Source organism: Piscinibacter lacus (assembly GCF_016735685.1).
GTDB classification, from domain to species: Bacteria; Pseudomonadota; Gammaproteobacteria; order Burkholderiales; family Burkholderiaceae_C; genus Aquariibacter; species Aquariibacter lacus.
The window spans coordinates 552,582-661,753 of sequence record NZ_JAERRA010000002.1 but is presented as its reverse complement, the minus strand read 5'-3'; the positions used below and the strand labels follow the sequence as shown (position 1 = coordinate 661,753).

Annotated in this window: 105 protein-coding genes, 1 tRNA gene and 2 pseudogenes (2 of these 108 cut by a window edge); 38 read left to right on the top strand and 70 right to left on the bottom strand. The window is 71.9% G+C overall.

The window, feature by feature from the left end; all coding sequences use genetic code 11:
* The 4 genes from JI742_RS13975 to JI742_RS13425 form a co-directional block, all read right to left on the bottom strand.
* Window positions 1-855 carry the 5' portion of a hypothetical protein gene (locus JI742_RS13975; protein WP_236677034.1) on the bottom strand. 216 nt of this gene lie to the left of the window's left edge, so only the first 855 of its 1,071 coding nucleotides appear in the window; it begins with the start codon at window positions 853-855; the stop codon falls past the left edge of the window.
* 78 nt (window positions 856-933) lie between these two features.
* Window positions 934-1,848: a GGDEF domain-containing protein gene (locus JI742_RS14090; RefSeq protein ID WP_201827761.1), complete on the bottom strand. Its 915-nt coding sequence runs from the start codon at window positions 1,846-1,848 to the stop codon at window positions 934-936.
* Between the two features lie 37 nt (window positions 1,849-1,885).
* Entirely contained in the window at window positions 1,886-2,590 is a 705-nt protein-coding gene (locus tag JI742_RS14085; protein WP_201827759.1) for a Crp/Fnr family transcriptional regulator, read from the bottom strand.
* Between the two features lie 139 nt (window positions 2,591-2,729).
* Window positions 2,730-3,437: a Crp/Fnr family transcriptional regulator gene (locus JI742_RS13425; RefSeq protein ID WP_201827754.1), complete on the bottom strand. Its 708-nt coding sequence runs from the start codon at window positions 3,435-3,437 to the stop codon at window positions 2,730-2,732.
* Between the two features lie 149 nt (window positions 3,438-3,586).
* Between JI742_RS13425 and soxC the strand changes: the two genes are divergently transcribed.
* The 3 genes from soxC (at window position 3,587) to JI742_RS13410 (ending at window position 6,648) form a co-directional block, all read left to right on the top strand.
* Window positions 3,587-4,846 carry a sulfite dehydrogenase gene (gene soxC / locus JI742_RS13420; protein WP_201827752.1) on the top strand — a complete coding sequence of 420 codons (1,260 nt, stop codon included), beginning with the start codon at window positions 3,587-3,589 and terminating at the stop codon, window positions 4,844-4,846.
* Window positions 4,836-5,408, top strand: a complete 573-nt coding sequence (locus JI742_RS13415; RefSeq protein ID WP_201827749.1) for a c-type cytochrome — start codon at window positions 4,836-4,838, stop codon at window positions 5,406-5,408. Before soxC ends, JI742_RS13415 begins: the two co-directional genes overlap by 11 nt.
* 121 nt (window positions 5,409-5,529) lie before the next feature.
* Window positions 5,530-6,648 carry an alkene reductase gene (locus JI742_RS13410; RefSeq protein ID WP_201827746.1) on the top strand — a complete coding sequence of 373 codons (1,119 nt, stop codon included), beginning with the start codon at window positions 5,530-5,532 and terminating at the stop codon, window positions 6,646-6,648.
* On the opposite strand, the gene JI742_RS13405 is transcribed toward JI742_RS13410, so the two are convergent.
* The 9 genes from JI742_RS13405 to JI742_RS13365 form a co-directional block, all read right to left on the bottom strand.
* Window positions 6,624-7,661 carry a glucokinase gene (locus tag JI742_RS13405; RefSeq protein WP_201827743.1) on the bottom strand — a complete coding sequence of 346 codons (1,038 nt, stop codon included), beginning with the start codon at window positions 7,659-7,661 and terminating at the stop codon, window positions 6,624-6,626. The genes JI742_RS13410 and JI742_RS13405 overlap by 25 nt on opposite strands.
* Window positions 7,654-9,252, bottom strand: a complete 1,599-nt coding sequence (gene pgi, locus JI742_RS13400) for a glucose-6-phosphate isomerase (protein ID WP_201827740.1) — start codon at window positions 9,250-9,252, stop codon at window positions 7,654-7,656. The genes JI742_RS13405 and pgi overlap by 8 nt, the downstream gene beginning before the upstream one ends.
* 92 nt (window positions 9,253-9,344) lie before the next feature.
* Entirely contained in the window at window positions 9,345-10,001 is a 657-nt protein-coding gene (gene eda, locus JI742_RS13395) for a bifunctional 4-hydroxy-2-oxoglutarate aldolase/2-dehydro-3-deoxy-phosphogluconate aldolase (protein WP_201827737.1), read from the bottom strand.
* Between the two features lie 29 nt (window positions 10,002-10,030).
* Entirely contained in the window at window positions 10,031-11,884 is a 1,854-nt protein-coding gene (edd, locus tag JI742_RS13390; RefSeq protein ID WP_201827731.1) for a phosphogluconate dehydratase, read from the bottom strand.
* 16 nt (window positions 11,885-11,900) lie between these two features.
* On the bottom strand, window positions 11,901-12,671 hold the full coding sequence (gene pgl, locus JI742_RS13385) for a 6-phosphogluconolactonase (protein WP_236677033.1): 771 nt from the start codon (window positions 12,669-12,671) through the stop codon (window positions 11,901-11,903).
* Between the two features lie 2 nt (window positions 12,672-12,673).
* Window positions 12,674-14,194 carry a glucose-6-phosphate dehydrogenase gene (zwf, locus tag JI742_RS13380; RefSeq protein WP_201827729.1) on the bottom strand — a complete coding sequence of 507 codons (1,521 nt, stop codon included), beginning with the start codon at window positions 14,192-14,194 and terminating at the stop codon, window positions 12,674-12,676.
* Window positions 14,181-15,509 carry an MFS transporter gene (locus JI742_RS13375; protein ID WP_201827718.1) on the bottom strand — a complete coding sequence of 443 codons (1,329 nt, stop codon included), beginning with the start codon at window positions 15,507-15,509 and terminating at the stop codon, window positions 14,181-14,183. The genes zwf and JI742_RS13375 overlap by 14 nt, the downstream gene beginning before the upstream one ends.
* Before the next feature lie 35 nt (window positions 15,510-15,544).
* Complete coding sequence (locus JI742_RS13370) at window positions 15,545-17,473, bottom strand: alpha-amylase family glycosyl hydrolase (RefSeq protein ID WP_201827715.1); 1,929 nt, start codon at window positions 17,471-17,473, stop codon at window positions 15,545-15,547.
* 86 nt (window positions 17,474-17,559) lie between these two features.
* On the bottom strand, window positions 17,560-19,815 hold the full coding sequence (locus tag JI742_RS13365; protein WP_350309682.1) for a TonB-dependent receptor: 2,256 nt from the start codon (window positions 19,813-19,815) through the stop codon (window positions 17,560-17,562).
* A 420-nt stretch (window positions 19,816-20,235) separates the two neighbouring features.
* Between JI742_RS13365 and JI742_RS13360 the strand changes: the two genes are divergently transcribed.
* The 7 genes from JI742_RS13360 (at window position 20,236) to JI742_RS13330 (ending at window position 26,069) form a co-directional block, all read left to right on the top strand.
* Entirely contained in the window at window positions 20,236-20,934 is a 699-nt protein-coding gene (locus JI742_RS13360; protein ID WP_201827694.1) for an energy transducer TonB, read from the top strand.
* 74 nt (window positions 20,935-21,008) lie between these two features.
* Window positions 21,009-21,851, top strand: coding sequence for a MotA/TolQ/ExbB proton channel family protein (locus JI742_RS13355; protein ID WP_434057650.1), 843 nt, complete (start codon window positions 21,009-21,011; stop codon window positions 21,849-21,851).
* Window positions 21,852-21,891: 40 nt separating this feature from the next.
* Window positions 21,892-22,314: an ExbD/TolR family protein gene (locus tag JI742_RS13350; protein WP_201827692.1), complete on the top strand. Its 423-nt coding sequence runs from the start codon at window positions 21,892-21,894 to the stop codon at window positions 22,312-22,314.
* Window positions 22,315-22,332: 18 nt separating this feature from the next.
* Window positions 22,333-22,764, top strand: a complete 432-nt coding sequence (locus JI742_RS13345) for an ExbD/TolR family protein (protein WP_201827689.1) — start codon at window positions 22,333-22,335, stop codon at window positions 22,762-22,764.
* 8 nt (window positions 22,765-22,772) lie between these two features.
* The gene (locus JI742_RS13340; RefSeq protein WP_201827685.1) at window positions 22,773-23,996 is read left to right on the top strand and encodes a tetratricopeptide repeat protein; all 1,224 of its coding nucleotides are present in this window, start codon (window positions 22,773-22,775) and stop codon (window positions 23,994-23,996) included.
* Window positions 23,997-24,043: 47 nt separating this feature from the next.
* Window positions 24,044-25,081 carry a LacI family DNA-binding transcriptional regulator gene (locus tag JI742_RS13335; RefSeq protein WP_236677032.1) on the top strand — a complete coding sequence of 346 codons (1,038 nt, stop codon included), beginning with the start codon at window positions 24,044-24,046 and terminating at the stop codon, window positions 25,079-25,081.
* A 10-nt stretch (window positions 25,082-25,091) separates the two neighbouring features.
* Complete coding sequence (locus tag JI742_RS13330) at window positions 25,092-26,069, top strand: PfkB family carbohydrate kinase (protein ID WP_201827683.1); 978 nt, start codon at window positions 25,092-25,094, stop codon at window positions 26,067-26,069.
* Between the two features lie 34 nt (window positions 26,070-26,103).
* On the opposite strand, the gene JI742_RS13325 is transcribed toward JI742_RS13330, so the two are convergent.
* From JI742_RS13325 to JI742_RS13305, 5 genes are read right to left on the bottom strand one after another with little or no spacing between them, the layout of a single operon-like run.
* Window positions 26,104-26,427, bottom strand: a complete 324-nt coding sequence (locus JI742_RS13325) for a hypothetical protein (RefSeq protein ID WP_201827681.1) — start codon at window positions 26,425-26,427, stop codon at window positions 26,104-26,106.
* On the bottom strand, window positions 26,424-26,975 hold the full coding sequence (locus JI742_RS13320; RefSeq protein ID WP_201827679.1) for a DUF3299 domain-containing protein: 552 nt from the start codon (window positions 26,973-26,975) through the stop codon (window positions 26,424-26,426). The genes JI742_RS13325 and JI742_RS13320 overlap by 4 nt, the downstream gene beginning before the upstream one ends.
* On the bottom strand, window positions 26,972-28,249 hold the full coding sequence (locus JI742_RS13315) for an ABC transporter permease (RefSeq protein ID WP_201827676.1): 1,278 nt from the start codon (window positions 28,247-28,249) through the stop codon (window positions 26,972-26,974). The genes JI742_RS13320 and JI742_RS13315 overlap by 4 nt, the downstream gene beginning before the upstream one ends.
* The gene (locus JI742_RS13310; protein ID WP_201827673.1) at window positions 28,246-28,965 is read right to left on the bottom strand and encodes an ATP-binding cassette domain-containing protein; all 720 of its coding nucleotides are present in this window, start codon (window positions 28,963-28,965) and stop codon (window positions 28,246-28,248) included. Before JI742_RS13310 ends, JI742_RS13315 begins: the two co-directional genes overlap by 4 nt.
* Window positions 28,962-29,480 (bottom strand): ZrgA family zinc uptake protein, encoded by a 519-nt coding sequence (locus JI742_RS13305; RefSeq protein WP_201827670.1) that lies wholly within the window; start codon window positions 29,478-29,480, stop codon window positions 28,962-28,964. The genes JI742_RS13310 and JI742_RS13305 overlap by 4 nt, the downstream gene beginning before the upstream one ends.
* 201 nt (window positions 29,481-29,681) lie before the next feature.
* Here JI742_RS13305 and JI742_RS13300 point away from each other — a divergent pair, with 201 nt between their 5' ends.
* Together JI742_RS13300 and JI742_RS13295 are read left to right on the top strand one after the other, a co-directional pair.
* Window positions 29,682-30,296, top strand: a complete 615-nt coding sequence (locus tag JI742_RS13300) for an SOUL family heme-binding protein (protein WP_201827667.1) — start codon at window positions 29,682-29,684, stop codon at window positions 30,294-30,296.
* 173 nt (window positions 30,297-30,469) lie between these two features.
* Window positions 30,470-31,411, top strand: a complete 942-nt coding sequence (locus JI742_RS13295; protein WP_201827665.1) for a sodium-dependent bicarbonate transport family permease — start codon at window positions 30,470-30,472, stop codon at window positions 31,409-31,411.
* A 218-nt stretch (window positions 31,412-31,629) separates the two neighbouring features.
* Here JI742_RS13295 and JI742_RS13290 read toward each other — a convergent pair whose 3' ends face one another.
* Entirely contained in the window at window positions 31,630-31,860 is a 231-nt protein-coding gene (locus JI742_RS13290) for a DUF2798 domain-containing protein (RefSeq protein ID WP_201827662.1), read from the bottom strand.
* A 285-nt stretch (window positions 31,861-32,145) separates the two neighbouring features.
* Between JI742_RS13290 and JI742_RS13285 the strand changes: the two genes are divergently transcribed.
* From JI742_RS13285 to JI742_RS13270, 4 genes are all read left to right on the top strand, one after another.
* Entirely contained in the window at window positions 32,146-32,421 is a 276-nt protein-coding gene (locus tag JI742_RS13285) for a hypothetical protein (RefSeq protein WP_201827659.1), read from the top strand.
* 449 nt (window positions 32,422-32,870) lie between these two features.
* The gene (locus tag JI742_RS13280) at window positions 32,871-33,713 is read left to right on the top strand and encodes a nucleotide pyrophosphohydrolase (RefSeq protein WP_236677031.1); all 843 of its coding nucleotides are present in this window, start codon (window positions 32,871-32,873) and stop codon (window positions 33,711-33,713) included.
* A complete protein-coding gene (locus JI742_RS13275; protein WP_201827656.1) occupies window positions 33,710-34,417 on the top strand; it encodes a thymidylate synthase family protein in 708 nt (235 codons plus the stop codon). The genes JI742_RS13280 and JI742_RS13275 overlap by 4 nt, the downstream gene beginning before the upstream one ends.
* A gap of 3 nt (window positions 34,418-34,420) precedes the next feature.
* Window positions 34,421-35,527: a uracil-DNA glycosylase family protein gene (locus JI742_RS13270; RefSeq protein WP_201827653.1), complete on the top strand. Its 1,107-nt coding sequence runs from the start codon at window positions 34,421-34,423 to the stop codon at window positions 35,525-35,527.
* A 237-nt stretch (window positions 35,528-35,764) separates the two neighbouring features.
* Here JI742_RS13270 and glmS read toward each other — a convergent pair whose 3' ends face one another.
* Window positions 35,765-37,648 carry a glutamine--fructose-6-phosphate transaminase (isomerizing) gene (gene glmS / locus JI742_RS13265; protein WP_201827650.1) on the bottom strand — a complete coding sequence of 628 codons (1,884 nt, stop codon included), beginning with the start codon at window positions 37,646-37,648 and terminating at the stop codon, window positions 35,765-35,767.
* A 172-nt stretch (window positions 37,649-37,820) separates the two neighbouring features.
* Between glmS and JI742_RS13260 the strand changes: the two genes are divergently transcribed.
* Window positions 37,821-38,348, top strand: a complete 528-nt coding sequence (locus tag JI742_RS13260) for an Lrp/AsnC family transcriptional regulator (protein WP_201827647.1) — start codon at window positions 37,821-37,823, stop codon at window positions 38,346-38,348.
* 27 nt (window positions 38,349-38,375) lie between these two features.
* Here the strand turns inward: JI742_RS13260 and glmU are convergent, their stop codons facing one another.
* From glmU to JI742_RS13095, 34 genes and pseudogenes are all read right to left on the bottom strand, one after another.
* Window positions 38,376-39,776, bottom strand: coding sequence for a bifunctional UDP-N-acetylglucosamine diphosphorylase/glucosamine-1-phosphate N-acetyltransferase GlmU (gene glmU / locus JI742_RS13255; RefSeq protein WP_201827645.1), 1,401 nt, complete (start codon window positions 39,774-39,776; stop codon window positions 38,376-38,378).
* A gap of 128 nt (window positions 39,777-39,904) precedes the next feature.
* Window positions 39,905-40,600 carry a DUF4136 domain-containing protein gene (locus tag JI742_RS13250; RefSeq protein ID WP_236677030.1) on the bottom strand — a complete coding sequence of 232 codons (696 nt, stop codon included), beginning with the start codon at window positions 40,598-40,600 and terminating at the stop codon, window positions 39,905-39,907.
* A 135-nt stretch (window positions 40,601-40,735) separates the two neighbouring features.
* Window positions 40,736-41,671, bottom strand: coding sequence for a 5'-nucleotidase (locus JI742_RS13245; protein WP_201827643.1), 936 nt, complete (start codon window positions 41,669-41,671; stop codon window positions 40,736-40,738).
* 25 nt (window positions 41,672-41,696) lie between these two features.
* On the bottom strand, window positions 41,697-42,704 hold the full coding sequence (locus tag JI742_RS13240; protein WP_201827640.1) for an AAA family ATPase: 1,008 nt from the start codon (window positions 42,702-42,704) through the stop codon (window positions 41,697-41,699).
* A 165-nt stretch (window positions 42,705-42,869) separates the two neighbouring features.
* Window positions 42,870-43,373 carry a methyltransferase family protein gene (locus JI742_RS13235; protein WP_201827637.1) on the bottom strand — a complete coding sequence of 168 codons (504 nt, stop codon included), beginning with the start codon at window positions 43,371-43,373 and terminating at the stop codon, window positions 42,870-42,872.
* Window positions 43,370-44,596: a type II secretion system inner membrane protein GspF gene (gspF, locus tag JI742_RS13230; RefSeq protein ID WP_201827635.1), complete on the bottom strand. Its 1,227-nt coding sequence runs from the start codon at window positions 44,594-44,596 to the stop codon at window positions 43,370-43,372. The genes JI742_RS13235 and gspF overlap by 4 nt, the downstream gene beginning before the upstream one ends.
* Window positions 44,597-44,614: 18 nt before the next feature.
* The gene (gene tatC / locus JI742_RS13225; RefSeq protein ID WP_201827631.1) at window positions 44,615-45,400 is read right to left on the bottom strand and encodes a twin-arginine translocase subunit TatC; all 786 of its coding nucleotides are present in this window, start codon (window positions 45,398-45,400) and stop codon (window positions 44,615-44,617) included.
* A 48-nt stretch (window positions 45,401-45,448) separates the two neighbouring features.
* A pseudogene (gene tatB, locus JI742_RS14175) lies at window positions 45,449-45,589 on the bottom strand (Sec-independent protein translocase protein TatB); the annotation flags it as partial.
* Between the two features lie 119 nt (window positions 45,590-45,708).
* Window positions 45,709-45,940 (bottom strand): annotated as a pseudogene (gene tatB / locus JI742_RS14170) (Sec-independent protein translocase protein TatB); the annotation flags it as partial.
* A 29-nt stretch (window positions 45,941-45,969) separates the two neighbouring features.
* Window positions 45,970-46,230 carry a Sec-independent protein translocase subunit TatA gene (gene tatA / locus JI742_RS13215; protein WP_201827625.1) on the bottom strand — a complete coding sequence of 87 codons (261 nt, stop codon included), beginning with the start codon at window positions 46,228-46,230 and terminating at the stop codon, window positions 45,970-45,972.
* 68 nt (window positions 46,231-46,298) lie between these two features.
* A complete protein-coding gene (locus tag JI742_RS13210; protein ID WP_201827622.1) occupies window positions 46,299-46,646 on the bottom strand; it encodes a histidine triad nucleotide-binding protein in 348 nt (115 codons plus the stop codon).
* Window positions 46,647-46,663: 17 nt separating this feature from the next.
* Window positions 46,664-47,041: a DUF4870 family protein gene (locus tag JI742_RS13205; protein WP_201827617.1), complete on the bottom strand. Its 378-nt coding sequence runs from the start codon at window positions 47,039-47,041 to the stop codon at window positions 46,664-46,666.
* Between the two features lie 37 nt (window positions 47,042-47,078).
* Complete coding sequence (locus JI742_RS13200) at window positions 47,079-47,435, bottom strand: phosphoribosyl-ATP diphosphatase (RefSeq protein ID WP_201827615.1); 357 nt, start codon at window positions 47,433-47,435, stop codon at window positions 47,079-47,081.
* The gene (hisI, locus tag JI742_RS13195) at window positions 47,432-47,893 is read right to left on the bottom strand and encodes a phosphoribosyl-AMP cyclohydrolase (protein WP_201827611.1); all 462 of its coding nucleotides are present in this window, start codon (window positions 47,891-47,893) and stop codon (window positions 47,432-47,434) included. Before hisI ends, JI742_RS13200 begins: the two co-directional genes overlap by 4 nt.
* Window positions 47,890-48,669, bottom strand: a complete 780-nt coding sequence (gene hisF / locus JI742_RS13190; RefSeq protein ID WP_201827609.1) for an imidazole glycerol phosphate synthase subunit HisF — start codon at window positions 48,667-48,669, stop codon at window positions 47,890-47,892. Before hisF ends, hisI begins: the two co-directional genes overlap by 4 nt.
* An 84-nt stretch (window positions 48,670-48,753) precedes the next feature.
* A complete protein-coding gene (gene ftsZ, locus JI742_RS13185) occupies window positions 48,754-49,989 on the bottom strand; it encodes a cell division protein FtsZ (RefSeq protein ID WP_201827607.1) in 1,236 nt (411 codons plus the stop codon).
* 63 nt (window positions 49,990-50,052) lie between these two features.
* The gene (gene ftsA / locus JI742_RS13180; protein WP_201827605.1) at window positions 50,053-51,282 is read right to left on the bottom strand and encodes a cell division protein FtsA; all 1,230 of its coding nucleotides are present in this window, start codon (window positions 51,280-51,282) and stop codon (window positions 50,053-50,055) included.
* A gap of 8 nt (window positions 51,283-51,290) precedes the next feature.
* The gene (locus JI742_RS13175; RefSeq protein WP_201827603.1) at window positions 51,291-52,100 is read right to left on the bottom strand and encodes a cell division protein FtsQ/DivIB; all 810 of its coding nucleotides are present in this window, start codon (window positions 52,098-52,100) and stop codon (window positions 51,291-51,293) included.
* Window positions 52,101-52,110: 10 nt separating this feature from the next.
* Window positions 52,111-53,127: a D-alanine--D-alanine ligase gene (locus JI742_RS13170; RefSeq protein WP_201827601.1), complete on the bottom strand. Its 1,017-nt coding sequence runs from the start codon at window positions 53,125-53,127 to the stop codon at window positions 52,111-52,113.
* On the bottom strand, window positions 53,124-54,563 hold the full coding sequence (gene murC, locus JI742_RS13165) for a UDP-N-acetylmuramate--L-alanine ligase (RefSeq protein WP_201827599.1): 1,440 nt from the start codon (window positions 54,561-54,563) through the stop codon (window positions 53,124-53,126). The genes JI742_RS13170 and murC overlap by 4 nt, the downstream gene beginning before the upstream one ends.
* Window positions 54,560-55,663: an undecaprenyldiphospho-muramoylpentapeptide beta-N-acetylglucosaminyltransferase gene (gene murG / locus JI742_RS13160; RefSeq protein ID WP_201827597.1), complete on the bottom strand. Its 1,104-nt coding sequence runs from the start codon at window positions 55,661-55,663 to the stop codon at window positions 54,560-54,562. The genes murC and murG overlap by 4 nt, the downstream gene beginning before the upstream one ends.
* Entirely contained in the window at window positions 55,660-56,934 is a 1,275-nt protein-coding gene (ftsW, locus tag JI742_RS13155) for a putative lipid II flippase FtsW (RefSeq protein ID WP_201827595.1), read from the bottom strand. Before ftsW ends, murG begins: the two co-directional genes overlap by 4 nt.
* Complete coding sequence (gene murD / locus JI742_RS13150) at window positions 56,931-58,865, bottom strand: UDP-N-acetylmuramoyl-L-alanine--D-glutamate ligase (RefSeq protein ID WP_201828003.1); 1,935 nt, start codon at window positions 58,863-58,865, stop codon at window positions 56,931-56,933. Before murD ends, ftsW begins: the two co-directional genes overlap by 4 nt.
* A 19-nt stretch (window positions 58,866-58,884) precedes the next feature.
* A complete protein-coding gene (gene mraY / locus JI742_RS13145) occupies window positions 58,885-60,066 on the bottom strand; it encodes a phospho-N-acetylmuramoyl-pentapeptide-transferase (RefSeq protein ID WP_201827593.1) in 1,182 nt (393 codons plus the stop codon).
* A 36-nt stretch (window positions 60,067-60,102) separates the two neighbouring features.
* Complete coding sequence (locus JI742_RS13140) at window positions 60,103-61,530, bottom strand: UDP-N-acetylmuramoyl-tripeptide--D-alanyl-D-alanine ligase (RefSeq protein ID WP_236677029.1); 1,428 nt, start codon at window positions 61,528-61,530, stop codon at window positions 60,103-60,105.
* On the bottom strand, window positions 61,527-63,110 hold the full coding sequence (locus JI742_RS13135) for a Mur ligase family protein (protein WP_201827591.1): 1,584 nt from the start codon (window positions 63,108-63,110) through the stop codon (window positions 61,527-61,529). The genes JI742_RS13140 and JI742_RS13135 overlap by 4 nt, the downstream gene beginning before the upstream one ends.
* Window positions 63,110-64,933, bottom strand: coding sequence for a peptidoglycan D,D-transpeptidase FtsI family protein (locus tag JI742_RS13130; RefSeq protein ID WP_201827589.1), 1,824 nt, complete (start codon window positions 64,931-64,933; stop codon window positions 63,110-63,112). Before JI742_RS13130 ends, JI742_RS13135 begins: the two co-directional genes overlap by 1 nt.
* Window positions 64,930-65,307, bottom strand: a complete 378-nt coding sequence (gene ftsL / locus JI742_RS13125; RefSeq protein WP_201827586.1) for a cell division protein FtsL — start codon at window positions 65,305-65,307, stop codon at window positions 64,930-64,932. The genes JI742_RS13130 and ftsL overlap by 4 nt, the downstream gene beginning before the upstream one ends.
* Entirely contained in the window at window positions 65,304-66,314 is a 1,011-nt protein-coding gene (gene rsmH, locus JI742_RS13120; protein WP_201827585.1) for a 16S rRNA (cytosine(1402)-N(4))-methyltransferase RsmH, read from the bottom strand. The genes ftsL and rsmH overlap by 4 nt, the downstream gene beginning before the upstream one ends.
* 7 nt (window positions 66,315-66,321) lie before the next feature.
* Window positions 66,322-66,759, bottom strand: coding sequence for a division/cell wall cluster transcriptional repressor MraZ (locus tag JI742_RS13115; RefSeq protein ID WP_286184270.1), 438 nt, complete (start codon window positions 66,757-66,759; stop codon window positions 66,322-66,324).
* A gap of 295 nt (window positions 66,760-67,054) precedes the next feature.
* A complete protein-coding gene (locus JI742_RS13110) occupies window positions 67,055-68,002 on the bottom strand; it encodes an LOG family protein (RefSeq protein WP_201827581.1) in 948 nt (315 codons plus the stop codon).
* Between the two features lie 10 nt (window positions 68,003-68,012).
* On the bottom strand, window positions 68,013-68,813 hold the full coding sequence (locus JI742_RS13105; RefSeq protein WP_201827579.1) for a HesA/MoeB/ThiF family protein: 801 nt from the start codon (window positions 68,811-68,813) through the stop codon (window positions 68,013-68,015).
* Window positions 68,814-68,904: 91 nt separating this feature from the next.
* Window positions 68,905-70,341, bottom strand: coding sequence for a S41 family peptidase (locus tag JI742_RS13100; RefSeq protein WP_201827577.1), 1,437 nt, complete (start codon window positions 70,339-70,341; stop codon window positions 68,905-68,907).
* Window positions 70,342-70,468: 127 nt separating this feature from the next.
* Window positions 70,469-71,533 carry an ABC transporter ATP-binding protein gene (locus tag JI742_RS13095; RefSeq protein WP_236677088.1) on the bottom strand — a complete coding sequence of 355 codons (1,065 nt, stop codon included), beginning with the start codon at window positions 71,531-71,533 and terminating at the stop codon, window positions 70,469-70,471.
* 149 nt (window positions 71,534-71,682) lie between these two features.
* On the opposite strand from JI742_RS13095, the gene JI742_RS13090 reads away from it, so the two are divergent.
* Together JI742_RS13090 and JI742_RS13085 are read left to right on the top strand one after the other, a co-directional pair.
* Entirely contained in the window at window positions 71,683-73,338 is a 1,656-nt protein-coding gene (locus JI742_RS13090) for an ABC transporter permease (RefSeq protein WP_201827573.1), read from the top strand.
* Window positions 73,339-73,446: 108 nt separating this feature from the next.
* Window positions 73,447-75,546 (top strand): PhoX family protein, encoded by a 2,100-nt coding sequence (locus tag JI742_RS13085; protein WP_201827571.1) that lies wholly within the window; start codon window positions 73,447-73,449, stop codon window positions 75,544-75,546.
* Window positions 75,547-75,648: 102 nt separating this feature from the next.
* Here JI742_RS13085 and JI742_RS13080 read toward each other — a convergent pair whose 3' ends face one another.
* Window positions 75,649-78,126 (bottom strand): UvrD-helicase domain-containing protein, encoded by a 2,478-nt coding sequence (locus JI742_RS13080; protein WP_201827569.1) that lies wholly within the window; start codon window positions 78,124-78,126, stop codon window positions 75,649-75,651.
* Between the two features lie 168 nt (window positions 78,127-78,294).
* On the opposite strand from JI742_RS13080, the gene JI742_RS13075 reads away from it, so the two are divergent.
* The 5 genes from JI742_RS13075 to JI742_RS13055 all read left to right on the top strand — a co-directional run bounded on the left by JI742_RS13075 (window position 78,295) and on the right by JI742_RS13055 (window position 83,799).
* Window positions 78,295-81,171, top strand: a complete 2,877-nt coding sequence (locus JI742_RS13075) for a valine--tRNA ligase (RefSeq protein ID WP_201827567.1) — start codon at window positions 78,295-78,297, stop codon at window positions 81,169-81,171.
* Between the two features lie 20 nt (window positions 81,172-81,191).
* Entirely contained in the window at window positions 81,192-81,557 is a 366-nt protein-coding gene (locus JI742_RS13070) for a DMT family protein (protein ID WP_201827564.1), read from the top strand.
* 98 nt (window positions 81,558-81,655) lie between these two features.
* Window positions 81,656-82,303: a DUF47 domain-containing protein gene (locus JI742_RS13065; RefSeq protein WP_201827562.1), complete on the top strand. Its 648-nt coding sequence runs from the start codon at window positions 81,656-81,658 to the stop codon at window positions 82,301-82,303.
* A 17-nt stretch (window positions 82,304-82,320) separates the two neighbouring features.
* Complete coding sequence (locus JI742_RS13060; RefSeq protein ID WP_201827560.1) at window positions 82,321-83,331, top strand: inorganic phosphate transporter; 1,011 nt, start codon at window positions 82,321-82,323, stop codon at window positions 83,329-83,331.
* A gap of 150 nt (window positions 83,332-83,481) precedes the next feature.
* Window positions 83,482-83,799, top strand: a complete 318-nt coding sequence (locus JI742_RS13055; RefSeq protein ID WP_201827558.1) for a BON domain-containing protein — start codon at window positions 83,482-83,484, stop codon at window positions 83,797-83,799.
* A gap of 91 nt (window positions 83,800-83,890) precedes the next feature.
* Here the strand turns inward: JI742_RS13055 and JI742_RS13050 are convergent, their stop codons facing one another.
* The 7 genes from JI742_RS13050 to JI742_RS13020 all read right to left on the bottom strand — a co-directional run bounded on the left by JI742_RS13050 (window position 83,891) and on the right by JI742_RS13020 (window position 89,400).
* On the bottom strand, window positions 83,891-84,088 hold the full coding sequence (locus tag JI742_RS13050) for a hypothetical protein (protein ID WP_201827556.1): 198 nt from the start codon (window positions 84,086-84,088) through the stop codon (window positions 83,891-83,893).
* 25 nt (window positions 84,089-84,113) lie between these two features.
* Complete coding sequence (locus tag JI742_RS13045) at window positions 84,114-84,260, bottom strand: lmo0937 family membrane protein (RefSeq protein WP_201827554.1); 147 nt, start codon at window positions 84,258-84,260, stop codon at window positions 84,114-84,116.
* A 175-nt stretch (window positions 84,261-84,435) separates the two neighbouring features.
* Window positions 84,436-84,966, bottom strand: coding sequence for an SRPBCC family protein (locus JI742_RS13040; RefSeq protein WP_201827552.1), 531 nt, complete (start codon window positions 84,964-84,966; stop codon window positions 84,436-84,438).
* A gap of 52 nt (window positions 84,967-85,018) precedes the next feature.
* On the bottom strand, window positions 85,019-86,032 hold the full coding sequence (locus JI742_RS13035; RefSeq protein WP_236677027.1) for a YncE family protein: 1,014 nt from the start codon (window positions 86,030-86,032) through the stop codon (window positions 85,019-85,021).
* Window positions 86,029-87,927 carry an ATP-binding response regulator gene (locus tag JI742_RS13030; RefSeq protein ID WP_201827550.1) on the bottom strand — a complete coding sequence of 633 codons (1,899 nt, stop codon included), beginning with the start codon at window positions 87,925-87,927 and terminating at the stop codon, window positions 86,029-86,031. The genes JI742_RS13035 and JI742_RS13030 overlap by 4 nt, the downstream gene beginning before the upstream one ends.
* Entirely contained in the window at window positions 87,924-88,691 is a 768-nt protein-coding gene (locus JI742_RS13025) for a response regulator (RefSeq protein ID WP_236677026.1), read from the bottom strand. The genes JI742_RS13030 and JI742_RS13025 overlap by 4 nt, the downstream gene beginning before the upstream one ends.
* Window positions 88,692-88,776: 85 nt before the next feature.
* On the bottom strand, window positions 88,777-89,400 hold the full coding sequence (locus tag JI742_RS13020) for a ParA family protein (RefSeq protein WP_201827548.1): 624 nt from the start codon (window positions 89,398-89,400) through the stop codon (window positions 88,777-88,779).
* A gap of 266 nt (window positions 89,401-89,666) precedes the next feature.
* On the opposite strand from JI742_RS13020, the gene JI742_RS13015 reads away from it, so the two are divergent.
* Both JI742_RS13015 and pyrF read left to right on the top strand, forming a co-directional pair.
* The gene (locus JI742_RS13015) at window positions 89,667-90,677 is read left to right on the top strand and encodes a catalase family peroxidase (protein WP_201827546.1); all 1,011 of its coding nucleotides are present in this window, start codon (window positions 89,667-89,669) and stop codon (window positions 90,675-90,677) included.
* Window positions 90,678-90,759: 82 nt separating this feature from the next.
* Window positions 90,760-91,605: an orotidine-5'-phosphate decarboxylase gene (pyrF, locus tag JI742_RS13010; protein WP_201827544.1), complete on the top strand. Its 846-nt coding sequence runs from the start codon at window positions 90,760-90,762 to the stop codon at window positions 91,603-91,605.
* A gap of 19 nt (window positions 91,606-91,624) precedes the next feature.
* On the opposite strand, the gene JI742_RS13005 is transcribed toward pyrF, so the two are convergent.
* Window positions 91,625-92,545: a DMT family transporter gene (locus tag JI742_RS13005; RefSeq protein WP_201827542.1), complete on the bottom strand. Its 921-nt coding sequence runs from the start codon at window positions 92,543-92,545 to the stop codon at window positions 91,625-91,627.
* A gap of 11 nt (window positions 92,546-92,556) precedes the next feature.
* Window positions 92,557-93,819, bottom strand: coding sequence for a lysophospholipid transporter LplT (lplT, locus tag JI742_RS13000; protein ID WP_201827540.1), 1,263 nt, complete (start codon window positions 93,817-93,819; stop codon window positions 92,557-92,559).
* 224 nt (window positions 93,820-94,043) lie between these two features.
* Here lplT and alr point away from each other — a divergent pair, with 224 nt between their 5' ends.
* The 3 genes from alr to arfB all read left to right on the top strand — a co-directional run bounded on the left by alr (window position 94,044) and on the right by arfB (window position 96,332).
* Complete coding sequence (gene alr, locus JI742_RS12995; RefSeq protein ID WP_201827538.1) at window positions 94,044-95,294, top strand: alanine racemase; 1,251 nt, start codon at window positions 94,044-94,046, stop codon at window positions 95,292-95,294.
* Between the two features lie 115 nt (window positions 95,295-95,409).
* Window positions 95,410-95,901 carry an acyl-CoA thioesterase gene (locus JI742_RS12990; protein ID WP_201827536.1) on the top strand — a complete coding sequence of 164 codons (492 nt, stop codon included), beginning with the start codon at window positions 95,410-95,412 and terminating at the stop codon, window positions 95,899-95,901.
* 26 nt (window positions 95,902-95,927) lie between these two features.
* Complete coding sequence (gene arfB, locus JI742_RS12985; RefSeq protein WP_201827534.1) at window positions 95,928-96,332, top strand: alternative ribosome rescue aminoacyl-tRNA hydrolase ArfB; 405 nt, start codon at window positions 95,928-95,930, stop codon at window positions 96,330-96,332.
* A gap of 7 nt (window positions 96,333-96,339) precedes the next feature.
* Here arfB and selD read toward each other — a convergent pair whose 3' ends face one another.
* Together selD and senB are read right to left on the bottom strand one after the other, a co-directional pair.
* Window positions 96,340-97,425 (bottom strand): selenide, water dikinase SelD, encoded by a 1,086-nt coding sequence (gene selD, locus JI742_RS12980; protein ID WP_201827532.1) that lies wholly within the window; start codon window positions 97,423-97,425, stop codon window positions 96,340-96,342.
* Window positions 97,426-97,554: 129 nt separating this feature from the next.
* Window positions 97,555-98,547, bottom strand: a complete 993-nt coding sequence (gene senB / locus JI742_RS12975) for a selenoneine biosynthesis selenosugar synthase SenB (RefSeq protein ID WP_201827530.1) — start codon at window positions 98,545-98,547, stop codon at window positions 97,555-97,557.
* A 114-nt stretch (window positions 98,548-98,661) separates the two neighbouring features.
* On the opposite strand from senB, the gene senA reads away from it, so the two are divergent.
* The 5 genes from senA (at window position 98,662) to phnE (ending at window position 103,671) form a co-directional block, all read left to right on the top strand.
* Window positions 98,662-99,930: a selenoneine synthase SenA gene (gene senA / locus JI742_RS14080; protein ID WP_201827528.1), complete on the top strand. Its 1,269-nt coding sequence runs from the start codon at window positions 98,662-98,664 to the stop codon at window positions 99,928-99,930.
* Between the two features lie 107 nt (window positions 99,931-100,037).
* The gene (locus JI742_RS12965) at window positions 100,038-100,910 is read left to right on the top strand and encodes a putative selenate ABC transporter substrate-binding protein (protein ID WP_201827526.1); all 873 of its coding nucleotides are present in this window, start codon (window positions 100,038-100,040) and stop codon (window positions 100,908-100,910) included.
* A gap of 22 nt (window positions 100,911-100,932) precedes the next feature.
* The gene (locus JI742_RS12960) at window positions 100,933-101,769 is read left to right on the top strand and encodes a phosphonate ABC transporter ATP-binding protein (RefSeq protein WP_201827524.1); all 837 of its coding nucleotides are present in this window, start codon (window positions 100,933-100,935) and stop codon (window positions 101,767-101,769) included.
* A 25-nt stretch (window positions 101,770-101,794) separates the two neighbouring features.
* Window positions 101,795-102,649 carry a PhnE/PtxC family ABC transporter permease gene (locus JI742_RS12955; protein WP_201827522.1) on the top strand — a complete coding sequence of 285 codons (855 nt, stop codon included), beginning with the start codon at window positions 101,795-101,797 and terminating at the stop codon, window positions 102,647-102,649.
* Window positions 102,650-102,831: 182 nt separating this feature from the next.
* Entirely contained in the window at window positions 102,832-103,671 is an 840-nt protein-coding gene (gene phnE / locus JI742_RS12950; protein ID WP_201827520.1) for a phosphonate ABC transporter, permease protein PhnE, read from the top strand.
* A 9-nt stretch (window positions 103,672-103,680) separates the two neighbouring features.
* On the opposite strand, the gene mnmH is transcribed toward phnE, so the two are convergent.
* The 4 genes from mnmH to JI742_RS12930 form a co-directional block, all read right to left on the bottom strand.
* Window positions 103,681-104,736, bottom strand: coding sequence for a tRNA 2-selenouridine(34) synthase MnmH (gene mnmH, locus JI742_RS12945; RefSeq protein ID WP_201827518.1), 1,056 nt, complete (start codon window positions 104,734-104,736; stop codon window positions 103,681-103,683).
* Between the two features lie 95 nt (window positions 104,737-104,831).
* Window positions 104,832-104,908 (bottom strand) — tRNA-Met (locus JI742_RS12940).
* A gap of 102 nt (window positions 104,909-105,010) precedes the next feature.
* Entirely contained in the window at window positions 105,011-105,205 is a 195-nt protein-coding gene (locus JI742_RS12935; protein ID WP_201827516.1) for a DUF2905 domain-containing protein, read from the bottom strand.
* A gap of 22 nt (window positions 105,206-105,227) precedes the next feature.
* Window positions 105,228-106,316, bottom strand: a complete 1,089-nt coding sequence (locus JI742_RS12930) for a class I SAM-dependent methyltransferase (protein ID WP_236677086.1) — start codon at window positions 106,314-106,316, stop codon at window positions 105,228-105,230.
* A gap of 227 nt (window positions 106,317-106,543) precedes the next feature.
* Between JI742_RS12930 and JI742_RS12925 the strand changes: the two genes are divergently transcribed.
* The 4 genes in view from JI742_RS12925 to JI742_RS12910 are tightly spaced (at most 49 nt apart) and all read left to right on the top strand, a layout consistent with a single transcriptional unit that may run on beyond the window.
* Window positions 106,544-107,440, top strand: a complete 897-nt coding sequence (locus tag JI742_RS12925) for an SDR family oxidoreductase (RefSeq protein WP_201827511.1) — start codon at window positions 106,544-106,546, stop codon at window positions 107,438-107,440.
* Window positions 107,437-107,883: a dihydroneopterin aldolase gene (locus JI742_RS12920; protein WP_201827508.1), complete on the top strand. Its 447-nt coding sequence runs from the start codon at window positions 107,437-107,439 to the stop codon at window positions 107,881-107,883. Before JI742_RS12925 ends, JI742_RS12920 begins: the two co-directional genes overlap by 4 nt.
* 49 nt (window positions 107,884-107,932) lie before the next feature.
* On the top strand, window positions 107,933-108,979 hold the full coding sequence (gene ttcA, locus JI742_RS12915) for a tRNA 2-thiocytidine(32) synthetase TtcA (RefSeq protein ID WP_201827506.1): 1,047 nt from the start codon (window positions 107,933-107,935) through the stop codon (window positions 108,977-108,979).
* A protein-coding gene (locus JI742_RS12910; RefSeq protein WP_201827503.1) for a 2-keto-4-pentenoate hydratase crosses the window boundary here: on the top strand, window positions 108,976-109,172 show its beginning. The gene runs 634 nt beyond the window's last position; 197 of the gene's 831 nt are visible here — the first part of the coding sequence; it begins with the start codon at window positions 108,976-108,978; its stop codon lies beyond the right edge, outside the window. Before ttcA ends, JI742_RS12910 begins: the two co-directional genes overlap by 4 nt.

The following is a 109,172-nucleotide window of genomic DNA, read 5'->3' as shown; positions in this document are numbered from 1 at the left end:
CTCGGCATCGATCGTCTGGCCCAGGCACAGCACCATGTGCTGCCGCAGGTTGGCGGCGAGCGCCGGCTGGCCGTGCAGCAGCAGGTCGAAGAGCAGGCCGGCCAGGTCCTGCACCGGGTCGATCCAGCGCTCGGCCGGATCGAGCACGGCGCAGGCCACCGGCCGCAGGCTGCTGCCGGACAGCACCAGATGGTCGAGCCGCAGGCGGCCGTGGCCTTCGCGCACCCAGCCGGCCGCGCGGCGGGCCGCCCAGACCGGCGCCAGATCCTGGGCCAGGCCGCACAGGCGCTGGGTGAGCTCGCGCCGGATCGGCGCCTCCAGCGGCGGCCCCGGTGCGTCGAGCGCGTCCAGGCTGGCTTCCAGCAGATGCTCGGGCCGGCCCCACGGGCTGTCGGCCGGCAGTCCGGCGGCCGCGCGGTGCACGGCCGCCAGGTCGCGGGCCAGCACGGCCAGGCTGTGGGCGGCCAGGCGGCCGGCTTGCAGCAGGCGGTGACCGCGCTGGCTGCATGCGATGCGGCGCATCACGACCGCATGGTCGATCAACTGCGGCGGCACGGTGCCCGCGCTCGGGGCGGCCCCTTCGGCCCAGACCGGATGCAGCGTGGCCTGATACAGCGATGCGGCATGGCGCCGGTTGAGCCGCAGGGCTTCGCGGCTGGCGGCGTCGCGGGCCGGCAGCTCGCGCAGGTCGGCGCCGGGGCCGCTGCGCAGGCGCCACAGGCCGTAGGCCCAGGGGCCGGCGAGCAGCCAGTCCATCTCGCGGCCTTCGGCGCGTTCGACGGGCTGGCCGTCGCGCCCGAGTTGATGGGCCAGGGCGGCAAGCCGTGGCTCGAAGGGGGACGGATCGGGGGACATGGTCGGGCTCCGTCGCGGACGAGCTGCCGGCAGCCGGCCGGCCGGTGGGCCGGTGCGACCGGCCGCGGGCCGCGCGGCTCAGGCGATCGGCCCGTCCCGCTCGGCATCGAACAGGGCCAGGCCGCCTCCGTCGCGCTTGGCCCGGTACATCGCGCGGTCGGCCGCGCGCAGCAGGGCGTTGGCGTCGCGTGACGTGGGTTCCAGCCGCAGGCCGCCGACGCTGGCGCCGAGCTGCAAGGTCAGGCCGCCAAGCTGGATCGGCTGTCCGACCGCCTCGACCAGCTTGTGGCCCAGCACCTGCAGCCGCTCGGGTCGGTCGAGCCGGCGCAGCAGGCAGGCGAATTCGTCGCCGCCGACGCGGCTCATCAAGTCCTCGCTGCGCACGGTGGCGGCCAGGCGACGCGCGATCACCCGCAGCACGCTGTCGCCGACCGCATGGCCGTGGCGGTCGTTGATCGCCTTGAAGCCATCGAGGTCCAGGTAGAGCAGGCCCCGGGCACGGCGCACTGCCTCGGCCGGCTCGGCCAGGGCCTCGACCAGTCGCTCCTCGAACTGGCGGCGGTTCGGCAAGCCGGTCAGGCTGTCGTGCAGGGCCTGGTGGCGGGCCTGCTGCGCATCCTGGTCGAGCCGGGCCAGGTGGGCCTGGGTCTGCGCCAGCTCGGCGCGGCCCTGTTCCCGGCCGCGGGCCTGCTGGCGCTGGCGGACGGATTCCAGCGCCAGCAGCAGTTGCAGCCGGTCGAGTGCACCCAGGCAGGTGATCAGGCCGTTGCGCAGGCTCAGGTGCTCGGCCGCCAGGCTGCTCGTCATCGGGGTGTGCATGGCCAGGCGCAGGGCCCGGCGGGTCTGGCGCAGCAGGGCCCGGCCGTCATCCAGCACGCGGTCTTCGGGCGGCAGCGCCAGGCTGCCGTTCCGGCGGACGGACGGGATGCGGGTGGTGGGCGGCAGGCCGTGCAGGGCGAGGGGCCGCGGGTCCTGGGGCAGGGGGAGGTGCATCGCAAGGCCCTTTGCATCGGGGGAGGTGGACATCGCTTCAGCCGCCCGGCTCGCCGAGCACTTCGGCATAGCGCAGGCGGTCGGCGCGGTAGCAATTGCAAGCGGCGTCTTCCAGGCCGCGACGGTCCAGCACGCCGAGCACGCCGCGCCGGTAGTCGATCAGCCCGGCAAGTTGCAGCCGCTGGGCGGCCAGGGTGATGCCGACGCGCCGCACGCCCAGCATGTAGGCCAGGAAGGCATGGGTGACCTGGATCTCGCTGCTGCGGGCGCGGTCCTGGCTCATCAGCAGCCAGCGCGCCAGGCGCGGCGCGATGGTGTGGAAGCGCTGGCAGGCCACCGCGCGGGCGAGCTGGTCGAGGTGGTTGCCCAGGTAGCGTCGCAGGGTGTCCTGCAAGCCCGGGCTGGCTTGCAGCAGGGGCTGGAAGCTTGCCCAGGGCAGGCGCAGGGCCTCGCCCGCGCCCTGCACGACGACGCGCAGCGGCGAGCGGCTGTGGCCCAGCAGGCGGTGCAGGCCGAGCAGGCCTTCCCAGCCGACCATGCCGACCTCCAGGCCCGGGTGCTGATCGACCGGGATGATCAGCGAGACGAAGCCGCTCAGCGGCAGGTAGAGGTCGGGGCTGGGCGCATCGGCCTCGACCAGCACGGCCGACAGGCGCAGTTCCACCGGCTCGGCCAGGGCCAGCAGGGCCTGGCGCTCGCGGGCCGGCAGGCGGCGGATCAGGTGGTTCTCAGGCGGCGTCATGGCAAGTTGGGTCGCGCTGCCGCGGGGTCGGCACCCCCGGGCTGGGACGGTGCCACCGCAAGGGCCGGCGAGGCTTGAGTCTGGGGCGGCCTACCCCGGCCGACCGTCTGCTATCGCACCCAGGACGGCCTGGGCCGGCTCAGTCGGGCAGCAGGCGGTCGTACTCGCGCTTGACCACGGCGTAGCACTCGCAGGTGCGCTTCTCCAGGCCGGGCCGGTCGAGCACGGTGATGTGGCCGCGCGCATAGCGGATCAGGCCCATGCGTTGCAGCTTCAGCGCCGCCTCGGTCACGCCCTCGCGGCGCACGCCCAGCATGTTGGCGATCAGCTCCTGCGTCATCTTCAGCTCATGGCCGCTGAGCCGGTCCAGGCTAAGCAGCAGCCAGCGGCAGAGCTGCTGGTCCAGGCTGTGGTGGCGGTTGCAGACGGCGGTCTGCGCCATCTGCGTGATCAGGGCCTGCGTGTAGCGCAGCATCAGGTGCATGACGGTGCCCGAGCTGTCGAAGTCGCGCGTCATGATCCGGCCCGGCAGGCGAATGCCGCGGCCGGCGCTCTGCACGACCGCCCGGCTCGGCGTCGAGCCGCCGCCCATGAAGAGCGAGATGCCGACCACGCCCTCGTTGCCCACCACCGCGATCTCGGCCGAGGCGCCGTTCTCCATCACATAGAGCAGCGAGACGATGGCGGTCGTCGGGAAGTAGACATGGCTCTGCACCCGGCCGGATTCGTAGATCACATGACCGAGCGGCATGTCCACTTCTTCCAGGAGGGGCAACCAGCGCGCCAGGTCCTCTTCGCTGAGGGCCGCGAGAAGGTGGTTCTGGCGAAGCAGGCTTGGATCGGTCATCGTGTGCGCCTCCCGGGCGGTTGTGGGGCTGGGCCGCGATCGGCCGGACCTTCACTTTAGGGATTTCCCGCGTTTCTGGATGTTCGTTAGCGAACCAAGGCCCCGCCCCCGGGCGGCGTCCGGAGGCCGGGCCTGCCTAAACTGGGCCCATGACCGCGCCACCCGCTGCCCCCGACCCCGCGCCCACGCGGCGCCGTTTCCTGCACCAGGCCACGGCCGCGGCCCTGGCCGGCGGTGCGGCGGTGCAAGGCGCCGTGGCGGACGGCCCGGCCCCGGCCGGCGAAGCCTTCCAGCCCTATGGCCAGCCCGCTCCGGCCGAAGCCGGCGTGCAGCGCCGCATCGGCCTGAACCATCGCGGGCTGGACACCAACGGCGCGGCCTGGACCCCGCTGGAACAGCTCGATGGCACGATCACGCCCAACGGCCTGCATTTCGTCCGCAACCACGGCGGCACGCCCCGCATCGACCCGGCGCAGCACCGCCTGCGCCTGATCGGCCGCGTGCGCCAGCCGCTGCAATGGAGCGTCGATGCCCTGCTGCGCTACCCCCGGCGCGCGCAGCAGGCCTTCCTCGAATGCGCGGGCAACAGCAGCGCCGGCTGGTTCGAGGAGCCGGTGCAGCGCCCGGCCGGCCTGGTCCATGGCCTGCTGTCCGGCGCCGAATGGGCCGGCGTGCCGCTGGCCCTGCTGCTCGACGAAGCCGGTGTCGATCCGCAGGCCGGCTGGCTGGTCGCCACCGGCGGCGATGCCGGCGCCATGCATGTCAGCGTGCCCATGGCCCTGGCGCGCGAGCGCGGCCTGATCGGCCTGTTCCAGAACGGCGAGCGCCTGCGGCCCGAGAACGGCCACCCCATGCGCCTGGTGCTGCCGGGCCTCAAGGGCGTGCTGTGGGTCAAGTGGCTGAACACGCTGGAGGCCTCCGACCAGCCCGCCATGGCCCGCAACGAGACCGCCCGCTACACCGAGCCCCTGCCCGACGGCCGGGTGCGCCAGTTCGCGATGCGCATGGACGTGAAGTCGCTGATCACCTCGCCCTCGCACGGCCAGACCCTGCCCGGCCCGGGCGTGCACGAGATCCGCGGCCTGGCCTGGAGCGGCCATGGCGCGATCCGCCGGGTCGAGGTCTCGGTCGATGGCGGCAAGCACTGGACCGAGGCGCCGCTCGATGCCCCGGCCCAGGCTCATGCCCTGAGCCGCTTCCGCCTGCCCTGGCGCTGGGACGGCCAGCCGGCCCTCTTGCAGAGCCGCGCCACCGACGATCGCGGCCAGGTGCAGCCCGCCCGCGAGGCCCTGCTCGCCGCCCGCGGGCGCGGCGGCTTCTATCACTACAACGCCATCGTCACCTGGGCCGTCGCGCCGCACGGCGCGGTGCTGCACAGCTACGGCCAGGACGGTTTCGATGCCTTCTGAAGGCCGCTTCGCCGCGCTCGCCGGCCGCGCCCTGCTGGCCGCCTGGCTGCTGGGCAGCGGGCCGCTGGCAGCCGCCGCCCCGCCCGTGCTGGGGGCCGAGGCCGGCCGACCGCGCCTGGGCCAGCCGCTGCCCCCGGCGCAGGCCGGCAGCCTCAGCGTCTACCCCGACGGTCGCGGCCTGCCGCCCGGCCGCGGCAGCGTGGCCGAGGGCCGGGCGCTCTATGCCCAGCACTGCGCCAGTTGCCACGGGGCCGAGGGCGAGGGCCAGGCCCAGGGCCTGAACGGCGGCCGCCTGGTCGGCCGGGCGCCGCTGGCGCTGCGGCCCGGCGCCGAACGCACGATCGGCAACCACTGGCCGCAGGCCAGCACCCTGTTCGACTACATCCGCCGCGCCATGCCGCTGCAGGCGCCGGGCAGCCTGCCGCCCGAGGCGGTCTACGCGCTCAGCGCCTGGCTGCTGCATGCCAATGGCCTGCTGCCCGAGGATGCGGTGCTCGATGCCGCCCGCCTGGCCGCGCTGAAGCTGCCGGCGAACGCGCGCTTCATCCGCCATCCGGATTGACGGCGCGCGGGCGTCGCCGCCCGCCCGACGGCTGCAAGCCCCCGCGCGGCAAGGGCTATTCGCGGTCGACACACTGGCCGTCTCCGTGTTTACCCGGGGTCGCCCGACCCTGTCGCACCCGATGACTGTCTCCGCTTCCACCCTCTCGCCCGCCGAGGCCCTGCTCTTCCAGCCCGGCCGCCTTGGTGCCATCGAGGTTGCCAACCGTGTCGTCATGGCCCCGTTGACCCGTTGCCGCGCCGACGAGGCCGCCGGCGACGTGCCGGGCTCGCCGATGAATGTCGACTACTACCGCCAGCGCAGCGGCGCCGGCCTGATCATCAGCGAAGGCACCCAGGTCGCGCCGGCCGGCAAGGGCTACCGCGCCACGCCGGGCATCTACAGCGCGGCCCAGGTCGAGGGCTGGAAGCCGATCACCGCCGCCGTGCATGCGGCCGGCTCGAAGATCGTCGCGCAGATCTGGCATGTCGGCCGCGTCAGCCACCCCGACTTGAACGGCGGCCACACGCCGGTCGCGCCTTCGGCGATTGCCGCAGCCGGCCAGGTGCACACGCCGCGCGGCAAGCAGGAGCTGCCCCAGCCTCATGCCCTGAGCCTGGACGAGATTGCCGAGGTCGTCGCGCAGTTCCGGCGCGGCGCGGCCAACGCCCTCGCGGCCGGCTTCGATGGCGTCGAGATCCACGGCGCCAACGGCTACCTGATCGACCAGTTCCTGCGCGATGGTGCCAACCAGCGCCACGATGCCTACGGCGGCAGCATCGAGAACCGCTGCCGCTTCGCGCTGGAAGTGGTCGATGCCGTGGTGGCGGAGATCGGTGCCGGCCGGGTCGGCATCCGCCTGTCCCCGCTGACGCCGTCCAACGGCATCCACGACTCGAATCCGCAGGCCGTCTTCGGCGCGCTGATCGAGCAGCTCGATGCGCGCGGCCTGGGCTTCCTGCATCTGGTCGAAGGCGCGACCGGCGGCACGCGCGAGCTGAGCGGCTTCGACTTTGCCGGCGTCCGCCGCAGCTTCCGCGGCAGCCTGATCCTGAACAACGGCTACACCCGCGCGATGGCCTTGGACGCGGTGCAGTCCGGCCGCGCCGATGCGATCGCCTTCGGCCGCGCCTTCATCGCCAACCCCGACCTGGTCGAGCGCCTGAAGCGCGACGCGCCGCTGAATGCGCCCAACCCTGCGACCTTCTATGCCGAAGGTCGCGAGGGCTACACCGACTACCCGGCGCTCGCCGCCGCCTGAGGGTCGGCCGGCCGGACCGGCAGGTCCAGCGCCCGCGCCGCGCCGAGCAGCGCGGGCGCCGCCCCTTCGATCACCCAGGTCGGGATGGCCTGCAAGTAGCTGCGGAAGCGGCCCTTGGCCTCGAAGCGTGTGCGGAAGGACGACGCTGCAAAGCGCTCGCCCAGCCGCGGCAGGATGCCGCCGCCCAAGTAGACGCCGCCGCGCGCACCCAGCGTCAGCGCCAGGTCGCCGGCCACGCTGCCGAGGAAGCCGCAGAACAGGTCCAGGGCCTCGTTGGCGGTTGAACCCGGATGCTCGGCCGCACGCTCCAGCACCTGGGCCGGCGAGACGATCTCGATGCCGCGCTTGCCCTCCAGCGCCAGCAGGGCGTGGTACAGGTCGACCAGGCCGGGGCCGGACAGCACCCGCTCGGCCGATACATGGCCGTAGCGCGCTTGCAGCACCTGGATGACGCGGAACTCGCGCTCGTTGCCGGCCGCCAGCGTCACATGGCCGCCCTCGCCCGACAGCGGCCAGGCCGGGCCGCCACCGCCCACCGGCAGCAGGCCCGACACGCCCAGGCCGGTGCCCGGGCCGATCAGGGCGCAGGGCGCATCCGGCGCCGCCGTGCCGCCGCCCACCGCCCGCAGCGCCTGCGGCGGCAGGGCCGGCAGGGCCAGGGCCAGGGCGCTGAAGTCGTTGAGCATCAGCAGCCGGCCCAGGCCCAGGGCCGCGCGCAGGCCCTCGATGCTGAAGGCCCAGGCATGGTTGGTCATCTTCACCGCATCGCCCGTCACCGGGTTGGCGATGCCCAGGGCGGCGCAAGCCGGCGGCGGCAGGCCCTGCTGCCGCAGGTAGGCGCGGATCGCGTCCTCCAGGCGGGCATGTTCCAGGCAGGGCAGCACCTGCACCTGCACGATGTCCGCCTGCGGCCCGGCCTGCCAGCCGAAGCGGGCGTTGGTGCCGCCGATGTCGCCGAGCAGGCGCGGCCCGGTCGGCTGCGGGCCGGCGCCGGGGGCGCGGGCCTCATGCATCGGCTTGCTCCAGCGCCTGCACCATGGTCTTGCCCAGCTCCACGCCCCACTGGTCGTAGGCATGGATGCCCCAGATCGCCGCCTGGCAGAAGACCTTGTGCTCGTACAGGGCGATCAGCGCGCCCAGGGTCCAGGGGTTGAGGCGGTCCATCCAGACGATGCTGCTCGGCCGGTCGCCCGGGAAGCTGCGGTGCGGCAGCAGGCGCTGCACCGTGGCTTCGTCCAGGCCGGCGGCGCGCAGGCTGGCGGCGGTGTCGGTGGCATCGCGGCCGTAGGCCAGGGCCTCGGCCTGGGCTTGCAGGTTCAGGCGCACAACCCGGTCGTGCTCGGCCGCCAGCGGCAGGGCGGCGCCGCTGGCGCGCGTGCCAATGAAGTCCACCGGGATGCGGTGGCGGCCCTGGTGCACGAGCTGGAAGTAGGCATGCTGGCCGTCGATGCCCAGGCCGCCCCAGACGATGGGGCCGGTGTCGACCGCGGCCGGCGCGCCATCGACCTGCACCGACTTGCCGTTGGACTCCATGTCCATCTGCTGCACGAAGGGCACGAAGCGCCCGAGCAGGCTGGCATAGGGCACGATGAGCTGGGTCGGGCAGTGCAGGAAGTTGCGGTTCCACACGCCGAACAGCGCCATCAGCAGCGGCAGGTTGCGGGCCGGCGGCGCGTCGAGGAAGTGCGCATCCATCGCCCGCCCGCCGGCCAGCAGTGCGCGGAAGGCCTCGGCGCCCAGGGCCAGCGCCACCGGCAGGCCGATGGCCGACCAGACCGAGTAGCGGCCGCCCACCCAGTCCCAGATGCGCAGGGTGCGCGCCGGCGCATGGCCCTGCGCCTGTGCGCGCTCCGGGTAGGCGGTGACGGCCAGCAGATGCGCATCGAGCCGCTCCGCCGGGCAGCCGCCGTCGCGCAGCCAGCGCCGGGCCGAGGCGGCGAGGGTCAGCGTCTCCTGCGTGGTGAAGGTCTTGCTCTGGATGATGAAGGCGGTGCGGGCCGGGTCCAGGCCCTCCAGCGCGCCCTGCAGCGCCCAGGCGTCGGGGTTGGAGACGAAGTGCAGGCGCAGCGGCCGGGCCTCGGCCGGCAGCATGGGCAGCAGGGCCTCGCAGACCATGCGCGGGCCCAGGTCCGAGCCGCCGATGCCCAGGTTCACCACGTCGGTGAAGCGCTGGCCGTCATGGCCCCGCCAGGCGCCGCGGCGCAGGGCCTCGGCCGCGGCCAACATGCGCTGCAACTCGGCTTCGACCGCCTCGGCGCAGGCCCGGCCCCAGGGCGGGTCGGCCTCGTCCGGGTCGCCCCGCAAGGCCAGGTGCAGCACCGCCCGGCCCTCGGTGGCATTGACGGGCTCGCCGGCCGCCATCGCGCGGGCCTGGGCCTGCACGCCGCTGGCCTCGGCCAGGGCGAGCAGGGCGTCGAGTTCGGGCCGGTCCAGGGCCTGGCGGCTGTAGTCCAGCTTCAGGCCGGCGGCCTCGGCCTGGAAGGCGGCGGCGCGGCCGGGCTGTTGCAAGCGCTCGCGCAGATGCGGCTGGGGCTGGGCGGCCAGGCGGGCCAGGGCTTGCCAGGCCGGGCGCTGCGGCGCCGGCACGAAGGGCGGGAGGGGCATGGCGTGTGGAGCGGGTCGAGGGGTGGGGACGGCTTGAAGGGCCGCCGTCGGCGCGGGGCTTGGGGCGCAGCGGGCGGGCCGGCGGCGCCGGCTCAGGCGCGGGCGGCCTCTGCGGCGGCGGTCGCGGCGCGGGCCAGTTGGCGGATGCCGTCCCAGTCGCCCGCGGCCAGGCGGGCCGGCGGTGTCAGCCAGGAGCCACCGACCAGGGCGACGTTCGGCAGCTTCAGGTAGGCGGCCAGGCTTTCGGGCGTGACGCCGCCGGTGGGGCAGAAGCGCATGTCGCCCAGTGGCCCGGCCAGGGCCTTGAGCATGGCCAGGCCGCCGGCCTGTTCGGCCGGAAAGAGCTTGAGCAGGCGGAAGCCCAGCTCGCGGGCGCGCATCACCTCGCCGGGCGTCATCACGCCGGGGATGAAGGGCAGGCCGGCGGCGAAGGCGGCATCGGCCAGGCGCTCGGTCAGGCCGGGCGAGAGCGCGAAGCGCGCGCCGGCATCGCGCACCTGCATCAGCTCGGCGGGCCGGGTGACGGTGCCGGCGCCGACCTGCATGGCCGGCACCGCGCGGGCCACGGCCTCGATGGCGGCCAGGCCGGCCGCGCTGCGCAAGGTGATTTCCATCACGTCGATGCCGCCGTCCAGCAGGGCCTGGGCCAGCGGCACGGCCTGCTCGATCTGTTCGATCACGATTACCGGCACGACCCGCGAGCGGAAGGCGGGCAGGCTCAGCGTGGGATGGTGGGGGCTGGGGGACATGGCGGGTCTCGGGTGGGGTGGGGCCGGGCTCAGGGCTGGCCGAGGCCGAAGGGCGAAGCACCGGCCTCGGCCGCGCTGGCGTGGTCGCGGAAGAGCTGGAAGATCTGCCGGCCGTGGTTGAGCAGGCCCTCGCGCGGCATGGGCGGCGCCGGTGTGCGGGCGGCCAGCAGGGCCGGCTCGACCTCCAGTTGCAGCAGGCCGCGCTCGCAATCCAGCGTGATCCAGTCGCCGTCCTCGATGCGCGCGATCGGCCCGCCGTCGAGCGCCTCCGGGCTCAGGTGGATGGCCGCCGGCACCTTGCCCGAGGCGCCGGACATGCGGCCGTCGGTCACCAGCGCGACGCGCTGGCCGCGGTCTTGCAGCAGGCCGAGCACGGGGGTCAGCTTGTGCAGCTCGGGCATGCCGTTCGCGCGCGGGCCCTGCTCGCGCACCACGGCGACCAGGTCGCCCGTCAGCTCGCCCGCGCGGAAGGCCTGTTCGAGCTGCTTCTGGTCGCTGAAGACGCGGGCCGGCGCGCGCACCACGCGGTGCTCGGGCCGCACCGCCGAGACCTTGACCACCGCCCGGCCCAGGTTGCCCTGCAGCAGGCGCAGGCCGCCGTCGGGGCTGAAGGGCTGGGTGGCAGGGCGCAGCACGTCCAGGTCGCCGCTGGCGGCCGGCGCATCGCGCCAGGCCAGTTGGCCGCCATCGAGCCAGGGCTCGCGGGTGTAGGCGCGCAGGCCGCGGCCGAGGATGGTGTCGACGTCCTCGTGCAGCAGGCCGGCGTCGAGCAGCTCGCGGATCAGGAAGCCCATGCCGCCGGCGGCATGGAAGTGGTTCACATCGGCCTGGCCGTTGGGGTAGACGCGGGCCAGCAGCGGCACGGCGGCCGACAGGGCGGCGAAGTCGTCCCAGTCCAGCACCAGGCCGGCGGCCCGGGCCATGGCGACCAGGTGCAGGGTGTGGTTGGTCGATCCGCCGGTCGCCAGCAGGCCGACCAGGCCGTTGACCAGCACCCGCGCATCGATCTGATGGCCCAGGCCGCGCCGCGCCGGGCCGGGCTGGGCCAGGGCGACGGCGTGCTGCACGGCGGCCTCGGTCAGGGCCTCGCGCAGCGGCGTGCCCGGGTTGACGAAGGAGGCGCCCGGCAGGTGCAGGCCCATGATCTCCATCAGCATCTGGTTGGAGTTGGCCGTGCCGTAGAAGGTGCAGGTGCCGGGCCCGTGGTAGGCCGCCTGCTCGGAGGCCAGCAGGGCCTCGCGGCCGACCTTGCCCTGCGCATACTCCTGGCGCACCTTGGCCTTGGCCTCGTTCGACAGGCCGCTGGTCATCGGCCCGGCGGGCACGAAGACCGTCGGCAGCTCGCCGAACTGCAAGGCGCCGATGAAGAGGCCGGGCACGATCTTGTCGCAGACGCCCAGGCACAGCGCCGCATCGAAGACCTGGTGCGAGAGCGCGACCGCGGTGGCCAGCGCGATCACATCGCGCGAGAACAGCGACAGCTCCATGCCGTCCTCGCCCTGGGTGATGCCGTCGCACATGGCCGGCACGCCGCCGGCCACCTGGGCGGTCGCGCCGGCTGCGCGGGCGGCGGCGCGCAGGCGCTCGGGGTAGCGCTCGTAGGGCTGGTGGGCCGAGAGCATGTCGTTGTAGGCGCTGACGATGCCGAGGTTGGGCACACGCTCGGCATTCAGGCGCAGCTTGTCGTCCTGCGGCATCGCGGCCCAGGCATGGGCGGCATTCGCGCAGCCCAGGCCGGCGCGCTGGGCGCCGGGGCGGCGCGCGCTGTCGATCATCGCCAGGTAGGCCGCGCGGCTGGTGGCGCTGCGGGCCTCGATGCGCGCGGTCACGGCCGCCAGCGTCGGGTGCAGGGCGGGACGGAGCGCGGGGGCGGGGGTGCTCATGCGGAGCCTCCGGAAGTCAGTGGGGCAGCCACAGCGTGAGCGGCACGGCCGTCTGCTGCAAGAGGTGGGCGATGGGCCAGGCCGGCGATGCGGGCCGCGCCGGATCGGCCACCACGCGGGCCAGGGTGGCGAGCTTGTCGGCGCCCTGCAGCGGCAGCAACAGGGCGCGGGCGCGCAGCAGATGCGCCAGGGTCCAGCTCAGGCGCGGATGGGCGGGCTGCGGCGGCGGATCGGGCAGGCGCATGGCCAGCACCCGGGCCGGCTGCTGCGGGTCCAGGCCGGCGGCCAGGTCGGGCGAGCCGGGGAAGAGCGAGGCGGTGTGCGCATCCGCGCCCATGCCCAGCAGCACCAGGTCGGCGGGCGGCAGCGCAGCGATGCGCGCATCGGCTGCCGCGGCGGCATCGGCCAGCGGCGGCAGCGGGCCGGGGGCGATCAGGGGCACGAAACGCGCGGCGGCGGCCGGGCCTTGCAGCAGGTGCGCGCGCACCAGGCGGTCGTTGCGGTCGGGGTGGCCGTCGGCCACCCAGCGCTCGTCGACCAGGGTCACGGTGATCTGCGCCCAGGGCAGGGCCTGGGTGCGCAGGGCCTCGAACAGCGCGACCGGCGAGCGCCCGCCCGAGACCGCGAGCGTGGCTGCGCCGCCTTCGGTCACGGCCGCGCGCAGCGTGTCGGCCACGGTCTCGACGAGGTCCTTCAGCGCCTCCTCGCCCGGCGGCTGCCGCAGCCGCAGATGCGGCCAGCGCGCCTGCAGGGCGGGCGCGAGCTGAGCCAGCATGGCGGCGTCCATGCTCAGGATTCCTCGAACCAGGCCAGGTCCTCGCGCGCCATGAGCGCCGAGCTGGCGGCCGGGCCCCAGGTGCCGGCGCGGTAGTCGCGCGGCCGTTCGCCGAGCAGCTTCCATCCGTCGAGGATGGGCTCGACCCAGGTCCAGGCCGCCTCCAGCTCGTCGCGGCGCATGAAGTGGGTCAGGCGGCCCTTGATCACGTCCATCAGCAGGCGTTCGTAGGCCTCGGCGCGGCGCTTGTCGGAGGCGGACTGCAAGTCCAGCTCCAGCTTCACCGGCCGCGGCACCATGCCCGAGCCGGGCTCCTTGACCATCATCTCCAGCTGGATCGATTCCTCCGGCTGCAGGCTGATGATCAGCCGGTTGGGCCGCCCGCCGGACTGGTTGGGGAAGATCGAGAAGGGCTGGCCCGTGAAGTCCACGATGATCTCGGAGCGCCGCGTCTGCATGCGCTTGCCGGTGCGCAGGAAGAAGGGCACATGCGCCCAGCGCGCATTGTTGATGTGGGCCTTGAGCGCGACGAAGGTCTCGGTGCGGCTGTCCGGCGGCACGTTCTCCTCCTCGCGGTAGCCGCGCATCGAGGGGCCTTCGCCCAGGCTGGCGGTGTACTGGCCGCGCACGGTGTCGCGCCGCACATCGGCCAGCTCCATGCGGCGCAGCGAGCGCAGCACGCGCAGCTTCTCGTCGCGCACATCGTCGGGGTTCAGCGAGATCGGCGGCTCCATCGCCACGATGCACAGCAGTTGCAGCAGGTGGTTCTGCACCATGTCGCGCAGGGCGCCGGCGCCGTCGTAGAAGCCGGCCCGGCTGCCGACGCCGACCGATTCGGCCACCGTGATCTGCACGCTGCGGATGTAGGGCGCGCGCCAGAGCGGCTCGAAGATGGCATTGCCGAAGCGCAGCACCATCAGGTTCTGCACCGTCTCCTTGCCCAGGTAATGGTCGATCCGGTAGACCTGTTCCTCGCGGAAGTGCCGGCCGATGTCGGCATTGATCGCGCGGGCCGAGGCCAGGTCGGTGCCCAGCGGCTTTTCCAGCACGACGCGCGAGCGCGCGTCGATCAGGCCGGCGGCATCCAGGTGGGCGCCGATTTGCGAAAACAGGCTGGGCGCGGTGGCCAGGTAGAACACCCGCTGCGGCACGCGGTCGGCGGGCTCGCGCAGCACGGCGTAGTCCGCCGCCTGGGTCGCGTCCACGCAGCGGTAGTCGAGGATGCCGAGGAAGCGCTGCCAGACCGGTGCGCTGAAGGCGCCCGGCGCGATGAAGGCCGGCGAATGGCTGTCGATGAAGGCCAGGTAGTCGGCCCGGCTCCAGCCCTGGCGGCCCAGGCCGAGGATGCGCGTGCCGGGCTCCAGCCGCTCATGCAGGAAGGCCATGTAGAGCGCGGGCAGCAGCTTGCGGAAGGCCAGGTCGCCGCTGCCGCCGAAGATGACGATGTCGAGCGTGCCCGGTCCGGGCTCGGGGCCGGCGATGGCGGCCGCCAGCGCGGCCGAGGGCGATGCGGCGGGGGCCTCAGACGGATGCATGGCGGCTTTCCTGGGAACGGGGGGCATGCAGGCGCAGCGCGCAGCCGGCCGCAAGGATCAGCAGCACGCCGGCCAGCCGGATCACCTGGCGCGGGTCGCTGTCGAGCAGGCTCTCGTAGTAAAGCGGCAGCGTCAGCACCTGCACGATCATCGGCAGCACGATGAAGGTGTTGAACAGGCCCATGTAGACGCCGATGCGCTCCTTGGGGATGCTGTCGGCCAGCATGATGTAGGGATTGCCCATGATGCTCGCCCAGGCCAGGCCGATGCCGACCATCGGCAGGAAGAGCAGGGCCTTGCTCTGGATGCCGGGCAGGGCCAGCATGCCCAGGCCGGCCAGCACCAGGCAGACGGCATGCACGCGCGCCGGGCCGTGGCGGCGGCTGAAGGGGATGAGCGCGAAGGCCGCGAGAAAGGCGACGAAGTTGTAGAAGCCGCCGATCTGGCCGTTGAGCAGGCCGGCTTCGCGGAAGCCGCTGCTGCCGGCTTCGCTGCTGCCGAACATCGACAGGGCCAGCGAGGGCACGATGTAGATCCAGTAGCAAAGCATGCCGTACCACTGGAAGAACTTCATCCACCACAGGCGGCGCATGGCCTGCGGCATCTCGCGCACCGCCGCGAAGATCTCGCCGAAGGTGGCCTTGAGCCCGCGCGGCAGCGCGCGCAGCGCGGCGCGTTCCGCTTCGCTCATCGGCAGCTCGGGCGTGCTGCGCACCGACCACAGCACGCTGGCGATGGACACGAAGGAACCGATCATGAAGGCCGTCACCGTGGCATGCGGAATGCCGCTGTCCAGCGTCGCATCGCGGTCCAGGCCCCACCAGACGAGCAGGCTGGGGGTGAGGTAGGCGAGGGTCTGGGCCAGGCCGGTGAAGGCGCTCTGGATCAGGAAGCCCGAGGGCTGCTGCGCGCGTTCCAGCCGGTCGCTGACGTAGGCGCGGTAGGGCTCCATCGTCACGTTGTTGGCCGCATCCAGGATCCACAGCAGGCCGGCCGCGAACCACAGCGTCGGGCTGAAGGGCATGACCAGCAGGCCCAGGCTGCACACCAGGGCGCCGATCAGGAAGTAGGGCGTGCGCCGGCCCCAGCGGCTGTCGGTGCGGTCGCTCATCGCGCCGACGATGGGCTGCACCAGCAGGCCGGTGACCGGCCCGGCCAGCCACAGCAGCGGCAGCTTGGCCTCCTCGGCGCCGAGGAACTGGTAGATCGGGCTCATATTGGCTTGCTGCAGCCCGAAGCTGTACTGGATTCCGAAGAATCCGAAGTTCATGCTGAGCAGCTGCCACAGGTTGAGCAGCGGTTTCCGGCGGGTCATGGACAGGGTCCTGCGTGCGCGGTGAAGGGTGGGGCTCAGGCCGCGGGCTGCAGCCACAGGGCCGCATGGCCCGGCAGCGTCAGCGGCTGCCGCGTGTCGACCGCGAGCATGCGCCCATCGGCGCCCGGGGTGTGCAGCGGTCCGGCCGCCAGCGTGCGCAGGTCGGCCGCGCAGGCGGTGGCGCCGAAGTTGAAGAGGCCGATCACGCCGTCGCGCTCCAGGGCCAGCAGGCCGGGCGCCTCGCTGGGCAGCAGGCGCAGCCGCACCGGGCTGCCCTGCGGCAGCATCGCCAGCCGCTCGCGCTGCAAGCGGCGGAGCATGGCGAAGCAGCGGCCGGCCAGGTGGTCGGGGTCGTGGCGCTGCGCGGCGGCGGCTTCATCGAAGGCCGGGCGGTGCAGCTCGCGGCCGTCGGGGCCCTGGCGGGCGAGCAGCTCGGCCTCGCCGACATTGTCCTGGCCCAGTTCCTCGCCCATGTAGATCAGCGGCAGGCCGCCGACGAAGAAGCTCAGGGCATGCAGCAGCGCCATGCGGGCCAGGGCGGGGCCCGGGTCGCTGCCGTCTTGCGGCAGGCCGGCCAGGGCCAGGGTCATCCCGTTGGTGCCGTGCACGGCGTGTTCGTCGGCGGCCTGGAAGGCGCGGCCGCGCGGTCGCGGGTCGGTCCCGCGGCCGGCGTAGTGGCGCGAGGCGCGTGCCAGGCGCGCGACCGGCTCGCTGCCGAGCGCGCTCAGCTCGGGTCGCAGCACATTCCAGCCGATGTCGTCATGGCAGCGCACATAGCTGAGCCACAGGCAGCCTTCGGGCAGGTCGGGCGTGTGGCGCAGCACCTCGCGCACCGCGCCGGCATCGCCCTCGGCCAGGGCCAGCCAGGACGCGGCCATCAGGCTGGCGTGGTAGGCAAGCTGGCATTCCGGCCCGGGCTGCGGGCCCAGGCCGAAGTAGGGCGGCAGCTCGCCGGTCGGCATGATGGCCTCGGCCTTGAGCACCACGCCGGGCGCGGCCAGCTCGCACAGCGCGCGCAGGGCTTGCAGGATGAGGTGGATCTCGGGCTGGTTCAGGCAGTTGCTGCCCTCGCGCTTCCAGAGGTAGCCGGTGGAGTCGAGCCGGAAGGCTTCGACGCCCTGGTTGGCCAGCTTGAGCAGGGCCTCTGCGATGTCGGCGAAGACCGCCGGGTTCGCGTAGTTCAGGTCCCACTGGTAGGGATAGAAGGTCGTCCAGACCCAGGCCTGGCGCGCCTCCACCCAAGTGAAGTTGCCGGGCGCGGTGCCGGGGAAGACCTGGCCGAGGTGGCGCTCCTGCGCGGCCACGGCCTCGGCGCTGGGGCGCCAGTGGAAGTAGTCGAGGTAGGCCGGGTCGCCGGCCAGGGCGGCCTGGGCCCAGGGATGTTCGCGCGAGACGTGGTTGAGCACGAAGTCGCTGCACAGGCTGATGCCCGCGCCGCGCAGGGTGCGGCACAGCGCCCGCAGGTCGGCCATCGTGCCGAGCGCGGGCTCGACGGTGTCGAAGCTCGCCACGGCGAAGCCGCCGTCATTGGGCGGCGTGCCGGCCTTGAGGAAGGGCAGCAGGTGCAGGTAGCGGATGCCCAGCTCTTGCAGATAGGGCACGCGCTGCGCGACGCCGGCCAGCGTGCCGGCGAACTTGTCGACATAGCTGCAGTAGCCGAGCAGGCCGGCATGCAGCCAGTCGGGGCGCTGCTCGCGCGCCAGGTCGAGCTGCCAGAGCGCGTCCTCGCGATCGGCCGCGCAGGCCAGGGTCTGGCGCAGCACGCGGTCAAGGAAGGCCTCGAAGCCGGGCTGCCGGCCGTAGAGGCGTTGCAGCCGGTCCTGCAGCCGGGGCAGATGGGCCTGCAGGCGTCGCCGCAGCACGGCGGCCCGCTCGGGGGGCAGCGCCGCAAGGCCCTCTTCGACCCCGGCCGGCCAGCAGGGGTCGACCGGGATCGGGGGGGCCGTGGCGCCGTCGAAACTCATGCGATCTCTCTTCACGGTGGGCTGGATCGTGGGCCGGGGCCGCCGCGGGGCCGGCTAGTGACCGGCCCCGCGGCGGACGGACCCGCTCAGAAGTTGTGACGCAGCGAGAGGCTGACGGTGCGACCGTTGATCGAGCGCGCGGCGGCCCGGTCGGTGTTCGATTCCGTGTAGCCGATCTTGTCGAACAGGTTGTTGGCCGACAGGCTCACCGTGGTCGACGCGCTCAGCTCGTAGCGGGCGAAGGCGTTGACATAGGTGTAGGCCGGCAGCTCGGTCTCCAGCCCGGTGGTCTGGGCGTCGAGCGACTTGGTCGTGCCGACGATCGACGCGCCGACCATGAAGGGCCCGGCCTGGTAGCTGGGCGCGAGCTGGAAGATCACCTTGGCCTGGCGGTTCGGTGCCTTGCCGACATAGGCCGGGTTGTTGCTTTCCTCGACCTCGGCATCGGTGTAGGTGATGCTGCCGTTGAGGCGGAAGTTGCCGATGCGCCAGCCGCTTTCCACTTCCACGCCCTTGGCATCGAACTTGTTGGCCGAGGACACGCCGGTGGTCAGGTCGAAGTTGCTTTCGTCCGTCTTGGCCTGGAACAGGGTGATGAAGGTGCTGAAGTTGCCCTGGCGGTACTTCACGCCGCCTTCGAGCTGCTTGACGCGGTTGGGCTCGACGTCGATGCCCTTGAAGCAACTGTTGCCGCAGACGGCGATGGCCGCGCCCGAGGGGAAGAGGATGCGGTCGCTCTGCAGCGCGCCGCCGCGGCTGTAGCGGCCGAACAGGGCCAGGTCCTTGCTGAGCCGGTAGTTCACGCCCAGCGAGAAGGAGTTCAGCGTCGAGCGGTAGTCCACGCCCTGCGAGCCCGGCGTGCCCGCGCCGTTGTCCTCGAAGCTGCCGGTCACGCGCTGGCGGTCCTTGCGCACGCTGGCGTCCAGGTTCCAGGGGCCGGTCTCGAAGCCGACCGCCAGGTAGGGCGCGACCGATTCGTAGCTCAGGTTCAGGTCGCGCTTGTAGAAGCTGGCGTAGGGGCCGTAGGTGGTGTTGCCATCGACCGGCAGGCTGGATTCGAAGCCGCCGATCTCCCAGTCGAGGTCGAGCTTCTGGCTGGCCAGAAAGAGGCCGGCGGTGGCGGTCAGGGTCTGGTCGCCGGCGAACTTGAAGGCGCGGCTGGCCTTCAGGTCGTTGACGGCCAGGCTGGCGTCGTTGAAGCGCGCGCCGAGGTAGAGCGCGTCATAGGCCGTCGGGGCGTTGTTGGCCGGGTTGTTGCCGGCTGCGCCGTAGCTGTTGGGCAGGATGCCGTTGAACTCGCCGCTGTTGCGCGACAGGCGGAACTTGTCGTTGAGGGTCCAGCCGCCGCCGAGGTTGAGGTTGACCTCGCCGCCCAGGGCCAGGCTCTTGGAGCGCAGGCCGTCGTTGATGTCGGCCGCGCGGCCGCCGTGCAGGCCGTAGTTGCCGATCTTGGGCAGCTTGCGGTCGTAGGGCGAGAACTCGCGCGGGTCGACGCCGCGGATCTCCTGGATCTGGCCGTTGACGATGCGCACCGGCACCGGCAGGTTGGTCGGCGTCTGGTCGTCGAGGAACTTCAGGAAGAGCTTGGCGCTGTTGCCGCCGCCGAAGTCCTTGCTGAGCGCCATGCGCACCTGGCCGCCCTTTTCCAGCTTGGCGCCCTGGGTTTCGCGCAGGCCCTCGCCATTGCGCAGGAAGCCGCTGATCTGGAAGCCGGTGGTGTCCGACAGGCGGGTGGCGTAGGCGAAGTCCACGCGGCGGCTGCTGCCGCCGCCGAGGTTGGTCGTCAGGCCGATGGAGCCGCCTTCTTCCTCGCCGGTCTTGCTCAGGAAGTTGATGACGCCGCCGGCGGCATTGGTGGCCAGGGTCGAGGCCGAGCCGCCGCGCACCACTTCCAGGCCGTCGGTGCCGTAGTCGGCACGGATCAGCATGTCGGGCGTGATGAAGTTGAAGTCACCGAACAGCAGCACCGGCAGGCCGTCTTCCTGGAACTGCACGTAGCGCGAGCCGCCGGCCGAGATCGGCACGCCGCGCACGGTGACGTTGGCATTGCCTTCGCCCGAGCTGGCTTCGGCCCGCACGCCGGGGATGGACCGCAGGATTTCGGCGGTGCTGGTCGCGCCCGAGTCCTGGATCTGGTCGCTGCTCATCGAGCTGACCGAGAGCGACTGGCGCATCTTCGGCCGCGCTTCGGGCGTGGCGGTCACCACGACCTCGTCGAGGTTCAGCGTGCCGCTGGGCGGCTGCGGGGGCGCGTCCTGCGCCAGGGCACCGAGCTGGACCAGGGCCAGCAGCGCGGCGAGCGGGATGCTCTTCGGCACGAAATGAGGGTTTGGCTTCTTCACGTTTGTCTCCGGTTTCGCTGGGGAAAGGGCCGGTCGACTCTTGCGGCGACGGCTCGACCGCATGGCGCCCAGACAGGGCCGTGGCGATGGCGGTCCGAGTATGTTGAATCGAACTGCAAACGTTTGCAATTGCCGCGAGCCCTGGCGTCGCGTGAAGACCGGCCCGCAACGGCTCGATCAGGCGCTTTCTTCATTCGGGCGCCCCTCGACGCTTAGGGACTTTCCCTGAATGTAGCCAAAAGCACAAAAAGCTCGGTTTTCGGGGGGTGGGTGTCGGCTTGGGGCTTGACGCGGTTGGCAGCCTGCAAGCGATTTCAACGAAGGGTAAGTACGGATGCATGCCTCGCAAGCCGGTCCCTAGCATTGCAAACGTTTGCAATTCGATGGCGACCTTTCGCCTCGCCGAGGAGCTTCAGTCCCATGTCCGACTACGCCAGCCGCCAGCGCAACCCGCGAAAACACCTCGTGGGCTTGACCGTGGTGGTCCTGCTGCATCTCTTGCTCGCCTGGGCGGTGAGTGCGGGCCTGTCCACGAACATCGTCAAGATCGTGCGCGGCCCGGTCGAGGCCCTGCTGGTCGAGGAGAAGACGCCGGAGCTGCCGCCGCCGCCCCCGCCTCCCCCGCCGCCGCCCGATGCGCCGCCGCCCCCGCCGGCCGTGGCGCCGCCGCCGGTCTTCGTGCCGCAGCCCGAGGTGGCGCCGCCGCCGACCCCGGCCGCCAACACGATCGCCGCCGTCACCAACACCCCGCCGCCCGAAGACGCGCCCCCGCCCGCTCCGCCGGCCCCGCCTGCGCCGCCCGCCCCCCCGGCGCCGCCGGCCCCGCCGCCGCCCGATGTGCGCGTCGCGCCGGTCATCAATGCCGCGCAGAACTGCGAGAAGCCGCCCTACCCGGCCGCCTCCCGCCGCGCCGAGGAGGAGGGCACCGTCCAGTTGCGCTTCCTGGTCGGCGTCGACGGCAAGGTCCTCGATTCGCAGGTCGAGCAGACCTCGGGCCACAAGCGGCTTGACGAAGCCGCCCGCGCCGCGCTGTCGCGCTGCCAGTTCAAGCCCGGCCTGCTCAACGGCCAGCCCGAACAGGCCTGGGCCAGCATGAAGTACACGTGGCGCCTGGAATGAGCCCGGCCCACCCCGCCCCCGCACCCCGTCCCCCCGCCTGCCCCCACGGCGCATTCCCCCGAGGAGCACTCGACATGAAGAACGCATTGATCACTCTGGCCTCGCAGGCCTGCCTGGCCCTCGGCCTGATGTTCGGCACGCCGGCGATGGCCGCCGACCCCGTCGCCCCGGCGGCTGCCGCCAGCGTCAGCGCCGCCGCCCCCGCCGAGGCCGCTGCGCCCGTGGCCGCACCGGCCGCGCCGGCGGCCGATGCCCACGGCGGCGACAACCCCTACGGCATCAAGGCCCTGTGGGCGCAGTCCGACGTGGTCGCCAAGACCACCCTGCTGATCCTGGTGGTGATGAGCATCGGCAGCTGGTACGTGATCGTCACCAAGCTGATCGAGCAGGGCCGCGTCGGCAGCCATGCCCGCAAGGTGCAGGAAGGCTTCTGGAACTCGGCCTCGATCCGCGAAGGCACCGAGAAGCTTGACACCGCCAGCCCCTTCCGCTTCATCGCCGAGAAGGGCCTGGAGGGCGCGAGCAAGCATGAGGGCCTGCTCGGCGCGGTGGACTTCAACACCTGGGTGACGATGAGCATCCAGCGCGCCATCGGCCATGTGCAGAGCCGCCTGCAGGACGGCCTGGCCGTGCTGGCCACCGTCGGTTCCACCGCGCCCTTCGTCGGCCTGTTCGGCACCGTCTGGGGCATCTACAACGCACTGGTGAAGATCGGCCTGTCGGGCCAGGCCTCGATCGACAAGGTCGCCGGCCCGGTGGGCGAGTCGCTGATCATGACCGCCATCGGCCTGGCCGTGGCCGTGCCCGCGGTGCTGGGCTACAACTGGCTGGTCCGCCGCAACAAGACGGCCATGGAAGACGTGCACGCCTTCGGCAGCGACCTGCACTCGGTCCTGCTGGCCTCGGCCAAGAAGTGATCGCCACGCGCATCCTCCCACTGCACTGAAGAGGCCAGCCATGGGCATGAACGTCGGCACGGATTCCGGCGAGGACGAGGTCCTCAGCGCCATCAACACGACCCCGCTGGTCGACGTGATGCTGGTGCTGCTGATCATCTTCCTCATCACCATCCCGGTGGTCACCACCTCGATCAAGGTCGACCTGCCCAAGGAGACCAATGTCGTGCGGGAGACCAAGCCGGAGAACGTGATCATCTCGGTCAACGGCGCGGGGGGCATCTTCCTCTACGACACGCCGATCAAGAACAGCCGCGACCTGCTCGACCGCATGAAGGTCTTCGCGGCCAAGAAGCCGCAGCCCGAGGTGCAGATCCGCGGCGACGCGAAGAGCAACTTCGAATCCGTCGGCCGGGTGATGTACGCGGTGCAGCGCGCCGGCATCGTCAAGGTCGGCTTCATCACCGAACCCACCGGCCCCTGAGCGCCGAAGGAGAACCCCATGGGCATGAACCTTGGATCCGGCCCCAGCGCCGAGCCGGAGGTGATGATGGACATCAACACCACGCCGCTGATCGACGTGATGCTGGTGCTGTTGATCATGCTGATCATCACCATCCCCATCCAGTTGCACAGCGTGGACCTGAACCTGCCCGCGCCGTCGAAGGCAACCAAGAAGCTCGACCCGGTCATCGTCAGCCTGGAGGTCGATGCCGACCGCCAGGTGCGCTGGAACGGCGAGGTGCTGGCCGGCGGCCGCCCCGAGCTGGAGGCCCGCCTGCAAGCCGCAAGCCTCCAGCAGCCGCAGCCCGAGCTGCACATCCGCTCGCATGCCAAGGCGCCTTACGAGGTCGTCGTCGGCGTGATGACCAGCGCCCAGCGCGCCGGGCTGAAGAAGCTCGGCATCGTCGGCTCCGAGCAGTTCGCCAACTGAGGCCGCGCATGCGATTCCTCCTGTCCTCTCTTGCGGCGCGCCGGCCGGCCGCCGGGCGCAAGCGCGTGCTGCCGCTGCTGGGCCTGCTCGTGCTCGGCCTGCCGGCCTGGGGCGCCGAGCCCAGCTACCGCCGCGAGGTGCTGCAAGCCGCCCAGGCCGCGCAGGAACAGCTCGGCGCCAAGCGCCCGGCCGAGGCGCTGCAGCAACTGGCCGCGGTGCGCGCCCGCGAGGACCTGAATCCCGACGAGCGCCTGCTCACCGAGCGCCTGGCCGGCGTGGCCGCCCTGCAGGCCCAGCAGCCGCGCGAGGCCTTGAGCGCGCTGGAGCGGGTGATCGCCATGCCCCAGCTTCCGTCCGCCGACCGCCCGGCCATCCTGGATGCGCTCAGCAGCGCCAGCGCCCGCGCGCAGGACGCCCCGCGCACCGAGCGCTGGGCCCGCGCCTGCCTGGACGCCGGCTGCCCGACCGAGCGCCTGCGCCCGCTGCTGCTGCAAGCCCTGGCCGTGCAGGGCAAGCATGCCGAGCTGCTGCAAGCCTTCCGCGCCGAGCTGGCCGACCCGGCCCGCCTGCGCGCCCTGGCCGAGCCCGAGCTGCGCATGATCGGCGCCAGCCAGGCCGCGCTGAAGGACCACGCCGGCTACATCCAGACCCTGCAAGCCCTGCTGGCCCGCGCGCCCAGCCGTGACTACTGGGCTGACCTGCTGCTGCGCCTGCCCGGCCAGCCCGGCTTCAACCCGCGGCTAGAGCTGGATGTCTACCGCCTGATGCTCGACACCGACACGCTCGAAGCGCTGCCCGAATATGCCGACATGGCCCGCCTGGCCCTGAAGGCCGGCCTGCCGGCCGAGGCCGTGAGCGTGCTGGAGCGCGCCCGCGCCAAGGGCCTGGCCCTGGACGCGCCGGCCGCGGCCCTGCTCAAGCAGGCCAGCCAGCGCAGCCGAGAGGACGAGCAGGCCCTGCCCGAGCTGCAGAAGGCCGCCCGCGATGCCGACGGCTGGGCCCAGCTCGCGCTGCTGCACTTTGCGGCTGGCCGCTGGAACGAGGCCCAGGCCGCCTGGACCCGCGCCTTCGCCGCCGGCACGCCGCGCCATGCCGAGGAGGCCCGGCTGCACCAGGGCATCGCCCTGCTGCGCAGCGGCCAGGCGACGGCCGCGCGTGAGTTGCTCGGCAAGGTCGGCGGCGATCCGGCCGCGCTCGCCCGGCTCTGGCTGCTGCGGCTGCCGGCCTCCTGAACCCGGCGAGGGGCATGATGTAATGAAACGACACCTCCCCGTCCCGCATGGCCCGACCCGATCCCGAGAAGCGCCGCGTCCAGATGATGGACATCGCCCGGCTGGCCGGCGTGTCCGCCGCCACCGTGTCGCGCGCCCTGAATGGCAGCCCGCTGATCAATGCCGAAACCCGGCAGCGCATCGTCGAGCTGGCCAACTCGCTCAACTACTCGATCAACGCCAGCGCCAAGCGCCTGCGCCAGGGCTACAACAAGACGATCGGGGTGGTGATTCCCTACCAGCGCAAGACGCGCCAGCACATCTCCGACCCCTTCTTCCTCGGCATGCTCGGCACCCTGGCCGATGCACTGACGGACCGCGGCCACGACATGCTGCTCTCGCGCGTCGACACCGAGCGGCTGGAGGACCTGGCCGAGATCTACAGCACCGGCCGCGCCAGCGCCGTGGCCGTCATCGGCCAGTGGGGCCAGCACGATCCGCTGAATGCGCTGGCCGTGCGCGGCGTGCCCTTCGTCGTCTGGGGCGCGCACCTGCCCAACCAGCTTTACTGCACGGTGGGCACCGACAACGCCCGCGGCGGACGCATCGCGACCGAGCACCTGCTGGCCCTCGGCCGCCGGCGCCTGGCCTTCATGGGTGACATCCACATGCCCGAAGCCGCCCAGCGCTACGAAGGCCATTGCGACGCCCTGCGCGATGCCGGCCTGGAGCCCGACCCCGCCCTGCTCATCCCCACCTCCTTCAAGGGCGACGATGCGCAGCTTGCGATGCGCAAGTTCCTCGCCCGCCGCAAGCGCATCGACGGCCTCTTCGCCGCCAGCGACCTGATCGCCCTGAATGCCATGGGCGTGCTGATGGCCCAGGGCCAGCGCGTGCCGCAGGACGTTAGCGTCGTCGGCTACGACGACATCGAAGCCGCCTCCTATGGCCACCTGCCGCTGACCACCGTGCGCCAGCCGCTGGACCTGGCCGGCCGCGAGATGGTCGATTGCCTGCTGCAGGCCGCCCAGGGCCAGCGGCCCGCCTCGCGCGTGCTGGAGACGACCTTGCAGGCCCGCGCCTCGACCGCCCCGCTCGACCCCTGAAGCCCCCGCCGTGTCCGACCTGCTTCCGGCCGTCGCCTTCGCCGGCGAGGCCCTGATCGACCTCATCCGCCGCGAGGACGGGGCCTATGCCCCCTGCCTCGGCGGCTCGGTCTACAACCAGGCCCGCGCCCTGGCCCGCCAGGGCCTGCGCAGCCACTATCTCAACCCGCTGTCGGCCGATGCCTTCGGCCGCGCCCTGGCCGACCAGCTTGCCGCCGACGGCGTGCAGGCCGCCGACCCGCAGCCGCGCCTGGCGCCGAGCGCCCTGGCTGTGGTCGACCCGGGCACCGGCGGCGGCCCGCCGCGCTATGCCTTCTACCGCGAGGGCGTGGCCGACCGCGACACCCGTGCCGAGGCACTGATCGCCGCCTGCGCCCGCCTGCCCGGCCTGGCCCTGGTCGCCTGCGGCGGCCTGGCCCTGGACCCGCGCGATGCCGGCCTCTACTTGCCCTGGCTGGACGCGCAGCGCGCCGCCGGCCGGCAGGTGGCGCTGGACGTGAACATGCGCCCCCAGGTCATGCCCGACCTGCCCGCCTACCGCGCCCAGGCCCTGGCCGCGCTGGCCCGAGCCGACCTGGCCAAGGTCAGCGACGAGGACTTGCAACACCTCGGCCTGCCCGGCGACACGCCGCTGGCCCAGGCCGCCCGGCTCTTCGAGCAGGCCCCGGCGCTGCGCCTGCTGGCCCTCACCCTCGGCCCCGAGGGCGCCTGCCTGCTCGACCGCGGGGGCCTGATCGCCCGCTGGCGCGAGCCGCGCGCCCTGCAGGTGGCCGACACCGTGGGTGCGGGCGACTGCTTCTTCGCCGGCCTGATCGCCCAGGCCCTGCGCCTGGGCCTGATCGGCCCGGCCGGCCTGCGCCTGCCGCAGGCCGAGGAGGGCCTGGCCCTGCTGCGCCATGCGGTGGCCGCAGCCAGCCTCTGCGTGCAGCAGCGCGGCTGCGTGCCGCCGAGCTGGGCCGCCACCTGCGCCTGGCGCGACGGCGCCTGAGGCGCGCGCCGCGCGGCGGCGCGGCGGCGGCGGCTCAATCCGCCCGCGGATCGCCGAAACGCGCGGCGAAGGCGTCCAGGAAGCGCGGCGAGGCGCTCAGGCTCAGCGCCAGGTGCTGCCAGCCGCCGGGCTCCTCGTGCTGGCTCAGGGCCTGGTCCCAGTCGGCACCGTCTTCCACCGGGCCGGGGCCTTCGGGAAAGGCCTCGGCCGCCCAGGCCAGCACGCCGGCCGCTTCGGCGGCGATGGCGGCGGCCTCGGCCGGGTCGCGGCTTGCGGCTTCGGCCTCCAGGCCCAGCACGCCGTCGCTGCCCTCGCTCAGGCTGAAGACCAGCCAGTGCAGCGCCGGCCCCCGGCTCAACGCGAGCCCTCGCGGTAGGGCTCCACCCGCGGCGCATCCAGGCCGTAGCCGCTGGCGCCCAGGGCCGAATCCTGGCGGCGCAGCTTGAGCGTGCCGCTGACCCAGACGGCGTCCATGCTGCGCAGGGCCTGCGGCTTGGCCAGCACCACATGCAGAATCTGGTTGGCCGGCGGCGGCGGGCTGTGGATGCAGGCGCCGAAATAGGGCACCAGCAGGAATTCGCGCACCTGGCGGCCGCTCACCTCCAGCGGCACCACATAGCCGGGCAGGCGGATCGGCACGCCGTCCAGCTCGCTGCGGGTGGGGGCGTTGTCCCAGGCGCTGCGCAGCTCGCGCATCAGCTCCAGCTCGCGCGCATCACCTTCGCGGATCAGGCCCAGGTCGCGGCCCTCGAAGAGCTTGCCCGGGTCCCAGTCTTTGGGGACCAGGGCTTCCCAGGCCGTCACCTTCTCGGCCGCTGCAGCCGGCGGCGAGGCCGCCAGGCCGAGGGTGGCGGCCAGCAGCAGGGCGGCCAGCGCGCGGAGCGCGGGCGGGGACAACAGCTTCATGCAGACGCTCCAGGGGACAGGCCATCGGCCAGGGCGAGGCGGTAGGCGCGCCAGCCGGGCAGCAGGCTGGCCAGGGTGCCGGCCAGCAGCACGGCGGCCAGCCAGCCCAGCTCGGCCGCCGCGGGGGCACGCAGCGGCAGGCTCAGGCCCAGCCGGCTTTCAAGCAGCGGCCCGAAGGCCCACAGGCCGAGCTGTGCGGCCAGCAGGCCGAGCAGCGCGCCGGCCGCGGTCACCAGCGCGCCTTCCAGCAGCAGCAGGGCCAGCACCTGTGGCGGGCCGGCGCCCACCGAGCGCAGCACGGCCAGTTCCTGCCGGCGCGCCTCCAGGCCGGTGGCCACCACCGCCACCAGGCCGGCCAGGCTGACCGCGGCGACCAGCGCGCCCATCGCCACCAGCGCGCGCTCGATCCCGGCCACCGCCGTCCACAGCTCGTCCAGCGCCACGCCGGGCAGCACGGCCAGCAGCGGCTCGTCGCGGAAGTCGGCGATGCGGCGCTGCATGCCGAACACGGCGCTGCGCGATTTCAGGCCGACCAGGGCCGCCGTCACCGCGCGGGGTTGCAAATCCTCCGCCGCCAGTGCGCGGGCCGGCGCGGACGGCCGGCCCGGCAGGCGGTAGCCGAGCAGGCCGCCGGCATGCATCGCCTCCAGCGTCTCCAGGCTGACATGTACCGCGCGGTCCACCGGCGTGCCGGTGCGGGCCAGCATGCCGACCACGCGCACCGGCTGGTCGGCATGGTCCTCGCCTTCGATCTCGCCTGCGCCGTGGCGCAGCACCAGGGCCTGGCCCAGGCTGGCCTGCAAGCGCTCGGCCACCTCGGCGCCCAGCACCGCCTCGTGCAGGCCGGCGAAGGCCCGGCCGCTGGCCAGCTCCAGCGCGCGCTGCTCGCCATGGCGCACATGGCGGAAGTAGTCCGGCGTGGTGCCGACCACCGGGAAGCCGCGGTGGCTGTCGCCCAGCGAGATCGGCACCACCCAGGCCACCGCCGGGTCGGCGGCCAGGGCCTGCACGCTGCGCCAGCGGATGTTGTTTGTCGGGCTGCCGAGGTGGAAGACGCTGTAGAGCAGCAACTGCACGCTTCCCGTGCGCGCGCCGACGATCAGGTCGGTGCCCGAGATCGACTGCGTGAAGCCCTCGCGCAGCGCGACCCGGCCGCGCTCGACCGAGAGCAGCAGGAAGGTGGCCAGCGCGATCGAGGCCAGCACCAGTCCCAGGCCGAAGCGCCGGTGCCAGGCGCTGGCACGCGCCAGGCGCAGCAGGCCGCCGCCGCTCACAGGCGGGCCTCCGGCAAGGCGGCGGCCTGCAAGTCCAGCACGCGCGGGAAGTGCGGCGCCAGGCGCGGATCGTGGCTGACGAAGAGCAGCGCCGCCTGCGCGGCCTCGCAGACGCCGATCAGCAGGTCCATGAACAGGTCGCGGCGGCGCTCGTCCAGGGCCGAGGTGGGCTCGTCGGCGATCACCAGCTCGGGCCGGCCGATCAGCGCCCGCGCCGCCGCCACCCGCTGCTGCTGGCCCACCGACAGGCGGGCGGCGGGGCGGGTCCACAGCGCCGGGTCCAGGTCCAGCCGGCGCAGCAGGGCCTCGGCCTCGGCGCGCGGCGCCTCGCGGCCCGGGCCGCAGCGCGCCGCCCGGCGGGCCGAGAAGCGGCAGGGCAGCAGCACGTTGTCGATCACGCTCAGGTAGGGCAGCAGGTTCAGGCGCTGGAAGATGTAGCCGATGTGGTCGGCGCGGCGCCGGTCGCGCGCGCCCGCGGACAGGCCGGCCCAGTCCTGCCCCAGCAGCTTCACGCAGCCCGGCGCGGCCGGCAGCACGCCGGCGGCCAGCGAGAGCAGGGTGGTCTTGCCGCTGCCGCTGTCGCCGCGCAGCAGCAGGCGCTCGCCGGGCGCCAGCCGCAGCGCGGGCAGGTCGATCAGGTTCTGGTCGGCACCGGGCCAGCGGTGGCGCAGGCCCTGCACCGCCAGCACCGGGCCGGGTGGCTGCGTGTCGATCATTGCGGCCAGCTCAGCGTGTCGGCCGGGCGCTTGAGCTTGTGCTGGGCCTGACCGCGCGGGCCGGCCATGGCCACCTCGATGCGGGCGATGCGCCGGAAGTCGGCGAACAGCCGGTGCTTCAGGCCGCGCAGGGCCTGCGGCTGCGCGCACTGGTAGCGGTAGTCGGCGGCCAGCTCGGCATGGTCGGCCTCGGCCGCGCCGCCCTCCAGCACCGGCGCCTGCACCGTGGCTGCCGCCAGCGTGCAGCCGGCCGCGGTGCTGGGCTCGAACAGCGCGCCCGGCGCACGCAGGCGGCGCAGCATATCGGCCGCGGCCTGGCGCTCGGCCGCCGTGCGCGGCGCGCGCTCGAAGCCGATCAGGTCGTGCAGCGGCGCACGCAGGCCCAGGCTGAGCTCGGCGCCGTCGATCGCCACCTCCAGCGTCACCACCCCGTGCTGGTGGGCGCCGGGGGCGGCCTGGGCGGCGGGCAGGGTAAGGCCCAGCAGCAGGGCCAGGGCCGGAACATGAAGGGGCATGCGTTGCTCGGGTCGTGAGGGGGCAAGATGCGATCGCCCCCGGGGCCGCGGGGTTCAATCCGGCGTGCCGGCGTGCCAGCGTCCGCGCGGGCTGGCCCCGGGGCTGGCGCCGCGTCCGGCGATTCTGCGTGCAGCGCCCGGGCCCCGGCCGGCCAAGCCCCCGGTCGGCACAAGCCCACCGGCAAGGCCTAAGCTGGGCTCATGCGCCTGCCCCTCCTCCCCCTGCTGTTCGCCCTGCTGCTTGCCCCCGCCATGGTCCGTGCCATCGAAGAGCCACCCTACGAGCTGCTGCGCACGCTGGAGGAAGGCGTCGAGCTGCGTCGCTACCCCGGCTATGTGGTGGCTGAAGTCGTGCTGCCCGGCCCGCCGCTGACGGCCGGCAACCAGGCCTTCCCCATCCTCGCCGGCTACATCTTCGGCAAGAATCAGGGCGAGCGGCGCTACGAGATGACCGCGCCCGTCACCCTGCGCGCCGAGCCCAGCACCCTGCCCATGACCGCCCCCGTCACCACCGAGGCCGTGCCCGGCGGCAGCCGCGTGCAGTTCGTGCTGCCGCGCGGCGTGCGCCTGGCCGATGCGCCCCTGCCGCTGGATCCGCGCGTGCAACTGCGCGAAGAGCCGGCCACCGTGCGCGCCGTCATCCGCTACTCGGGCTTCTGGTCCGCCGCCAACGACGGCGAGCACACCGACAAGCTGCGCGCCGCCTTGGCCCGCGCCGGCCTGCAAGCCCAGGGCGAGCCCGTGCTGGCCCGCTACAACGGCCCGCTCACGCCCTGGTTCCTGCGGCGCAACGAGGTGTGGCTGAAGATCGAGTGAGGCCCTAGTCCCGCGCCTGAGGTCGAGGAAAGCCGTTCGGTCTTGTCTTGGTGCCCCAGGCTTGAGCCCTGAGAATCCTGGCCGCGTGGCCGGCCGGCCTGCCTTACCGGGCGGCTTGGGCAGCCCGCCCGGCCGGCGGCCTCCTCCGGGGCCGCACCTCTCGGGACAACGCCTTGACCCTCGACATCATCATCCTCTTCTTCGGCCTGGGTGCTTTTGCAGGCCTGGTGCGCGCCGACCTCACCCTGCCGCCCGGCCTTTACGAAACCCTCAGCCTGTACTTGCTCCTCGCCCTGGGACTCAAGGGCGGCATGGAGTTGTCACGCTTCCCGCTGGGCGAGGTCATGCTGCAGGCTGTGCCCGTGGTGAGCGTGGGCCTGCTGCTGCCGCTGATTTGCTATCCCATCCTGCGCCGCCTCGGCCGCCTGCCCGCTGCGGACGCCGCGAGCATTGCCGCGCACTACGGCTCGGTCAGCGTGGCGACCTTCGCCGTGGGCATTGCCCACCTCGACAGCCTGGGCGTTGCCTACGAAGCCTACCTGCCGGTCTTCGTCGTCCTGCTTGAAATGCCGGCCATCGGCGTCGGCATCTGGCTGGCGCGGCGGGCGGGCGTTGGTTCACGCAGCCAGGCCAGCCTGGCGCACGAGATCTTCCTCAACAAGGGCATCCTGCTCATGGGGGGCGGCCTTGCCATCGGCGCACTGGCCGGACCGCAGGGTGTCGAGCCCATTGCCCCGGTCTTCGTGGATCTCTTCAAGGGCGTGCTGGCCCTTTTTCTCGTCGAGATGGGCTTCCTCGCCGCGTCCCGGCTCAAGGACTTGCGTGAGGTCGGCGTCTTCCTGCTCGCCTTCGGCACCTTGATGCCGCCGCTGGGTGCGGTGCTGGGCGCGGTGGCCGGCAAGCTGGCCGGACTCTCGCCCGGTGGCGTGATGATCATCGCCACCCTCGGCGCCAGCGCGTCCTACATCGCCGTGCCAGCCGCCATGCGCATCGCCATTCCCGAGGCCCGGCACCATCTGTCGATCACTCTCTCGCTGGCGATCACCTTCCCCTTCAATGTCCTGGTCGGCATCCCGCTCTACGCGCGATTGCTCACGGGGGGCGCCGCCGGCTAGGCGGCTCAGCGACCCCCTGGAAGGGGTCTGCCGGCTTGGTGATCGGCAGCGTCATGGCTCGGGTTTCGCGTTTGTGCCTGTGCTGGTGATGCGGCGCCCGCATGCTGAATCCGCGAGCGCACACCGTTGGCGAGTGAGGGCAATCGGCATGCCCTGAGGGCGGTGCGCGCCACGCGCACCAAGCCCAAGCCGCACCCGGCATGCCCTGCCGCAGCAGCTCAATCGCCCTTCCTGATCAGCAGCCCCACCAGCTTGCGCGTCAGCGGGGCCACCACCAGCACCGTCGGAAACGCCACCATCCAGGCCGTCAGCCAGGCGCCCAGCCAAAGGCTGACATAGCTCTCGCCGAAGCCCGCCGCCCGCCAAGTGGCGATGCCCGACACCAGCAGCGACATCAGCCCCGACAGGATCAGGCCGAAGAGCAGAGGGGCGAAGCGTTGGGGAAACATGGGTTCTCCGGGGGGATGGGGATGGGGCCGGTTGGCGGCGCCCGGGCTGCAAGGCCGGGAGGCAAAGCGGCTTGGGGCGACAGGCCGGCACCCTAGACGATGTACCTGACGGGCGCGTGCAGGCTGTTGCGTCGCGGCCCCTACGACTTTCGCGCCAGCATGTCGAGGCCCGAGGTGGGCTCCGACCGCGACAAGCTGCTGCGCCTGGTCGTCAGCGCCGGGGCCCCCTGCTAAGGCTCGCAGATCCAGACGCTGTCCCCGCTGGACAGCGACTTCATCGCCCATGTGGCCGGGCTGGTGGAGGCCCAGCGACCCGACCTCGTGTCGGTGGACCGGGCCGCCTTGCAGGACGCCTTTGCCGCCTTCGGGCACTGCCCCCAGCTCCTCATGGCGGCGATGGGCGCCGTGCTCCGCCCCTTGTCGGGCCACAGCGGGCGCTTCGAGCCTGCGCTGCAACAAGCTGCGCAGGGCCAGCAGGCGCAGGACGAAGCGCAGATGGCGTCCGACCGCCTGGGCCTGAAGCCCACCGAGCAAGTGCTGCTGTGGCGCATGCTCCACTAGGGCCCGCACTTTCGCCCCCATGACGCCGAGGCCCTGCGCTTCTACTGCGACAAGCTGGGGCGCCCGGTCAGCGTGCAGCAGGCGCAGAAGGCCTTGGAATCGCTTCGCCAGCGCACACCGGCCTGGGTGTGGTGATCAGCCCGCGGCGAGTGCGCGGTGGAAGACGTCGCTATGCATCGCTGGTACCAGGGGAGGCTTGAGCTTGGGGGGTGTGGCCGCCGAGCGCGGTGCCGGGTGAATCGCCGCTGGGTGATGCTGATCAATAGGCTGCACAGCAAAAAGAGACCGATTCGTCGTCCGGATATTGCAAGGATGGCGTTCTTCTCCAAGAATGCATTGGCCTTACAGTAGCTCGCTGTCAAGGTGCCAAGGGAGAAGCAATGTCGTCTAATCAAGATAGAACGCCTGCGAAGACCAATCGCGTTCGAACTTTCGGCGAGTACCAGAAGATGGTCGAGCAAACTGATGAGAGGAAGAAGGCCATCGTTTCGCTCTTGGGCTTGGCGGGCGAGCTGGGAGACCTGAACGCAACATTCAAGAAGCTGGTGCTCTTGCGCGACAGCAGAACCTTTCGCGCGGACCTTCGCGAGCACATCGGAGACATCCTGTGGTACCTGACGAGCTTGGCGGTCTTGCACAAGATACCGCTCCAAGAGATTGCTCGTGAGAGTGCCCGCAAAGCCGAGCGTCTCTACTCGAAGGGCGAGGTAAACCGCTTCGATGACGGTTTCGAACCGGAGGAACGCCTGCCACGGCAGTTCAGCGTGACGTTCTCCGAAAAGCGCGGGGAGAAGCAGCTCTTAGTCCGCATCATGGTCAGCGGAGTTATTGTCGGCGACACGCTGACCGACAACGCTCATAAAGATGACGGGTATCGGTTTCATGACGTCTTTCACCTGGCCTACGCTGCCGTGCTCGGTTGGTCACCTGTTACCCGGGCAATGCTGCGGCGCAAGAGGAAGAGCAACCCACGCATCGATGAAGTGGAGGATGGAGGAAGAGCCTCGGTGGTCGAGGAGGCCATATCCGTGCTGGTCTTCAACGAAGCTGCACAGCGAGGCTGGTACAGCGACGAGAGCTCTGTCGACATAGGTCTTCTCAAAACCATCATCCGACTTACAGCCGGTCTTGAGGTCAGTCGCTGCACTGCCAAACAGTGGAAGGCTGCCATCCTTCAAGGATACGCGGCGTTTCGTGCCTTGAGGGAGCATCGAGGTGGAAGGGTTGATGTGGACCTGGACCAGCAAGCCCTCACGTATGTCGCGCCTACAGCTGCTGGAGGCAAGGCATGAGTGCGGTGAACGTCGCGGGCCGAACTGCTCTGGATGCTTGGCGCAACGGCGTTGCGATGGTTCTGGACAGGAGAGAAGTCTTCAACCTCTTCACAACCATCGACGAGCCGACAATCCTTGATGCTGGCTGGCTGGCGCAGTGCTCGCCGAGGAAGCGAGGATTCCCCGGCGACGATGTACGTGAGGTCATCAAGACAATCTTTCCCTTCGAGTTGGCACAGGCGCTGCCAGACCGAGCCGCGTTGTACCAGGCTTATCTCGAAAGACATGACCGGGCTATGAGATTCAAGCGGAACCGGAGCGCTTGGGGTACCTACTTCGAGCGGCTAGTTCGGTTTCCGGACCATCCCGCGACAAATCAGCTCGAAGTCGTCATCGAGAAGCTGAACAAGTGGGAGAAGAGAAGCAGCACCGGGCTCGTGTTTCATCTTTCGACACCAGCGCGCGACACACCTCGTACGCGCGGGGGACCATGTTGGCACTTTGGTGAGCTCGTCTGGCACCCCGGCGACCTTCTTGACTTGGTAGTTGTGTATCGGAACCACGACTTCTACAACAAGGCTTTGGGCAATTTTCTGGGGCTTGGTCAGCTTCTTCGGTTCATCTGTGCAGCGTCGGGCAAGACACCAGGCAAGCTGGTCTGCCACTCCGTTCACGCCTACAACGGCGGGTCAGTCGAGGCCCTTCGCGCCATTTCCCATTGACCCATGACAACAAGCGATAGAGAGCGTCAATTCGCCCAGCTGGTTCAGCGCGTCAAGGCATGCAACTTGTGCCCGAGGATGGCAAACAGTGCGCGAGTGCTGGGTGCCGGCAGTGGCTCCCTTGCAGCCAAGGTTATGTTCATTGGGGAAGCACCGGGGAGGCTAGGCGCGGACGCATCGGAGTTGCCGTTCCATGGTGACAAGTCTGGGCATAACTTCGAGTCCTTGCTCGAGCAGGTTGGGCTCAGCCGCTACGACGCATTCGTTACCAACGCGGTCTTGTGCAATCCGAAAGATGCGGCCGGCAACAACGCGACGCCGTCGCCGGCGGAAGTCTCGAACTGCAGCGCGTTTCTGAAGGAGCAACTCGAGCTCGTCGACGCACCGGTGGTTGTAACCCTGGGGGCTGTGTCCCTACGAGCGACCTCACTGATAAGCCCGCACAACTTCTCATTGAAAGAATGTGTGCGCTCAGCGCGGCCTTGGGCTGGGCGGCAGCTTATCCCCGCCTATCACCCTGGGCAGCGCGCCATGGTGCATAGAAGCTTCGCCAATCAACTGTCCGACTATCAGTTCATTGCCGAGACGGTGCGCCGCATCGGGGCGCCGAGTAGGCGTCGGCCAACACCTAAGCCGGGGCGTTCCTCAGCGAAAGTCGGCGCTGCTGCTGGGCTGTTGCTTGAAGAGTCCGGCGAGCTCAGCTACTTCGCGCTCCACAAGCTGCTGTTTCTGGCAGAGGTGCGGCATCTTGAGGCAACTTCGGAGCGACTGACCGAGGGCTACTTTGTGCGTCAGAAGGACGGACCCTATTGCGTTGAGCTTCACGCAAATCGCCTCCCTGCCCTGGTTGACGGCTGCCGGACTCGGGTGGTCGGCAATCAACTAATGGTTTCGCTAGGACAGCAGGAGCTTCTCGCCAACGGTCGCGCACAGGTCTTGTCTCAGTCCGCCGAGCGCACCGTGCGGGAGATTGCACGGAAGTACGCTCGGCTAACTGCAAGCAAGCTGAAGACTGCGACGTATCTGACGGCGCCGATGCGAGCACTGCTGAGGAAGGAGAAGTCGCTTCGGACGAACTTGTTCAACAGCGCCGTCTTGCCACCGCCATGAGGTCTTCGCCGGCTGTTCGACTTTCGCAACTGCGCCGAGTCCCCCTGCTGACCCGCATGGCCCTCGAGGGACATCCGGGCGCGCGCCGCCGCGTAGGCCGCACCACCCAACGCAGTCAGCGACTCTGTTCCCCACCCCAGGGTAGCCAGTAAACGAGTCTGTTTGGCGGTAAGCGGCACTGTTTCCAGTCAGGGCCTTTGTTTCCCGCGCACACTATTTCTCGTTCGTCAAATTCCCTCACTCCACCGTCACACTCTTCGCCAAATTCCTCGGCTTATCCACATCCGTCCCCCGCGCGCAGGCGGTGTGATATGCCAGCAGTTGCAGGGGCATGGTGTGGAGGATGGGGCTGAGCGGGCCGTAATGTTCGGGCAGGCGGATGATGTGGACGCCGGCGCTGGGGCTGATCTGGGTGTCGGCATCGGCGCAGACGAAGAGTTCGCCGCCGCGGGCGCGCACTTCCTGCAGATTGCTCTTGAGCTTTTCGAGCAGCGCGTCGTTCGGGGCGACGGCCACCACGGGCATGGCGGCGGTCACCAGGGCCAGGGGGCCGTGCTTGAGTTCGCCGGCGGGGTAGGCCTCGGCGTGGATGTAGCTGATTTCCTTGAGCTTGAGCGCGCCTTCCAGGGCGACGGGGTAATGCAGGCCGCGGCCCAGGAAGAGGGCGTGTTCCTTGGCGGCGAACTGCTCGGCCCAGGCGATGAGCTGGGGCTCCAGGGCCAGCACGGCTTGCAGGGCGGCGGGCAGGTGGCGCAGGGCGCGCAGGTGGGCGGCTTCGGCCGGGGCGTCCAGGCGGCCGCGCAGCTTGGCCAGGGTCAGGGTCAGCAGGAAGAGGCCGGCCAGTTGGGTGGTGAAGGCCTTGGTCGAGGCGACGCCGATTTCCACGCCCGCGCGGGTCAGGTAGGCCAGTTCGCATTCGCGCACCATGGCGCTGGTGGCCACGTTGCACACGGTCAGGCTGTGCGGCATGCCCAAGCTGCGCGCGTGCTTGAGGGCGGCCAGGGTGTCGGCGGTTTCGCCGCTCTGGCTGATGGTGACGACGAGGGTGCGCGGGTCGGGCACGCTGTCGCGGTAGCGGTATTCGCTGGCCACTTCGACGCTTGTCGGTATACCGGCCAGGGCTTCCAGCCAGTAGCGGGCGGTGCAGCCGGCGTAGTAGCTGGTGCCGCAGGCCAGGATGAGCACGCGGTCGATCTGGCGCAGCGTGGCTTCGGCGCCGGGGCCGAAGAGGCTGGGCGCGAAGCCCTCCACGCCTTCCAGGGTGTCGGCCAGGGCGCGCGGCTGCTCGAAGATTTCCTTCTGCATGTAGTGCCGGTAGGGGCCCAAGTCGGCCGCGCCGCTGTGCGCATGCACGGTGCGCACGGGGCGGTCGACGGCCTGTGGCCGGTCGGCGGGGTTGCGGCGGGCCAGCACCCAGTGCTTGCCGGCTTGCAGGTCCACCAGGTCGCCTTCTTCCAGGTAGACGATCTGGTCGGTCACGCCGGCCAGGGCCATGGCGTCGGAGGCGAGGTAGCGCTCGCCGGCCTGCGCGGGCCGGTCGGCCGGCCCCAGGCCCAGCACCAGCGGCGAGCCCTGGCGGGCGCCGACGAGGCGCTGCGGCTCGTCGCGGCAGATCACGGCCAGCGCATACGCGCCTTCAAGCTGGGTGGTGGCCTGGGCGACGGCATCGAACAGGTCGCCCTGGTAGAGCGAATCGACGAGGTGGACGATGACCTCGGTGTCGGTCTGGCTGGTGAAGACATAGCCGCGGGCGCTGAGGCGTTCGCGCAGGGCCTCGTGGTTCTCGATGATGCCGTTGTGGACCAGGGCGATGCGCGGCGCGCGGCCGCTGGCCTCGCCGCCGGGGCCGTGGCTGAAGTGCGGGTGGGCGTTGTGCACGGCGGGCGCGCCGTGGGTGGCCCAGCGGGTGTGGGCGATGCCGGTGCCGGCGGCCAGGCCTTCGTCGGCGACTTGCTGGTCCAGCTCGGCCACCCGGGCGGTGCTGCGGCTGCGCTGCAGGCCGCCCTCGCGGTGCACGGCCACGCCGCAGGAGTCGTAGCCCCGGTATTCCAGCCGCCGCAGGCCCTCGACCAGCAGGGGAACGATGTTGCGCGAGCCGAGCGCGCCGACGATGCCACACATGAAAGCCTCTCCCGCACCCCGGACCGTCCGGAGCCGAAGGAGGATGCTAGGTCAGGCGGGGTGGAATAGGCTTTCCTTCGCGGATGCTTGATGATCGATTCATCCGGCTCAGAAATGAAACGAACGAATCGACCAAAGGCAAAGCGCTTAGGAAATAATCAACCATATTCCCATGGACGAAGCCCCCCCGCCGCTGGATGCGGCCGACCTGCGCCTGCTGGCCTTGCTGCAAGCCGATGCCGACCGCTCCAACCAGGCCCTGGCCGAGGCGGCCGGCCTTTCGCCGGCCACCGCGCACCGGCGGGTGCGGCGGCTGAAGGCGCAGGGGCTGATCGAAGGCATCGTCGCCCAGCTTGCGCCGGCCGCGATGGCCGCTGCCGGCCTGCCGCTGCTGCAAGCCCTGGTGGAGGTGACGCTGGACGTGCAGGCCGCCGAGCGCCTGCAAGCCTTCGAGGACGGCGCCCTGGCCGAACCCGCCGTGCAGCAATGCTGGCGCGTCTCGCCCGGCCCGGATTTCGTACTGGTGCTGGCGGTGCCGGACATGCCGGCCTATGCCGCGCTGGCCGATCGCCTGTTCAGCGCCGACCTGAATGTGCGCAGCGTGCGCGCCTTCTTCGCGGTGAAGCGGGCGCGCTTCGGCAGCGTGCTGCCGCTGCCGGCCGCCCCGGGCGACGCGCCGGCCGCCGTCCCGCGCGGCTGAGGCGCGGGACGGGCGCGGGGATGTCCCTCAGCCCTTGGGCGCCTTGATTGGCCGCTGCCAGCCCGGCAGGCTGAGCTGCTTGGGCCGGGCCACGGTGAGCTGGCCGGCCGGCGCATCCTTGCCGATCGTGCTGCCGGCACCGACGGTGGCGCCCGGGCCCACGTGGACGGGCGCCACCAGCACGCAGTTGCTGCCGATGTGGGCGTCGTCGCCGATCACGGTGCGGTGCTTGTTCGCGCCGTCATAGTTGGCGGTGATGCTGCCGGCGCCGAAGTTCACCCGCGCGCCCACGCTGGCGTCGCCCAGGTAGGCCAGGTGGTTGGCCTTGGCGCCGTCGGCCAGGGTGCTGTTCTTCACCTCGACGAAGTTGCCGATGTGCACCTCGGCGCCCAGCACGGCGCCGGGGCGCAGGCGGGCATAGGGGCCGACCAGTGCGCCGGGGCCGACCTGCACGCCCAGGGTGTCGCCGTCGATGTGGGTGTAGGGATGGATCACGGCGCCGTCGCCGATCACGGCGTTGCGGATGACGCAGTGCGCGCCGATGCGCACCTCGGCGCCGAGCTGCACCGTGCCTTCGAAGAGGCAGCCGATGTCCACCTCGCAATCCGGCCCGTGCGCCAGCGTGCCGCGCAGGTCGAAGCGGGCCGGGTCGGCCAGGCGCAGGCCGGCGTCCATCAAGGCCTCGGCCTGGCGGCGCTGCACGGCGCGTTCCAGTTCGGCGAGCTGGCTGGGGCTGTTCACGCCCAGCACCTCCACCGGGTCGGCGCAGCGGCTGGCCACCACGGGGCAGCCTTCTGCGACCGCCATGGCGACGATGTCGGTGAGGTAGTACTCGCCCTGGGCGTTGTCATTGCGCAGCGCAGCCAGCCAGCGGCGCAGCGCGGCGGTGGGGGCGGCCATCACGCCGGTGTAGACCTCGCCGATCGCGCGCTGCGCGGGGCTTGCGTCCTTGTGCTCGACGATGGCCTGCACGGGCGCGTACGGCCCCTCGCCGGCGCGGACGATGCGGCCGTAGCCGCTCGGATCCTCGGGCTGCATGGTCAGCAGGGCCAGGCGCTCGCCACCGCAGGCCTGCACCAGGGCGCGGGCGGTGGCCGCGCCGATCAGCGGCACGTCGCCATTCAGGATCAGGGTGGTGCCGGCCTCGCCCAGCACGGGCAGGGCCTGCTGCACGGCATGGCCGGTGCCAAGCTGCGGTTCCTGACGCACGAAGGCCAGCGGCAGGCCGGGGAAGTCGGCGCGCATCGCGGCTTCGACCGCTTCGGCGCCATGGCCGGTCACGACGATCAGGCGCCGGGCCTCCAGCCCCGCGGCGGTGGCCAGCACATGGCCGAGCAGCGGCCGGCCGGCCAGGCGGTGCAGCACCTTGGGCCGGGCCGAGCGCATGCGCGTGCCCTTGCCGGCGGCCATGATGACGAGGTCGAGCATGCGGCGGGAATCCTGGGTTCGGCGTCGGGGAGACGCCGTCCGTCCGGGCTGGACGGACCTCTCGCCGCGATTATCCCGGGGCCGCCCGGCCGCCCTGCGGGGCGATGGCGGGCCCGTGAGGCACCGCTTCAGTTCGGCGGAAGCTGGAGCGTGATGGTGCGCGGGGTGGCGGCCGGCTGCGGAAAGTCCTTCAGCGCGGCCTCGAACATCAGCGGCACGACCCGCTCGCTGTTGCCACCGATCAGGCGGGCGCGGGTCTCGAAGATCACCTTCTGGCTGGCCCGGTCGCGGATCAGCAGGGCCGTCTCGCGCTGGGTCTGCGCCAGCTCCGGCCCGAAGCCGTAACCGATGCCCACGCCCACGCCGCGGTGGTAGCGCCGGCCGTAGCTTCCGCCCAGGTAGACGCCCGGGCGATACCAGCCCGGGTGGCCGTAGCCGCCGTAGAAGGGCCCGCCCCAGCCGGGGTAGAAGGGATCGTGCGTGAGCACTTGCTGGCTGCGCGAGGCCAGTTGCACCAGCAGCTCGGCCTGCTCGGCCGGCACTTCCTTGAAGCCGGCCAGGCTCAGGGCCGGGCGGGCGGCATCTTCCAGCGCCTGCTGGGCCGGCAGGTCGGTCTGCTGCGAGGGCAGGCGCTCGATGGCGTAGCTGCCGGGCACCCGGCCGGCCGGCCATTCGCCGTGGCTGGACACCTCGACCTGCACTTGGTTGAGCGCGGCGCAGCCGCTGAGCGCCGTGAAGAGCAGCACCAGCAGGCTGCCGGTCAGCAGGCCCAGCCGGCGGGATCGCGCGCCTGAGGGATCGGGTGAGAGGGGAGGGCGGGACATGGTGGACTCCTCGGTCGGGCGGGCGCGCCCGGCACATGGCGCAAACATCGGAATGATGGGTGGACCGCAGCCGAGCCGCCAAGTTTCCCGCGCCCGGCTTGGGCCCGCTGCCCCCAGGGTCGGGCGGGTGCCGGATCAGCCCCCGGCGATGCCGGCCGCCACATGGCCGGCCGGCACATGCGGCGCGGCGTTCTCGACATGGCGGGGCTGGTCGTCGAAGAAGAAGTCGGGCTCGAACTCGGCCAGGAAGGCGCCCTTTTCAAGACCGCCGAGGAAGAGCGCCTCGTCGACCTCGATCTGCCAGTCCATCAGGGTGCGGATGGCCCGCTCATGGGCCGGCGCGCTGCGTGCGGTGACCAGGGCGGTGCGCAGGCGCATGGCGGGCCGGCCGTCGCGCTGCGCCGCCGCGCCGGCCGATTGCAGGCGCTGCAGGGCTTGCAGCAGGGGCTTGAAGGGGCCGGCGGCCAGCGGCGTGGCGGCGCGGTCGCGCTCATGCGTCTGGAAGGCCTGCAGGCCGCCGCGCTGGAAGACCTGCTCGGCCTCGTCGGAGAACAGCACGGCGTCGCCGTCGAAGGCGATCCGCACCTCGTCCGGATGCGCGCCCGAGGCCCGTGCCGCATGCGGCAGCACGCGGGCGGCGGGCACGCCGGCTTCCAGTGCGCTGCGCACATCGGCCTCGTGCGCGCTCAGGAAGAGCTGGGCCTTCAGCGGCTTGAGGTAGCGCCAGGGCGAGGCGCCGCGGGTGAACACGCCGCGCTCGATCGGCAGGCCGTAGTGCTTGGCCGAGCGGAACACGCGCAGGCCCGAGACCGGGTCGTTGCGCGAGAGGATGACCACCTCCACCACCGGCCGGTCGGCGAACTCCTGCCCCGCGGGCGGGTTGAAGGCCAGCAGCTTGCGCACCAGCGAGAAGGCCACGCCGGGCGGCGCCGGCTGCTCGACGCGGTCGAGCTGCACGCGCATGTAGGCGCGGTCGTCGCTCGATTCGAAGAGCCGGTTCTCCTCCTCGAAGTCGAAGAGGGCGCGCGAGGAGATGGCGACGACCAGGCGATCGTCCAGGGTCACGGGCATGGGACCATGCTACGCCCCGCCCGGCTCACTGCATGAAACCGATGGGCTTGCGCTTGCCGCCGCCGGCCTCGGGCAGGTCGGCCGGCTGAATGTGGTCGCGGCCGGCCAGCTTGGCGTTGCCGAAGCCGGTCATCCAGGCGCGCCGCATCTCGCGCGGGGCCAGGGCAGCCAGCAGGGCCAGCACCGCCTCCGAGGGCGCGGGCACGAAGCGCTCACCCCAGTGGTGCTCGCCGCGGATGGCCTGGTAGAGCCGCAAGGCGATGCGCCGGGCCGCCTCCGGCTCGGGCATCGCCACCTCGTAGACGTTCATCCGGTTCAGGATGGGCTCGGGAATGCCGCGCGCATCATTGGCCGTGGCCACCCAGATGACCTGGCTGGCGTCGATCGCCACCTCGGCGAACTCGTCGGTGAAGGCCTGGGCCGTGTCGTGTTCAAGCAGGCTGTAGAGCGCGCCGAGCGGGTCGTAGGCATGTTCGCCGCCGGCCTTGTCGATCTCGTCGACGACCATCACCGGGTTCGCATACTCGCCGTCGACCAGGGTTTCGAAGACCTTGCCCGGCCGCGCGCCCTTCCACTGGCTGGACGCGCCGCCCAGCAGCCAGCCGGCGGTGAGCGAGGACATGCTCAGGAAGCCATAGCCGGTGGCCAGCAGCTTGGCCACCTCGCGCGCGAAGTGCGTCTTGCCGACCCCGGGCGGACCCAGCAGCAGCATGGGGGTGATTTCCAGCGCATCGCGGCTGTCGTGGCACAGGGCAAGCTGGCGCCGCAGGTCGTCGAGCACGGCGTGGAAGTTGGGCAGCTCCTCGTAGAGCGGGTCCATCACCGGCAGGCCGCCGGGCTTGACCTGGAAGCGCTCGGGGCCCTTCTCCAGCATGCGTTCGTAGGTGGCGCGCAGGCCCTCGTGCTCCTTGGGCGGCAGCTTGTCGAGACGTTTCTCGACATCGCCCAGGCGGTAGACCGTTCGCATCTGCGCGATCGGGATGCCGCGGTGCGGCGCCGGGACAGTGACCAGATCGGTGGACGGTGCGGACATCGGAATCCTCCAAACGCGCCTAGCCTAGAACGCAAGCCCATTCCAGCAGAAGCCCCGGGGTTTCAGGCCCGCAACAGCGGGGGGAATCCGGGCTTCCGCGCCGGGCGGGCTTGTGCAAGCCACATGCCACCCGGCGGCCGGCCGGCAGGGCCCCGGGACCCGGGCTCAGCGCTTGCGCAGCCTCGGCAGGAAGCGCCCGCGCGCGCGGGCAAAAGCCGGGTATTCGGGATGGACGCGGGCCATCCAGGCCTCTTCCATCACCGCCTTCTGCTGCAACACCCCCGCCAGCGCGACCAGCAGGGCGGCAGCCAGCAGGCCCGGGCCGGCCAGCAGCAGCGCCGCCATGCCGCAGAGCAGCACGGCGCTGTACATGGGGTGGCGCAGCCAGCGGTAGGGGCCGCCGCGCACCAGCCGGCCGCCGGCCTGCGGCTCCGGGTGGATGCGGAAATTGCCCAGGCGCTGCGCGCCGACCGCGGCCGCCATCAGCCCCAGTCCGGCCAGGCCCAGGCCGATGGCCGCAGCGCGGCGCAGGCCCGAGGCCTCGGCCCAGCCCCCGGCCGCCAGGGTCAGCAAGCCGGCGATCAGCAGGAATTGCAGGGCCACCAGCCACTGGCCGCGGCGGCGGGCGGCTGACTCGCTGCCGCCGGGCAGGCCGGGCGGGGGCTTCATCGCACCCAGGTGTTCAGCTCGATGATCGGCAGCAGCACGGCCAGCACGATCACCATCACCACCACGCCCATGCCGACGACGAGCAGCGGCTCCAGCAGCGTGGCCACGGCCATCGCGCGGCGCTGCACCTCGGCGCCGAGCTGGCCGGCGGCGCGTTCGAGCATCTCGCCCAGGCGGCCGGTCTGCTCGCCCAGCCGGGCGAACATGGCCAGCAGGCCGGGAAAGCGCTTCTTGCCGGCGAGGGCGGCGGCCAGCGGCGCGCCCTCGCGCACCTGCACCAGGGCGGCCAGGGCATCGGCGCGCATGGCGCGGTTGTTCAGCGTCTCGGCCGCGGCTTGCAGGGCCTTCAGGATGGGCACGCCCGCGCCGGCCAGCAGGGCCAGGGTGGCCGCGAAGCGGGCCGCGTTGTAGCCGCGCGCCAGGCGGCCGATCAGCGGCAGGCCCAGCCAGGCCGCATCGAAGCGCAGGCGGAAAGCCTCTTGCCGCCGCGCTTGCAGCAGGCTCAGCACCGCGCCGGTGCCCAGCAGCAGGCAGACCAGGCCCCATTGCCGCACGAAGTCGCTGACGGCCAGCATCGCCACCGTCAGGAAGGGCAGGGCGCGCTTGCTGCCGGCGAAGACGCCCGCCACCTGCGGCACCACGTAGCTGACGAGGAAGGCGACGATCAGCACCGCGATGCCCGAGACGATGGCCGGGTAGAGCGCCGCGCCGATCAGCTTGGCGCGCAGGGCCTGGCGGGCTTCCAGATCCTCGGCCAGGCGTTCCAGCACGGCGCCGAGCGCGCCGGTCTGCTCGCCCGCGGCGACCACCGCGCGATACACATCGTCGAACTCGCGCGGATGCGCGGCCAGCGCGCGGGCGAAGGGGCTGCCGCCATTGACCTCGGCCCGCAGCTCGGCCAGCAGCTCGCGCAGCGGGGCGCCCTCGGCCTCCTCGGCCAGCGCGGTCAGCGCGCGTTCCAGGGGCAGGCCGGCGCCGACCAGGCCGGCAAGCTGCCGCGTCCACAGCGCCAGGCCGTTGCCCGAGAAGATGCGCCGCCGCAGGCTGAAGCTGCGTCCGGCCCCGGCTTCGGAAGCCGGCCCCGCCGCCACCGGCGAGACCGCCATCGGCACCAGGCCCTGGGCGCGCAGCAGGCTGCGCAGGGCGCGGGCGTTGTCGGCTTCCAGCAGGCCCTTGCGGGCATGGCCTTCGGCGTCGAGCGCCTCGTAGCGGTAGGCCGGCATCGGAAGGGGCCTGGGCGATCAGGCGGCCGGCGGGCTGTCGGCCTCGGGCGCGCGGGTGTGCTTGAGGAAGATCTGCGCCGCCCAGATGCCCACCTCGTAGAGCAGGCACATCGGGATGGCCAGGGCAAGCTGCGAGATCACGTCCGGCGGCGTGACGATAGCCGAGAGGATGAAGGCGCCGACGATGAAGTAGCTGCGGAACTTGCGAAGCTGCTCGACCGTGACCATGCCCACCCGCACCAGCACGACCACCGCCACCGGCACCTCGAAGGCCAGGCCGAAGACGAGGAAGAGCGTGATCACGAAGCTGAAGTACTGCTCGATGTCCGGCGCGGCCGAGATGCTGCTGGGCGCGAAGCTCTGGATGAACTGCGACATGCCCGGGATCACGATGAAGTAGCAGAAGGCCACGCCCGAGAAGAACAGCAGCGTGCTCGACACCACCAGGGGCAGCACCAGCTTCTTCTCGTGGCTGTAGAGCCCGGGCGCGACGAAGGCCCAGACCTGGTAAAGCACCGCCGGCAGCGCGATCATGAAGGCGGCCATCAGCGTCATCTTCAGCGGCACCAGGATCGGGGAGATCACATTGGTGGCGATCAGCGTGGTGCCCGGCTTGAGGTGGGCCACCAGCGGCGCGGCCAGCAGGTCGTAGAGCGCCGAGGGCCCCGGCCAGACGGCCAGCACCGCAAAGGCGATGCCGACCGCGATCAGCGCACGGATCAGGCGGTCGCGCAGCTCGATCAGGTGGGCGACGAAGGGCTGCTCGCTGCCTTCAAGCTCGTCGCGGGGTTCGGGAGTGCTCACGCTTGCGGGGACGGCAATAGGGGGCGGGGCCGCTTGGCCCCGCGGGCATCAGCGCGAGGGACGCGGCGGACGGAATCGGGCCACCCGCGCGGCGCCGGACTGCACATGGCCGCGCACGCCGTGGCGCTGGCGGTACCACTGCGGCACGGCGGCCTGCTTGGCCCGCCAGTTCTTGCGGGGCGACTTGGCCCCCGGGGGCTCGCGCAGGGTGTCGCTGTAGGCGCCGGGGGTCTCGATGGACTGGACCGCGTTGTCCAGCGATTCCCAGCCCGGGTCGAGCGCGGCCTGGGTGTCGCGCAGCTCCTGCTGGACGGTCTGCTCGACATTGCGGGCGGCGCTCTCGACGTCGCGGCGCATCTTCTGCAGCTCCTCGACCTCCATCGAGCGGTTGACCTCGGCCTTCACGTCCGCCACGTAGCGCTGGGCCTTGCCCAGCAGGTGGCCGACGGTGCGGGCCACCTTGGGCAGCTTCTCGGGGCCGATGACGATCAGCGCCACCGCGCCGATCAGCGCAAGTTTGTCGAAGCCGAAATCGATCATCGCCAGGCGGTCGTCGCGTCCGTCGTGGCTCAGCCGCGGGTCTTGGCGTCGACGTCGACGGTGCGGGCCGCGTCGGCGGCCGACTGGGCCGTGACCTGGGCCGGTGCGGCCGGGCTGGCCGAGGCGTCAGCAGCGGTCGAGGCGGCCGTGCTGCCGTCCTTCATGCCGTCCTTGAAGCCCTTGACCGCGCCGCCGAGGTCGCCGCCGATGTTCTTGAGCTTCTTGGTGCCGAAGACCAGCACCACGATGAGCAGCACGACCAGCCAGTGCCAGATGCTGAAGGAACCCATGTCAGATCTCCTGTGAACCCGCGCCAGCGGGCCAAAGTGGCAAGTTTAGGGGAGGGGCGATGACAGCTTCAGCCGCGGGCCCAGGGGCGGGGCCCGCCCATGAAGTGCAGGTGCAGGTGGCCCACTTCCTGGCCGCCGTCGGCGCCGGTGTTCACGATGGTGCGAAAGCCGTTCGTCACGCCCAGTTCGGCCATCAGCCGCACGCCCACCGTCATCATGTGGCCCAGCAGGCCGGCATGCTCGAGGCCGACCTCGGCGAGCGAGGCGATGTGCTGCTTGGGAATGATCAGGATGTGCACCGGCGCCCAGGGGGCGATGTCGTGGAAGGCGAGCACTTGCTCATCCTCGAAGGCCTTGCGGGCGGGAATCTTGCCTTCGACGATCTTGCAGAAGATGCAGTTCGGGTCCTGGCTCATGGGGCGTGCTTTCGGTTTCAGGCCGGCTCGTCGATCGGCCGTTGGTCGTTCAGGTGGATCCAGCCGCGCACGATGCGCACCAGGAACCAGAGGGAGATGCCGGTCCAGGCCAGCCAGCCCGGCAGCACGAAAAGGAACCACAGCGGGAAGGTCAGCACATAGAGCCCGCCGGCCCACAGCACGCTGTGGATGCGCCAGCGGAAGTGGCTGGCCTGCCAGGTGCCGGCGGCTTCCTCGCGCTTGACCAGGTCGAGCACGATGGCGATCAGCAGCAGCAGGATGCCCGGCTGCAGGGTGGGGATCAGCGCCCCCACCGCCACGACGGCATGCAGCAGGTAGCTGACCACGCCCACCGTGCGCAGGGCGCGTTCCTGGTCTTCGGGCAGCACGATCATGGCGGGCTCGGCAACAGGGGTGGGCGGGGCGGGGGCTTCAGGGTTCGCCTGCCTCGCGGGCCTGGGCCTTGCGCGCGGCGAACTCCTCCAGACCGGAGAGTCCCTCGCGGCGCCGCAGTTCCGCCAGCACCTCGGCCGGCCGCACGCCGGCATCGGCCAGCGCGATCAGGGCATGGAACCACAGGTCGGCGGCCTCGTAGACCACCTGCTGCCGCTCGCCGCCCTTGGCAGCAATCACCAGCTCGGTGGCTTCCTCGCCGACCTTCTTCAGGATGCTGTCGCGGCCCTTGTGGAAAAGGCGGGCGACGTAGCTCTTGTCGGGGTCGCCACCGCGGCGCTGGGCGATCACATCGGCCAGGCGCTCCAGGGTGTCGTCGCTGCTCGGCTGGCTCATCGGTTGTAGATGGTTTCGGGATCCTTGAGCACCGGCTCGACGGTTTGCCACTGCGCCTCGGCGCCCTGGCCCTCCAGGCGCTGGAAGAAGCAGGCGTGCCGGCCGGTGTGGCAGGCGATGCCGGGTTCGTGCCCGAGCTGGGTGACCTTCAGTAGCACCACGTCCTGGTCGCAGTCCAGGCGGATCTCGTGGACCTGCTGCACATGGCCGCTTTCCTCGCCCTTGCGCCACAGGCGCTGGCGCGAGCGGCTGTAGTAAACGGCGCGGCCCAGCTCGGCGGTCAGGGCCAGGGCCTCGCGGTTCATCCACGCGAACATCAGCACGTCGCCGCTGCCCTGCTCCTGGGCGATCACCGGCACCAGGCCGTCTGCATCCCAGCGCACGGCGTCCAGCCAGGCGCCGGCGGGCTGGGTGGGCAGGGTGGCCGGGCGCTCGGCCGGGTTTGCGTCCGCGCTCATTGCCGCACCGGGATGCCCCGGCTCGCCATCAGGGCCTTGGCCTCGCCGACGGTGTGGTCGCCGTAGTGGAAGATGCTCGCGGCCAGCACGGCATCGGCGCGGCCCAGGGTCACGCCGTCGGCCAGGTCGTCGAGCTTGCCGACGCCGCCCGAGGCGATCACCGGTACCGGCACGGCATCGCTCACCGCGCGGGTCAGGTCCAGGTCGAAGCCGCTGCGCGTGCCGTCGCGGTCCATGCTGGTCAGCAGGATCTCGCCGGCGCCGAACTCGGCCATCTGCCGCGCCCAGGCCACGGCATCGAGGTGCATGTTCTTGCGGCCGCCGTGGGTGTAGACATCCCAGCCGGGGCCCTTGGCCGCAAGGTCTTCGCCGCTGCGGCGCTTGGCGTCGATGGCGACCACGATGCACTGCGCGCCGTAGCGTTCGCTGGCCTCGCGGATCAGCGCGGGCCGCGCGACGGCGGCGGAATTGAAGCTCACCTTGTCGGCCCCGGCATTGAGCAGCCGGCGCACGTCCTCGACGCTGCGCACGCCGCCGCCGACCGTCAGCGGAATGAAGACCTGCGAGGCCACCGCCTCGATGATGGGCAGGATCAGGTCGCGGCCGTCGCTGGTGGCGGTGATGTCGAGGAAGGTCAGCTCGTCGGCGCCCTGCTCGTTGTAGCGGGCCGCGATCTCCACCGGGTCGCCGGCATCGCGCAGCTCGACGAAGTTGATGCCCTTGACGACGCGACCACCGGTCACGTCCAGGCAGGGAATGATGCGTTTGGCGAGCATGATGGACTCAGTGTAGGCCCGGGGCGGCGCCCGCCGCGCCGCCCCGACCGGGACGCCCGCCCCCGCGGGCGTCCGGCCCCCGCCTCAGTCGGCCTGCTTGCGCAGGAAGGCGGGGATGTCGTAGTCCTCGACGCCGTTGTTCGACAGGGCCTCGACCCGCGCCGCCGCCGTGCGGCCATTGCGCCAGACGCTGGGCACGGCGCTGGTGTCGTAGGGCTGGGTGGGCGTGGCCGCGCCGGACGGGCCGTTCATCGTCACCGACAGGCTGCTCATCGGCGCGCCGACCAGGTGGTCGGTGCCCGTGCGCTGCAGCGGCTGGGCCGCCGGCGTGGTGTGCACCACGCTGATCGGCTGCTGGCGCTTGGCATCGGACAGGCCGGTGGCGATCACGGTCACGCGCAACTGGTCGCCCAGGCTCTCGTCGTAGGCGGCGCCGAAGATGACATGCGCGTCCTCATGCGCGTACTTGCGGATCGCGTTCATCGCATTGCGGCTCTCCGACAGCTTGAGCGTGCCCTTGCTCGCCGCGATCAGCACCAGTACGCCGCGCGCGCCCGACAGGTCGATGCCCTCCAGCAGCGGGCAGGCCACGGCCGAGTCGGCGGCCTTGGTCGCGCGGTCCGGACCGCTGGCCGTGGCCGTGCCCATCATGGCCTTGCCGGGCTCGCTCATCACCGTCTTCACGTCCTCGAAGTCGACATTGATCGAGGCATCGACATTGATGATGTCCGCGATGCCGCCGACCGCGTTCTTCAGCACGTTGTTGGCTTCCTGGAAAGCCTGGTCCTGGGTGATGTCGTCGCCCAGCACCTCCAGCAGCTTCTCGTTGAGCACGACGATCAGGCTGTCGACATTGGCCTCCAGCTCGGCCAGGCCGGCCTCGGCCTGCTTGGTGCGACGCGCGCCCTCGAACTCGAAGGGCTTGGTCACCACGCCGACGGTGAGGATGCCCATCTCCTTGGCGATGCGCGCGATCACCGGCGCCGCACCCGTGCCGGTGCCGCCGCCCATGCCCGCGGTCAGGAAGACCATGTTGGCGCCTGCGATCGCGTTGCGGATGCGCTCCTCGGCCTCGTGCGCGGCGGCGCGGCCCGCATCGGGCTTGCCGCCCGCGCCCAGGCCGTTGGCGCCGAGCTGGATGATCACGTCGGCCGCGCTGCGGTTCAGGGCCTGCTTGTCGGTGTTCGCGCAGATGAACTCCACGCCCTGGACCCCGGTTTCGATCATGTGCGCGACGGCATTGCCGCCGCCCCCGCCGACGCCGATCACTTTGATCCGCGTGTCGATCGGGTTGTCTTCGAGCATCTCGATGGTGGTCATGGGGGGTCCTCCTGGGGGTCTGACGGGTGGGGCGGGTGAGATGGGTTGGCTGGATTTCGCGGCTCAGAAGTTGCCGACGAACCAGTCCTTGATGCGGCCAAAGAGCGTGGTGACGGATCCGGCCTGCTGCGCGGCCTTGAAGCCGCGGCTGCGGGCGAGACGGGCCTCTTCGAGCAGGCCCATCACGGTGGCGGAACGGGGGTTGGCGACCATGTCGAACAGGGCGCCGCTGTAGGTCGGGGTGCCCTTGCGCACGGGCTTGAGGAAGATGTCCTCGGCCAGCTCGACCATGCCCGGCATCACCGCCGAGCCGCCGGTCAGCACGATGCCGCTGGACAGCAGTTCCTCGTAGCCGCTTTCGCGGATGACCTGGTGCACGAGCGAGAAGATCTCCTCGATGCGCGGCTCGATCACGCCGGCCAGGGCCTGGCGGCTGAGCATGCGCGGCGCGCGGTCGCCCAGCCCCGGCACCTCGACCTGGTCGGCCGGGTCGGCCAGCAACTGCTTGGCGATGCCGTACTCGACCTTGATCTCCTCGGCATCCTTGGTCGGCGTGCGCAGCGCCATCGCGATGTCGCTGGTGATCAGGTCGCCGGCGATGGGGATGACCGCGGTGTGGCGCACCGAGCCGTCGGTGAAGATCGACACATCGGTCGTGCCCGCGCCGATGTCGACCAGGGCCACGCCCAGGGCCTTCTCGTCCTCGGTCAGCACCGCATGGCTGGAGGCGCTGGGGTTGAGCACCAGCATCTCCACTTCCAGCCCGCAGCGGCGCACGCACTTGATGATGTTCTCGGCCGCGCTCTGCGCGCCGGTGACCAGGTGCACCTTCACTTCCAGCCGGCCGCCGGACATGCCGATCGGCTCCTTGACCTCGTGGCCGTCGATCACGAATTCCTGCGGCTCGACGAGCAGCAGGCGCTGGTCGTTGGGGATGTTGATGGCCTTGGCCGTCTCGACCACGCGCGAGACATCGATGGGCGTGACCTCCTTGTCGCGCACGATCACCATGCCGGTGGAGTTCTGGCCGCGGATGTGGCTGCCGGTGATGCCGGTGTGCACCCGGGTGATCTTGCAGTCGGCCATCATCTCGGCCTCCTTCAAGGCCTGCTGGATGGCCTGCACCGTCGCGTCGATGTTGACCACCACGCCGCGCTTGAGGCCGCTGGACGGCGCGATGCCCAGCCCGGCCACCCGCAGGTCGCCGTCGGGCATGACCTCGGCCACCACCGCCATCACCTTGGCGGTGCCGATGTCGAGTCCGACGACGAGGTCTTTGCTTTCCTTGGCCATGGGCGTTCTCAGTTCGTGGGCTTCTCGCCGGGCGCGAGCGTGCCCAGGCCGCGCAGGCGCAGGGCATAGCCGGCGGCATGGCGCAGGTCGGCCTGGGCCAGGGGGCGGTCGTGCTGGCGGATCAGCTCCTGCGCGGTCGCCACGAAGGCCCGGGTGCGCAACGCCAGCTCCTCGGGGCTGCCGCGGCCGAATTCGACGACCGCGCCCTCGCCCAGCTCGCCACGCCAGGAGCCGCGCGGCGTCAGCGCCAGGCTGCGCAGCTCCGTGTGCATGGGCTCGAAGAGCGGCGACAGCGTGCGCCACATCGCCAGCATCGCGGCCGAATGGCGGGCGGGGCCGACGAGGGTCGGCAGCGGCAGGTCCTCGACATCGCCGGCATTGGCCTCGAACAGCTCGCCCTGCTGGTTGACGAGGCGCTCGACGCCATCGTCGCCGCGCCACAGCGCGGCCGGCTGGTGCTCCTCCAGCCGCACGGCCAGGCGGTCCGGCCAGACACGCCGCACCATCGCGCGCCGCACCCAGGGCACGGTCTCGAAGGCGGTCTGCGCGGCATCCAGGTCGAGGGTGAAGAAATTGCCCTCCAGCCGCGGCAGGGCCTGGCGGCGCAGCGCGGCGGCGCTGCCGCGCTCCAGCGGCTGCTCCACCACCAGGCGCTGCAGCGCGAAGGCCGGCTGCTGCACCAGCAGGCCCAGTCCGGCCACCAGCAGCAGCAGGCCGGCCAGCGCGAACAGCGCGGTGCCGGCGCGCTGCATCAGGCGCACGTCGCCCGGCAGCGGGCGGGCGACCTGCACGGGGCGGGGGCGGCGGAGTTCGGGCATGGCGGCGGGCTCAGGCCTGCGGCGGCGTGTCGAGCGCGGCCTGCGACAGCAGGTGGCTGCACAGGGCCTCGTAGCTCATGCCGGCCTCGCGGGCCGACATGGGTACCAGCGAATGGCCGGTCATGCCCGGCGAGGTGTTCATCTCCAGCAGGAAGACCTTGCGGTCGCTGCGGCGGATCATCAGATCGGCCCGGCCCCAGCCGCGGCAGCCCAGCGCGCGGTAGGCCTCCAGGGCCAGGCGCTGGACGGCGCGCTCCTCGGCGGCCGGCAGGCCGCTCGGGCAGAGGTAGCGCACCTCGTCGGTGAAGTACTTGTTCTTGTAGTCGTAGCCGGCCTCGGGCGGCACGATGCGGATCACCGGCAGGGCATGGGCCGATTCGCCCGCGCCCAGCACCGGGCAGGTGACTTCCTCGCCGTCGATGAAGGCTTCGCACAGCAGGTCGGCGTCGTACTTCGCGGCCAGGGCCACGGCGGCCGGCAGGTCCTCGGCCCGCATGACTTTGCTGATGCCGATCGACGAGCCCTCGCGCGGCGGCTTCACCACCAGCGGCAGGCCGAGCTGCTTGAGCACCTCGGCCTGCCGCTCGGGGCCGTGGTCGCCCGCGCGCAGGTGCACATGGGCCGGCGTGCTCAGGCCCTCGGCCAGGAAGATGCGCTTGCTCATCACCTTGTCCATCGCGATCGCGCTGGCCATCACGCCCGAGCCGGTGTAGGGGATGCCCAGCAGCTCCAGCGCGCCCTGCACGCAGCCGTCCTCGCCGTGGCGGCCGTGCAGGGCGATGAAGGCACGGTCGTAGCCGGCGCGCTTGAGCTCGTCGAGCGGCCGGTCGGCCGGGTCGAAGCCATGGGCATCGACGCCGCGGCCGCGCAGTGCGCTGAGCACGCCGCCGCCGGACATCAGCGAGATCTCGCGCTCGGCCGAGCGACCGCCGAAGAGCACGGCGACCTTGCCGAGCGCGGCCGGATCCACCGGCGGCGGCGGAAAGGTGGCGGCGGGGGAGCTGGGCAGGGCGGCGTCGGCACTCATCGGCGGGCGTCCTCGTGCAGGGCGGTCGAGCGGGGGGCGGGCAGGGCGGCCAGCAGCGCGGCGGGCAGGCCGCCGATCGAGCCGGCGCCCATGGTGATCAGCACATCGCCGTCGCGCAGCGTCTCGGCGGCGGCTTCGGGCATGGCGTCCATCGTGTCGACGAAGACCGGCTCGACCTTGCCGGCCACGCGCAGTGCACGGCTCAGCGCCCGGCCGTCGGCGGCGACGATGGGCGCCTCGCCGGCCGCATAGACCTCGGCCAGCAGCACGGCATCGGCCGTGCCCATGACCTTCACGAAGTCCTCGAAGCAGTCGCGCGTGCGGGTGTAGCGATGCGGCTGGAAGGCCAGCACCAGGCGCCGGCCGGGGAAGGCGCCGCGGGCGGCGGCCAGCACGGCGGCCATCTCGACCGGGTGGTGGCCGTAGTCGTCGATCAGGGTCGCGCGGCCGCCGTCGCGGGTGGCCAGCTCGCCATGGCGCTGGAAGCGCCGGCCGACGCCGGTGAAGGCGGCCAGCGCGGCCGCCAGCGGCTCGTCGGGCAGCTCCAGCTCGGTGGCCACGGCGATCGCGGCCAGGGCATTCAGCACGTTGTGGCGGCCCGGCAGGTTCAGGGTGATCGGCAGGTCCGGCATCACCATGCCGTTGCGGCGCTGGGCGATGAAGCGCATCTGCCCGCCGGGCAGGGCCTCGACCTCGACGGCGCGCACCTGCGCGTCCTCGCCGAAGCCGTAGCCGACCACCGGCCGCGAGATCATCGGCAGGATCGAGCGCACGCCCGGGTCGTCCACGCACAGGATGGCCGCGCCGTAGAAGGGCATGCGGTGCAGGAACTCGACGAAGGCCGCTTTCAGCCGCGCGAAGTCGTGGCCGTAGGTGTCCATGTGGTCGGCGTCGATGTTGGTGACGACGCTGAGCACCGGGTTGAGGTTCAGGAAGGAGGCATCGCTTTCGTCGGCCTCGACCACGATGAAGTCGCCCGCGCCCAGGCGCGAATTGGCGCCGGCGCTGAGCAGCTTGCCGCCGATGACGAAGGTCGGGTCCACGCCGGCTTCGGCCAGCACGCTGGCCACCAGCGAGGTCGTCGTCGTCTTGCCGTGCGTGCCGGCGATCGCGATGCCCTGCTTGAGTCGCATCAGCTCGGCCAGCATCACCGCGCGCGGCACCACCGGGATGCGGCGCGTGCGCGCGGCGATCACCTCGGGGTTGTCGCCCTTCACGGCCGTGCTGGTCACCACCGCCTCGGCGCCGGCGACATGCGCCGCGTCATGGCCGATGTGGATGCGGATGCCCAGGCCGGCCAGGCGCTTGGTGACCGCGCCGTCCGACTGGTCCGAGCCCGAGATGGCATAGCCGAGGTTGTGCAGGATCTCGGCGATGCCGCTCATGCCGGCGCCCCCGATGCCCACGAAGTGGATGTGCTTCACCGCATGTTTCATCGGGCCACCAGGATTTCGATTTCGTCGGCCACACGCGCAGCGGCGCGGGGCCGGGCCAGGGCGCGGGCGCGCTCGGCCATGGTCAGCAGGGTGGCGCGGTCCAGGCCGGCCAGGAGGTCGGCCAGGCGCTCGGGGCTCAGCTCGGTCTGCGGCAGGTGCAGGGCCGCGCCGTGCTGGGCCATGAACTGGGCGTTGTCGCGCTGGTGGGCGGTGGTGCGGGCGATGAAGGGCACCAGCACCGCGGGCACGCCGGCCGCGCAAAGCTCGCTGACGGTGATGGCGCCGGCCCGGCCGATCACCAGGTCGGCGGCGGCCAACTCGCGGGCCATGTCCTCGATGAAGGCGCGTACCTCCAGGCCGGCCTCGGGCTGCGGATCGAGCCCGGCGGCGCGGTAGGCGGCCTGCACGGCATCGCGGTTCAGGGCGCCGGTCTGGTGCAGCACCTGCGGGCGCTGCGCCGGCGCCAGCAGGGCCAGCGCGCGCGGCAGGGTGTCGTTCAGCACGCGCGCGCCCAGGCTGCCGCCGACCACCAGCAGCTTCAGCGGGCCGCTGCGGCCGGCATAGCGTTCGGCGGGGGCGGGCAGGGCCTCGATCTCGGCCCGCACCGGGTTGCCGGTGACCCGGCCGCGGCGGCCGGCGCGGGTGGCGTCGGCGCCCTCGAAGCCGAAGGCGATGCGGTCGGCCGCCGGGCCCAGGGCCCGGTTCGACAGCAGCAGGGCCGCATCGGCATTGACCAGCAGCAGCGGCTTGCCCAGCAGCGCGGCCATCAGTCCGCCGGGAAAGCAGACGTAGCCGCCCATGCCCAGCACCGCGTCGGCGCGGCGCGCGCGCAGGATGCGCAGGCTGTCCCAGAAGGCCTTGAGCAGGCGCAGGCTGCCGGTGGCCGTGTGCAGCCAGCCCTTGCCGCGCAGGCCGGTGAAGGCCAGGGTGTCCATTGGCAGGCCGCTGGGCGGCACCAGCTTCTGCTCCAGGCCGCTGGGTGTGCCCAGCCAGCTCACCGTCCAGCCCCGGGCCAGCATCTCGCGGGCCACGGCCAGGCCCGGGATCACGTGGCCGCCGGTGCCGGCGGCCATCACGACGAGGTGGCGCGCGCGGCTCATGCCCGGCCCCCGCGCATCAGTTGCCGGTTCTCGGCATCGACCCGCAGCACGATGGCGAGCGCGATCGCATTCATCACCAGGGCCGAGCCGCCGTAGCTCATCAGCGGCAGGGTCAGGCCCTTGGTCGGCAGCGCGCCCAGGTTCACGCCCATGTTGATGATGCCCTGGCCGCCCAGCCACAGGCCGATGCCCTGGCAGTAGAGGCCGGCGAAGACCCGGTCGAGCACGATGGACTGGCGGCCGATCACGAAGCAGCGCCGCACCATCCAGAAGAAGGCCAGCATCACCGCGACCAGGCCCACGAAGCCCAGCTCCTCGCCGATCACGGCGAGCAGGAAGTCGGTGTGCGGCTCGGGCAGGTAGTGCTGCTTCTCCAGGCTGTCGCCCAGGCCCTGGCCGAAGAGCTCGCCGCGGCCGAAGGCGATCAGCGACTGCGTGAGCTGGTAGGCCTTGCCCGCCGCATGGGTCGGCTCCCAGGGGCGCAGGTAGGCAAAGATGCGCGCGCTCTTTTCCTCGCTTGATGCGATCACCGCGACGAAGCTCAGCACCAGCACCGCCGCGCTCAGCAGGAACATGCGGCCGTTGACGCCGCCGAGGAAGAGCACGCCCATGGCGATCACCGCGATCACCATGAAGGCGCCCATGTCCGGCTCGCGCAGCAGCAGCACGCCCGTCACCGCCAGGGCCACGGCCATTGGCCAGACGGCGCGGAAGAACTTCTCCTTCACGTCCATCTTGCGCGTCATGTAGCTGGCGGCATAGAGCGCGATGGCGAGCTTGGCCAGCTCGCTGGGCTGGAAGTTGATGACCCCCAGCGGGATCCAGCGCCGCGCGTTGTTCACCACCTTGCCGATGCCCGGGATCAGCACCAGCACCAGCAGCAGCAGCGCGACCAGGAAGAACCAGGGCGCGGCCCGCTCCCAGGCGCTGACCGGCAGTTGCGCCGCCAGCAGGCCGGCCATCAGGGCCAGCAGCAGTTGCAGGCTGTGGCGCAGCAGGAAGTGATAGGGCTTGTAGCCCTCGTACTTCGGGCTGTCGGGCAGGGCGATGCTGGCGCTGTAGACCATCACCAGGCCGAGCAGCATCAGGCCCAGCACCACGCCGATCAGCGCCGTGTCCAGGCCGGCGGCCGGCCCCGGCGCGCTGCCGCCGTGCAGGCTGTCGCGCACCGGCAGCAGGCCCTGGCCCTCGCGACCGGCCGAGCGGCGGGCGCGCAGGGCCTCGCGCCAGGCGGCCAGGCGGGCTTGCAGGGCGGCGAGGAGGGACTTCATGCCAGCGTCGCCCCCCGCGCCAGGGCCAGGGCCTGCGCCGTGCGGGCGAAGACTTCGGCGCGGTGCGCGTAGTTGCGGAACATGTCGAGGCTGGCGCAGGCCGGGCTGAGCAGCAGCGCATCGCCGCTGCGGCATTGGGCGAAGGCCCATTCCGTCGCGTCTTCCAGCGTCGCGAAGCGGGCGCGCGGCAGGGCGGCGGCTCCGGGGTGGGCGAGGATCGCGGCTTCGATGGCCTCGGCATCGCGGCCGATCAGCGCGATCGCGCGGGCATGGGCGGCCAGCGGCGCGGCCAGCGGCGCGAAGTCCTGGCCCTTGCCGTCGCCGCCCAGCACGATGGCCAGGCGGCCGGGGGCCTTGTCCTCGCCCAGGCCGCGCAGCGCCGCCACGGTGGCGCCGACATTGGTGCCCTTGCTGTCGTCGACGATCTCGATGCCGTCGAGGATGCCCAGGGGCTCGACGCGGTGCGGCTCGCCGCGGTACTCGCGCAGGCCGTGCAGCATCGGCGCCAGCGGCAGGCCGGCGGCGCTGCACAGGGCCAGCGCCGCCAGGACGTTGGCATGGTTGTGGCGGCCGCGGATGCGCAGGGCATCGGCCGGCATCAGGCGTTGCAGCAGCAGCGGCTCGGCCTCCAGGTCGCGGCCGCGGCGCGGGGTGTCGTCGGCCGGCAGGGCGCGCACCAGCCAGGCGATGCCGCCCTCGCGCAGCAGGCCCCAGTCGCCCGGCGCCTGCGGCGCATCCAGGCCGAAGCGCTGCACCCGGCGCGCCTCGACGCGGCTGCGCTGGCCGCGGGCGGCCGGCTTGTGCACGCGGGGTTCGGGCACCAGGGCTTCGACGGCCGCATCGTCGCGGTTGACGATCATCACAGTCTCGCGGCCCTGCACGCTGGCCCAGCAGCCGTGGATGCGGCCCTTGGCCTGGGCATAGGCGGCCATCGTGCCGTGCCAGTCCAGATGGTCCTGGCTGAGGTTCAGCACGGCGGCCGCCGTCGGCCGGAAGCCGCCGGGGCCGTGGGCCACGCCGTCGAGCTGGAAGCTCGACAGCTCCAGCACCCAGACCTCGGGCAGCGCGCCGAACACCGCGGGGCGCGGCGCGGCGGGCGGCAGGGCAGCGGCTGCGGCGGGCTCGCTTGCGGTTTCGGCTTCGGTTTCGGCCTCGGCCTCGGCCTCGGCAGAGGGCAGGGCGATGGAGCCGGCCTCGGCGACCTCGGCCTGCGCGGCTTTGTCGCCTTCGGGCGTGACGGGAGTCTGGGCCGGGTCGGCGTCGACGGGGTCGGCGACGTCAGCAGCCGGGTCCGTCGAGGTCGCCGGGGCCTCGGCGGCCTGCGCTTCGACGGCATCAGCGGCCTCGACCGGCGCGACCCAGTCCGGCGCGAACAGGCCGCCGGCCGGCGCATCCCAGCCCGGCTGCTCGGCATCGAGCGCGGCGGCCAGGGTGTCGAGCAGGGTCGGGCCGACATTGCCGGCCACGGCCACGCGGCGGCCGGCGCGCTCCGCGAGCAGGCCGCAGAGCATGGTCGTCGTCGTCTTGCCGTTGGTGCCGGTGAGGGCGATCAGCCGGGGGGCATAGCGCAGCCGCGCTTCCAGCGTGGCCAGCGCGGCGGCGAAGAGGCCGAGCTCGCCTTCCACCTTGACCCCGCGCTCGGCCGCGGCGGCCAGCAGCGGCGCCAGGGCCGGGTCCGTGGGCGCCAGGCCGGGGCTCTTCAGCACGCGCTCGCAGCCGGCCAGCAGGGCCGGGTCGAAGCCCTGCACGCGGCGCGCGGCCGGCACATCGGCGGCCAGGCGCGCGGCCTGCGGCGGCTCGGCGCGGCTGTCGGCCACGGTGATCGCTGCGGCGCCCAGGCGCTGCGCCCAGCGCGCCATCGCCAGGCCCGAGTCGCCACAGCCCAGCACCAGCACATGCTGGCCGGCGAGCAGGTCGGGTTCGAAGGGCATGAGGCTCACCGCATGATCCTCAGCGCAGCTTCAGGCTGCTCAGGCCGATCAGGCAGAGCAGCATGGTGATGATCCAGAAGCGCACGACGACCTGCGTCTCCTTCCAGCCCCCCTTCTCGAAGTGGTGGTGCAGCGGCGCCATGCGCAGGATGCGCTGGCCGGTGCCGGTGCGGCGCTTGGTCCACTTGAACCAGCTCACTTGCAGCATCACCGACAGGGCCTCGACGACGAAGATGCCGCCCATGATGGCCAGCACGATTTCCTGCCGCACGATGACCGCGATGGTGCCGAGCGCGCCGCCCAGGGCCAGCGCGCCGACATCGCCCATGAAGACCTGGGCCGGATAGGCGTTGAACCACAGGAAGGCCAGGCCCGCGCCGGCCATGGCGGCGCAGAAGATCAGCAGCTCGCCGGCCCCCGGGATGTGCGGCAGCAGCAGGTAGTTGCTGAACACCGCATTGCCGGTCACGTAGGCGAACAGGCCCAGGGCCGAGCCGACCATCACCACCGGCATGATGGCCAGGCCGTCGAGCCCGTCGGTCAGGTTGACGGCATTGCTGCTGCCGACGATGACCACATAGGTCAGGATGATGAAGCCGGCCACGCCCAGCGGGTAGCTGACCTGCTTGAAGAAGGGCAGCAGCAGGTTGGTCTTGTCGGGCAGCTCGCTGGAGAAGCCGCTGACCACCCATTCGAGGAAGAGCTCCAGCACGCGCGCATTGGAGGTCTCGGCGATCGAGAACAGCAAGTAGAAGGCCGCCACGCCGCCGATCAGCGACTGCCAGAGGTACTTCTCGCGCGAGGACATGCCCTCGGGGTTCTTGTGCACGACCTTGCGCCAGTCGTCGGCCCAGCCGATGGCGCCGAAGCCGAAGGTCACGATCATCACGATCCAGACGAAGCGGTTGCTCCAGTCGAACCACAGCAGGGTGCTGACCGCGATGGACAGCAGGATGAGCACGCCGCCCATGGTGGGGGTGCCGGTCTTGGCCAGGTGTTCCTGGATGCCGTAGGCGCGCACTGGCTGGCCGATCTTCAGGGCGGTCAGGCGGCGGATGACGAAGGGCCCCAGGGCCATGCCGATCAGCAGGGCCGTCATCGCGGCCATCACCGCGCGGAAGGTCAGGTACTGCACCACGCGCAGGAAGCCGAAGCTCTGCGGATCGAATGCCTGCAGCCAGGCGGCGAAGGTCACCAGCATGGGCGGCTCCGGGGCAGGGGGGGAAGGGCGCGGGCCTCAGTCATGGCCGGCCTCCGGACGGGCGCGCAGCGCGGCGACCGCGCGTTCCATGCGCATGAAGCGCGAGCCCTTGACGAGCACGCTGGCTGCGGCCGGTGCCTCGCCCAGCGCGTCGACCAGGGCGGCGGTGTCGGCAAAGGCGCGCGCGCCGGGGCCGTAGGCACGGGCCGCCTCGGCGCAGGCGCTGCCGGCGCACCAGAGCTGCTCGATGCCCTGCTGGCGCGCATGGGCGCCGACCTCGGCATGGAAGGCGGGCCCCTGGTCGCCGACCTCGCCCATGTCGCCGAGCAGCAGCCAGCGCGGGCCGGGCAGGCCGGCCAGCAGCTCGATGGCCGCGCGCACGGAATCGGGGTTGGCGTTGTAGCTGTCGTCGACCAGGGCAATGCGGCGGCCGTGCAGCATGGCCGTGCCCAGGGCCGAGCGGCCTGCCACCGGGCGGAAGGCTTCCAGCCCGGCCACCACGGTGGCCAGCGGCACGCCGGCGGCCAGCGCCGCGGCGGTGGCGGCCAGGGCATTGCGCACGTTGTGGCGGCCGGCCAGGGCCAGATGCAGGGTGGCCGGCCCGGCCGGTGTGTGCAGCTCGACCGTCCAGCCCTCGCCCGTCCAGCGGGCCTGGCCCTGCACCTCGGCACCGGTCGCGGGGGCGCCGTCCCCGGGCAGGGCGAAGCGAAGCTGCGGCCGGCCGGCGGCCAGGGCCTGCCAGCGCGCGGCATGCGGCTCGTCGGCCGGGTAGACGGCCGTGCCGTCCGCCGGCAGGGCGGCGAAGACCGAGCCGTTTTCCTCGGCCACCGCCTCGACGCTGGCCATGAATTCCTGGTGCTCGCGCTGGGCGTTGTTGACCAGGGCCACGGTCGGCCGGGCGAGGGCGGCCAGCTCGGCGATCTCGCCCGGATGGTTCATGCCCAGCTCGACCACGGCGGCGCGATGCGCCGGCCGCAGCCGCAGCAGGGTCAGCGGCAGGCCGATGTCGTTGTTGAAATTGCCCTGGGTGGCCAGCGCCGCCTCGCCCTGCCAGGCACGCAGGATGGCGGCCAGCATTTGGGTGACGGTGGTCTTGCCGTTGCTGCCGGTCACGGCGATCAGCGGCAGGCTGAACTGCGCGCGCCAGGCCGCGCCGAGCTGGCCCAGCGCGCGGCGGCTGTCGGCCACCACCAGGCCGGGCAGGCCGGCGGCAAGCAGCGGGCCGGCGTCCTCCACCAGCGCGGCCACGGCGCCGGCCGCGCGAGCGGCGGGCAGGAAGTCGTGCGCATCGAAGCGCTCGCCGCGCAGGGCCAGGAAGAAGTCGCCGGCCTGCAGGCTGCGGGTGTCGCTGTGCACGCGGGCCAGCGGGGTCGCGCCCTCGCCGACCAGGCGGCTGCCGGGCAGCAGCGCGGCCAGTTGGTCCAGCCGGGCCATGGGGGGGGTGGCTTGGGCGGGCAGGCTCATGCGCGGGCTCCGTTCAGCCAGGCCTGCAAGGCGGCCTCGGCCTCGGCCACGTCGGACAGGGGGTGCTTGACGCCAGCAATTTCCTGCGTGGTTTCGTGGCCCTTGCCGGCGATCAGCAGCACATCGGCCGCCGCGCAGGCCGCGACGGCGGCGGCAATGGCGGCGCGGCGATCGGGCTCGATCACCGCCTGCTGCGGCCGCTGCAGGCCGGCGGCCACCTCGGCCAGCAGGGCCTGCGGATCCTCGCTGCGCGGGTTGTCGCTGCTGAGCCAGACGCGGTCGGCGCCGGCTTCGGCGGCGGCGGCCATGTGCGGGCGCTTGCTGCGGTCACGGTCGCCGCCGCAGCCGAAGAGCACGGCCAGCCGGCCGCCGCGTGCTGCCGCCAGGGGGCGCAGCGCGGCCAGGGCCTGGGCCAGGGCGTCGGGCGTGTGGGCATAGTCGACCAGCACCGCCGGCTGCGGCGCGCTGCCGAGCTGCACGCGCTGCATGCGGCCCGGCACCGGGCTGAGGGCCGCGCAGGCTTCGACCACGGCCTCCAGCGGGTGGCCCAGCGCGCGCAGCGCGCCGATCACGCCCAGCAGGTTGTCGACATGGAAGTCGCCGAGCAAGCGGGTGGCCAGCGGCAGCCGGGTTTCGCCGGCCGGGCCTTGCTCGACCACGGTGAAGGCCAGGCCCTCGGGCCCGGTCTGGCGCTCGACCGCGCGCAGCCGCGCGCCGGCCTGGCCGCGGGCCGAGGTGGTCCAGCACATGGGGCCCTCGCCGCCGGCCTCGCGCACCGCCAGCTCGGCAGCCAGCGCGGCGACCTCGGCATCGTCGATGTTCAGCACCGCAGCCTGCAGGCCGGGCCAGTCGAACAGCCGGCGCTTGGCCGCCGCATAGGCGGCCAGGCTGCCGTGGACGTCCAGGTGGTCCTGGCTGAAGTTGGTGTAGATCGCGACGCGGATCGGCAGGCCGTCGAGCCGCGACTCGACCAGGCCGATGGACGAGGCCTCGATCGCCACCGCCTTCAGCCCGCCGTCGACCATGCCGCGCAGCGCGCGCTGCAACTGCACCGGGTCGGGCGTGGTGAAGCCGGTCGGCACCAGCAGGGCCGCGCCGCCGCCGACCGGGCCCAGGCCCAGGGTGCCGATCACGCCGGCCGGCCGGTCCAGCGCCGACAGCACTTGCGCGATCCACCAGCTTGACGAGGTCTTGCCATTGGTGCCGGTGACGGCGACGACCTCCAGCGCCATGCCCGGCAGGCCGAAGAAGGCGGCGGCCAGCGGGCCGGTGGCCGCCTTGAGGCCGGCCACGGCAGCGGTGCGCTGGCGGATGGGCAGGGGCCAGTCGGCGCTCCAGGCGGCCAGGCCTTCGGCCTCGACCAGGGCAACCTGCGCGCCGTGCAGGAAGGCATCGTGCACATGGGCGCGCGGGTCGCGCGCCAGGCCGGGCCAGGCGACGAAGGCCTCGCCCGCCGCCAGGCGGCGGCTGTCGCTGGACAGGCCCTTCGCGCCGCTGGCGCGCAGCCAGGCCAGGGCCTCGCCCGGGCTGCCGAGCTGCACCAGGCCGTCGAGCGGGCCGAGGGTCTGCGGGGCGGACATCAGAAGCTCTCCTCCACCGCGCCCTGGCCGGCGCCGCGGGCGATGAGCTGGGTCTCGACGGCCAGGTCCGGCGTCACGCCCAGGGTCTGCAAGCTCTGCTGCACCACATCGCTGAAGACCGGCGCGGCCACCTGGCCGCCGTAGTACTGGCCCTTGCTCGGCTCCTCGACCATCACCGCGACGACGATGCGCGGATCGCGGATCGGCGCCAGGCCGACGAACCAGGCGCGGTAGCGCTTGGCCGCATAGCCCTTGCCCTCCTGCACATGGGCGGTGCCGGTCTTGCCGCCGACGCTGTAGGCCAGGGTCTGCGCCAGCGGCGCCGTGCCGCCGGGGCCGGCGGCCTGCTGCAGCATGTCGCGCACCGCGCGGGCGGTCTCGGGTCGGAAGACGCGCTCGCCGGCCACCGGCCCGTTGCGGCGCTGCAGGGTGACGGGGATCAGCTCGCCATCGCGGGCGAACACCGTGTAGGCCCGCGCGAGCTGGAGCAGCGAGGCCGACAGGCCGTAGCCGTAGCTCATCGTCGCCTTCTCGATCGGCTTCCAGCTCCGGTAGGGCCGCAGCCGGCCGCTGGCCGCGGCCGGGAACTCGACGCGCGGCTTCTGGCCCAGGCCGATCGCGCTGAACATCTCCCACATCTCGCGCGATTCCAGGGTCTGCGCGATCTTCACCGTGCCGACATTGCTGGACTTCTGCACCACCTCGGCCACGGTCAGCATGCCGTGGGGATGGGCGTCGCTGATCGTCGAGCCGGTGATGCTGATGCGGCCCGGCGCGGTGTCGATCGGGCTGTCGGCGCGCAGCCGCTGGCGCTCCAGCGCCAGCGCGGCGATGAAGGGCTTCATCGTCGAGCCGGGCTCGAAGGTGTCGGTCAGCGCGCGGTTGCGCAGTTGCTCGCCCTTCAGGCGCGCGCGGTCGCCGGGCCGGTAGCTCGGCAGATTGGCCAGGGCCAGCAGCTCGCCGGTCTGCACGTCCAGCACGACCACGCTGCCGCCCTTGGCGCCGTGCTGGGCCACGGCCTGGCTCAGGCGCTGGTAGGCGAAGAACTGGATCTTGCTGTCGACCGAGAGCAGCAGGTCGCGGCCGTCGACCGCCGGCAGGGTCTCGCCGACCGCCTCGACCACCTCGCCGAGCCGGTTGCGGATCACGCGGCGGCTGCCGTCCTGGCCGGACAGGCTGGCGTCGAAGGTCTTTTCCACGCCCTCGAAGCCGCGGTCCTCGGCATCGGTGAAGCCCACCACATGGGCGGCGGCCTCGGCCTCGGGGTAGAGGCGCTTGTCCTCCGTCATCAGGTGCACGCCGGGCAGCTTGAGGGCCTTGACCGCGGCGGCGGTGTCCTCGCTGACGCGGCGGCGCAGGTAGACGAACTTGTCGTTGGCGGCCAGGCGCTTTTCCAGCTCCTCGGGCTTGTAGCCGAGCAGTTTGGCCAGCGGCCGGCGCGCGGCGCGGTCGGCGGCGCTGCGGCCCATGGCCTTGGGAATGGCCCAGACGGTGGGCGCGGCCACGCTGGTTGCCAGCAGCAGGCCGTTGCGGTCGAGGATGCGTCCGCGCCGCGAGGGCAGTTCAAGCTGGCGGGCGTAGTTGCGCTCGCCCTTCTGCTGATAGAAATCGTTGTGGATGAGCTGGATCCAGGCCGCGCGGCCGATCAGGCCAAGGAAGCCCAGGCCGATCAGCAGCACCACGAACTTCGCGCGCCAGGGTGGCGTGCGCGAGGCCAGCAGCGGGCTGTTCGAATAACGCACGCTGCGCACATGCGCGGCGGCCGTCTGACGCCAGGGCGCGGCGGCGCTGCCGCGCGGGCTGTTGCGCTCGGTGCGGCTCATCGCGCGGCCTCCGGGCTGCCGGTGCCGGAAGCGACCAGGGCGCTGCGCTCGGCCGCCAGCCGTTCGCCAAGCTGCGGGCCCTGGCTGGCCGGCCAGCGCTCGATGCCGGCCGGCAGCTCGATGTAGAGCGTGTGGCTGGGGCTGGCCGGCTGCATGGACAGCTTCTCGCGGGCGAGCTGCTGCACGCGCATCGGCGTGGCCTGGGCGCGGCGCTCGGCCTCCAGCAGCTCGCGCTCGGCATCCAGGCGCAGGGCCTGCTGCTCGGCCTGGAAGATGGCGTGGTTGAGCATGCGGCTGCGGTAGCTGACCTGCACCAGCCACAGGCTGCTGGCCAGCAGGGCCAGCACCAGGAGCACGCTCAGGCGCTTGCTCATGCCGGCTGCTCCTGGCCGAGGCGCTCGGCCACCCGCAGCACCGCCGAGCGCGCGCGCGGATTGCGCAGCAGCTCCTCGGTGCCGGGCTTGATGCGGGCCAGCGCGCGCAGCTTGAGCGCCGGGCCCTGCGCGCCGGCCCAGTAGGCGGGCGAGCGGCGGTCGACCACCGCGCGGCTTTCGCCCGCGATGAAGGTCTTGACGATGCGGTCTTCCAGCGAGTGGAAGCTGATCACCGCCAGGCGGCCCCCGGGACGCAGCCGGTCGAGGGCTGCGGCCAGCGCTTCGCGGAGCTCGTCCAGCTCGGCATTGACGCGAATCCGAAGGGCTTGAAAGGTGCGAGTCGCCGGATCCTGGCAGGGCTCGCGGGTCCGGACCGCACTTGCCACGACCGTGGCGAGCTGGCGGGTGCGTTGCAGCGGCTCGCCGCGTTCGCGGCAAGCGACAAGCGCCCTTGCAATCGGGCCAGCAAACCGTTCTTCGCCGTAGTCACGGATCACCTCGGTGATTTCGCGCAGCTCGGCGCGGGCCAGGAAATCGGCGGCACTCTCGCCGCGCGTCGGATCCATGCGCATGTCCAGCGGGCCGTCGAAACGGAAGCTGAAACCGCGCTCGGGGGTGTCGATCTGCGGGCTGCTGACGCCCAGGTCGAGCAGCAGGCCGTCGATCTGCGGCTGGCCGCAGCCTTCCAGCACTGCCGCCAGCTCGCTGAAGGGCGCATGGACGATGCTGAAGCGCGGGTCCTCGATGCGGCGCGGGCCCTGCCGGGCGTCGGCCACGGCGTCCGGGTCGCGGTCGATCGCGATCAGGCGGCCGGCCGGGCCCAGGCGGGCCAGGATCGCGCGGCTGTGGCCGCCGCGGCCATAGGTGCCGTCGACATAGAGGCCGTCGGGCCGATGCAGCAGGGCCTCGACCGATTCGTCGAGCAGCACCGTGGCATGCGCGGGCGAGCCGTCACCATGACTGAGGGCGACCGGCTCGGTCGCGGGCCGGGGGGGACGCTTGACCATGCCCGCCTCAAAGGACCGCGTTGGCCAGGGCGTCGGGCATGGGCTGCGCGACCACCTCGGCGTCCTGGGCTGCGTAGCGGATCGGATCCCACAGCTCGAAGTAGCTGCCCAGACCCATCAGCAGCACATCGCGCACCAGGCCGCTGGCGCTGCGCAGCTCGGGCGAGATGAGCACACGGCCGGCGCCGTCGATGCTGACGTCCATCGCGCTGCCGAGAAAGATGCGCTTCCAGCCGTCGGCGCTCATCGGCAGGGCGATCAGCTTCTCGCGGAAGGTCTCCCAGATCGGCCGCGGATACATGCGCAGGCAGCCGGTGGGATGCCGGGTCAGGGTCAGCTCGCCTTTCGAGAGCGCGTCCAGCATCTCGCGGTGGCGGGTGGGGACGGTCATCCGTCCCTTCCCGTCCAGCGCGAGCGCCGAAGTCCCCTGAAAGTAATGCTGCAACACGACATCCCACTAAAGTGCATTTTTCTGCACTTTATCGACGCCTCCGACCCCGGTCAAGCTGCCGTCACGTGATTTCTTCAATGAAATCAAGCACTTATGGGCGACATTTAGTGAGTGCGTCGTTCGAAAATATCATCCAGAAACAAGGACCTGCAAGCGGGTCTGGAAGTGCAGGGTGAAGACCCTGATGCAAGCGACGCCCAATGCATGGCCCGGACCGCGGCCGTTTCCGGTCCGGTCCAGCGGTGGGGGCGGGTGGGGCGGTGGGCCTCGGCACGGCCCCGCTGCGGCTTCAGCGCGCCAGCGGGAAGGGCGCGGGCACCTGCCCGTCGGCGCCATCGAGGCCGTAGTGGGCGGCGATGTGCGCCCAGGCCTCCTCGGCCGTCTCGACGAAATGGAACAGCGCCAGGTCCTGGGCGCCGATCATGCCGGTCTCGACCAGCCAGTCGAAGTCGATCAGCCGCTGCCAGAAGCTGCGGCCCACCAGCAGGATGGGCCGGCGCCGCACCTTGCCGGTCTGTTGCAGGGTCAGCACCTCGAACAGCTCGTCGAGCGTGCCGAAGCCGCCGGGCAGGCAGACCAGGGCGATGCTGCGCATCAGGAAATGCATCTTCCGCAGCGCGAAATAGTGGAAGCGGAAGTTCAGCGCCGGGGTAATGTAAGGGTTGGGCGCCTCCTCGTGCGGCAGCACGATGGACAGGCCGATGCTCGGCCCGCCGGCCTCGGCCGCGCCGCGGTTGCCGGCTTCCATGATGCCGGGCCCGCCGCCGGTCGTGACGACGATGGGCTGGGCCAGGCCGCGCGAGGCGGTGGTGGCCAGCACGGCGAAGCGCCGCGCTTCCTCGTAGTAGGCCGACATGGCCAGGCCCTGGCGGGCGCGCCGCAGCGCAGCCTCGGCCGCGGCCCGGTCGCTTGCGCCGGCCAGGGCGGCTTCGGCCTCGTCCAGGCGCTGGCGTGCCACGGCGGGCTCGGCGATGCGGGCGCTGCCGAAGATGACGACGGTGGCCTCGATGCCGTGTTCCTGCTGGATCAGTTCGGGCTTGAGCAGCTCCAGTTGCATGCGCACCGGGCGCAGCTCTTCGCGCAGCAGGAAGTCGCGGTCGGTGAAGGCCAGCTCGTAGCTGCTGCCGGAAGGCGCCTGCTCGGGGCGGGCCGGGGCCAGGGTGGCTTCTTGCTGGGCGCTGGGAAAGTTGCGGCCGGCCAGGGGCGGGCGGGGGGCCGTGGGACGGGTTTCGTTCATGCGCGCCAGCTTAACGGCCGCTTGCGGCCGAGCCCGGCACCGCCGGGTCGCAGACGCTGCAGCCGGGCCGGCGCTTCAGGCCGATCTCGGTCCATTCCATGCAGCGGCCGTCGAGCATCTGCAAGCGGCCGGCCAGCGAGCGCCCGCTGCCGGCCAGCAGCTTGATCGCCTCGGCCGCCTGCATCGCGCCGACGATGCCGACCAGGGGCGCGAACACGCCCATGGTGGCGCAGCGCACCTCGTCGGCCGGCGCCTCGGGCGGGAAGAGGCAGGCGTAGCAGGGCGCGTCGGCCGGCGCGGCCGGGTCGCCCTCGTGGCCGCGGCTGTCGAAGACGCTGATCTGGCCGTCGAAGCGGATGGCCGCGCCCGAGACCAGCGGCTTGCGCCGCGCCACGCAGGCGCGGTTGACGGCATGGCGGGTCTCGAAGTTGTCGCTGCAATCCAGCACCACGTCGGCGGCGGCCACCAGGCGATCCAGCGCCTCGGGGCCGGCCCGCTCGACGCGGGCCTCGATCTGGATCCCGGGGTTGATCGCCGCCATCGACTGCGCCGCCGAGCGGGCCTTGGCCTGGCCGATGCGGCTCAGGTCATGCGCGATCTGGCGCTGCAAGTTGGTCAGGTCGACTACATCGGGGTCGACCACGGTGATGCGGCCCACGCCCGCGCTGGCCAGATAGAGCAGCACCGGCGAGCCCAGGCCGCCGGCGCCGATGACCAGGGCATGGGCGGCCAGCAGCCGTTCCTGGCCTTCGATGCCCAGTTCCTCCAGCAGGATGTGGCGGCTGTAGCGCAGCAGTTGTTCGTCGTTCATCGCCTGGGCCGGCCCGCCCGGGCCGGAAACGACAAGGACCGCCTTGGCGGTCCTTGCAGGGGGTGTGCGGCGGTCGCGCGGACCGCCGGCCTCAGTTGAGCTTGGGCTCCTCGGCCTTGCGCTCGGTCTGGGTCTTGGAAACCACCACCGGCTTGCCCTTCAGGCGGTTGAGCGCCTGCTGCAGCGGGAAGTCCTCGGCCGTGCCGAATTCGGGCAGGGGCTTGGGGCCTTCCTTGGACTTGGCGGCTTCCTCCAGCTTCTTGAGCGCGGCTTCGCGGGCCTTCTCGCGCTCGGCATCCTTGGCTTCCTCGCCCTGGCCGCTGGTGATGTGCTTTTCCAGGTCGGCTTCGCGGGTGCGCAGCAGGCTGAAGACATTGCCCTCGGCGGTCTCGTCGAGCCAGACATCCGGCACGATGCCCTTGGCCTGGATGGAGCGGCCGCTGGGCGTGTAGTAGCGGGCGGTGGTGATCTTGAGCGCGGTGTCCTGCGTGATCTGGCGCACCGTCTGCACCGAGCCCTTGCCGAAGGTCTGGCTGCCCATGATGGTGCCGCGCTTGTGGTCTTGCAGCGCGCCGGCCACGATCTCGCTGGCCGAGGCCGAGCCTTCGTTGACCAGCACCACCAGGGGCACGCTCTTCAGGGCGGCGGGCAGTTTCTTCAGCGGGTCGTCGCCGCGGCGGGAATAGTCGCCCGGGGTGGCCTTGTAGGTGGCCTTGGAATCGGCGATCTGGCCGTTCGTGGACACGACGGTCACGTCCCGGGGCAGGAAGGCGGCGGAGATGGCCACCGCCCCCTCCAGCAGGCCGCCCGGGTCGTTGCGCAGGTCCAGCACGAAGCCCTTGATGGCCGGATCCTGCTTGTACAGCTCGGCCACCTTGCTGGCGAAGTCCTCGACCGTGCGGTCCTGGAACTGGCTGACGCGGACCCAGGCATAGCCCGGCTCGACCATCTTGGCGCGCACGCTCTGCGTGCGGATCTCCTCGCGGACGATGGTCACCGGGAAGGTCTTGCTCTCGGTCTTGCGGAAGATGGTGAGCACGACCTTGGTGTTGGGCTCGCCACGCATCTTCTTGACCGCCTGGTCCAGGCTCAGGCCCTTGACCGCGGTCTCGTCGATCTTGGTGATCAGGTCGCCGCTCTTGAGGCCGGCGCGGAAGGCCGGCGAGCCCTCGATCGGCGTGACGACCTTGACCACGCCGTCCTCCATGCCGATCTCGATGCCCACACCGACGAACTTGCCGGTCGTGCCCTCGCGGAATTCCTTGAAGCTCTTCTTGTCGAAGAAGACCGAGTGCGGGTCGAGGCCCGACACCATGCCGCTGATGGCATCGGTGATCAGCTTCTTCTCGTCGACCGGCTCGACATAGTCCGACTTCACCAGACTGAAGACCGAGGCGAGCTGCTGAAGCTCCTCGAGCGGCAGCGGGGAAAGCTGGCCGCGGGCGGCCACTTGGAACTGCATGGTCGTCAGCGCGCCCGCGAGGGCACCCACCGCCACGAAACCCGCCATCTTCAAAGTCGCACCCATGAGCCAACGCTCCTCGAAATCTCTGCAATCCAGTATAGGACCCGGTCCAGAGCCCGACCGGCTGAAAGGACCCTGAGCCCGTGCTTTGTCCGCCCGCAGGCCCCCGAGGTTCCCCGGGGGCGGCGCCTCAGGCTTCGCGCGGGAAGGTCACCACATGGTCGACCTCGGCGCGGATGCCGATCCATTCGCCGAGGTGGTGGTCGTGGTGGCTGGGCACATGGGCCAGCACCTGCTCGCCGCTGGCCAGGCGCAGGGTGTAGAGGAACTCCGAGCCGCGGAAGGCCTTGCGCTCGATGCAGGCCTTCACCGGGCTGGCATCGTCGTGGACGATGTCGTCGGCACGCAGCAGCACCTCGCAGTCGCCGGCGCAGACGCCTTCGATCGCCGCGTCGCGCAGCACGCCCAGGGGGGTGTGCACCTCCCACTGGCCGGGGCCGCCCTCGCTGCGGGCCGGGGTGAAGACGCCGTGGCCGATGAAGTCGGCGACAAAGCGGGTCGCGGGCCGGTGGTAGAGCCGGTAGGCGCTGTCCCACTGCGCCAGGCGGCCTTGGTGCATCACGCCGATGACGTCGCCCAGGGCAAAGGCTTCGAGCTGGTCGTGGGTGACGAAGAGCGCGGTGGTGCCGGTCTGCTTGAGGATGCCGCGCAGCTCCTGGGCCAGGCGCTCGCGCAGGTCCACGTCCAGGCTGGAGAAGGGCTCGTCGAGCAGCAGCAGCGCCGGCTGCGGCGCCAGCGCCCGGGCCAGGGCGATGCGCTGCTGCTGGCCGCCGGAGAGTTCGTGCGGCGCGCGCTCGGCCGCATGGCCGAGGCCGACCAGGTCGAGCAGCTCGGCCACCCGGGCCTTCTGTGACGCGCGCGGCCGGCCGTGCAGGCCGAAGGCGATGTTCTGCGCCACCGTCAGGTGCGGGAAGAGCGCGTAGTCCTGGAAGACCATGCCGATGCGGCGCTGCTCGGGCGGCAACTGGGTGCGGCTGGCCGCTTCGGCGATCACCCGGCCGTCGAGCACGATGCGGCCGGCGGCGAGCGGCTCCAGGCCGGCGATCGCCCGCAGCAGCGAGGTCTTGCCGCAGCCCGAGGGGCCGATCAGCACGCCGATCTCGCCGGCCGCCAGCTCGAAACGAACCGCATCGACCGCCGGCGGCTGCGCGGGGCCCCCGTAGCGCAGGCTGAGGTCCTCGACCGCGAGCGCCAGCACGCGCGGCGGGGAGGTGCCCGCCTCGGGCTTCAGGAGACTGCGGGGCAGGGCCGGTCCGTTCATCCGCCTATGATAGCGACCGGACCCCGAATGACATTCGTTCGCATTCTTGTTGATCTGCCGGCCGCCCTGGCTGCACCCTGCCCATGCGTGGCCTGAGCCTGTTTCTTTGCGCCCTGCTGGCCCTGCCCCTGTTCGGGGTGCTGGGCGCCTGGGCCCATCCGCAGGCAGGAAGCTGGGCCCTGCTGCTGCACCAGTTCCAGACGGTGATGCCGGCCTATGCCCTGCAATCCCTGCTGCTTGCGGCTGGCGTTGCACTGGGCACCGCCCTGCTCGGCGGGGCGACGGCAGCGGCGGTCACGCTCTTTGATTTTCCCGGTCGGCGCGTCTTCGAATGGGCGCTGCTGCTGCCCCTGGCCATGCCGGCCTATGTGCTGGCGTATGCGGCCACCGATTTCCTGCAGTTCAGCGGCCCCCTGCAAACGGCGCTGCGGGCCCTGACCGGCCTGCAAGGCCCGCTGTGGCCCGATGTGCGCAGCCTGCCGGGCGCCATCGTGCTGTTCACGCTGGCGCTCTACCCCTATGTCTACTTGCTGACGCGCAGTGCGCTGCTGGAGCGCGGCGTGCACCTGATGGAGGCCGCCCGCCTGCTGGGCGCCGGGCTGGGCCGGCGCATCACCGCGGTGGCCCTGCCGCTGGCCCGTCCGGCCCTGGCGGCCGGTGTCGCGCTGGCGCTGATGGAGACGCTGGCCGACTACGGCGTCGGCAGCTATTTCGGCCTGAGCACCTTCACCACGGGCATCTACAAGGCCTGGCTGGTGGCCGACGACCGCATCGCCGCCGCCCAGCTCGCCACCGTGCTGCTGGCCGTCGTGGCCTTGCTGCTCGCGCTGGAGCGTCGCGCCCAGGCCCGGCTGCGCTTTGCCGGCAGCCGCCGCGGCGCCGCCGCCGCGCAGGAGGCCCGGCCGGTGCGCCTGCAGGGCCGACGCGCCCTGCTGGCCTGGGGCCTGTGCGCGCTGCCGGTGCTGCTGGGCTTCCTGCTGCCGGTGGCGGTGCTGCTGTTCCAGATCGTGCGCGAGTCGATGCACGGCGGGCCCGAGGGCCTGGGCGGCCTGCCCTGGGACCGCTTCGGCGCCTGGGCCCGCAACAGCCTGAGCCTGGCCAGCACCGCGGCCGTGCTGGCCGTGCTGCTGGCCCTGCTGCTGGCGGCGGTGCTGCGCGGCCTGGGCCGGCGGGCCGGGGCGCCGGACTGGGGCGCGCGGCTCGGCCCGCCGCTGATCCGCCTGGTGGCGCTGGGCTATGCGGTGCCGGGCGCCGTGATCGCCGTCGGCCTGCTGCTGCCCCTGGCCGCGCTGCAAGCCCTGGCCCCGGGCAGCGGCCTGTCGGCCGCGCTGACGACGATCTTCACCGGCACGGTCACCGGCCTGGTCTATGCCTACCTGGTGCGCTTCACCGCGGTGGCGCTGCAATCGGTCGAGGCCGGCTATGCCCGCATCCCGGCCAGCCAGGACGACAGCGCGCGCATGCTCGGCGCCGGCCCGGCCCGGCTTTTCCTGGGCGTGCACCTGCCCTTGCTTGCGCGCTCGGCCGGCGTGGCGGCGCTGCTGGTCTTCGTCGACGTGATGAAGGAGCTGCCGGCCACCCTGGTGCTGCGGCCCTTCGACAGCGACACCCTGGCCGTCGTGGCCTACAACCTGGCACGCGACGAGCGCCTGGCCGAGGCGGCGCTGCCCTCGCTGGCCATCGTCGCCGTCGGCCTGCTGCCGGTGCTGCTGCTCAGCCGGGCGCTGCGCGCGCGCTGAGCCGCCGGCCGGCGCTGTCATGCGCCGGTCACCGACGTGACACGGCCCCGACACGCCCGACTTCAACACTGGCGCCATTTCCCCAGCCGTACCGCCAGGAGTTTCCGCATGTCCGAACACATCCGCGACGACGATCGCTCGAACCCGTCCCGCCACGACTCGCTGACCGACATCGTCGATCGCGCCATCGCCGTCAACCCGCAACGCCGCCGCCTGATGCTGGGCGGCCTGGGCGCCGCGACGCTGCCCTTCTTCTCGTTCAGCCTGGCCGCTTGCGGCGGCGGCAGCGACGGCGAAGCCGCCGAGCGCATGCTGGGCTTCACGGCCGTGGCTGCCGCGAGCGGCGACACTGTCGTCGTGCCGGCCGGCTACACCGCCCAGGTCATCGCCCCCTGGGGTGCGCCGATCGACGCCCTGGCCCCGGCCTTCAAGGCCGACGCCAGCAACACCGCCGCCGAGCAGGAACAGCAGATCGGCGACAACCACGACGGCATGGCCTTCTTCGGCTTCAATGCCGCCGGCAACGGCTTCGGCAACCGCAGCGACGAGGGCCTGCTGGTCTTCAACCACGAGTACATCAACCCCGAGTATTTCTACGCGGTGGCCGCCGGCGAAACCGACTGGACCACGAACTTCACGCTGGAGAAGGCTCGCAAGGGCCAGGCCGGCCACGGCGGCTCGATCGTCCACGTCCGCCGCAACAGCGGCGGCGCCTGGGAGCAGGTGCTCAACTCGCCCTACAACCGTCGCATCCACGGCAACACGCCGATGACGATCCAGGGCCCGGCGCGCGGCAACGACCTGATGAAGACCGAGGCCGATCCGGGCGGCATCGAAGTCCTGGGCATGCTCAACAACTGCGGCAACGGCCGCACGCCCTGGGGCACCTACCTGACCTGCGAAGAGAACTTCAACGGCTACTTCGGCTGGAACGGCCCCCGCACGCCGAGCGCGCTGGAAAACCGCTACGGCCTGACCGCCGCCGGCTTCGGCTACCGCTGGCACACCGTCGACCCGCGTTTCGACCTGAATGCCAACGAGAACGAGCCGAACCGCTTCGGCTGGATCGTCGAGATCGATCCCTTCTCGCCCTCGAGCAAGCCCATCAAGCGCACCGCCCTGGGCCGCTTCAAGCACGAGAACGCCGAACTGGTGGTGGCCTCCGACGGCAAGGTCGTCGTCTACATGGGCTGCGACGAGCGCAACGAGTACCTCTACAAGTTCGTCTCGACCGGCACCTTCGACGCCGCCAACCCGACCAGCGCCGCCAACCGCCGCCTGCTGGAAAGTGGCACGCTCTACGTCGCCAAGTTCGCCGCCGGCAGCACGCTCAACGACAACATGGGCACCGGCACCTGGGTGCCGCTGGTCTTCGGCGAGAACGGCCTGACCACCGCCAATGGCTTCGCCAACCAGGGCGATGTGATGATCCGCTCGCGCCAAGCCTCGGACTTCGTCGGCGCCACCATGATGGACCGCCCGGAGTGGGTGGCCGCCAACCCCAAGGTGCCGGGCGAGGTCTTCGTGACCCTGACCAACAACAACCGTCGTGGCGGTACCACCTCGAACAATCCCGACGGCAGCACCGCCGCCGGCTCGGCCCGCCCGCCAGTTGACGAGGCCAACCCGCGTTCCAACAACGTCTGGGGCCACATCGTTCGCTGGAACGAGGCCGGCGGCAATGCCAGCGCGCTCAGCTTCAACTGGGACATCTTCGTGCTGGCCGGCCAGCCCTCGGTCACCGGCGCCCGCGCGCCCTCGGCCAATGTGACGGCCGACAACCTGTTCAACAGCCCGGACGGCCTGGCTTTCGACAGCTTCGGCCGCATGTGGATCCAGACCGACGGCAACTACAGCAATGCCGGCGACTTCGCGAACATGGGCAACAACCAGATGCTGGTGGCCGATCCCGCGACCAAGGAAATCCGCCGCTTCCTCGTCGGCCCCTCGGGCTGCGAGGTGACCGGCATCACCTGGACGCCGGACCGCAAGACCATGTTCGTCAACATCCAGCACCCGGGTGAAGTGGGTTCGGGCAGCGGTCGCCATCCGCGCATTTCGGCTGACCAGACCGACGCGCAGATCGCCGCCAACCCGACCATGCTGTCGAGCTGGCCGGCTTCGCAGACGGCCGGTGCCACGCCGGTTCGCCCGCGCGCGGCCACCGTGGTGGTGCGCCGCAGCGACGGCGGCGTCATCGGCGGCTGATCGACGCCCGAGCGGTGGCAGGCCCTTGCGGCCTGCGCTGCAACAAGGGGCCGCATCCTTCGGGGTGCGGCCCCTTGTTTCATTGGGGGGGCCGGCGCTTTCTCAGTCCACCGGCGTCAGCTTGGCCACGCTCAGGGCCAGCCACTTGATGCCGTGGCGGCCGAAGCGCACCTGGGCGCGGGCGTCGGCGCCGCTGCCTTCCAAGGTCAGCAGCACGCCTTCGCCGAACTTGGTGTGGAAGACACCCTGGCCGGGTCGAAGGGTCGGCGCGCCGGTCGAGACGGCAGCCGCCTGGGCCTGGGCGGCGCCCAGCCAGGAGGGCGGCGTGGCCGGGGCCTCCGCCCACGGCGAGCCGGGCTCGCGCTCGCGTCGCCAGCCCTCGTTGCTGCTGCGGCCGCTGTCGCCGCGCCAGTGGCCGGCGCCGCCGCTGCCGTAGGGGCTGCCGTGGCCGAAGCCGGCCTGGCGCGGGCTCAGCCACTTCAGCGCGCCCTCGGGCAGCTCGTCGAGGAAGCGGCTTTTCACGTGGTAGCGCACCTGGCCGTGCAGCATGCGGCTCTGGCTGAAGCTCAGGTAGAGCCGCTTGCGTGCGCGGGTGATGGCCACATACATCAGCCGGCGCTCTTCTTCCAGGCCGTCGCTGTCGCTCATCGCGTTCTCATGCGGGAACAGGCCTTCTTCCAGGCCGGTGATGAAGACCTGGTCGAACTCCAGGCCCTTGGCCGCATGCACGGTCATGAGCTGGATCGCGTCCTCGCCGGCCTGGGCCTGGTTGTCGCCGGCCTCCAGCGAGGCATGGCTGAGGAAGGCGGCCAGCGGCGAGATGATCTCGCCCGTCTCGGCATCCGGCGTCAGCGGGCCGGGGGCGGCGGGCGCCACCGCGAGTGGCTCGTCCGCCGAGCGCGGCGCCGCCAGCGTGCCCGGTGCGATGGGCGCGCTGCCGGCGGCGGCCGGGCCCAGCTCGTCGACCGGCAGGGCGATGGCGTCCTTGCCGAAGCCCTCCTGGGTTACGAAGGCCTCGGCCGCATTGACCAGTTCGCCCAGGTTCTCCAGGCGCTCCTCGCCCTCCTTCTCGGCGCGGTAGTGGTCGGCCAGGCCGGTGGCCTCGATCACGTGCTCGATGATCTCGCGCAGCGTCAGGCCGGCCGTGGCTTCGCGCAGGCCCTCGACGAGCTTGCGGAAGGCGCCCAGCGAGGCCCCGCCCTTGCCCGGCACCGCGTCGATGGCCTGGTGCAGGCTGCGGCCGCTGGCGCGGGCCGCGTCGACCAGCTGCTCCAGCGTGCGCGCGCCGATGCCGCGCGCCGGGAAATTGACGACGCGCAGGAAGCTGGTGTCGTCGTCCGGGTTCTCGATCAGCCGCAGATAGGCCAGGGCATGCTTGACCTCGGCCCGCTCGAAGAAGCGCAGGCCGCCGTAGACCTTGTAGGGCACGCCGGCATTGAAGAGCGCGCTCTCGACCACCCGGCTCTGCGCATTGCTGCGGTAGAGCACGGCGATCTCCTTGCGCGGGCTGCCTTCGCGGTGGAGTTGCCGGGCTTCGTCGACCAGCCACTGCGCCTCGGCGAAGTCGGTCGCCGATTCCTGCACCCGCACCGGCTCGCCGGCACCGGCCTCGGTGCGCAGGTTCTTGCCCAGGCGCCGGCTGTTGTTCGCGATCAGGTGGTTGGCCGCGTCGAGGATGTTGCCGTGCGAGCGGTAGTTGCGCTCCAGCTTGACCACCTGGCGCACGCGGTAGAGCTGCTCGAAGTCGGCCATGTTGGCCACCTGCGCGCCGCGGAAGGCGTAGATGCTCTGGTCGTCGTCGCCCACGGCGAACACGCCCTGGCTCGGCGTCTCACCGCGCGCGGGCGGCGGCGCAAAGCACTGCAGCCAGCGGTACTGCAGGGTGTTCGTGTCCTGGAACTCGTCGACCAGCACATGCCGGAAGCGCTGCTGGTAATGCGTGCGCAGGGCCGGCTCGCGCTCCAGCAGCTCGACCGTGCGCAGCAGCAGCTCGGCAAAGTCGACCACGCCCTCGCGCGCGCACTGGTCCTCGTAGGCTGCGTAGATCTCGGCATGCCAGCGGCTCAGCTCGTCGTGGATCGGCAGTTGCCCGGGCCGCAGACCGGCTTCCTTTGCATTGGCGATCGCCCAGGACGCGGGCTTGGGCGGGCAGCGCTCCTCCGGAATGCCCAGGGCCTTGACCACCCGCTTGACGGCCGAGACCGAGTCGGTCGCGTCCAGGATTTGGAAGGCCTGCGGCAGGCCGGCCAGCTTCCAGTGCGCCCGCAGGAAGCGGTTGGACAGGCCGTGGAAGGTGCCCACCCACATGCCGCGCAGATTGATCGGCAGCAGCGTGCCCAGGCGGGTCAGCATCTCCTTGGCGGCCTTGTTGGTGAAGGTCACCGCCAGGATGCCGCCGGCCGAGACCTGGCCGATCTGGATCAGCCAGGCGATGCGGGTGGTCAGCACCCGCGTCTTGCCCGAGCCGGCGCCCGCCAGGATCAGCGCCGGCTCGGCCGGCTGGGTGACCGCGGCGAGCTGCTCGGGGTTCAGGCCGCGCAGCAGCGGCAGCGGGGCGGCATCGTGTTCGAAGGGGGGCATCGCGGGATTCTAGGAAGGCCCCGCCGCCCTGCCGGGGCGAGCAACCCCGCCACCTAAAATCCGCCGCTTGCCTGCCGGATGCCGCCGGCCCCCGCGCGGGGCCCGCGCTCCGGCCGGCCCCCTCATCTTCCGAGAGCCCCGAGGGTCCCCGCGACCTTCGTCCCGCCCATGACCGAGCTTGCCAAGTCCTTCGAACCCGCCCCGATCGAGCAGCGCTGGGGCCCGCGCTGGGAGCAGCAGCAGCTCTACACGCCGACCCTGGACCCGGCCAGGCCCAGCTTCAGCATCCAGTTGCCGCCGCCCAATGTGACCGGCACGCTGCACATGGGCCATGCCTTCAACCAGACCATCATGGATGCGCTCACGCGCTTCCACCGCATGGCCGGCCACAACACCCTGTGGCTGCCGGGCACCGACCATGCGGGCATTGCCACGCAGATCGTGGTGGAGCGGCAGTTGCAGGCTCAGGGCGTGAGCCGCCACGATCTGGGCCGCGCCGGTTTCCTGGAGAAGGTCTGGGACTGGAAGGCGCAGAGCGGCGCCACCATCACCCAGCAGATGCGCCGCATGGGCGCCAGCGTGGACTGGTCGCGCGAGTACTTCACCATGGACGCGGCCCGCGCCGAGGCCGTCACCGAGGCCTTCGTGCGCCTGCATGAGCAAGGCCTGATCTACCGCGGCAAGCGCCTGGTGAGCTGGGACCCGGTGCTGAAGTCCGCCGTCTCCGACCTGGAGGTCGAGAGCGAGGAGGAAGACGGCTTCCTCTGGCACATCCGCTACCCGGTCGAAGGCCGCACGGAATCGCTGGTGGTCGCCACCACGCGGCCGGAGACGATGCTGGGCGACACCGCCGCGATGGTGCATCCCGAGGACCCGCGCTACGCCCACCTGATCGGCCAGCAGGTGCGCCTGCCGATCACCGGCCGCCTCGTGCCGGTGATCGCCGACGCCTATGTGGACAAGGACTTCGGCACCGGCGTCGTCAAGGTCACGCCCGCGCATGACCCGAACGACTACCAGGTCGGCCTGCGGCATGGCCTGCCCATGCTGACGATCTTCGACCTGGAAGCCCGGGTGACCGATGCCGAAGGTGCAGCCGTGCCGGCGGCCTTCCACGGCCTGGACCGCTTCGCCGCACGCAAGCAGATCGTTGCCCAGCTCGATGCCGAAGGCCTGCTTGTCGAGACCAAGAAGCACAAGCTGATGGTGCCGCGCTGCGCCCGCACCGGCCAGGTCATCGAGCCCATGCTGACCGACCAGTGGTTCGTCGCAATGACGAAGCCCGCCCCCGACACGGGCAAGAGCATCGCCCAGGGCGCGATCGACGCCGTGGACTCGGGCGAGGTGCGCTTCGTGCCGGAGAACTGGGTCAACACCTACGACCAGTGGATGAAGAACATCCAGGACTGGTGCATCAGCCGCCAGCTCTGGTGGGGCCACCAGATCCCGGCTTGGTATGGCTCAGGCGGTGAGCTTTTCGTCGCCCGCAGCGAGGCCGAGGCCCGCGCCCAGGCCGAGGCCGCCGGCTGCACCGGCCCGCTGACGCGTGACGAGGACGTGCTCGACACCTGGTTCTCCTCCGCCCTGGTGCCTTTCAGCACCCTGGGCTGGCCGGGCAAGACGATCGAGCAGGACCTCTTCCTGCCCAGCAGCGTGCTGGTGACCGGCTACGACATCATCTTCTTCTGGGTCGCCCGGATGATCATGATGACCAAGCACTTCACCCGGACGCCCGACTGCCCCGAGGGCAAAGTGCCCTTCAAGCACGTCTACATCCACGGCCTGGTGCTCGATGCGCAGGGCAAGAAGATGAGCAAGTCCGAGGGCAATGTGCTGGACCCGGTGGACCTGATCGGCGGCATCGCCCTGGCCCCGTTGCTGGACAAGCGCACTCAGGGCCTGCGCAAGCCCGAGACCGCACCCAAGGTGCGCAAGGCCACCGAGAAGGAATTCCCCGAGGGCATCCCGGCCTACGGCGCCGATGCGCTGCGCTTAACCTTCGCGGCCATGGCCACGCTGGGCCGCTCGGTCAATTTCGACAGCAAGCGCTGCGAGGGCTACCGCAACTTCTGCAACAAGCTCTGGAATGCCAGCCGCTTCGTGCTGATGAATTGCGAGGGCCAGGACTGCGGCCTGGCCGAGCATGGCGCCAGCGAATGCGTGCCCGGCGGCTACCTCGACTTTTCCGCCGCCGACCGCTGGATCGTCGGCGAGCTGCAGCGCTGCGAGGCCGCGGTGGCCCAGGGTTTTGCCGACTACCGGCTCGACACCGTCGCGCAGTCGCTCTATGGCTTCGTCTGGGACGAGTACTGTGACTGGTACCTGGAGATTGCCAAGGTGCAGATCCAGGTCGGTGATCCGGCGCAACAGCGCGCCACCCGTCGCACCCTGATCCGCGTGCTGGAGACGGTGCTGCGCCTGCTGCACCCGATCACGCCCTTCATCACTGCCGAGCTCTGGGAGGCCGTGGCCCCGGTGGCCGGCCGCAAGGTGGCGGGCTCCGACGCCAGCCTGGTGACCGCGGCCTATCCCAAGGCCCAGTTGGAGAAGGTCGATGCCGCGGCCGATGCCTGGGTCGCCCGGCTCAAGGGCCTGGTCGGCGCGGCTCGCCAGTTGCGCAGCGAGATGAACTTGTCGCCGGCCGAACGCGTGCCCCTGCTGGTGCATGGCGAGGCCGCTGCGCTGGCTTTTGCCGAAGCCGCCGGCCCGCTGCTCAAGGCCCTGGCCAAGCTGTCGGCGCTGCAGTGCATCGCCGAGCCGGCCGCCTTCGAGGCGGCCACCGCCACCGCGCCGGTCGGCGTGGAGCCGGGCGGCGGCCTGCGCTTCGCGCTGCATGTCGAGGTGGATGTCGAGGCCGAACGCGCCCGCCTGGCCAAGGAGATCGCCCGGCTCGAAGGCGAGATCGTCAAGGCCGAGGCCAAGCTGGGCAACGAGAGCTTCGTGGCCCGCGCACCCGCGGCCGTGGTCGAGCAGGAACGCGCCCGCCTGGCCGGCTTCGTCGAGACCCTGGACCGCCTGCGCGGCCAGCACGCCCGTCTGGCCTGACCCCGACGGAGACGCGCCCCATGCTCGCCTCGCTGCAGCAGCTCCCGGTGGCCTGGCAGACCGTCGGCCTGCTGCTGCTGAGCAATGTCTTCATGACCTTCGCCTGGTACGGCCACCTCAAGACCCTGGGCGGCAAGCCCTGGATCGTGGCCGTGGGGGTGAGCTGGGGCATCGCCTTCTTCGAGTACCTGCTGATGGTGCCGGCCAACCGCATCGGCGCCACGCAGTTCAGCGTCGGCCAGCTCAAGATCATGCAGGAGGTGATCACCCTGTCGGTCTTCGTGCCCTTCGCCGTCTTTTACTTGCGCGAGCCGCTGAAGCTCGACTACCTCTGGGCCGGCCTGTGCATGGTCGGCGCGGTGTACTTCATCTTCCGATCGCCCTGAACGCCTGTCAGGCTGTCTTCATGACAGTAATGTGACAATGCGTGCGCCCCGCCTGACGGGGCGTTTTTGCGTGTCCCTCTCCCGATCGAACGGCGTCCATGGTCTTCGGCAAGCTGCTGCCCCGCGAGGGGAATTTCTTCGAGCTCTTCAACGAGCAGGGCGGCCATGTCGTGGCGGGTGCGCGCGCCTTCCAGCGCATGCTCGAAGGCTATGGCAACCTGACCGAGCGCGAACATCAGGCGGCCCTGGTCGACGAGGCCGAGCAGGACGCCGACCGCGTGACCGCCGAGGTCATCCGCCTGCTGCACACCACCTTCGTCACGCCGCTGGATCGCGACCAGATCCACCGCCTGATCAATGCCCTCGACGACATCCTGGACCTGATGCAGGACGTCGCCGAGACCATGAGCCTCTACGACGTGCGCCGCATCAACGGCGAGGCCCTGCAGCTCGGCCAGCTCTCGGCCCGCTGCTGCGAGCGCGTGCAGCATGCCGTGAGCCTGCTGCCCAAGCTGAGCCAGCCCACCGCGGTGGAGGCGGCCCGCAAGACCTGCAAGGAAATCGACCAGCTCGAAGCCGAGGCCGATCGCGTCATGCGCACCGCCATGAGCCGACTGTTCCGCGAAGAGCAGGACGTGCGCGAGCTGATCAAGATGAAGGCCGTCTACGAGATGCTCGAAACCATCACCGACCTGTGCCGGGACGTGGCCAAGCAGATCGAGGGCATCGTCCTCGAAAACTCCTGAGCGCGGCCGGGGCGGGCATGGCGGAGGTCGGGATCGGGTTCTGGGTGCTGGTGCTGCTGGTCCTGCTGGCCCTGGGCTTCAGCTTCATGAACGGCTTCCACGACGTGGCGAATTCCATCGCCACCGTCGTCTCCACCGGGGTGCTGAAGCCGCAGCATGCGGTGGTCTTCGCCGCCTTCTTCAACTTCATCGCGATCTTCGTCTTCCACCTGGCGGTGGCGGCGACCGTCGGCAAGGGCATCGTGCAGCCCGGTCTGGTCGACCAGCATGTGCTGTTCGGCGCGCTGGCCGGTGCGATCGCCTGGAACCTGATCACCTGGTTCTCCGGCATCCCCTCCTCAAGCTCGCATGCGCTGATCGGCGGCCTCGTCGGTGCGGCGCTGGCCCAGGCCGGGCCATCGGCCCTGATCGCCACCGGCATCGGCCTCACCCTGGCCTTTCTCGTCCTCTCGCCCTTGCTGGGCTTCCTGCTCGGCGCGCTGCTCAGGGTGGCGGTGGCCTGGATCTGCCGCGGCATGCCGCCGCTGAAGGCGGACCGCGGCTTCCGCCGCCTGCAACTCGTCTCGGCCGGCCTCCACAGCCTGGGCCACGGCGGCAACGATGCGCAGAAATCGATAGGCATCCTCTGGATGCTGCTGATCGCCAGCGGCCACGCCGCCGGCAGCGATGCCTCGCCGCCCGGCTGGGCGATCGGCGGCTGCTACCTCGCGATCGCGGCCGGCACGATGTTTGGCGGCTGGCGCATCGTCAAGACCATGGGCCAGCGCCTGACCCGGCTCAAGCCGGTCGACGGTTTCTGCGCCGAAGCCGGCGGGGCCCTCACGCTCTTCGTGGCCACCGCCCTCGGCATCCCGGTCTCGACCACGCACACGATCACCGGCGCCCTGGTCGGCGCGGGTTCGACGCGGCGGATGTCGGCCGTGCGCCGGGGCCTGGCCGGCCCCGTCGTCTGGGCCTGGGCCTTGACGATTCCGGCCGCGGCGCTGATCGCGGCGCTCTTCCACGGCATCAGCCGCCTGGTCTTCTGAGGCCGGCGCAGGGCGGCCTGTCGAACAGACGGCCGTGACGGCTTGCGCCAGCATGGGGTGCAAGCCCGAACCGCCCGATGCGCCTGAGCCGCCGGGGGCCGGGCTCCGGGCCGCGATCTGCGCGGTCCGACCCTCCCAAGGACCTTCATCATGACCTCTTCCCTCTCTCCCGGCCGGCTGCTCGGCCTGGGCCTGCTCGTCTCGGCCCTGGCGGGCTGCGCGGTCGGCCGTGGCCAGCAGACCGTTGGCGCCTATGTCGACGACACGGCGATCACCACCAGCGTCAAGGCGCGGTTGCTTGACAACAAGGACGTGGCCGGCACCAGCATCCACGTCGAGACGCTCAACGGCACGGTGATGCTGTCGGGCTTTGCCAAGAGCCAGGACGAACGCAGCGTGGCCGAGTCGCTCACCCGCAAGGTCGAGGGGGTGAAGTCGGTGCGCAACGAGGTCATCGTGCGCCCCTGAGCCCCGGGCCTGCGGCCCGGCGCATCCCAGAAGGCCGCAGGCCCCCGCGGACACCGTCCACGGGGGCCTGCGGCCTGGGGCGGCGAGGGTTTCACGCCCCGCCCGGCTCGATCATCTGCAGGCCGTGCCCGATCACGATGGCCCCGATGCTCGCCCAGGCGGGCAGGGGGCCGATGGTCGCGCCAGGCGGTACCCAGGCCCAAAGGGTCAGGGGATGGAAGCCCAGATCGACCAGGCCGAGCAGTCCACCCAGCAAAAGCAGCAGGGCCAGCACACGCAGCGTCCTCACGGGCTGCCAACCCGGCAGGCCCGGCTCACAGCCTCTGCCCGCGGATCACCCGCAGCAGGATCACGGCCAGGGCCAGCACCAGCAGCACATGGATGAAGCCGCCGAGGGTGGTGGAGCTGACCAGCCCCAGCAGCCACAGCAGCAGAAGCACGATCGCAAGGGTTTCGAGCATGCCGTGCTCCGGAAGGGAAAGAGGCCTTGACTCTAGGCCCTGGCCCCGGCCGGGTCGGTGCGCCCGGCCACCCTCGCGCAGCGCCCGAGGGCTCATGACGCCCATGAAAAAGGGCTGCCAGCGGCAGCCCCGGGGGGTCGGACCGGGCCGGCCGCAGCGGGCCGGCGGGCCGGGATCACTTCTTCTCGGCCAGGGCCTTGAGGTTCTGCAGGCCGGACTGGTAGACGCCGGTGATGGCCTTGACCGCGGCTTCGTCGTTCTGGTCCGGCGGCGGATCGTTGTTCGGGTAGCCGCGGTAGAAGGCGCCGCGCCACTGCACTTTGGCCTTGCCGCCCTCGTCCATCACGGTGATGGTCGAGGTGTAGTTTGTCACCGGCAGCGCGCCACCATCCTTGGCGCGGTAGCTGTAGCTCATCTTCTCGGCGTTGTAGCCTTCGAGCGTCTCGGTCAGCGCGCCGCCGTTCTTCAGCTTGAGCTGGCGCACCGAGCCGACTTCGTTGCCCTTGTCCGCCGGGCTCTCGGCCACGGCGGGGTGCCACTTGCTCAGCGCGCTGAAGTCCTTGATCAGGGCCCAGACGGCAGCCGGCGGGGCGTCGATGGTGATGACTTCGCTGGCCTTCTGGCGCGTCGGGCCGTGGGCCGCGGCGAAGGTGGGCGCGAAGGCCAGCGCGACAGCGGCGCAGGCCAGGCGGCGGGAAAACCTCATCGTGTCTCCTGGAAGGGAAGGAAGGGGAAGGACGCTCGTGCGGCGCCTTGCTTCACCTGGGGGTGGAACCGGGGTCGGGCTGCGCGCGCGGCGTGCCGATGAAGACACCGAAGCCGCGCGGATTGCTGCCGACAGGCAGCGTGGCAAGCGTCTTGCCGCTGGATCCGTCGAGCACCGAAACATTGTCATCCATCCAGTTCACGACCAGCACCTGCCCGTCCTGGGCGGCCACGCCCTCGGGGTAGCCGAAGCCGGGCAGGGTGTCGATCACGCGCAGCGTGTCCGGGTCGATCACGCTGACCGAGTCGCTGCCCTGGTTGCTCACATACAGCCGGCGCCCGCCGGCGGCCAGGGCCGCGCTGTAGGGGCGCTTTCCGACGGCCACGGTGCCCACGGGCGCCAGGCTGCGGGCGTCGAGCACGCTCACGCTGTCGCCGTAGACATTGAGCACATAGAGCCGCTCGCGCGGCGCGTCATGCGTGAGCGCGAAGGGATGGGCGCCCACCGCCGCGCGCGCCCGCACCGTGCGCGTGGCCGGGTCGATCACGCTGAGCCGGTCCTCGTCGCGCTCGACGACGTAGACGCTGTGCCCGTCCGGATGCACCGCCACGCCGGCCGGCGCGCGGCCCAGCGGCAGGGCCCAGCGCTCGGCCAGGGTCTGCGCATCCAGGGCAAGCAGGCGGTTGCCGAACCAGTCGGCCAGGTAGACGGTGCCGCCGTCGGGGCTGACGGCGATGCCGACCGCGCCCCCGCCGGCCTTGGCCCGGGCGGCGACCTTCAGCGTCCGAAGATCGAGCGCGACGACTTCGTCGCTGCCCGGGTTGCTGATGTAGGCGCGGTCGCCCTGCGCGCTGACGGCAATGCCGGCCGGGCCCTGGCCCACCGGCACCGTGGCCTGCACGCGCAGCGTGGCCAGGTCGATCACCGAGACATCGTGGCTGCCCTGGTTGGTGATGAGGGCCAGGCCCCGCGGGCCGGTGGCATGGGCGGCCGGCGCCGTGAACAGCAGCGCCATCAGGCCCAGGGCCGGCAGGCTGCGCGCGAACAAGCGGAAGGGACAGGTCATGGGGCAGGTGGGAGCGGGGCCGCCCCGGCCGGTTCCCCGGGGTTCACCCGGGGCGGGGCGCCCTTGCGGCCGAGCTTGAAGCTGATCATGGCCCGCAGCCGCTGCGGGCTCACCGGCTTGGTGAGCAGGTGGAAGCCCAGGGCCTCGGCCTGGTCCTCCTGCCCGCCCAGGGTGCTGCCGGTGATCATCAGCGCCGGCAGCTCGCCCAGGCCGGCCTGGGCGCGCAGGCGCTTGAGCACCTGCAGGCCGTTGCCGTCGGGCAGGCGGTAGTCGACCAGCAGCAGGTCGGGCCGGGGCTTGCCCTGGGTCGAGGCCAGGGCCAGCCAGGCCTCCAGGCCGGCCAGGCTGTCGACCAGCTCGACCTGCGCCTCCCAGCCCTGCAGCAGCACGCGCAGGCTGTCGCGCACCGCCGCCTCGTCCTCGACGACGAGTATGGAGCGGCCGGCCAGGGTCAGCTCCGCGCGCGGGCCGGGCAGCGGCGGCGGCGGCCGGTCGGGCGGCAGCCGGCCGGCCGGCAGGGACAGGTGGAAGACCGAGCCCCGCCCCGGCCAGGAGCGCAGCCCGACCGGTGCGGCCATCAGCCGCGACAGGCGCCGCACGATGGCCAGCCCCAGGCCCAGGCCCTTGCGCTCCTGCGGCGCCAGGGCCGGCCGGCCGGGGGCCTGGTAGAACTCGTCGAAGATGCGGTCCTGCTCGACCGGACTGATGCCCACGCCGCTGTCCCAGACCTCGATGCGCACCTGATCGCCGCGTCGCCGTGCGGCCACCAGCACGCCGCCGTCCTCGGTGTAGCGGATGGCATTGGCGAGCAGGTTGCGGACGATGCGGTCGACCAGCACCGGGTCGGCGAAGAAGGCGTGCTGGTGGCCGCGGAAGCGCAGGGCCAGGCCCTTCTCGAAGGCAATCGGCGCGTACTGCAGGCGCAGCCGGCTGAAGAGCTGGGCGCAGGCAAAGTGCGCGGGCACGGGCTCGACCACGCCGGAGTCGATCTTGCTCAGGTCGAGCAGCTCGCCGAACAATGCCTCCAGCGCCTCGACCGAGCTGTTGATGCTGTTGACCAGGCTCACCACCTCCAACTGCCCCTGGGTGCGGGCGCGCAGGGCCTCGGCGAACAGGCCCAGGGCATGCAAGGGCTGGCGCAGGTCGTGGCTGGCGGCGGCAAGGAACTGGGTCTTGGCGCGGCTGGCGGTCTCGGCGGCGCGGCGCGCCTGCTCGGCCACCGCCTTCTCGGCCCGGAGCTGCTCGGCCAGGGCCTCGGTGCGCACCTTCAGGCGGATGGTGCGCTCGAAGGTCGCCCGGTAGACGCTGCCCAGGGTGGCCGTCATCGCGAAGGCCAGGCCCAGCACGCCGGCCAGCACCGGGCCGCCATGCTGCGGGTCGATCGCCACCCGGGCGATCAAGGGCAGCAGGGCCAGCACGATGAAGCTGGCGAAGATGCGGAACTGCGGCGCCAGCAGGGTGATGGAGCCCACCGCATAGCTGTAGACGATGATGATCAGCGCCGTCTGCGACAGCGCCGAGCCATGGCTGTAGAGCAGCCAGGGCGCCAGGCCCCAGACCACGCCCGAGGCCATCACGCTCACATTCCAGCGCCGCAGCCACAGCGGGGCCTCGGCGGCCCGCGCGCCCAGGCTGGTCTTTTCGTAACGCCCGCGCAGGGCCAGCCGGGTCAGCCAGACGATGCTGAAGATGCCGGCCCAGCCCCACAGCGTCACGGCCGGCGTGGTCGGCAGGTAGATCGCGAAGACGACCAGTGCGCCCAGCAGGTTGCCGAACAGCGACACCCCGACCTGGGCATAGAGGGCACTGACCTTGTCCGGCAGCAGCCGGGCTTCGCTCAGGAAGGTTTCGTCTTCGGGCGCGGGCAGGCCCTCGGGCCCCTCGCCCGGCTTCATTTCGCGGGGTTTGCCGCCGCCGCCGGGCTTGCGCGCTGCGGCCGGCGCCAGCCGGGCAGGTAGCCGCCCTGCACCGACATCTGGCCGACGGCCAGCACCGCCTGGGTTCGGGTGTTCACGCCCAGGGCGCGCAGCACGGCGGCGACATGGTCCTTGATGGTCTCGACCGACAGGCTCAGCTCGCGGGCGATCACCTTGTTGGGCTTGCCCTGCAGCAGCAGGGTGAGCACATCGGTCTGGCGCGGGGTCAGGCCCAGCTCGGCCAGGCTCACCTGGGCCGGTTGCGCCTCGCCGTTGGCCGTCACGCCCAGGCTGACCGCGGCGCCGGCGGTTGCGCTTTCGGTGGCCATCGGCGGCACGTAGATGCCCCCGGACATCACCAGCAGCAGGGCGGCGGTCAGCTCCTCGGTGCTTGCCCGCTTGGAGACATAGCCCATGGCGCCCAGGTCGATGCAGCGGATCACGTCCTGGTTGTTGCTGGCCCCGGAGATCACCACCACGGGCAGGGCGGGATACAGCTCGCGCAGCTCGGCGAGCAGGACGAAGCCGTCGGCATCGCCCAGTTGCAGATCGAGCAGCACCAGATCGTGGTCGGCCTCATGCTCCAGCAGGTGCCGCGCCGCGGCCGCGCTGTTGGCTTGCATCACCCGTGCCGCAGGCTCCAGGCTCTCGATCAGGGCCTTCATGCCCGAAAGCACGAGGGGATGGTCGTCTACCAGCAGCACCCGCATCGCGTCACCCTCCGTCCCTGTGATTTTTTTCATGCCCCGCTCGACTTGGCCGGGCCGTCCCGGATGCTAGCCGAGCTTTCCCCCTCGTTGGAGGGGGGTGGCCCGGGTTTCGGGGGGCTCAGGACGCATTCAGCCAGTCGAGCACCGAGCGCCATTGCGCCAGGTCCTTTTCGACCCGGGCGGGCGCCACGTCCCACAGCGTCAGGCCGTGGGCGGCAAGCTGCACATAGTTCTGCGTCTCGCGCAGGGGGCCGAGCACGGGCACGCCGAGCTGGCCGAGGAATTCCTGCAACTGCTGGGCGGCATGGGTGTGCTCGCGCACGCGGTTGCCAAGCACGGCCAGCGGCACCTTCGCATGCTTGCGGCGGGCCTGCAGCTCGGCCAGGAAGGCCGCGCTGGCGCGGATGTCGAAGAGGCTGGCCTGCAGCGGCACCAGCACCCGGTCGGCCAGCTTCATCACCGCATCGAGCCGCTTGCCGTGCAGGCCGGCCGGGGTGTCGAGCACCAGATGGGTCGTGCCCTTGGGCGGGCGCACGATGGCCTCATGCTCGGTCAGTTCCCAGCCGCGGATGGGCGGCAGCTCGGGCGCCCGCTGGGCCAGCCAGGCGGCCGAGGACTGCTGGCGGTCGGCGTCGCCGAGCATCACCGCATGGCCCTGCCGGGCCAGATAGCCGGCCAGGTTCGTCGACACCGTCGACTTGCCCACGCCGCCCTTGGGATTGGCCACCACGATGACCGGCATTGCCGACCTCCTTCCACATGCTCGTCGATGTTCGCCGGACACCATGACGGCCGTCATGACGAACCCTCATCCTGCCGGTGCGGGCGCCGTGCCGGCGCGGGATCACTGTAAGGCCGGCCCGCCCGCTTCGACCCACCCGGCGTGAGGCGGTGCTGCCGCCTCCCCGCAGCCCTTGGCCATCGCGGTCTCCCCCAGCGGAGCTTCCGTGCGGCCCGGGCCTCGGCTGTCCCCTCCCACCCCCTGCGTCCTCCGTCCAAGGAATCATCATGACCTCGACCCCCTCCCTTCTCGGCCTGGCTGCGGCCGCCGTGCTCGCCGGCCTGTCCACCCTGCCGGCCCAGGCCCAGGTCTCGGCCGCCGAAGCCCAGGTCAATGCGCTCGAAGGCCTGGCCGGCAAGCAGCCGGGCACGCGCCGCTCCTTCGCCAAGGGCCTGTGCGCCACCGGCCATTTCGTCGGCAACACCGTCGGCCGCACGCTGTCGACGGCGGCCGTCTTCAACGGCGACAAGGTGCCGGCGGTGATCCGCTTCTCGGTCGGCGGCGGCAACCCGCGCGCCAGCGACAAGGGCAAGTCGGCCCGCGGCCTGGCCGTGGCCCTGGACCTGGCCAATGGCGAGCAGTGGCAGATGGCCAATGTCTCGGCGCCGGTCTTCTTCGTCAGCCGGCCCGAGCAGTTCGTGCCCTTCCTCGAAGCGCGCACCGCCGACCCGGCCACCGGCAAGCCCGATGCGGCCAAGCTCAAGGCCTTCAACGAAGCCAATCCGGACACCACCAAGCAGGGCGCCTACTTCGCCAAGAACCCGGTGCCGGCCAGCTATGGCGCCACGCCCTACTGGAGCACCAATGCCTTCATCCTCAGCGATGCCCAGGGCGTGAACCGCCACGTGCGCTGGCAGTTCGTGCCGGTCAAGGGCTTCGAGGGCCTGAACGACGAGCAGCTCAAGGCCCTGCCGGACAACTTCCTGGCCGATGAACTGCGCAAGCGCGTGGCCGCCGGCCCGGTGGTCTTCGATTTCAAGTTGCAGCTTGCCGAAGCCGGCGACAACCTGACCAACCCGACCGAAGCCTGGCCCGACAGCCGCCTGCTGCTGCCGGCCGGCCAGCTCGTGATCGACAAGGTCGAGGCCGACGGTGCCGGCGCCTGCGAGCGCATGACCTTCAACCCGATCGTGCTGCCCAAGGGCATCGCGCCCTCGGCCGACCCGGTGCTGAACGCCCGCGCCGCGCCCTACGGCGTGTCGCTGGGCCGTCGCCTGACCGAAGCAACCAGCAAGTAAGCCGACACCGCTGCGCCGGGCCCGCAAGGCGCCCGGCGGAGGGTACCCAGGGGCCCCTGCGGGGGCCCCTTACCATTGCGGCATGTCCTTTCTCGACCGCCTGCACGCCGCCGAGCGCCGGGCCGACAGCCTGCTGTGCGTCGGTCTCGACCCCGATCCCGCCAAGTTCCCGGCCCCGTGGACGGGCGATGCGGGCCGCATCTTCGATTTCTGCGCCCGCATCGTCGATGCGACCAAGGATCTGGTGCTGGCCTACAAGCCGCAGATCGCCTACTTCGCCGCGCACCGGGCCGAGGACCAGCTCGAACGCCTGATGGCCTACCTGGCCCGCACCGCGCCCGATGTGCCGGTCATCCTCGACGCCAAGCGCGGCGACATCGGCGCGACCGCCGAGCAGTACGCCCGCGAGGCCTTCGACCGCTACCAGGCCGATGCCGTCACCGTCTCGCCCTTCATGGGCTTCGACACGGTCGAACCCTACCTGCGCCGGCCCGGCAAGGGCGTCTTCCTGCTCTGCCGCACCTCCAATCCGGGCGGGGCGGACTGGCAGGCCCAGCGCCTGGCCGACCTGCCGGGCCAGCCGCGGCTTTACGAGCACCTGGCCGCGATGGCCGAGACCCGCTGGAACCGCAACGGCCAGCTCGGCCTGGTCGTCGGCGCGACCTGGCCCGAGGAGCTGGCCCGCGTGCGCGCGCTGGCGCCGACGCTGCCGCTGCTGATCCCCGGGGTGGGTGCGCAGGGCGGCGATGCCGCAGCCACGGTGCGCGCCGCCTGGCGCGGCACGCCCGAGGGCGGCAGCACGGCGCCGATCGTCGTGAATTCCTCGCGTGCGGTGCTCTATGCCAGCGCCGGGCCGGACTTTGCCGAGGCCGCCCGCCGCGAGGCCCTGGCCACGCGCGACACGCTCAACGCCGCCCGCCGCGGCTGAACCGCGGCCGGCCGGGCGATCAGGCCGCCGGCTTGGCCGGCGCCGCTGGCCCGATCGAGAGCAGCGCCGCCAGCAGGATCAGGCCGCCGCCGCCCAGCAGGCCGGGGCTCAGGGCCTGCTCGCCCAGGGCCACCGACGACAGGGCGGCGATCGGCACCTCGGTGAGCATGATCACCGCCGTCACGCTGGCCGGCAGCCGTGCGGCGCCGTGCTGCAAGGCCATGTTCGAGGCGCTGAAGGCCAGCGCCAGCAGCAGGGCCAGCGGCAGCCAGCCCGGCAGCGGCCAGGGCGCCGGCGGCGCCGGCACCTGGCCGAGCAGGCCCAGCGCCAGGGCCAGGCCGCTGCCGACCAGCAGGCCGCCCAGGAACATGGCCATGCCGCGTGCGGCGGGCGTGGCCTCGGCCTCGCGCCGCAGCAGCACATTGTTCAGCGCGAATCCGAAGCCGCCGGCCACGCCCAGCAGCTCGGGCAGGCCCAGGGCCGCGGGGGCTGCGGCATCGGGCGAAGCGCCGCCCTCGGGCAGCAGCACCAGCACGGCGCCGCCCAGGGCCAGCAGCACGCGCAGCAGGTCGCGCGCGGTCGGCTTCTCGCCCAGCAGCGCCCAGCCCAGGCCGACCGCCCAGAGCGGCATCAGGTAGAACAGCAGCACCACGCGCAGCACGTCGCCGATGCTGACGGCCCAGTTGAAGCAGGCATTGGTCAGGCCGGCGGCCAGCAGCAGGGCGATCAGCGGCCGGCTGCGCAGCACCTGCCCCAGGGCCTGCGGCTCGCGCCAGGCCATCAGCAGCACGGCGATCAGGAAGACGGCGCCCGTGGCCCACAGCGCATGCAGGCCGGCGGCCTGCAATTGCCGCAAGGGCCACCAGGACAGGCCCCAGACCGTCGCATTGAAGACCAGCGCCGCCACGGCCCCGCCGCGGCCCGAGAAGGCAGCCGACATCGCCCCGCCGCTCAGTGGCAGTCGCTGCGGGCGATCTGCAGCAGGCGCTCCAGCTCCTCGCGGTGCAGCACGCCATTGCGCCGGTGCCAGCGGCGGATCAGGGCCATGGTGCCGGCAACGGCCAGGCCGAAGATCGTGATCGCGCCGAAGGCCGACAGGCCCACCGTCGTCATGCCGGCGTAGGCCGCGCCCAGGCCGAGGATGCAGGCCTGCTCGTTGAAGTTCTGCACGGCGATCGAGCGGCCGGCCCCCATCAGGTTGTGGCCGCGGTGCTGGAGCAGCGCATTCATCGGCACGACCAGGAAGCCGCCCAGCGCGCCCAGCAGCAGCAGGAAGGGGGCGGCCAGCCAGGCGTCGCGGATGAAGATCAGCACGATCATCAGCAAGCCCATGCCGATGCCCAGCGGCAGCGTGCGGGTGGCATCCTCCAGCCGCATGCGCAGCGAGGCCGCCACCGCGCCGACGGCCGTGCCGATGGCCACCACGCCGACCAGGGTCGAGGCCTGGGTCGTGCCATAGCCCAGCGCCGCCGCGGCCCAGGCCAGCACGATGTAGCGCAGGTTGCCGCTGACGCCCCAGAACAGCGTGGTCGTGGCCAGCGAGATCTGGCCCAGCTTGTCGTTCCACAGCCGGGCATTGCAGGACACGAAGTCGCGCAACAGGGCCAGCGGGCCGGCCATGGGCAGCAGCCGGGCCTCGGTGCGCGGGATGAAGAGGTTGAAGACCGCCGCGATCACATAGAGCAGCACCAGGCTGGCAATGGCCGCCTGCGCCGGCTGGGTGATGCCCGGCAGGCCCAGGCCCATCAGGTGCGGCGAGATGACCGGGCCGATGAGCTGCCCGCCCAGCACCACGCCCAGGATGATCGAGGCGATGGTCAGCCCCTCGATCCAGCCATTGGCCTGGACCAGTTGCGAGGGCGGCAGCAGCTCGGTGAGGATGCCGTACTTGGCCGGCGAATAGGCCGCCGCGCCCAGGCCGACGATGGCATAGGCCGCCAGCGGATGCGTGCCGAAGAGCATGGCCAGGCAGCCGATCACCTTGATCGTGTTCGACACGAACATCACCCGGCCCTTGGGCACCGCATCGGCGAAGGCGCCGACGAAGGGCGCGAGCAGCACATAGAACAGCGCAAACATCGGCACCAGGGCCGCGCGCTGCCATTCCGGCTCGCCGCTGCTGCGCAGCAGCTCGACGGCGGCGACGAAGAGCGCGTTGTCCGCCAGCGAGCTGAAGAACTGCGCTGACATGATGGTGTGGAAGCCGCGCTTCATGCGCTTGGTTCTGCTCGTTCGGTGGGACGGCCTCGGGCGCGGCCCGCCGTGCAGGCCACGTGCCCACCGTAGACGCCAGGGGCGGCGGGTTATAGCACGCGCTTCTTGACGGATGGCAGCCAGGGTCGACCCGGCCCGCAGCGCCCGGCGCGGCCGTGTGAGGGGCCACACTTGCGCCTGCGCCGGCCGCGAGCCGGCGGCCTCCTGACCCCACCGCCGCGCCCATGCCCCGCCCGATCCAGGCCCTGATCCACCCCGCCGCCCTGCGCCACAACCTGGCCCGCGCCCGCGCCCATGCGCCCGATGCCCGGCTGCTGGCCGTCGTCAAGGCCGATGCCTACGGCCATGGCATCGAGCGTGTCTACCCGGCCCTGCGCGGCGCCGATGCCTTCGCCCTGCTCGACCTTGCCGAGGCCGAGCGCCTGCGCGCCCTGGGCTGGCGCGGCCCCATCCTGCTGCTGGAGGGCGCTTTCGAGCCGCGCGACCTGGAGGCGGCCTCGCGCCTGGGCCTGTGGCATGTCATCCACCACGAGGCGCAGATCGACTGGCTGGCCGCGCACAAGACCGATGTGCCGCAGCGCATCTTCCTCAAGCTCAACAGCGGCATGAACCGCCTGGGCTTCGCGCCGCAGGCCCTGCGCGGCGCCTGGGCGCGGCTCGATGCGCTGCCCCAGGTCGAGGAAATCTCGCTGATGAGCCACTTTGCCGATGCGGACGCCGATGCGGAGGCCGAGGCCGACCCCCATGCGGCCGGCGCCCTGCCGCCGCGCGGCATCGCCGCGGCCTGCGCGCGCTGGCTCGATGCCACCGCCGGCCTGCCCGGCGAGCGCAGCCTGGCCAACAGCGCGGCCCTGCTGCGCCACGGCCGCCGGCCCCTGCACCAGGCTGCTGCGGCAGCCGGCGGCCCGCGGCCCGAAGCCGGCGACGCTGCCGACACCCTGCTGGCGGCCGACTGGGTCCGCGCCGGCCTGATGCTCTACGGCGGCTCGCCCGACCATCCGCGCCGCAGCGCCGCCGACTGGGACCTGCGCCCCGCCCAGACCCTGCGCAGCCGGCTCATTGCCGTGCAGGACCTGCAGCCCGGCGAGACCGTCGGCTACGGCAGCTGCTACCGCGCCGCGCGCGCCATGCGCATCGGCATCGCCGCCTGCGGCTATGCCGACGGTTACCCGCGCCATGCGCCGGCCGAGACCGAGGCCGGCGCCCCGGTGCTCGTCGACGGCCTGCGCACCCGCACCGTCGGCCGGGTCTCGATGGACATGCTGGCGGTCGACCTGGAGCCCCTGCGCGCCGCCGGCCGGCCGGCCGGCGTCGGAGCCGAGGTCACGCTCTGGGGCGAGGGCCCGGGGGGCAGCCGCCTCCCCATCGACGAAGTCGCCGAGGCCTGCGGCACCGTGGCCTACGAGCTGATGTGCGCGCTTTCGCCGCGCGTGCCGGTGCGCTGCCTCGACGAGGACGGCGCCGACCCGGGCTGAGCCCGAGCCGCGGCCTGGCCGGGCCGCCCCACAATCCGCGCCGCGGCGCCCGCGGGCGGGTGCCGGGTTCGGCGCTTGCTTGCCGAAGCGCCTCATGTCCCACGGAGACCTGCCGATGAGCTCGCCCCATCTCTCGATGACCGTGCTGATGACGCCCGACATGGCGAACTTCTCCGGCAAGGTCCACGGCGGCCAGATCCTGCGCCTGCTCGACCAGGTCGCCTATGCCTGCGCGGCGCGCTATGCCGGCAGCTATGTCGTCACCCTCTCGGTCGATTCGGTCATCTTCCGCGAGCCGGTGCAGGTCGGCGAGCTGCTCACCTTCCTGGCCTCGGTCAACCACACGGGCAACACCTCCATGGAAGTCGGCGTCAAGGTGGTGGCCGAGAACATCCGCACCCAGGCCGTCCGCCATGTGAACAGTTGCTTCTTCACCATGGTGGCGCTCGACGAGGCCGGCAAGCCGCAGAAAGTGCGGCCGCTGCCCATCGAGACGCCCGAGGCCCTGCGCCGCTTCGAGGCCGCGAAAGTCCGCCGCCAGTTGCGCCAGGAACTGCAGCGCCGCTTCGACGAGACCCGCCAGTCCTCGTCCACCGGCGGCACCTGAGACCGGCTGCGCACGCTGCCCGGGCCATGAGCCGCATCCTCATCGATCCCGCCGAGCTGGAATGGACGGCCATCCGCGCCCAGGGCCCGGGGGGACAGAACGTCAACAAGGTCTCGAATGCGGTGCAGTTGCGCTTCGACGTGGCAGCTTCCAGCCTGCCCGAGCCGGTCAAGGCCCGGCTGCTCGCGCGGGCCGACCAGCGCCTGAGCCGCGACGGCGTCCTCGTCATCAAGGCCCAGACCGAGCGCAGCCTGCTGCGCAACCAGGCCGAGGCCCTGGCGCGGCTGCAAGCCCTGGTCGACGCCGCCGCCCGGCCGCCCCAGCCCCGCCTGGCCACCCGCCCGACCCGTGCCTCGGTGCGCCGCCGCCTCGACGGCAAGCGCCTGCTGGGCGAGCGCAAGGCCGCGCGGCGCGGCGGCGCGGGCGACTGAGGCCGCCTCAGTCAACGATCAGCCGCGGCCCTTCGCTGCCGGCGGCGACGATCTCGCCGATCTCCGCCGCGGCGGCAAAGCCGTGGACTTGGAAAACGGCCAGCACGGCCTCGACGGCCTCGGGCGCGCAGCTCACCAGCAGGCCGCCGCTGGTCTGCGGGTCGGTCAGCAGGGCCTGGTCGATCGCGTCGCGCCGGCTGCCCAGGGCCACCTGGCTGCCGTAGCCGGTCCAGTTGCGGCCGGAGGCGCCGGTCACGAAGCCCTGTTCGGCCAGGCCGCGCACGCCGGCCAGCAGGGGCACGCGGGCCCAGTCGATGCGCAGGCTGGCGCCGGCGCCGCGGGCCAGCTCCAGGCCGTGGCCGGCCAGGCCGAAGCCGGTCACATCAGTCAGGGCATGCACGCCGTCGATCGCCGCCAGGTCCGGGCCGGGGGTGTTGAGCTTGGTGGTGCTGGCGATCATCTGGGCATAGCCCTCGGCGCCGAGCTGCTCCTTCTTGAGCGCCGCCGAAAGCACGCCCACGCCCAGCGGCTTGCCAAGGATGAGCCGGTCGCCCACCTTCGCATCGGCATTGCGCTTGACCCGCTTGGGGTGGACCAGGCCCAGGGCCACCAGGCCGTAGATGGCTTCGACCGAGTCGATGGTGTGGCCGCCGGCGATGGGGATGCCGGCCGCGCGGCACACCGACTGGCCGCCATCCAGGATGCGACCGATCACCTCGACCGGCAGCACATTGATCGGCATGCCGACCAGGGCGAGGGCCAGGATGGGCCGGCCGCCCATGGCATAGACATCGCTGATGGCATTGGTGGCGGCGATGCGGCCGAAGTCGTAGGGGTCGTCGACGATGGGCATGAAGAAGTCCGTCGTCGCGATCAGTGCTTGCTCCTCGTTGAGCTTGTAGACGGCGGCGTCGTCGGCGGTCTCGATGCCCACCATCAGCTCGGGCGGGATCGGCATGGCGGCCGTGCCCTTGAGGATTTCGGACAGCACGCCCGGGGCGATCTTGCAGCCGCAGCCGCCGCCGTGGGAGAGCGAGGTCAGGCGCGGCACGGGCGCGGGGGCGGGGCAGGTTTCGGGGCTGGGGCTGTTCATCGGGGGCTCCGTGGGGCAGGGTAGGGCGCTCGGCCCGTCGCGGCGCAGCATGCGGCACAAGGGGGCGGGCGCAGGGGCAGGGGCAAGGACAGGGTCGCGGGCGTCAGCGCATCCTGACAGTGTCGGTCTTCACGCGCAGCCGGGCGCTTCGGCCAGGCCGAGCCGGCCCAGCCAGTTGCGCAGGCAGGCCTGCTCGTGGCCGGGCAGGAAGCGCGGCGCCAGCGCCTCGGCGCGGGCCTGCAAGGTGGCGAGCCGGGCGGGCTCGTCGCGCAGCGCGACCAGGGCCAGCCGCAGGCTGTCGGCGTCGCCGGGGGCGAAGTAGCCGGGCCAGTCCTCGCCCAGCATGCCGACATTGCCGGACACCCGCGAGGCCAGCACCGGCGTGCCGCTGCAGACGGCCTCCATCACCACATGCGCGCCGCCTTCCATGTGGCTGGGATGGATCAGCAGGTGGGCGCGCTGGATGCGCTGGCGCGTCTCGCCATGCGGCCGGGCGCCCAGCCAGCGGTAGCGCGGGCAGCGCGCGGCCAGGGCCTGGGCCTGGGCGCCCAGGGCCGGGTCCAGCGGGGCGCCGAGGTGGTCGATGAAGAGATCCTGCCGTTCGGCCAGGAGTTCGGCCAGGGCGAAGATCAGCTCCGGCGCCTTCTCGGCCCGCAGGTGGCCGACGACGAGGGCGCGAAGGTGGCGGCTGGTCTTGGGCAGGGTGCGGCGCGGCGTGGTCGATTGCCAGCACACGTCGGCGCGCGCCCGGTGCGCGGCCGGCAGGGCCTGCAGGGCCTCGGGTTGCAGCAGCAGCAGGCGATCGGCCAGGTCCAGCGAGCGCAGGGCCTGCGGATCGCCGGCGGGCAGGTCCTTGTAGAGGTCGGTGCCGGTCAGCACCAGGCCCAGCGGCCGGCCGGGATGCGCCGCCCGCCAGCGCGCCACCGCCCCGGCCGAGCGCCGCGCATGCAGGGCGATCAGGCCGTCGGGCAGGGGGCCGGGCTCGGTGCCGGTCCAGTCGCCCGCGATCCGGCAGTCGGCCGTGCTGCGCAGCAGGCGCGCCCAGCGGGCGGCGGTCTGCCAATTGCCGTTGTTGTCGGCCGCCCGGGCGGGCGTGACGAGGTGGATCAGCGGGCGCGACATGGCCGGCGGTGTAGCACACCGGGCTTGCCGCCGGCGCCGCGGCAGCCGGCGGCCCGTGTTCCCGACGGGCCTTCGCCGGGGCCCCGGCCGGTCGGCCTACCATGCGCCTCAACCATGGATCTTGACGCCAGTTTCCGCACCGTCGCCGCGCCCCAGCTTGCGGCCATGCTGCGGGCCAGCCGGCAGGCCACCCTCGACCTGCTCACCGTGCTGGCCGCCCAGCTCGGTCCGGCCCTGCGCGTGCCGCAGCGCGACAGCCTGAACCTGCCGCTGTGGGAAGCCGGCCACATCGCCTGGTTCCAGTCCTGGTGGATCGCCCGCCTGCCGGCCGAACAGCGCCACCGCGGTGCCGAGGCCGACCCCCTGGCCCCCCGCCACCCGCCGGCGCCAGTGGCCAGCCCGCTGGACGACGACCGCCTGCACGACTCCAGCCACGTCCCCCATGCCAGCCGCTGGCACTTGCCCCTGCCCGATCTGCAAGCCACCCGCGAGCGCCTGCACCAGGGCCTGGACGAGACCCTGGCCCTGCTGGCGCATGCCCCGGGCGACGACGCCGGCCTCTACTTCTACCGCCTGGTGCTGGCCCATGAGGACATGCACCAGGAGGCCGGCCTGATGCTGGCCCAGCAGCTCGGCCTGGATCCCGGCCCCCAGGCGCCGCGCCCGCCGGCAGCCCCGCCCGCGCGGCCCGAGCTGAGCCTGCCCGGCGGCCCCATCGAGCTGGGCGAGGACGGCGAGGCCGAGGCCTTTCGCTTCGACAACGAATGCGGCCGGCGCCAGGTCGAGCTGGCGCCCTTCCGCATCGACGCCCGGCCGCTGCGCCAGCGCGATTTCCTGGCCTTCGTCGAGGACGGCGGCTACGAGGACCCGCGGCTCTGGTCGCCCGCCGGCTGGGCCTGGCGCCAGGCCCGCGCGGCCGAGGGCGAGGCCCTGCCGCGCGCGCTGCGCATGCCCGGCCCGGACGGGGCGCGGGCCCCGATCAACCAGGCGGGTGCCGAGCGGCGCGTCTTCGCGCGCTGGCTGCCGGTCGATCCCGAGGCCGCCATGCAGCAGGTGAGCGCCTTCGAGGCCGAGGCCTGGTGCCGATGGGCCGGCCGTCGCCTGCCGACCGAGGCCGAATGGCTGGCCGCCGCCCGCCTGCCGCCGGCCACCGGCTTCGCCTGGGGCGAGGTCTGGGAATGGACGGCCGAGGCCTTCAGCCCCTTCGAGGGCTTCCGGCCCCATCCCTACCGCGACTACTCCCAGCCCTGGTTCGGCGACCACCGCGTGCTGCGCGGCGCGGCCTGGACCACGCCGATGCGTCTGCGCGACCGGCGCATGCGTAACTTCTACCGTCCGGGCCGCCATGACGTGATCGCCGGTTTCCGTAGCTGCGCGCCCTGAGCCCGGCGTGCGGTCATCGACCCTCAGGTGTAATGCGCCGGCCCGGGCGCCCGACGCACCGTCGAGACGCCAACCCCCTGCCCCGTTCGCACCCTCCGGAGACCGCCATGCTTGATCGCCTGCCCTCGCGCACCCTCAAAGCCCTGTTGCTGGGCGCTGCCCTGGCCCTCGGCCCGCTCGGCGCCGCCCTGGCCCAGACCACCCTGCGCGTGACCACCATCCCCGAGGAAGCTGCCACCGAGCAGGTGCGCAAGTTCACCCCGCTGGCCCAGTACCTGGAGAAGAAGCTCGGCGTGAAGGTCGAGTTCACCCCGGTCAGCGACTACCCGGCGGCGGTCGAGGCCCTGGTCAACAAGAAGGTCGAGCTGGTCTGGTTCGGCGGCTTCACCCATGTGCAGGCGCAGATCCGCTCGGGCGGCAAGATCGTCCCCATCGCCCAGCGCGTGGAGGACACCAAGTTCACCTCGGTCTTCATCGCCAAGACCGATTCGGGCATCAAGACCCTGGCGGACCTGAAGGGCAAGCAGGTTTCCTTCGGCTCGCAGAGCAGCACCTCGGGCCACCTGATGCCGCGCAGCAACCTGCTCAATGCTGGCCTGGACCCGGAGAAGGACTTCAAGCGCATCGCCTACAGCGGCGCGCATGACGCGACCATCGCCTCGGTGGTCAGCGGCAAGGTCGATGCCGCGGCGCTGGACGTGACGGTGTGGAAGAAGTTCGTCGCCGAAGGCAAGGTCGACACCAAGGCGGTCGATGTGTTCTTCACCACCCCGCCCTTCTTCAACTACAACTGGTCGGTGCATGCCGACCTGCCGGCCGATCTGCGCGAGAAGATCAAGGCCGCCCTGCTGGCCCTGGACGACAGCACGCCCGAAGGCGCCGAGATCCTCAAGCTCAACCGCGCCAGCCGCTACATCGAGACCAAGCCCGAGAACTACAAGGGCCTGGAAGCCGCGGGCCGCAGTGCCGGCCTGCTCTGATCCGGTCTGAGGACAGCTTCCGATGCAGCTTGACCTGGACGGGCTGGAGGCCCGTCATCCTGCCGCCAAGCCGGGCAGCCCGGCAGCCTTGCGCGGCCTGGACCTGCATGTGGAGGCAGGCGAGCAACTGGCGGTGATCGGCCCCTCGGGGGCGGGCAAGACCAGCCTGCTCCAGGTGCTGGCCTGCGCGATGCAGCCCGCCGCCGGCCACTTGCGCCTGGGCGGGCAGGACCCCTGGGCGCTGGGCCAGGCCGCGCGGCAGGTGCTGCGCGGCCGGCTCTTCCTGGCGCCGCAGGTGCCGCCGCTGCCGCCGCGGCAGCGGGTCGTCACCTCGGTGCTGGCCGCCCGCCTGCCTGCCCTAAGTCTGCTGCGCAGCCTGCGCGCGCTGCTCTATCCCGACGACATTCCCGGCGCGCATGCGGCACTGGAATGCTTCGACCTCGGCGACAAGCTCTTCGAGCGGGTCGACCGCCTGTCCGGCGGCGAGCGCCAGCGTGTCGGCCTGGCCCGCGCCCTGCTGGCCCCGGCCAGCCTGTGGCTGATCGACGAGCCGCTCTCGGCCCTGGACCCGACCCGTGCCATCCAGGCCATGGACACCCTCACCGGCACCGCCCGCGAGCGCGGCGTCACCCTGGTCGCGACCCTGCACCAGGTCGATGTGGCCCTGGCCCATTTCCCGCGCATCGTCGGCCTGCGCGAGGGCCGGCTGGCTTTTGACCTGCCGGCCGCTCAGGTCGATGCCGCCTGCCTGGCGCGCCTCTACGCCCAGCATGAGCATGAGCTGCGCGGCACCGCGCCGGCCGGCCTGCCCGAGCCCGCGCCGCTTGCGCCGCAGCCGGTGGTGATGCATTGCCGCTGAAGCCGCCGCGCCCGACGCTCAAGGCATGAGCCTGACCCTCCTTCCCGCTGCGGCCGGCCTGCCCGCCGCGCCGCGCCGCGACCCGGCCTGGCGGGGCCGTGTCACGGGCTTGCTGCTGCTGGTCCTCTTGCTGTGGCCGATGCTGGTGGCCACCGAGTTCAAGCCCTGGATCCTGGTCGAGCCCGACAACCTCAAGCCCACCCTGGCCTTCCTGCGCAGCTTCGTGCCGCCGGCCACCGAGGGCGAGTTCCTGGCCCTGGTGCTGCGCGAGACCTGGCGCACCGTGGCCATCGCCACCGTCGGCGTCACCCTGGCGCTGGCGCTGGCCCTGCCGCTCACCCTGCTGTCCACCCGGGTGCTGTCGATCTCGGCGCTGTCGGGCCGCATGGCCCGCGGGCCGGCGCTGCTGCGGCAGCTCACGCGCTGGCTGCTGATCGTGTTGCGCTCGGTGCCCGAGCTGGTCTGGGCCCTGGTCTTCGTGCGGGTGGTCGGCCTGGGGCCGACGGCCGGTGTGCTGGCGATTGCGCTGACCTACGGCGGCATGCTGGGCAAGGTCTATGGCGAGATCCTGGAAAGCGGCGAGGCCCATGCCACCCAGAGCCTGCTGCGCAATGGCAGCGGGCGCTTGCAGGCCTTCTTCTACGGCCTGCTGCCGCAGAACGCGGCCGAGCTGAGCAGCTACACCGTCTACCGCTGGGAGTGCGCGATCCGCTCCTCGGTCATCCTCGGCTTCGTCGGCGCGGGCGGCCTGGGCCAGCAGCTCGACAACTCGATGAAGATGTTCAACGGCGGCGAGGTGCTGACCATGCTGATCGTCTTCGTGCTGCTGGTGGCCGGGGCCGATCGTGTCAGCGCCGGCCTGCGGCGCAGCCTTGGCTAAGAAGGTGTGAACGGACCCACCATGCCCGCTCATGCCGCCCGGAGTCGCGCCCTCGGCGTTGCAAATGCTCGCCGTAGCCCGGGCTACGGCTGTGCTTTGCGCCTTGATGGGACGACTCCGGCCGACCTGCTCGGACACGGCCGGTCCATTCACACCTTCCGAGAAGTTGTGAAGCAACCCGCATGAGCCTGCGTCCGCCCCTGCCCGCGGCGGCCAATCCGCCCTACAAGCTGCCGCCGCGGCTCTTCAATGCCCGCTGCCGCGCCTGCTGGTTCAGCCTGGCCCTGCTGCTGCTGGTGCTGGCCAGCTTCCTCAGCCTGGACCTGCAATGGGCAGCCTTCTTCTCGCGCGAGGCGGCGGCCAGCATGGGCCGCTTCCTGGGCGAGTTCTTCCCGCCCGACACCTCGCCGGCCTTCCTGAAGAAGGTGGCGGTCGGCGCCTGGGAGACCCTGGCCATGTCGGCCCTGGGCACCCTGCTGGCCGCCGCGGCCGGCCTGGTGCTGGCCCTGCCGGGCAGCCGCCTGCATGGCGGCGATGCGGCCTGGGCGCGGCGGCCCACCCGCTGGCTGCTGAATGCGCTGCGCGCCATTCCGGAGCTGGTCTGGGCCGCGCTGCTGCTGATCTCGGCCGGCCTCGGCCCCTTCGCCGGCACCCTGGCCCTGGCCTTCCACACCAGCGGCGTGCTGGGCCGGCTGTTCGCCGAGGCGATCGAGAACGCGCCCTCCGGCCCCGGCGATGCCCTGCGCGCCCAGGGCGTGGGCACGCTGCGCGTCTTCCTCTATGCCACCTTGCCCCAGGTGCTGCCTCAGCTCATGAGCTATACGCTCTACCGCTGGGAGAACAACATCCGCGCGGCGGCCGTGCTGGGCGTGGTCGGGGCCGGTGGCCTGGGCCAGTTGCTGGCCTTCCACATGGGCCTGTTCCAGATGGGCAAGACGGCCACCCTGATCGGCGCCATGCTGCTGATGGTCGGCCTGGTCGATGCCCTCAGCCACCTGCTGCGGCGGCGCATGGCGGGCTGAGGCCCTCGCTCAGTCGCCGCAGCGGCGGCGCAGTGTGGCGGCGGCCTCGGCCAGGCCCTGGGGGCTGCATGGGTCCACGGCCAATTCAGCGGCGGCGGCCAGGCCGCGCAGGTGACGCTGCTGCGACTGCGCATAGAGCGGGTCGTAGTGCAGGGCCAGCAGCTCCTCGGCCAGCTCGGCGGCCGGGCCTTCGGCGGCAAGCTGCTGCCAGCGCGCAAGCAGGGCATTGGGCAGCAGGCCCTGCAATTGCGCCAGCCGCGCCTGCAATTGCGGCGCATCGGCGATCAGCCAGGCGTAGTCCTCCAGCAGCAGCTCGCGGCGCCGGCTGCGGTCGACCCGCAGCTCGGTGACCGGCGCCGCACGCAGCGTGTCCACCACCGCATCGGGCAGGGCGATGCGGCCGATGCGCCGGCTCTCGGCCTCGACGAAGACCGGCCGGGCCGGGTCCAGATGCTCGACGGCGTCGGCCAGCCGGGTCTCGAAAGCCTTCTGGCTGGGCTGGGCCTGGTCGGGCAGGCCGCCGAGCACCGAGCCGCGATGACCGGCCAGGCCTTCCAGGTCGATCACCTGCGCGCCCTGTTCCGCCAGTGCGCCCAGCAGCCGCGTCTTGCCGCTGCCCGTGGGGCCCGAGAGCACCTGCAAGCGCAGCCGCGGCACTTGCTCGGCCAGCACCCGGATGGCATGCGCGCGCCAGGCCTTGTAGCCGCCCTGGAGCTGGCCGGCATCCCAGCCGACCATGCGCATCACCGTGACCGCGCTGCCGCTGCGCATGCCGCCGCGCCAGCAATAGACCAGTGGCCGCCAGTCCTTGCCCTGCTGCGACCAGAGCGCCTCGACCCATCCGGCGATGCGCCGCGCGACCAGCGCCGCACCCACCTTGCGCGCCTCGAAAGCCGATTGCTGCACATAGAGCGTGCCGACCCGCGCCCGCTCGGCATCGTCGAGCACCGGACAGTTGATCGCGCCCGGCAGGTTGTCCAGCGCGAACTCCGACGGCGAGCGCGCGTCGATCAGCGCGTCGAAGCCCGCGCGCTCATGCAGGGGAATCAGCAGCTTGGGAGCCATGGGGAGGCGAGGTTTGCGGCAGGCCCTGCCCCAAAGCACAAGCCCCTGGGCGGTGGGACCGGCCAGGGGCTTGGGGCATGGAGCTGCACTGTGTCTGGTGGCGCTTCAGGGACTCGAACCCCGGACCTGCGGATTATGATTCCGTCGCTCTAACCGACTGAGCTAAAGCGCCAAAGTCGCGCATTTTAGCCAGATCTTCAAGCCCGGGCGCAAGGCCCGTCACAGGGCGTGGACGGGGTACCACAGCGCCCGGCACGGGCGCCCGCGCCGGGGCTCAGAGCAGCTTGGCCAGGCCCATGGCGATCAGGCTCAGCAGGGCGCAACTGGCCAGCGGCAGGTTCCAGACCTTGCCCTTCCAGCGCCATGCCAGGTCGCCGGGCAGGCGGCCCAGGCCCAGCTTGCGCAGCCAGGGCTGCAGGCCCTGGAAGAGCAGCAGGGCGAGCACGGTGACGATCAGCCAGCGCAGCATGGGCGAGCTTTCAGGGTGGGTCTCAGAGTCGGTGGCTGCGGTCGCCGGTGCGGAAGCCGCGCGCGTCGAAGGCCGGCCCCGGCGGCGCCTTGACCAGGCCGATGACCTTGAACAGCTCGCCCATCTCATGCTCGTTGATCAGCCGGGCGGCGGCAGCGCGGGCGGCCAGGGCGGGCAGGTCGGCGCCCTGCGGCAGCAGATCCAGCAAGCCGCAGTTGATCAGGAAGCGCGCCTGGCTGGTGTAGCCCAGCACCTCGAAGCCGGCATCCTGCGCGGCCAGGGCGAGGGCGGTGAAGTCCACATGGGCGGTGATGTCCTTGTCACCCGGGGCGTCGAGCGGGTCCGGGTCGGCGCGGTGGGCGCGGTGGCACATCAGCGTGCCGGCATGGCGCTGCGGGTGGAAGAACTCGGCTTCGGGGAAGCCGTAGTCGATCAGGAAGGCCGCGCCGCGCTGCATGCGCTCGCCCAGGCTGGCGACCCAGGCGGTGGCTTGGCGGGCCAGCTCGACGGTGGCGCCGGGCGGGAAGCCGGGGTGGTCTTCCGGCAAGGGCGGGCGCAGCGCCGTCGGGCGGTCGGCCCAGGCGAAGGCGGGGGCAGCCTCCGGGCTGGCCGCCGGGGCCAGCGCCACGCCGCGTTCCAGCCACTGCGCGCCGTCCCAGTGCAGCAGGGCGACGGGCAGGGCGTCGATCAGCTCATTGGCCACCACCACGCCCTGCATGGCCGCGGGCAGGGCATCGGCCCAGGTCACGCGCCCGGCAAGGGCCGGCGCGCGCTCGGCCAGGGTGGTTTGCTGGCGCGCCCGCAGCGTGCCGGACACGTCGACGATGGTGTAGCGGCGCGGCGCCGTGCCCAGGGCGTGCAGGCCGTTCAGCAGGTCGGCGGCCAGGGCGCCGGAACCGGCGCCGAACTCCCAGACCTCGTCGACCCCGGTGGCGGCCAGGGCCTCGGCCACCTGGGCGGCCAGGGCGCGGCCGAAGTGCGGGCTCAGCTCGGGCGCGGTGACGAAGTCGCTGCCGTCGGCAGCGAGCGTGCCGAACTGGCGGTCGCCGCGGCTGTAGTAGCCCAGGCCGGGGGTGTAGAGCGCCCGGGCCATGTAGTCCTCGAAGCCCATCCAGCCGCCGGCGGCCTGCACGGCTTGGGCAATCTGCCGGCCCAGGGCGAGGCTGGCCGGGCTGGGCGGCGGTGGCGCGTCGGCGCCGGCCTGGGGGCGGGGCTTTGCCGGCGCGGCGGCCGCCTGCTCGGAGGGGCTCCGTACACTGCCGGGCGTTCGGGGCGGGGTCTGCATGGCGGCATTGTCGGCGGGCCGCCGGCCCCGCCTGTGCTGCCTTGCCGTCGACCATGCATCCCTTCGCCGCCACCCTCCACACCCAGCAGCTCGCCGCCGAGCGCCCGGTTGCCTTGATCACCGGCGGCGCCCGCCGCCTGGGCCGCAGCATCGCCCTGGCCCTGGCCCGCGCCGGGCACGACATCGCCCTGCACCACCGCGGCCCCGACCCGGCCGGCGCCGACGAGGCGCTGGCCGAGCTGCGCGCCCTCGGCGTGCGCGCCGAGGCCTTCATTGCCGAGCTGCACGATGAAGCCGCCACCGTGGCCCTGCTGCCGCGGGTGATCGACCGCCTGGGGCGCATCGACGTGGTCGTGCACAACGCCTCGCGCTTCCGCCACGACACGGTGGCCAGCTTCGGCTATGCCGAGCTGGAAGGCCATGCCCGCGTCAACACCGGCGCGGCCATCGTGCTGGCGCGCGGCCTGCACACCCACCTGCGCCAGCGCGCCGAACTGCTGCGCACGACCGAGCCGGCCGCGCCGCCGCCGCGCGGCTGCATGGTCCACCTGCTCGACCAGAAGCTCTGGAACCCCAACCCCGACCACCTCAGCTACACCCTCAGCAAGGCCGCACTGGAGGCCGCCACCACGGTGCTGGCCCAGGCCCTGGCGCCGGAGGTGCGCGTGGTTGGCGTGGCGCCGGGCGTCACCCTGCCCTCGGGCCCCATGACCCTGGGCGAGTTCGAGCAGGCTCACCGCATGACACCGCTGGGCCGATCCTCGGGCGCCGAGGACATCGCCGAGGCCGTGGTCTACCTGGCGCGCGCCCGCGCCGTGACCGGCACCACCCTGCTGGTCGACGGCGGCCAGCACCTGAGCGCCCAGCCGCGCGATGTGATCTTCCTCGTGCGCGGCGAGGCCAACCCCCACCCCCCCGCCACGCCCATGGGCGACGAGGTGGACGCATGAGCGCCGCAGGCAGCCCCCCGCCCATCCACTCCGGCAATGCGGCCGTGGCCAGCTGGGCGCGCGATCCGCGCCTGGCCGGCTGCCGCCGGCTCTTCCTCTGCGAGCATGTGCGCGCGGTCGAGATCGGCATCCACGACTTCGAGCAGCATGCGCCGCAGCGCCTGGTCTTCCATGTCGATCTCTTCGTGCCGCTGGCCGCCAGCACGCCGCAGGCCGACCGCATCGACGAGGTGGTCGACTACGATTTCATCCGCGCGGTGATCGCCGAGCGCATCGCCGCGGGCCGCATCGGCTTGCAGGAGACGCTCTGCGACGACATCGCCCGCCGCCTGCTGGCCCATCCGCAGGTGCGGGCGGTGGCCCTGTCCACCGCCAAGCCCGATGTCTATGCCGACAGCCGTGCCGTCGGCGTGGAGGTCATGCTGTTCAAGGACGCGGCCTGAGGCCTGGCCTCGCGCATCCCCCGTCTTCCCGTTCGACCCAGGACCGCCGATGAGCGCCGAACTTTCCCTGTCGCCCGAGGACACGGCCGCTGCCGCCGAGGCCGTGCTGCGCACCGCGGAGGGCCGCAAGCTGAATTTCGAGGCCAACAAGCTCAGCAAGCGCCTGCACCGCCTGGTCGGCCAGGCCATCGGCGACTTCAACATGATCGAGGCCGGCGACAAGGTCATGGTCTGCGTCTCGGGCGGCAAGGACAGCTATGCCCTGCTCGACATCCTGATCAACTTGCAGAAGCGCGCGCCGGTGGACTTCAGCCTGGTCGCCGTCAACCTGGACCAGAAGCAGCCCGGCTTCCCGGAGGATGTGCTGCCGGCCTACCTCCAGTCACGCGGCGTGGACTTCCACATCGAGGAGCAGGACACCTACAGCATCGTCAAGCGCCTGGTGCCCGAGGGCAAGACCCTGTGCAGCCTGTGCTCGCGGCTGCGGCGCGGCATCCTCTACCGCGTGGCCGACGAGTTGGGCGCCACCAAGATCGCGCTGGGCCACCACCGCGACGACATGCTGGCGACCTTCTTCCTCAACATGTTCTTCGGCGCCAAGCTCAAGGGCATGCCGCCCAAGCTGGTCAGCGACGATGGCCGGCATGTGGTGATCCGCCCGCTGGCCTATGTGCCCGAGCACGACCTGATCGCCTGGGCGCAGCACCGCGACTTCCCCATCATTCCCTGCACCCTCTGCGGCAGCCAGGAGAACCTGCAACGCAAGCAGGTGGGCTACATGCTGAAGGCGTGGGAGCGCGAGCATCCCGGCCGGCTGGAGAACATGGCCCGCGCGCTGGGCAACATCGTGCCCTCGCACTTGCAGGACCGCGCGCTCTACCCCTTCACCACGCTCCAGGCCACCGGCCTGCCCGATGCCGCCGGCGACAAGGCCTTCGACGAGGACGAGGAAGGCTGCGCCAGCCCCGCCGCGGCGGGCGAGCCGGCCCCGGTGCGGCTGCATGGGCTCGGCCATGCGCCGAAGCCCGAGGGCGCCGCCCCGGCCTGGACCGCCGCCGCGACCGCAGCCGACGCCGTCGACGGGCTCAGCGCATGAGCTTCGACCCCCGCGCCGCCGCCCGCAGCATCTGGGCCCACTGGCAAGCCGGCACCGTGCTGGACCACCTGCCCCCCGGCCAGCGCCCGAGCAGCCGGGCCGAGGGCTACGAAGCCCAGGCCCTGCTGCCCGAGGTCGCCGGCCGCGTGCCGCTGGGCTGGAAGCTCGCCGCCACCAGCATCGAGGGCCAGCG

Excerpts from the sequence above, each read along its gene's own strand:
- hisF (WP_201827609.1), bottom strand. The coding sequence starts at position 48,669 with ATGCTCGCCAAACGCATCATTCCCTGCCTGGACGTGACCGGTGGTCGC.
- JI742_RS13415 (WP_201827749.1), top strand. The coding sequence starts at position 4,836 with ATGCCTTCTGAAGGCCGCTTCGCCGCGCTCGCCGGCCGCGCCCTGCTG.
- JI742_RS13075 (WP_201827567.1), top strand. The coding sequence starts at position 78,295 with ATGACCGAGCTTGCCAAGTCCTTCGAACCCGCCCCGATCGAGCAGCGC.
- JI742_RS12990 (WP_201827536.1), top strand. The coding sequence starts at position 95,410 with ATGAGCTCGCCCCATCTCTCGATGACCGTGCTGATGACGCCCGACATG.
- JI742_RS13085 (WP_201827571.1), top strand. The coding sequence starts at position 73,447 with ATGTCCGAACACATCCGCGACGACGATCGCTCGAACCCGTCCCGCCAC.
- JI742_RS14085 (WP_201827759.1), bottom strand. The coding sequence starts at position 2,590 with ATGACGCCGCCTGAGAACCACCTGATCCGCCGCCTGCCGGCCCGCGAG.
- ftsL (WP_201827586.1), bottom strand. The coding sequence starts at position 65,307 with ATGAGCAAGCGCCTGAGCGTGCTCCTGGTGCTGGCCCTGCTGGCCAGC.
- JI742_RS13045 (WP_201827554.1), bottom strand. The coding sequence starts at position 84,260 with ATGCTCGAAACCCTTGCGATCGTGCTTCTGCTGCTGTGGCTGCTGGGG.
- JI742_RS13105 (WP_201827579.1), bottom strand. The coding sequence starts at position 68,813 with ATGAACGACGAACAACTGCTGCGCTACAGCCGCCACATCCTGCTGGAG.
- JI742_RS13245 (WP_201827643.1), bottom strand. The coding sequence starts at position 41,671 with ATGCCCGTGACCCTGGACGATCGCCTGGTCGTCGCCATCTCCTCGCGC.
- JI742_RS12965 (WP_201827526.1), top strand. The coding sequence starts at position 100,038 with ATGCTTGATCGCCTGCCCTCGCGCACCCTCAAAGCCCTGTTGCTGGGC.
- selD (WP_201827532.1), bottom strand. The coding sequence starts at position 97,425 with ATGAACAGCCCCAGCCCCGAAACCTGCCCCGCCCCCGCGCCCGTGCCG.
- JI742_RS13175 (WP_201827603.1), bottom strand. The coding sequence starts at position 52,100 with ATGCCCGAACTCCGCCGCCCCCGCCCCGTGCAGGTCGCCCGCCCGCTG.
- JI742_RS12925 (WP_201827511.1), top strand. The coding sequence starts at position 106,544 with ATGCATCCCTTCGCCGCCACCCTCCACACCCAGCAGCTCGCCGCCGAG.
- pgl (WP_236677033.1), bottom strand. The coding sequence starts at position 12,671 with ATGGACGCCGCCATGCTGGCTCAGCTCGCGCCCGCCCTGCAGGCGCGC.
- JI742_RS13040 (WP_201827552.1), bottom strand. The coding sequence starts at position 84,966 with ATGAGGTTTTCCCGCCGCCTGGCCTGCGCCGCTGTCGCGCTGGCCTTC.
- JI742_RS13005 (WP_201827542.1), bottom strand. The coding sequence starts at position 92,545 with ATGTCGGCTGCCTTCTCGGGCCGCGGCGGGGCCGTGGCGGCGCTGGTC.
- glmU (WP_201827645.1), bottom strand. The coding sequence starts at position 39,776 with ATGCTCGACCTCGTCATCATGGCCGCCGGCAAGGGCACGCGCATGCGC.
- JI742_RS13290 (WP_201827662.1), bottom strand. The coding sequence starts at position 31,860 with ATGTTTCCCCAACGCTTCGCCCCTCTGCTCTTCGGCCTGATCCTGTCG.
- JI742_RS13375 (WP_201827718.1), bottom strand. The coding sequence starts at position 15,509 with ATGACCCGCCGGAAACCGCTGCTCAACCTGTGGCAGCTGCTCAGCATG.
- JI742_RS13350 (WP_201827692.1), top strand. The coding sequence starts at position 21,892 with ATGGGCATGAACGTCGGCACGGATTCCGGCGAGGACGAGGTCCTCAGC.
- ftsW (WP_201827595.1), bottom strand. The coding sequence starts at position 56,934 with ATGAAGTCCCTCCTCGCCGCCCTGCAAGCCCGCCTGGCCGCCTGGCGC.
- JI742_RS13345 (WP_201827689.1), top strand. The coding sequence starts at position 22,333 with ATGGGCATGAACCTTGGATCCGGCCCCAGCGCCGAGCCGGAGGTGATG.
- edd (WP_201827731.1), bottom strand. The coding sequence starts at position 11,884 with ATGAGCACCCCCGCCCCCGCGCTCCGTCCCGCCCTGCACCCGACGCTG.
- JI742_RS13100 (WP_201827577.1), bottom strand. The coding sequence starts at position 70,341 with ATGGGTGCGACTTTGAAGATGGCGGGTTTCGTGGCGGTGGGTGCCCTC.
- murD (WP_201828003.1), bottom strand. The coding sequence starts at position 58,865 with ATGCCCTTCGAACCCGACCTGCTCGCCGGCCAGCATGTGCTGGTGCTG.
- senA (WP_201827528.1), top strand. The coding sequence starts at position 98,662 with ATGGATCTTGACGCCAGTTTCCGCACCGTCGCCGCGCCCCAGCTTGCG.
- mraY (WP_201827593.1), bottom strand. The coding sequence starts at position 60,066 with ATGCTGGTGACCTTCGCCGCCTGGCTGCAGGCATTCGATCCGCAGAGC.
- JI742_RS12960 (WP_201827524.1), top strand. The coding sequence starts at position 100,933 with ATGCAGCTTGACCTGGACGGGCTGGAGGCCCGTCATCCTGCCGCCAAG.
- murC (WP_201827599.1), bottom strand. The coding sequence starts at position 54,563 with ATGAAACATGCGGTGAAGCACATCCACTTCGTGGGCATCGGGGGCGCC.
- JI742_RS13130 (WP_201827589.1), bottom strand. The coding sequence starts at position 64,933 with ATGAGCCGCACCGAGCGCAACAGCCCGCGCGGCAGCGCCGCCGCGCCC.
- phnE (WP_201827520.1), top strand. The coding sequence starts at position 102,832 with ATGAGCCTGCGTCCGCCCCTGCCCGCGGCGGCCAATCCGCCCTACAAG.
- murG (WP_201827597.1), bottom strand. The coding sequence starts at position 55,663 with ATGAGCCGCGCGCGCCACCTCGTCGTGATGGCCGCCGGCACCGGCGGC.
- JI742_RS13025 (WP_236677026.1), bottom strand. The coding sequence starts at position 88,691 with ATGAAAAAAATCACAGGGACGGAGGGTGACGCGATGCGGGTGCTGCTG.
- JI742_RS13305 (WP_201827670.1), bottom strand. The coding sequence starts at position 29,480 with ATGCCCCTTCATGTTCCGGCCCTGGCCCTGCTGCTGGGCCTTACCCTG.
- mnmH (WP_201827518.1), bottom strand. The coding sequence starts at position 104,736 with ATGGCTCCCAAGCTGCTGATTCCCCTGCATGAGCGCGCGGGCTTCGAC.
- JI742_RS13065 (WP_201827562.1), top strand. The coding sequence starts at position 81,656 with ATGGTCTTCGGCAAGCTGCTGCCCCGCGAGGGGAATTTCTTCGAGCTC.
- JI742_RS13340 (WP_201827685.1), top strand. The coding sequence starts at position 22,773 with ATGCGATTCCTCCTGTCCTCTCTTGCGGCGCGCCGGCCGGCCGCCGGG.
- JI742_RS13405 (WP_201827743.1), bottom strand. The coding sequence starts at position 7,661 with ATGCATGAGGCCCGCGCCCCCGGCGCCGGCCCGCAGCCGACCGGGCCG.
- JI742_RS13090 (WP_201827573.1), top strand. The coding sequence starts at position 71,683 with ATGCGTGGCCTGAGCCTGTTTCTTTGCGCCCTGCTGGCCCTGCCCCTG.
- pyrF (WP_201827544.1), top strand. The coding sequence starts at position 90,760 with ATGTCCTTTCTCGACCGCCTGCACGCCGCCGAGCGCCGGGCCGACAGC.
- JI742_RS13240 (WP_201827640.1), bottom strand. The coding sequence starts at position 42,704 with ATGTCCGCACCGTCCACCGATCTGGTCACTGTCCCGGCGCCGCACCGC.
- ftsZ (WP_201827607.1), bottom strand. The coding sequence starts at position 49,989 with ATGACCACCATCGAGATGCTCGAAGACAACCCGATCGACACGCGGATC.
- JI742_RS14090 (WP_201827761.1), bottom strand. The coding sequence starts at position 1,848 with ATGCACCTCCCCCTGCCCCAGGACCCGCGGCCCCTCGCCCTGCACGGC.
- pgi (WP_201827740.1), bottom strand. The coding sequence starts at position 9,252 with ATGCCCCTCCCGCCCTTCGTGCCGGCGCCGCAGCGCCCGGCCTGGCAA.
- ttcA (WP_201827506.1), top strand. The coding sequence starts at position 107,933 with ATGAGCGCCGAACTTTCCCTGTCGCCCGAGGACACGGCCGCTGCCGCC.
- JI742_RS13300 (WP_201827667.1), top strand. The coding sequence starts at position 29,682 with ATGCGCCTGCCCCTCCTCCCCCTGCTGTTCGCCCTGCTGCTTGCCCCC.
- JI742_RS12955 (WP_201827522.1), top strand. The coding sequence starts at position 101,795 with ATGAGCCTGACCCTCCTTCCCGCTGCGGCCGGCCTGCCCGCCGCGCCG.
- senB (WP_201827530.1), bottom strand. The coding sequence starts at position 98,547 with ATGTCGCGCCCGCTGATCCACCTCGTCACGCCCGCCCGGGCGGCCGAC.
- arfB (WP_201827534.1), top strand. The coding sequence starts at position 95,928 with ATGAGCCGCATCCTCATCGATCCCGCCGAGCTGGAATGGACGGCCATC.
- JI742_RS13335 (WP_236677032.1), top strand. The coding sequence starts at position 24,044 with ATGGCCCGACCCGATCCCGAGAAGCGCCGCGTCCAGATGATGGACATC.
- JI742_RS13020 (WP_201827548.1), bottom strand. The coding sequence starts at position 89,400 with ATGCCGGTCATCGTGGTGGCCAATCCCAAGGGCGGCGTGGGCAAGTCG.
- JI742_RS12935 (WP_201827516.1), bottom strand. The coding sequence starts at position 105,205 with ATGCTGCGCTGGCTGATCGTCACCGTGCTCGCCCTGCTGCTCTTCCAG.
- JI742_RS13055 (WP_201827558.1), top strand. The coding sequence starts at position 83,482 with ATGACCTCTTCCCTCTCTCCCGGCCGGCTGCTCGGCCTGGGCCTGCTC.
- JI742_RS13280 (WP_236677031.1), top strand. The coding sequence starts at position 32,871 with ATGGTCGAGCAAACTGATGAGAGGAAGAAGGCCATCGTTTCGCTCTTG.
- JI742_RS12920 (WP_201827508.1), top strand. The coding sequence starts at position 107,437 with ATGAGCGCCGCAGGCAGCCCCCCGCCCATCCACTCCGGCAATGCGGCC.
- JI742_RS13170 (WP_201827601.1), bottom strand. The coding sequence starts at position 53,127 with ATGAGTGCCGACGCCGCCCTGCCCAGCTCCCCCGCCGCCACCTTTCCG.
- tatA (WP_201827625.1), bottom strand. The coding sequence starts at position 46,230 with ATGGGTTCCTTCAGCATCTGGCACTGGCTGGTCGTGCTGCTCATCGTG.
- hisI (WP_201827611.1), bottom strand. The coding sequence starts at position 47,893 with ATGAGCGCGGACGCAAACCCGGCCGAGCGCCCGGCCACCCTGCCCACC.
- JI742_RS13015 (WP_201827546.1), top strand. The coding sequence starts at position 89,667 with ATGACCTCGACCCCCTCCCTTCTCGGCCTGGCTGCGGCCGCCGTGCTC.
- JI742_RS13360 (WP_201827694.1), top strand. The coding sequence starts at position 20,236 with ATGTCCGACTACGCCAGCCGCCAGCGCAACCCGCGAAAACACCTCGTG.
- JI742_RS13275 (WP_201827656.1), top strand. The coding sequence starts at position 33,710 with ATGAGTGCGGTGAACGTCGCGGGCCGAACTGCTCTGGATGCTTGGCGC.
- JI742_RS13370 (WP_201827715.1), bottom strand. The coding sequence starts at position 17,473 with ATGAGTTTCGACGGCGCCACGGCCCCCCCGATCCCGGTCGACCCCTGC.
- JI742_RS13355 (WP_434057650.1), top strand. The coding sequence starts at position 21,009 with ATGAAGAACGCATTGATCACTCTGGCCTCGCAGGCCTGCCTGGCCCTC.
- JI742_RS13035 (WP_236677027.1), bottom strand. The coding sequence starts at position 86,032 with ATGACCTGTCCCTTCCGCTTGTTCGCGCGCAGCCTGCCGGCCCTGGGC.
- alr (WP_201827538.1), top strand. The coding sequence starts at position 94,044 with ATGCCCCGCCCGATCCAGGCCCTGATCCACCCCGCCGCCCTGCGCCAC.
- JI742_RS13030 (WP_201827550.1), bottom strand. The coding sequence starts at position 87,927 with ATGAAGCCGGGCGAGGGGCCCGAGGGCCTGCCCGCGCCCGAAGACGAA.
- JI742_RS13080 (WP_201827569.1), bottom strand. The coding sequence starts at position 78,126 with ATGCCCCCCTTCGAACACGATGCCGCCCCGCTGCCGCTGCTGCGCGGC.
- JI742_RS13270 (WP_201827653.1), top strand. The coding sequence starts at position 34,421 with ATGACAACAAGCGATAGAGAGCGTCAATTCGCCCAGCTGGTTCAGCGC.
- JI742_RS13410 (WP_201827746.1), top strand. The coding sequence starts at position 5,530 with ATGACTGTCTCCGCTTCCACCCTCTCGCCCGCCGAGGCCCTGCTCTTC.
- JI742_RS13310 (WP_201827673.1), bottom strand. The coding sequence starts at position 28,965 with ATGATCGACACGCAGCCACCCGGCCCGGTGCTGGCGGTGCAGGGCCTG.
- soxC (WP_201827752.1), top strand. The coding sequence starts at position 3,587 with ATGACCGCGCCACCCGCTGCCCCCGACCCCGCGCCCACGCGGCGCCGT.
- JI742_RS13205 (WP_201827617.1), bottom strand. The coding sequence starts at position 47,041 with ATGATCGTGCTGCCCGAAGACCAGGAACGCGCCCTGCGCACGGTGGGC.
- ftsA (WP_201827605.1), bottom strand. The coding sequence starts at position 51,282 with ATGGCCAAGGAAAGCAAAGACCTCGTCGTCGGACTCGACATCGGCACC.
- JI742_RS13425 (WP_201827754.1), bottom strand. The coding sequence starts at position 3,437 with ATGACCGATCCAAGCCTGCTTCGCCAGAACCACCTTCTCGCGGCCCTC.
- lplT (WP_201827540.1), bottom strand. The coding sequence starts at position 93,819 with ATGAAGCGCGGCTTCCACACCATCATGTCAGCGCAGTTCTTCAGCTCG.
- JI742_RS13140 (WP_236677029.1), bottom strand. The coding sequence starts at position 61,530 with ATGAGCCTGCCCGCCCAAGCCACCCCCCCCATGGCCCGGCTGGACCAA.
- JI742_RS13235 (WP_201827637.1), bottom strand. The coding sequence starts at position 43,373 with ATGAAGCCCCCGCCCGGCCTGCCCGGCGGCAGCGAGTCAGCCGCCCGC.
- JI742_RS13200 (WP_201827615.1), bottom strand. The coding sequence starts at position 47,435 with ATGAGCCAGCCGAGCAGCGACGACACCCTGGAGCGCCTGGCCGATGTG.
- glmS (WP_201827650.1), bottom strand. The coding sequence starts at position 37,648 with ATGTGTGGCATCGTCGGCGCGCTCGGCTCGCGCAACATCGTTCCCCTG.
- gspF (WP_201827635.1), bottom strand. The coding sequence starts at position 44,596 with ATGCCGGCCTACCGCTACGAGGCGCTCGACGCCGAAGGCCATGCCCGC.
- JI742_RS13210 (WP_201827622.1), bottom strand. The coding sequence starts at position 46,646 with ATGAGCCAGGACCCGAACTGCATCTTCTGCAAGATCGTCGAAGGCAAG.
- JI742_RS13070 (WP_201827564.1), top strand. The coding sequence starts at position 81,192 with ATGCTCGCCTCGCTGCAGCAGCTCCCGGTGGCCTGGCAGACCGTCGGC.
- rsmH (WP_201827585.1), bottom strand. The coding sequence starts at position 66,314 with ATGGTCAAGCGTCCCCCCCGGCCCGCGACCGAGCCGGTCGCCCTCAGT.
- eda (WP_201827737.1), bottom strand. The coding sequence starts at position 10,001 with ATGTCCCCCAGCCCCCACCATCCCACGCTGAGCCTGCCCGCCTTCCGC.
- JI742_RS13060 (WP_201827560.1), top strand. The coding sequence starts at position 82,321 with ATGGCGGAGGTCGGGATCGGGTTCTGGGTGCTGGTGCTGCTGGTCCTG.
- zwf (WP_201827729.1), bottom strand. The coding sequence starts at position 14,194 with ATGCATCCGTCTGAGGCCCCCGCCGCATCGCCCTCGGCCGCGCTGGCG.
- JI742_RS13260 (WP_201827647.1), top strand. The coding sequence starts at position 37,821 with ATGGACGAAGCCCCCCCGCCGCTGGATGCGGCCGACCTGCGCCTGCTG.
- JI742_RS13320 (WP_201827679.1), bottom strand. The coding sequence starts at position 26,975 with ATGAAGCTGTTGTCCCCGCCCGCGCTCCGCGCGCTGGCCGCCCTGCTG.
- JI742_RS12930 (WP_236677086.1), bottom strand. The coding sequence starts at position 106,316 with ATGGGCTTCGAGGACTACATGGCCCGGGCGCTCTACACCCCCGGCCTG.
- JI742_RS13110 (WP_201827581.1), bottom strand. The coding sequence starts at position 68,002 with ATGAACGAAACCCGTCCCACGGCCCCCCGCCCGCCCCTGGCCGGCCGC.
- JI742_RS13135 (WP_201827591.1), bottom strand. The coding sequence starts at position 63,110 with ATGTCCGCCCCGCAGACCCTCGGCCCGCTCGACGGCCTGGTGCAGCTC.
- JI742_RS13250 (WP_236677030.1), bottom strand. The coding sequence starts at position 40,600 with ATGTCCCGCCCTCCCCTCTCACCCGATCCCTCAGGCGCGCGATCCCGC.